At 61.9% G+C, this 115,056-nt stretch carries 91 protein-coding genes and 26 pseudogenes (1 of these 117 running past the window's edge); 59 read left to right on the plus strand and 58 right to left on the minus strand.

What is annotated here, in order from left to right:
* The 3 genes in view from K307_RS01670 to K307_RS01680 are tightly spaced (at most 25 nt apart) and all read left to right on the plus strand, a layout consistent with a single transcriptional unit that may run on beyond the window.
* A protein-coding gene (locus K307_RS01670) for an ArsR/SmtB family transcription factor (protein ID WP_042875922.1) crosses the window boundary here: on the plus strand, nt 1–28 show its final stretch. It extends 638 nt beyond the left edge of the window; only the last 28 of its 666 coding nucleotides appear in the window; its start codon lies beyond the left edge, outside the window; its stop codon occupies nt 26–28.
* A gap of 25 nt (nt 29–53) precedes the next feature.
* The gene (locus tag K307_RS01675; RefSeq protein ID WP_042875924.1) at nt 54–791 is read left to right on the plus strand and encodes an MBL fold metallo-hydrolase; all 738 of its coding nucleotides are present in this window, start codon (nt 54–56) and stop codon (nt 789–791) included.
* Between the two features lie 3 nt (nt 792–794).
* Nucleotides 795–2,060, plus strand: a complete 1,266-nt coding sequence (locus tag K307_RS01680) for an MFS transporter (RefSeq protein ID WP_042875926.1) — start codon at nt 795–797, stop codon at nt 2,058–2,060.
* 128 nt (nt 2,061–2,188) lie between these two features.
* Here K307_RS01680 and K307_RS45170 read toward each other — a convergent pair.
* Nucleotides 2,189–3,073 (minus strand): annotated as a pseudogene (locus K307_RS45170) (efflux RND transporter permease subunit); the annotation flags it as partial.
* A gap of 568 nt (nt 3,074–3,641) precedes the next feature.
* On the opposite strand from K307_RS45170, the gene K307_RS01690 reads away from it, so the two are divergent.
* Together K307_RS01690 and K307_RS01695 are read left to right on the plus strand one after the other, a co-directional pair.
* Entirely contained in the window at nt 3,642–6,494 is a 2,853-nt protein-coding gene (locus K307_RS01690) for an ankyrin repeat domain-containing protein (protein ID WP_042875929.1), read from the plus strand.
* A gap of 210 nt (nt 6,495–6,704) precedes the next feature.
* A pseudogene (locus K307_RS01695) lies at nt 6,705–6,887 on the plus strand (H-NS histone family protein); the annotation flags it as partial.
* A gap of 88 nt (nt 6,888–6,975) precedes the next feature.
* Here K307_RS01695 and K307_RS01700 read toward each other — a convergent pair.
* A pseudogene (locus K307_RS01700) lies at nt 6,976–7,348 on the minus strand (transposase); the annotation flags it as partial.
* 42 nt (nt 7,349–7,390) lie between these two features.
* On the opposite strand from K307_RS01700, the pseudogene K307_RS01705 reads away from it, so the two are divergent.
* Nucleotides 7,391–8,559 (plus strand): annotated as a pseudogene (locus tag K307_RS01705) (IS110 family transposase).
* 314 nt (nt 8,560–8,873) lie between these two features.
* Here the strand turns inward: K307_RS01705 and K307_RS47255 are convergent.
* A pseudogene (locus tag K307_RS47255) lies at nt 8,874–9,041 on the minus strand (IS630 family transposase); the annotation flags it as partial.
* 55 nt (nt 9,042–9,096) lie between these two features.
* Here K307_RS47255 and K307_RS45175 point away from each other — a divergent pair.
* Nucleotides 9,097–9,524, plus strand: a pseudogene (locus tag K307_RS45175) (aldehyde dehydrogenase family protein); the annotation flags it as partial.
* Nucleotides 9,525–9,556: 32 nt separating this feature from the next.
* Here K307_RS45175 and K307_RS01715 read toward each other — a convergent pair.
* Together K307_RS01715 and K307_RS01720 are read right to left on the minus strand one after the other, a co-directional pair.
* Nucleotides 9,557–11,065 (minus strand): M81 family metallopeptidase, encoded by a 1,509-nt coding sequence (locus K307_RS01715; RefSeq protein ID WP_042875932.1) that lies wholly within the window; start codon nt 11,063–11,065, stop codon nt 9,557–9,559.
* 109 nt (nt 11,066–11,174) lie between these two features.
* Nucleotides 11,175–12,494, minus strand: a complete 1,320-nt coding sequence (locus K307_RS01720; protein ID WP_042875933.1) for an MFS transporter — start codon at nt 12,492–12,494, stop codon at nt 11,175–11,177.
* Between the two features lie 142 nt (nt 12,495–12,636).
* Here K307_RS01720 and K307_RS01725 point away from each other — a divergent pair, with 142 nt between their 5' ends.
* The 5 genes and pseudogenes from K307_RS01725 to K307_RS01745 all read left to right on the plus strand — a co-directional run bounded on the left by K307_RS01725 (nt 12,637) and on the right by K307_RS01745 (nt 17,916).
* Entirely contained in the window at nt 12,637–13,593 is a 957-nt protein-coding gene (locus tag K307_RS01725; protein ID WP_042875935.1) for a LysR family transcriptional regulator, read from the plus strand.
* A gap of 280 nt (nt 13,594–13,873) precedes the next feature.
* Nucleotides 13,874–14,403 (plus strand): annotated as a pseudogene (locus tag K307_RS01730) (IS630 family transposase); the annotation flags it as partial.
* Between the two features lie 145 nt (nt 14,404–14,548).
* Nucleotides 14,549–15,217 (plus strand): annotated as a pseudogene (locus tag K307_RS01735) (PDDEXK nuclease domain-containing protein); the annotation flags it as partial.
* Nucleotides 15,218–15,496: 279 nt separating this feature from the next.
* A complete protein-coding gene (locus K307_RS01740; RefSeq protein WP_042875936.1) occupies nt 15,497–16,543 on the plus strand; it encodes a PDDEXK nuclease domain-containing protein in 1,047 nt (348 codons plus the stop codon).
* A 241-nt stretch (nt 16,544–16,784) separates the two neighbouring features.
* Nucleotides 16,785–17,916: pseudogene (locus K307_RS01745) on the plus strand (IS110 family transposase).
* Nucleotides 17,917–19,406: 1,490 nt separating this feature from the next.
* Here the strand turns inward: K307_RS01745 and K307_RS01750 are convergent.
* The 6 genes from K307_RS01750 to K307_RS01775 form a co-directional block, all read right to left on the minus strand.
* Nucleotides 19,407–19,763: a hypothetical protein gene (locus K307_RS01750; RefSeq protein ID WP_051974568.1), complete on the minus strand. Its 357-nt coding sequence runs from the start codon at nt 19,761–19,763 to the stop codon at nt 19,407–19,409.
* A complete protein-coding gene (locus tag K307_RS01755) occupies nt 19,760–20,788 on the minus strand; it encodes an MFS transporter (protein ID WP_080744825.1) in 1,029 nt (342 codons plus the stop codon). Before K307_RS01755 ends, K307_RS01750 begins: the two co-directional genes overlap by 4 nt.
* Nucleotides 20,769–21,182: a cupin domain-containing protein gene (locus K307_RS01760; RefSeq protein WP_042875937.1), complete on the minus strand. Its 414-nt coding sequence runs from the start codon at nt 21,180–21,182 to the stop codon at nt 20,769–20,771. The genes K307_RS01755 and K307_RS01760 overlap by 20 nt, the downstream gene beginning before the upstream one ends.
* 29 nt (nt 21,183–21,211) lie before the next feature.
* Nucleotides 21,212–22,582 carry an NAD-dependent succinate-semialdehyde dehydrogenase gene (locus K307_RS01765; RefSeq protein WP_042875939.1) on the minus strand — a complete coding sequence of 457 codons (1,371 nt, stop codon included), beginning with the start codon at nt 22,580–22,582 and terminating at the stop codon, nt 21,212–21,214.
* A gap of 65 nt (nt 22,583–22,647) precedes the next feature.
* Nucleotides 22,648–23,625 (minus strand): Bug family tripartite tricarboxylate transporter substrate binding protein, encoded by a 978-nt coding sequence (locus tag K307_RS01770; protein ID WP_042875941.1) that lies wholly within the window; start codon nt 23,623–23,625, stop codon nt 22,648–22,650.
* 84 nt (nt 23,626–23,709) lie between these two features.
* On the minus strand, nt 23,710–24,504 hold the full coding sequence (locus K307_RS01775) for an SDR family NAD(P)-dependent oxidoreductase (protein WP_155301025.1): 795 nt from the start codon (nt 24,502–24,504) through the stop codon (nt 23,710–23,712).
* A 198-nt stretch (nt 24,505–24,702) separates the two neighbouring features.
* Here K307_RS01775 and K307_RS01780 point away from each other — a divergent pair, with 198 nt between their 5' ends.
* The 10 genes and pseudogenes from K307_RS01780 to K307_RS45190 all read left to right on the plus strand — a co-directional run.
* On the plus strand, nt 24,703–25,641 hold the full coding sequence (locus K307_RS01780) for a LysR family transcriptional regulator (RefSeq protein WP_042881049.1): 939 nt from the start codon (nt 24,703–24,705) through the stop codon (nt 25,639–25,641).
* A 573-nt stretch (nt 25,642–26,214) separates the two neighbouring features.
* Complete coding sequence (locus K307_RS01785; RefSeq protein ID WP_042881050.1) at nt 26,215–26,676, plus strand: excisionase family DNA-binding protein; 462 nt, start codon at nt 26,215–26,217, stop codon at nt 26,674–26,676.
* Nucleotides 26,677–26,746: 70 nt separating this feature from the next.
* Nucleotides 26,747–27,250 (plus strand): PIN domain-containing protein, encoded by a 504-nt coding sequence (locus K307_RS01790; protein ID WP_230625407.1) that lies wholly within the window; start codon nt 26,747–26,749, stop codon nt 27,248–27,250.
* 279 nt (nt 27,251–27,529) lie between these two features.
* Nucleotides 27,530–28,006, plus strand: a complete 477-nt coding sequence (gene tnpA, locus K307_RS01795; protein ID WP_042875946.1) for an IS66-like element accessory protein TnpA — start codon at nt 27,530–27,532, stop codon at nt 28,004–28,006.
* Nucleotides 28,006–28,359 carry an IS66 family insertion sequence element accessory protein TnpB gene (gene tnpB, locus K307_RS01800; protein ID WP_042875947.1) on the plus strand — a complete coding sequence of 118 codons (354 nt, stop codon included), beginning with the start codon at nt 28,006–28,008 and terminating at the stop codon, nt 28,357–28,359. Before tnpA ends, tnpB begins: the two co-directional genes overlap by 1 nt.
* A 57-nt stretch (nt 28,360–28,416) precedes the next feature.
* A pseudogene (gene tnpC / locus K307_RS01805) lies at nt 28,417–29,781 on the plus strand (IS66 family transposase); the annotation flags it as partial.
* 180 nt (nt 29,782–29,961) lie between these two features.
* The gene (locus K307_RS01810; RefSeq protein ID WP_042875949.1) at nt 29,962–31,218 is read left to right on the plus strand and encodes a site-specific integrase; all 1,257 of its coding nucleotides are present in this window, start codon (nt 29,962–29,964) and stop codon (nt 31,216–31,218) included.
* Nucleotides 31,215–32,165 (plus strand): tyrosine-type recombinase/integrase, encoded by a 951-nt coding sequence (locus K307_RS01815; RefSeq protein ID WP_042875951.1) that lies wholly within the window; start codon nt 31,215–31,217, stop codon nt 32,163–32,165. Before K307_RS01810 ends, K307_RS01815 begins: the two co-directional genes overlap by 4 nt.
* Nucleotides 32,158–33,165 carry a tyrosine-type recombinase/integrase gene (locus K307_RS01820; RefSeq protein ID WP_042875952.1) on the plus strand — a complete coding sequence of 336 codons (1,008 nt, stop codon included), beginning with the start codon at nt 32,158–32,160 and terminating at the stop codon, nt 33,163–33,165. Before K307_RS01815 ends, K307_RS01820 begins: the two co-directional genes overlap by 8 nt.
* Before the next feature lie 166 nt (nt 33,166–33,331).
* Nucleotides 33,332–33,559, plus strand: a pseudogene (locus K307_RS45190) (transposase domain-containing protein); the annotation flags it as partial.
* A gap of 97 nt (nt 33,560–33,656) precedes the next feature.
* Here the strand turns inward: K307_RS45190 and K307_RS01825 are convergent.
* Entirely contained in the window at nt 33,657–33,956 is a 300-nt protein-coding gene (locus K307_RS01825; RefSeq protein ID WP_155301026.1) for a hypothetical protein, read from the minus strand.
* A gap of 43 nt (nt 33,957–33,999) precedes the next feature.
* Between K307_RS01825 and istA the strand changes: the two are divergent.
* Together istA and istB are read left to right on the plus strand one after the other, a co-directional pair.
* Nucleotides 34,000–35,515 (plus strand): annotated as a pseudogene (gene istA, locus K307_RS01830) (IS21 family transposase).
* A gap of 117 nt (nt 35,516–35,632) precedes the next feature.
* A complete protein-coding gene (gene istB, locus K307_RS01835) occupies nt 35,633–36,400 on the plus strand; it encodes an IS21-like element helper ATPase IstB (protein WP_042875955.1) in 768 nt (255 codons plus the stop codon).
* 105 nt (nt 36,401–36,505) lie between these two features.
* Here istB and K307_RS01840 read toward each other — a convergent pair whose 3' ends face one another.
* Nucleotides 36,506–36,733: a hypothetical protein gene (locus tag K307_RS01840; RefSeq protein WP_042875957.1), complete on the minus strand. Its 228-nt coding sequence runs from the start codon at nt 36,731–36,733 to the stop codon at nt 36,506–36,508.
* Nucleotides 36,734–37,196: 463 nt separating this feature from the next.
* Here K307_RS01840 and K307_RS01845 point away from each other — a divergent pair, with 463 nt between their 5' ends.
* Nucleotides 37,197–38,225, plus strand: coding sequence for an IS630 family transposase (locus K307_RS01845; RefSeq protein WP_042875959.1), 1,029 nt, complete (start codon nt 37,197–37,199; stop codon nt 38,223–38,225).
* On the opposite strand, the gene K307_RS01850 is transcribed toward K307_RS01845, so the two are convergent.
* Both K307_RS01850 and K307_RS48885 read right to left on the minus strand, forming a co-directional pair.
* A complete protein-coding gene (locus K307_RS01850; RefSeq protein WP_080744828.1) occupies nt 38,220–38,729 on the minus strand; it encodes a cold shock and DUF1294 domain-containing protein in 510 nt (169 codons plus the stop codon). The two genes, K307_RS01845 and K307_RS01850, sit on opposite strands and share 6 nt — an antisense overlap.
* 160 nt (nt 38,730–38,889) lie before the next feature.
* On the minus strand, nt 38,890–39,141 hold the full coding sequence (locus tag K307_RS48885) for a hypothetical protein (RefSeq protein WP_230625408.1): 252 nt from the start codon (nt 39,139–39,141) through the stop codon (nt 38,890–38,892).
* A 118-nt stretch (nt 39,142–39,259) separates the two neighbouring features.
* On the opposite strand from K307_RS48885, the gene K307_RS01855 reads away from it, so the two are divergent.
* Complete coding sequence (locus K307_RS01855) at nt 39,260–39,895, plus strand: restriction endonuclease (RefSeq protein ID WP_230625409.1); 636 nt, start codon at nt 39,260–39,262, stop codon at nt 39,893–39,895.
* Nucleotides 39,896–40,935: 1,040 nt separating this feature from the next.
* Here the strand turns inward: K307_RS01855 and K307_RS45195 are convergent.
* Both K307_RS45195 and K307_RS01860 read right to left on the minus strand, forming a co-directional pair.
* Nucleotides 40,936–41,220, minus strand: a complete 285-nt coding sequence (locus K307_RS45195) for a septal ring lytic transglycosylase RlpA family protein (protein WP_080744829.1) — start codon at nt 41,218–41,220, stop codon at nt 40,936–40,938.
* Between the two features lie 219 nt (nt 41,221–41,439).
* A complete protein-coding gene (locus tag K307_RS01860; RefSeq protein ID WP_230625410.1) occupies nt 41,440–42,507 on the minus strand; it encodes a tannase/feruloyl esterase family alpha/beta hydrolase in 1,068 nt (355 codons plus the stop codon).
* A 173-nt stretch (nt 42,508–42,680) separates the two neighbouring features.
* Between K307_RS01860 and K307_RS01865 the strand changes: the two genes are divergently transcribed.
* Nucleotides 42,681–43,775 carry a DMT family transporter gene (locus K307_RS01865; protein ID WP_042875963.1) on the plus strand — a complete coding sequence of 365 codons (1,095 nt, stop codon included), beginning with the start codon at nt 42,681–42,683 and terminating at the stop codon, nt 43,773–43,775.
* A gap of 58 nt (nt 43,776–43,833) precedes the next feature.
* Nucleotides 43,834–44,007: a hypothetical protein gene (locus tag K307_RS47260; RefSeq protein WP_155301027.1), complete on the plus strand. Its 174-nt coding sequence runs from the start codon at nt 43,834–43,836 to the stop codon at nt 44,005–44,007.
* Here K307_RS47260 and K307_RS47265 read toward each other — a convergent pair.
* The 15 genes and pseudogenes from K307_RS47265 to K307_RS01930 all read right to left on the minus strand — a co-directional run.
* Nucleotides 43,966–44,118, minus strand: a pseudogene (locus K307_RS47265) (MFS transporter); the annotation flags it as partial. The gene K307_RS47260 and the pseudogene K307_RS47265 overlap by 42 nt on opposite strands.
* Nucleotides 44,115–44,282 (minus strand): annotated as a pseudogene (locus K307_RS48890) (MFS transporter); the annotation flags it as partial. The pseudogenes K307_RS47265 and K307_RS48890, both read right to left, overlap by 4 nt.
* On the minus strand, nt 44,279–44,905 hold the full coding sequence (locus K307_RS01870) for a hypothetical protein (protein WP_042875965.1): 627 nt from the start codon (nt 44,903–44,905) through the stop codon (nt 44,279–44,281). The pseudogene K307_RS48890 and the gene K307_RS01870, both read right to left, overlap by 4 nt.
* A gap of 33 nt (nt 44,906–44,938) precedes the next feature.
* Nucleotides 44,939–45,397: a chromate resistance protein ChrB domain-containing protein gene (locus K307_RS01875; protein WP_042875967.1), complete on the minus strand. Its 459-nt coding sequence runs from the start codon at nt 45,395–45,397 to the stop codon at nt 44,939–44,941.
* A 63-nt stretch (nt 45,398–45,460) separates the two neighbouring features.
* Nucleotides 45,461–46,051: a superoxide dismutase gene (locus K307_RS01880; protein WP_042875969.1), complete on the minus strand. Its 591-nt coding sequence runs from the start codon at nt 46,049–46,051 to the stop codon at nt 45,461–45,463.
* Between the two features lie 22 nt (nt 46,052–46,073).
* Nucleotides 46,074–47,267: a chromate transporter gene (locus K307_RS01885; protein ID WP_051974570.1), complete on the minus strand. Its 1,194-nt coding sequence runs from the start codon at nt 47,265–47,267 to the stop codon at nt 46,074–46,076.
* A 38-nt stretch (nt 47,268–47,305) separates the two neighbouring features.
* Nucleotides 47,306–48,268, minus strand: a complete 963-nt coding sequence (locus K307_RS01890) for a chromate resistance protein ChrB domain-containing protein (protein WP_042875971.1) — start codon at nt 48,266–48,268, stop codon at nt 47,306–47,308.
* Nucleotides 48,269–49,487: 1,219 nt separating this feature from the next.
* Entirely contained in the window at nt 49,488–50,051 is a 564-nt protein-coding gene (locus tag K307_RS01895) for an Hsp20/alpha crystallin family protein (protein ID WP_042881061.1), read from the minus strand.
* A gap of 220 nt (nt 50,052–50,271) precedes the next feature.
* Nucleotides 50,272–52,206, minus strand: coding sequence for a molecular chaperone DnaK (dnaK, locus tag K307_RS01900; protein WP_042875972.1), 1,935 nt, complete (start codon nt 52,204–52,206; stop codon nt 50,272–50,274).
* 88 nt (nt 52,207–52,294) lie between these two features.
* A complete protein-coding gene (gene groL, locus K307_RS01905; protein ID WP_042875974.1) occupies nt 52,295–53,917 on the minus strand; it encodes a chaperonin GroEL in 1,623 nt (540 codons plus the stop codon).
* 41 nt (nt 53,918–53,958) lie between these two features.
* Nucleotides 53,959–54,246, minus strand: a complete 288-nt coding sequence (locus tag K307_RS01910; protein WP_042875976.1) for a co-chaperone GroES — start codon at nt 54,244–54,246, stop codon at nt 53,959–53,961.
* 142 nt (nt 54,247–54,388) lie between these two features.
* Entirely contained in the window at nt 54,389–54,769 is a 381-nt protein-coding gene (locus K307_RS01915) for a hypothetical protein (protein ID WP_042875977.1), read from the minus strand.
* A 235-nt stretch (nt 54,770–55,004) separates the two neighbouring features.
* On the minus strand, nt 55,005–55,574 hold the full coding sequence (locus tag K307_RS01920) for an Hsp20/alpha crystallin family protein (protein ID WP_042875979.1): 570 nt from the start codon (nt 55,572–55,574) through the stop codon (nt 55,005–55,007).
* Between the two features lie 106 nt (nt 55,575–55,680).
* Nucleotides 55,681–56,088 carry an Hsp20/alpha crystallin family protein gene (locus K307_RS01925; protein ID WP_042875981.1) on the minus strand — a complete coding sequence of 136 codons (408 nt, stop codon included), beginning with the start codon at nt 56,086–56,088 and terminating at the stop codon, nt 55,681–55,683.
* A gap of 15 nt (nt 56,089–56,103) precedes the next feature.
* Nucleotides 56,104–56,544 (minus strand): Hsp20/alpha crystallin family protein, encoded by a 441-nt coding sequence (locus K307_RS01930; protein ID WP_042875982.1) that lies wholly within the window; start codon nt 56,542–56,544, stop codon nt 56,104–56,106.
* Nucleotides 56,545–57,277: 733 nt separating this feature from the next.
* Between K307_RS01930 and K307_RS01935 the strand changes: the two genes are divergently transcribed.
* Entirely contained in the window at nt 57,278–57,799 is a 522-nt protein-coding gene (locus K307_RS01935) for a hypothetical protein (RefSeq protein WP_230625411.1), read from the plus strand.
* A gap of 375 nt (nt 57,800–58,174) precedes the next feature.
* On the opposite strand, the gene K307_RS01940 is transcribed toward K307_RS01935, so the two are convergent.
* Nucleotides 58,175–59,074 carry a LysR family transcriptional regulator gene (locus tag K307_RS01940; protein WP_042881062.1) on the minus strand — a complete coding sequence of 300 codons (900 nt, stop codon included), beginning with the start codon at nt 59,072–59,074 and terminating at the stop codon, nt 58,175–58,177.
* A gap of 162 nt (nt 59,075–59,236) precedes the next feature.
* Here K307_RS01940 and K307_RS01945 point away from each other — a divergent pair, with 162 nt between their 5' ends.
* The 7 genes from K307_RS01945 to K307_RS01975 all read left to right on the plus strand — a co-directional run bounded on the left by K307_RS01945 (nt 59,237) and on the right by K307_RS01975 (nt 65,219).
* Complete coding sequence (locus tag K307_RS01945) at nt 59,237–60,478, plus strand: aconitase X (RefSeq protein WP_042875984.1); 1,242 nt, start codon at nt 59,237–59,239, stop codon at nt 60,476–60,478.
* 5 nt (nt 60,479–60,483) lie between these two features.
* Nucleotides 60,484–60,942, plus strand: a complete 459-nt coding sequence (locus K307_RS01950) for an aconitase X swivel domain-containing protein (RefSeq protein WP_042875986.1) — start codon at nt 60,484–60,486, stop codon at nt 60,940–60,942.
* A 65-nt stretch (nt 60,943–61,007) separates the two neighbouring features.
* Nucleotides 61,008–61,976: a tripartite tricarboxylate transporter substrate binding protein gene (locus K307_RS01955; RefSeq protein WP_042875988.1), complete on the plus strand. Its 969-nt coding sequence runs from the start codon at nt 61,008–61,010 to the stop codon at nt 61,974–61,976.
* A gap of 17 nt (nt 61,977–61,993) precedes the next feature.
* Nucleotides 61,994–63,178: a YncE family protein gene (locus tag K307_RS01960; RefSeq protein WP_051974571.1), complete on the plus strand. Its 1,185-nt coding sequence runs from the start codon at nt 61,994–61,996 to the stop codon at nt 63,176–63,178.
* Between the two features lie 51 nt (nt 63,179–63,229).
* Nucleotides 63,230–63,898 (plus strand): RraA family protein, encoded by a 669-nt coding sequence (locus K307_RS01965; protein ID WP_042875990.1) that lies wholly within the window; start codon nt 63,230–63,232, stop codon nt 63,896–63,898.
* An 11-nt stretch (nt 63,899–63,909) separates the two neighbouring features.
* Nucleotides 63,910–64,572, plus strand: coding sequence for an RraA family protein (locus K307_RS01970; RefSeq protein ID WP_042881065.1), 663 nt, complete (start codon nt 63,910–63,912; stop codon nt 64,570–64,572).
* Nucleotides 64,569–65,219 (plus strand): RraA family protein, encoded by a 651-nt coding sequence (locus tag K307_RS01975; RefSeq protein ID WP_155301029.1) that lies wholly within the window; start codon nt 64,569–64,571, stop codon nt 65,217–65,219. The genes K307_RS01970 and K307_RS01975 overlap by 4 nt, the downstream gene beginning before the upstream one ends.
* Nucleotides 65,220–65,641: 422 nt before the next feature.
* On the opposite strand, the pseudogene K307_RS01980 reads toward K307_RS01975, so the two are convergent.
* The 4 genes and pseudogenes from K307_RS01980 to K307_RS01995 form a co-directional block, all read right to left on the minus strand.
* A pseudogene (locus K307_RS01980) lies at nt 65,642–66,871 on the minus strand (epoxide hydrolase family protein).
* A gap of 437 nt (nt 66,872–67,308) precedes the next feature.
* Nucleotides 67,309–67,674: a nuclear transport factor 2 family protein gene (locus tag K307_RS01985; RefSeq protein ID WP_042875993.1), complete on the minus strand. Its 366-nt coding sequence runs from the start codon at nt 67,672–67,674 to the stop codon at nt 67,309–67,311.
* 80 nt (nt 67,675–67,754) lie between these two features.
* Entirely contained in the window at nt 67,755–68,405 is a 651-nt protein-coding gene (locus K307_RS01990) for a glutathione S-transferase family protein (RefSeq protein ID WP_230625413.1), read from the minus strand.
* Nucleotides 68,406–68,568: 163 nt separating this feature from the next.
* The gene (locus tag K307_RS01995) at nt 68,569–69,324 is read right to left on the minus strand and encodes an SDR family NAD(P)-dependent oxidoreductase (protein WP_042875995.1); all 756 of its coding nucleotides are present in this window, start codon (nt 69,322–69,324) and stop codon (nt 68,569–68,571) included.
* Nucleotides 69,325–69,418: 94 nt separating this feature from the next.
* Here K307_RS01995 and K307_RS02000 point away from each other — a divergent pair, with 94 nt between their 5' ends.
* The 8 genes and pseudogenes from K307_RS02000 (at nt 69,419) to K307_RS02030 (ending at nt 76,885) form a co-directional block, all read left to right on the plus strand.
* Complete coding sequence (locus K307_RS02000; RefSeq protein ID WP_042881068.1) at nt 69,419–70,333, plus strand: LysR family transcriptional regulator; 915 nt, start codon at nt 69,419–69,421, stop codon at nt 70,331–70,333.
* 229 nt (nt 70,334–70,562) lie between these two features.
* Nucleotides 70,563–71,653, plus strand: a pseudogene (locus tag K307_RS02005) (DNA-binding protein).
* The gene (locus tag K307_RS02010) at nt 71,637–71,888 is read left to right on the plus strand and encodes an H-NS histone family protein (RefSeq protein WP_042875997.1); all 252 of its coding nucleotides are present in this window, start codon (nt 71,637–71,639) and stop codon (nt 71,886–71,888) included. Before K307_RS02005 ends, K307_RS02010 begins: the two are co-directional and overlap by 17 nt.
* Before the next feature lie 112 nt (nt 71,889–72,000).
* Nucleotides 72,001–72,894: a lipid A biosynthesis lauroyl acyltransferase gene (locus K307_RS02015; protein WP_042881070.1), complete on the plus strand. Its 894-nt coding sequence runs from the start codon at nt 72,001–72,003 to the stop codon at nt 72,892–72,894.
* Between the two features lie 204 nt (nt 72,895–73,098).
* Nucleotides 73,099–73,938, plus strand: a complete 840-nt coding sequence (locus K307_RS47275; RefSeq protein WP_155301030.1) for a hypothetical protein — start codon at nt 73,099–73,101, stop codon at nt 73,936–73,938.
* Nucleotides 73,854–74,342: pseudogene (locus K307_RS48895) on the plus strand (ISKra4 family transposase); the annotation flags it as partial. The gene K307_RS47275 and the pseudogene K307_RS48895, both read left to right, overlap by 85 nt.
* A gap of 385 nt (nt 74,343–74,727) precedes the next feature.
* The gene (locus K307_RS02025) at nt 74,728–76,245 is read left to right on the plus strand and encodes a sensor domain-containing diguanylate cyclase (protein WP_042876001.1); all 1,518 of its coding nucleotides are present in this window, start codon (nt 74,728–74,730) and stop codon (nt 76,243–76,245) included.
* 376 nt (nt 76,246–76,621) lie between these two features.
* On the plus strand, nt 76,622–76,885 hold the full coding sequence (locus K307_RS02030; protein WP_042876003.1) for a hypothetical protein: 264 nt from the start codon (nt 76,622–76,624) through the stop codon (nt 76,883–76,885).
* Between the two features lie 141 nt (nt 76,886–77,026).
* Here K307_RS02030 and K307_RS45210 read toward each other — a convergent pair whose 3' ends face one another.
* Nucleotides 77,027–77,419 carry a GNAT family N-acetyltransferase gene (locus K307_RS45210; RefSeq protein ID WP_230625414.1) on the minus strand — a complete coding sequence of 131 codons (393 nt, stop codon included), beginning with the start codon at nt 77,417–77,419 and terminating at the stop codon, nt 77,027–77,029.
* Nucleotides 77,420–77,880: 461 nt separating this feature from the next.
* Between K307_RS45210 and K307_RS02040 the strand changes: the two are divergent.
* Nucleotides 77,881–78,301 (plus strand): annotated as a pseudogene (locus tag K307_RS02040) (IS6 family transposase); the annotation flags it as partial.
* 6 nt (nt 78,302–78,307) lie between these two features.
* On the opposite strand, the pseudogene K307_RS48435 reads toward K307_RS02040, so the two are convergent.
* A pseudogene (locus K307_RS48435) lies at nt 78,308–78,412 on the minus strand (IS6 family transposase); the annotation flags it as partial.
* 607 nt (nt 78,413–79,019) lie between these two features.
* On the opposite strand from K307_RS48435, the gene K307_RS02045 reads away from it, so the two are divergent.
* Entirely contained in the window at nt 79,020–79,220 is a 201-nt protein-coding gene (locus K307_RS02045) for a hypothetical protein (RefSeq protein ID WP_042876006.1), read from the plus strand.
* Nucleotides 79,221–79,509: 289 nt separating this feature from the next.
* On the opposite strand, the pseudogene K307_RS02050 reads toward K307_RS02045, so the two are convergent.
* Nucleotides 79,510–81,009 (minus strand): annotated as a pseudogene (locus K307_RS02050) (Tn3 family transposase); the annotation flags it as partial.
* Between the two features lie 156 nt (nt 81,010–81,165).
* On the opposite strand from K307_RS02050, the pseudogene K307_RS45215 reads away from it, so the two are divergent.
* A pseudogene (locus K307_RS45215) lies at nt 81,166–81,579 on the plus strand (alginate export family protein); the annotation flags it as partial.
* Nucleotides 81,580–81,717: 138 nt separating this feature from the next.
* Here K307_RS45215 and K307_RS02055 read toward each other — a convergent pair.
* From K307_RS02055 to K307_RS02080, 6 genes are all read right to left on the minus strand, one after another.
* A complete protein-coding gene (locus tag K307_RS02055; protein WP_042876008.1) occupies nt 81,718–83,481 on the minus strand; it encodes an FAD-dependent oxidoreductase in 1,764 nt (587 codons plus the stop codon).
* 324 nt (nt 83,482–83,805) lie between these two features.
* Entirely contained in the window at nt 83,806–84,102 is a 297-nt protein-coding gene (locus tag K307_RS02060) for a XapX domain-containing protein (RefSeq protein ID WP_042876009.1), read from the minus strand.
* A 1-nt stretch (nt 84,103) separates the two neighbouring features.
* Entirely contained in the window at nt 84,104–84,562 is a 459-nt protein-coding gene (locus K307_RS02065) for a DoxX family protein (RefSeq protein WP_051974572.1), read from the minus strand.
* 17 nt (nt 84,563–84,579) lie between these two features.
* Nucleotides 84,580–86,451, minus strand: coding sequence for an amidohydrolase (locus tag K307_RS02070; RefSeq protein ID WP_042876011.1), 1,872 nt, complete (start codon nt 86,449–86,451; stop codon nt 84,580–84,582).
* A gap of 81 nt (nt 86,452–86,532) precedes the next feature.
* On the minus strand, nt 86,533–87,219 hold the full coding sequence (locus K307_RS02075; protein WP_042876013.1) for a hydrolase: 687 nt from the start codon (nt 87,217–87,219) through the stop codon (nt 86,533–86,535).
* A gap of 301 nt (nt 87,220–87,520) precedes the next feature.
* On the minus strand, nt 87,521–87,874 hold the full coding sequence (locus K307_RS02080) for a putative quinol monooxygenase (protein ID WP_039012100.1): 354 nt from the start codon (nt 87,872–87,874) through the stop codon (nt 87,521–87,523).
* Between the two features lie 1,319 nt (nt 87,875–89,193).
* Between K307_RS02080 and K307_RS02085 the strand changes: the two genes are divergently transcribed.
* From K307_RS02085 to K307_RS44060, 3 genes and pseudogenes are all read left to right on the plus strand, one after another.
* Entirely contained in the window at nt 89,194–89,382 is a 189-nt protein-coding gene (locus K307_RS02085) for a hypothetical protein (protein ID WP_042876015.1), read from the plus strand.
* 145 nt (nt 89,383–89,527) lie between these two features.
* A pseudogene (locus K307_RS02090) lies at nt 89,528–90,589 on the plus strand (MFS transporter); the annotation flags it as partial.
* Nucleotides 90,590–91,185: 596 nt separating this feature from the next.
* Nucleotides 91,186–91,845, plus strand: a complete 660-nt coding sequence (locus K307_RS44060) for a TetR/AcrR family transcriptional regulator (protein WP_051974573.1) — start codon at nt 91,186–91,188, stop codon at nt 91,843–91,845.
* A 140-nt stretch (nt 91,846–91,985) separates the two neighbouring features.
* Here the strand turns inward: K307_RS44060 and K307_RS02100 are convergent, their stop codons facing one another.
* Nucleotides 91,986–92,609 carry a VOC family protein gene (locus K307_RS02100; protein ID WP_080745092.1) on the minus strand — a complete coding sequence of 208 codons (624 nt, stop codon included), beginning with the start codon at nt 92,607–92,609 and terminating at the stop codon, nt 91,986–91,988.
* Nucleotides 92,610–92,635: 26 nt separating this feature from the next.
* Complete coding sequence (locus K307_RS02105) at nt 92,636–93,514, minus strand: fumarylacetoacetate hydrolase family protein (RefSeq protein ID WP_042876016.1); 879 nt, start codon at nt 93,512–93,514, stop codon at nt 92,636–92,638.
* Between the two features lie 179 nt (nt 93,515–93,693).
* On the opposite strand from K307_RS02105, the gene K307_RS02110 reads away from it, so the two are divergent.
* The 4 genes from K307_RS02110 to K307_RS44065 all read left to right on the plus strand — a co-directional run bounded on the left by K307_RS02110 (nt 93,694) and on the right by K307_RS44065 (nt 97,900).
* A complete protein-coding gene (locus K307_RS02110) occupies nt 93,694–94,626 on the plus strand; it encodes a 3-keto-5-aminohexanoate cleavage protein (protein WP_042876018.1) in 933 nt (310 codons plus the stop codon).
* A 67-nt stretch (nt 94,627–94,693) separates the two neighbouring features.
* On the plus strand, nt 94,694–95,323 hold the full coding sequence (locus K307_RS02115; protein ID WP_042876021.1) for a malonic semialdehyde reductase: 630 nt from the start codon (nt 94,694–94,696) through the stop codon (nt 95,321–95,323).
* Nucleotides 95,324–95,382: 59 nt separating this feature from the next.
* Entirely contained in the window at nt 95,383–96,576 is a 1,194-nt protein-coding gene (locus K307_RS02120) for a porin (RefSeq protein WP_230625415.1), read from the plus strand.
* Between the two features lie 352 nt (nt 96,577–96,928).
* Nucleotides 96,929–97,900 (plus strand): KAP family P-loop NTPase fold protein, encoded by a 972-nt coding sequence (locus tag K307_RS44065; protein WP_080744833.1) that lies wholly within the window; start codon nt 96,929–96,931, stop codon nt 97,898–97,900.
* A gap of 709 nt (nt 97,901–98,609) precedes the next feature.
* Here K307_RS44065 and K307_RS02130 read toward each other — a convergent pair.
* The 3 genes from K307_RS02130 to K307_RS02140 form a co-directional block, all read right to left on the minus strand.
* The gene (locus K307_RS02130; protein WP_042881085.1) at nt 98,610–99,122 is read right to left on the minus strand and encodes a hypothetical protein; all 513 of its coding nucleotides are present in this window, start codon (nt 99,120–99,122) and stop codon (nt 98,610–98,612) included.
* Between the two features lie 114 nt (nt 99,123–99,236).
* A complete protein-coding gene (locus tag K307_RS02135) occupies nt 99,237–100,667 on the minus strand; it encodes a catalase (RefSeq protein WP_042876024.1) in 1,431 nt (476 codons plus the stop codon).
* A 136-nt stretch (nt 100,668–100,803) separates the two neighbouring features.
* Entirely contained in the window at nt 100,804–101,634 is an 831-nt protein-coding gene (locus K307_RS02140; protein ID WP_042876025.1) for an alpha/beta fold hydrolase, read from the minus strand.
* 530 nt (nt 101,635–102,164) lie between these two features.
* Between K307_RS02140 and K307_RS02145 the strand changes: the two genes are divergently transcribed.
* Nucleotides 102,165–103,031, plus strand: coding sequence for an isochorismatase family cysteine hydrolase (locus K307_RS02145; protein WP_042876027.1), 867 nt, complete (start codon nt 102,165–102,167; stop codon nt 103,029–103,031).
* A 621-nt stretch (nt 103,032–103,652) separates the two neighbouring features.
* Here the strand turns inward: K307_RS02145 and K307_RS02150 are convergent.
* Nucleotides 103,653–104,673 (minus strand): annotated as a pseudogene (locus K307_RS02150) (IS110 family transposase).
* Between the two features lie 487 nt (nt 104,674–105,160).
* On the opposite strand from K307_RS02150, the pseudogene ltrA reads away from it, so the two are divergent.
* A pseudogene (gene ltrA / locus K307_RS02155) lies at nt 105,161–106,637 on the plus strand (group II intron reverse transcriptase/maturase).
* Between the two features lie 75 nt (nt 106,638–106,712).
* Nucleotides 106,713–107,352: pseudogene (locus K307_RS02160) on the plus strand (carbonic anhydrase).
* Here the strand turns inward: K307_RS02160 and K307_RS48905 are convergent.
* Nucleotides 107,270–107,473: pseudogene (locus K307_RS48905) on the minus strand (integrase core domain-containing protein); the annotation flags it as partial. The pseudogenes K307_RS02160 and K307_RS48905 overlap by 83 nt on opposite strands.
* Before the next feature lie 57 nt (nt 107,474–107,530).
* Nucleotides 107,531–109,345, minus strand: a complete 1,815-nt coding sequence (locus tag K307_RS50545) for a LysR substrate-binding domain-containing protein (RefSeq protein WP_080744834.1) — start codon at nt 109,343–109,345, stop codon at nt 107,531–107,533.
* A gap of 235 nt (nt 109,346–109,580) precedes the next feature.
* Here K307_RS50545 and K307_RS02175 point away from each other — a divergent pair, with 235 nt between their 5' ends.
* Nucleotides 109,581–111,128, plus strand: a complete 1,548-nt coding sequence (locus K307_RS02175; protein WP_042876029.1) for a winged helix-turn-helix domain-containing protein — start codon at nt 109,581–109,583, stop codon at nt 111,126–111,128.
* A gap of 56 nt (nt 111,129–111,184) precedes the next feature.
* Here K307_RS02175 and K307_RS50230 read toward each other — a convergent pair whose 3' ends face one another.
* The 3 genes from K307_RS50230 to K307_RS02190 are packed head-to-tail and all read right to left on the minus strand — an operon-like array spanning nt 111,185 to nt 113,267.
* Entirely contained in the window at nt 111,185–111,829 is a 645-nt protein-coding gene (locus K307_RS50230) for a TonB-dependent receptor (protein WP_042876031.1), read from the minus strand.
* Nucleotides 111,799–112,212 carry a TonB-dependent receptor gene (locus K307_RS50235; RefSeq protein ID WP_042876032.1) on the minus strand — a complete coding sequence of 138 codons (414 nt, stop codon included), beginning with the start codon at nt 112,210–112,212 and terminating at the stop codon, nt 111,799–111,801. The genes K307_RS50230 and K307_RS50235 overlap by 31 nt, the downstream gene beginning before the upstream one ends.
* Before the next feature lie 26 nt (nt 112,213–112,238).
* Entirely contained in the window at nt 112,239–113,267 is a 1,029-nt protein-coding gene (locus K307_RS02190; RefSeq protein WP_042875959.1) for an IS630 family transposase, read from the minus strand.
* Nucleotides 113,268–113,329: 62 nt separating this feature from the next.
* On the opposite strand from K307_RS02190, the gene K307_RS48440 reads away from it, so the two are divergent.
* Nucleotides 113,330–113,509, plus strand: a complete 180-nt coding sequence (locus K307_RS48440) for a hypothetical protein (protein WP_042876034.1) — start codon at nt 113,330–113,332, stop codon at nt 113,507–113,509.
* Between the two features lie 482 nt (nt 113,510–113,991).
* Here K307_RS48440 and K307_RS02200 read toward each other — a convergent pair whose 3' ends face one another.
* On the minus strand, nt 113,992–114,903 hold the full coding sequence (locus tag K307_RS02200; protein WP_042876037.1) for a LysR substrate-binding domain-containing protein: 912 nt from the start codon (nt 114,901–114,903) through the stop codon (nt 113,992–113,994).
* Nucleotides 114,904–115,056: the final 153 nt, after the last annotated feature.

Raw genomic sequence — 115,056 nt, forward strand, 5'->3', positions numbered from 1 at the left:
GCCCATCGAGGTTCAGGGCAACCCATGAAGGCGCTTGGACACAGGAGACAGTTATGTTCTTCCGGCAACGCCCCGCAGAAAGCGCCACGCTTTCATACTTCTTTGGATGCGCTGGTGTCGGCAAGGCAGTTGCCGTCGACGTCGTCGCCGGCGACGAGGCCTGGTTCATTGCCGAGGCCAAGAAGGGAGGCGTGGTGATTGCGCATGTGATCGACACCCATGTACACGCCGATCACTACTCCGGGGGTCCCGCACTGGCGCGTCAGGTCGATGCGCCCTATTACCTGCACGAAAGCAACAAGGGACGGGTCGCATTCGACTTCGCGTCGCTGGTCGATGGCCAGCGACTGAAGGCCGGCAATGTGCTGGTCGACGTCCTGCACACTCCCGGGCACACACCCGACAGCGTCTGTCTGCTGGTGCGCGACCTGCGCCGAGGCGACGAGCCATGGTTTGTGATGACTGGAGACACGCTGTTTGTGGGGGCCGTCGGACGCCCCGACCTCGCTGGCATGGAACGCGAGATGGCCGCCCAGCTTTACGACAGCCTGCATCAGAAGTTGCTGACGCTGCCCGCAGATCTCGAGATCTACCCAGGGCACCAGGCTGGCAGCGCGTGCGGCGTCGGCTTGTCTGGCAAGCCTGCGTCGACCATTGGTTTCGAGAAGCGCTGGAACGCAGCGCTCACCTTGGAGAAATCCGCTTTCGTCGAATACCTGACCAAGGAGATCCCCCCTCACCCCGCCAACATGGAAGCCATGGTGCAGGCAAATCTGGGTTGGGGGCGCTAAGGCATGAACACGGCGCGGATCCGCCTCGGGCTGCGTGAGAACCTCGGCCAGTTTTCGCTGCTGGTCCTCGTCAATGCATTTGTTGGTGCCATGGTGGGCCTAGAGCGCAGTATCCTGCCGGCCATTGCCGAGCAGGACTTCCACATCGCGGCGCGCACGTCGATTCTTTCCTTCATCGTTGTGTTTGGCATCACCAAGGCACTGACAAACTACTTTGCCGGGCGTTTTTCCGACCGCTTCGGCCGGAAGCGAGTCTTGGTGGCCGGATGGCTGGTCGCCATACCGGTCCCATTCATTCTGATGTGGGCACCCAACTGGAATTGGGTGGTCGGAGCCAATGTCTTGTTGGGCGTGAGCCAGGGGCTGACGTGGTCCACCACAGTCATCATGAAGATCGACCTGGTCGGCCCGAAGCAGCGCGGCCTGGCCATGGGACTAAACGAATTTGCCGGGTACTTCGCGGTGGCAGCCAGCGCACTGGCCACTGGTTGGACCGCCGCCCACTTCGGTCTCAGGCCCGAACCCTTCTACCTGGGCGTCGTCTACGTTGCTGCCGGGCTGCTGCTTTCCGCGCTTGCGGTTCGCGAAACCCGGGATCACGTCGTGCACGAGTTGCGTGAGCACCATCCTCAAGCAGTTGCGGACAAGCTCAGCCAAGCCGAGATTTTCCGCCGCACATCGCTGACAGATCGCAATCTCTCCAGCGTCAGCCAGGCCGGGCTAGTCAACAACCTGAACGACGGCATGGCCTGGGGCCTGTTCCCGCTGGTCTATGCCGCAGCAGGGATGACACTGTCGCAAATCGGCGTGCTAGCTGCGATCTATCCAGCAATCTGGGGCGCTTTGCAGATTCTCACCGGCGCTCTATCGGACAAGATTGGCCGCAAGTGGCTGATCGTGTGGGGGATGTGGTTGCAGGCAGGGGGGATTGCCGTCACCGCAGTAGCAGCAGAACTCCGCGTGTTTGGTCTGGGTGCCGCCTTGCTTGGAATCGGCACGGCGATGGTCTATCCAACCTTGCTCGCCACGATCGGCGACGTGGCCCACCCCTCCTGGCGCGCTTCCGCAGTGGGCGTCTACCGGCTCTGGCGTGACCTTGGCTACGCGGTGGGAGCCCTCTTGGCCGGTATCACTGCGGATATGTTCGGCGTGCCGACGGGGATCTGGCTGGTCGCGGCGCTGACCTTACTGTCGGGTGTGGTCGCAGCAGTGCGGATGAGCGAAACCCATGCAACAGGTAAAGCACGAGCGCAAAGAGCGGCCCCATAGCCACAGTCTTGCCCATCGCCGTCCTTTTTCCCTGGGGGCCCGATTGCAGGCGCTCGCGCTTGATGTGCGGTCAGACAGGCCCGCCTGGATAGCTTCAACTGGATCGAAGACAATCGACCGCGCATGCACAATGCAAACGGGATATTCGCCATGATGATCAGCGTCAGCATGGCGGACCGGTAGCGCGAATAGAGCACCAGGTAGATCAGGGCGAGCGACACCATAGACAGCAGCACGATAAGTTGTGTAGCCTGTTCCTGGGCCTGGAATTGCCCGTCAATATTCACGAAATATCCGCCCGGCAACCCGGCTTGCGCGACCGCCGCCCGAACGTCGCCGATAACCCGTGCCATGTCGGCACCATCCGTGTTCGCGTAGACGACGATGCGACGGCGGCTGTTCTCCCCGATCTGGTTCGGCCCATCGCCGTCCTCCACGCTGGCGATTGCCGACAGCGGTACCGGACCGCGCGGCGAATCGAGCATGACCCTGGCCAGGTCCTGCGGCGTGCGGCCCACGTCTGGGAGTCGCACGACAAGATCGTAGCGGCGCACGCCCTCTATGACCTGCGTGATCCGGGTGCCGTCCGACAGCGTCTGCAACGCCTTCAGCGCTTCCCCGGCAGGGATGCCGTGCTGCGCCGCCTTGCGGTAGTCGAGACACACGTTGACCTGCGGAATTAGCACCTGGCGCTCGACCGTGATATCCACCAGCCCGGGCACGCTCGCCAGCCTGCCGCGTACGTTCTCTGCCTGGCCGCGCAGGGTATCGAGGTCGTCGCCGTATATCTTCAGCGCGATCTGCGCGCGTACGCCGGAAAGCAGGTGGTCCAGCCGGTGCGAGATCGGCTGGCCGATCGCCACGGATGCCGGCAGCACTGCCAGTTGCGCGCGAATCGCCGCCATCACTTCTTCGCGGCTGCGGTCCGAGCGTTTGAGGTCCACGTCGATCTGGGATGAGTGGACGCCCTCGGCATGCTCGTCGAGCTCGGCCCGGCCCGTGCCATTCGCTATTCCGGGGAAATGCCGGGCGTGCGCCGGCGACGCCGGTGCGCGCTCAAGTTGGCAGTGAAGCTGCCGCCCGAAGGAAACATTGGAGGGGCCCGGACGAGACCAAGGATGTCGTCCCAGGTGCTTCTCACTTTTGCCACGCTGGCGGGATGTTCCGCCCGCGCAGGGCACAGCCAAATGCGCCACAGGATTCAGTGAAGGGAGGGCGCCACGAGAGAAGGGGGGATCGTACCTTCCGTGCGAAATTTGGCGGTTTAAGCCGAAGAATCATTACGCATCAAAGAGTTGCAACAGCGCTGGCGGTGCAAGGGGAAGGCCCGGAGCCTTGCCCCTGGCTAATTGCCGCGACTCTTGACTCTTTTCTCACGAAAGGTACGATCACCCCGAGCTGGCCGCTGCGCAGCACCCGGCCGAGCAGGACGAAGCCGTAGCGGCGCTGGCGCACCAGCTATTGGCAGGATTGTGCGTGGCGCCGCGCGAGCGGAGGATTCTCACGGGGAGAGTCCCTGCCTTCTACTAGAATATCGGATCTGTTGAACGATAGAGGCTGCGGCCGCGCATCTGCACGCTCATGAAGATCCTTGAATACATTGGCCTCGACGTCTCCCGCGTCAAGGGCGCCTACCGCAAAGTCACCGAAGCCATCGGCCGCGACGACTTCCGTGCCGCGCAAGTCAAGAAGCTCAGTAGCCTGACGCACGGAAAATTTTACCGTGCCCGCCTGGACGACGCCGACCGCCTCCTATTCTCGCTCGTGCGCCACAACGGTCAGACTTGTGCGCTGATGCTAGAGGTGATCGAGAACCACGATTACCGGAACAGCCGCTTCCTACGCGGCGCCGAGGTTGACGAAAGCAAGATACCCGACATCGATGCGGCCGAAGCGGCGCTTGCGGCCGAGCCTGTGCGATACCTGCATCCCGCACGTACCGACATTCACCTGCTGGACAAGCCAATCTCCTTCGACGATACACAGGAAGCCGTCTACCGCCAGCCGGCGCCGCTCGTCGTGGTCGGGTCTGCAGGCAGCGGCAAGACCGCGCTGACCCTGGAAAAGCTCAAGCAGGCGGAAGGCGCGACCCTGTATGTCACGCATTCCGCGTATCTGGCAAGCAATGCGCGCGATCTCTATTACGCCAATGGCTTCGAGCATCCCACCCAGGAGGCGGAGTTCCTCTCCTACCGCGAGTTCGTCGAGTCGATCCGCATGCCGGCAGGCCGCGAGGCTGGCTGGCGCGACTTTGCCCAGTGGTTCGAGCGCCAGCGCCACAATTTCCGCGATATCGACGGCCACCAGGCCTTTGAGGAGATCCGCGGTGTTATCGCAGCCGCAGCGTATGGCGTACTTGAGCGCGACGCCTATCTGGCCCTAGGGGTGCGCCAGTCCATCTTCGCCGCGGACGTGCGCGGGCGCATCTATGACCTGTTCGAGAAGTATCGCGCGTGGCTGACCGACAGCGGCCTGTATGACCTCAACCTGGTGGCCCAGGCCTGGCAGCCGCTGGCGAGCGCAAGCTACGATTTCATCGTGATCGACGAGGTCCAGGACCTGACCATGGTGCAGTTGGCGTTGGTGCTCAAGACGCTCAGGAAGCCCGGCCAGTTCCTCCTGTGCGGCGACTCCAATCAGATCGTGCATCCGAATTTCTTCAGCTGGAGCCAGGTCAAGAGCCTGTTCTGGCATGACCCGCAGCTCGCCGAGCAGCAGGCGCTGCGCGTGCTCACCGCCAACTTCCGCAACGGCAGCGAGGCAACACGCGTAGCCAACACGCTGCTCAAGGTCAAACATCGCCGCTTCGGCTCAATCGATCGCGAGAGCAACTTCCTTGTCGACGCGGTAGGCGGTGAAGCCGGCCAGGTCACACTGCTGCCTGACAAGGACAATGTCAAACGAGAGCTCGACCAGAGCATCCGCCAGTCGACGCAGTGTGCCATCCTGGTGTTGCGCGACGAGGACAAAGCCGAAGCGAGAAGGCATTTTTCCACGCCCCTGCTGTTTTCCATCCATGAAGCGAAGGGGCTGGAATACGAGAACATCGTGCTCTACCGCTTCGTCTCCGATCATCGCGGTGAGTTCGCAGAGATCGCCGAAGGGGTCGACAGACAAGACCTCACCTCGGACACGCTCGCCTACCGCCGCGCCAGGGACAAGAGTGACAAGTCGCTGGAGGTATACAAGTTCTTCGTCAACGCGCTCTACGTGGCGCTCACTCGCGCCACCAAGAATCTGTACTTGATCGAATCCGATACCGCACATCCACTGTTCGCATTGCTCGAACCAGCGCAGGGTGGGCAAGCCAAGGTGGAGACGCGTCAGGCCACGCTCGAAGACTGGCAGAAGGAAGCGAGAAAGCTCGAACTGCAGGGCAAGCAGGAGCAGGCCGACTCCATCCGCCGCAGCATCCTGAAGGAAGTGCCGCCGCCATGGCCGGTATTCGACCAGGGCAAGCTGGAGGAATTGCTGCTCAAGGTATTCCGGGAGCAGGTGCCGGGCGTCAAGCCCAAGCAGCAGCTCTACGAGATCGCCGCCAGCCATGACGATCCGGGACTTGCCGCATGGCTCGCGCAGGAAGCTGGCTTCGTGGGGGCCCAGCATTTCGCGGGACAACGAAGCGGTCTGGCCCGCAAGAGCTTTGCGGCGTATTTCGCCGGCAACTTTAAGGAGATCCTTCGGCAATGCGAACGGCACGGCATCGAGCACCGTCTGCCGATGAACCAGACGCCGCTCATGGCGGCAGCCGCCGCCGGCAATGTGCCGCTGGTAGAGGCCTTGCTGGAACGTGGCGCGGATCGCGAGAACGTCGACCACTACGGCCGCAACGCCTTGCACTGGGCCATGCTGGAAGCCTTTCGCGACCCCCGCTTCGCCGCCGGACCTTTCGCGGCGTTCTATGAATTGCTGGCGCCCGCCAGCGTTGACGTGAATACGGGAGCGCGGCTGGTGCGCATCGACCGGCATATGTCCGAGTATTTTTTGTTCCAGACCATGTGGGCATTGTTCAAGTCGCGCTTCACCCACCGCCAGCGCCGGCCCCATGGCGCTTTCGAAACACAAGCGCTGTTGGAGGCCTGGCAGCACTTGCCTACCAATGTGGTGCGGCCGGAGCGCAACAAGCGCCCGCATTTGTCCGGCGTGTTGTCGAGGAATGAAGTGGGGCGCGACTACGCGTACAACCGGATGCTTTTCAAACGATTCGAGCAAGGCTGGTATCAGTTCAACCCCGCGCTGTCGGTACGGCGCCGGCAAGAAGGGCAAGAGGTCTGGGTGCCGATCTACGAGGCCCTCAACCTGCCGCTGATCAACGAGTTCGCCTGGGATTCCGTCTGGTCGCGTATCGACACCTACCTGGCGCTGGCCGGCCTGCCCGGGCGCAACGTCCCGATCGCCGCTGAGCGTGCCTTGGCCAGCGCGCGCTTGACGTGATCGGTCGAGATGTTTGTTCAGCGAAGCGCGGAACACGGCGGTGGCCCAGGCCGAGGGACGCGCGCGGCTGGAGGCACAGGTTGGTGCATTGAACCAGCGGCTCGAGGAGGCGGGTCAGGCACAGCGCCGGCAGGCGGACGAACTGGAGAGAGGTGGCCGGGATTCCAATTATGCTATGTAGAACATAATTGCGAATCTTGGTCGCAGGGCGACTATGGGCTGACGATGGAAGAACTGGCAGCAGCGGGATGCTTTGATCCGCCGCCACCCCCGCCACCGCCGGTCTGCTACCGCAAGGCCGAGGGAATGAGCTGGGACGGGCAGGGCGAGTTGCCGGACTGGCTGCGGCGAGTGGTCAATGCGGGGCAGAGCGTGGAGTTTTTCCGGGTCTAATTGAGAGCGCGCCAAGGCGGGGGCGAGTTTTCCGACTCCCGTTGTGAGGCCAATGAGCCACCTATTGATCTTTCCGTAAATCATGACATCACCAAAAGCTCGCCTGAATCCAGCAGGCAGTGATGATCGAGGGTCGGTGTTGTGCACCTTTGAGCTTGTTGCGGGCGGGTGGTGCGCAACTCGTCGGGGTTCTTGGGACAGAAGTTCGCGATCGCATGACGCTTGAGCCACGCCCACAGGTATTCAACGGGATTGAGCTCGGGACAGTACGGTGGCAGGAAGGTCATTTGGATATGCCCGTCGAGGGAATCGAGGTATTGGCGGACCATCGCAGAGCGATGCGGTCGGGCACCATCCCAGATGATCAGCAGCGGCTGCTCGAGGTGCGCTTTGAGCGGCTTGAGAACCTCGACCACCTGGTCCTTCTTGACGCTGCCTTGGTACAACCGAAACAGGTAGTTGATATGACCGCCCCTACGATCGACGCCCACGGCTAGCCTGCCATGGGCGGCGTAATCTGGCCGCTCCACCGAGTGGCACAGGAGGCCATCGTGTCGGATATCAGACTCTTCGTTGGCATGGATGTGCATCGCGCGACCATCGCCATCGCCGTGGCGGAAGCGGGCCCCAATGGTGAGGTCCGGTTCATCGGCACTTCGCCAACCAACCGACGGCGATCATCGAGCAGTTGCGGCGTCTTGTGATCCGTCACGGACCGATCGAATGCGCCTACGAAGCCGGGCCGTGTGCCTACACGCTGTATCGCAAGCTTATTGCCGCGGGCATTCGCTGCATCGTCGTCGCACCGTCGCGACTGCCTGCCGTCAAGGGTCGCGTCAAGAATGATCACCGCGACGCCATGACCCTTGCCCGCCTGCTGCGCTCGGGCGATCTGGTCGCGGTCTGGGTTCCGGATCCGGTGCACGAGGCCATGCGCGACCTGGTGCGGGCACGGCAGGCGGCAAGCTGGGACGTGCGCAAGGCGCGGCAACGCATTCAGAGCTACCTGCTGCTGCGCGATCGTCACTATGTCGGCAAGTCCTGGTCGCGCCAGCATCGCCTCTGGATCGCCGCTCAGCAGTTCGAACACCCCACTCAGCAGATCACGCTGCAGGGCTACGTCAATGCCTTGGAGCAGGCCGAATCCCGGCGCGCTGACCTGGACGCCCAGATTGCGGAGATCTTGCCAGCTTGGGCGCTTGCGCCCACGGTTACCGCCTTGCAGGCCTTGCGCGGCATTGCCACCATCATCGCCGTCACCCTCGTTGCCGAAGTCCGCGACTTCAGCCGCTTCGCTTCGGCGCGCGACCTGATGGCTTACCTTGGCCTGGTCCCTGGGGAACACTCCAGCGGCACCACGGTCCGATCGCGGGGTATCACCAAACAGGGAAATTCCGCTATCCGCGCGCTGCTGTATGAAGCCGCGTGGTGCTATCGGCAAGGCGCCAAGGTCGGGCAATGGATGAAGACGCATATACCCGACTCGGTGCCACAGTGCGCACGTGACATCGCCTGGAAAGCGCAACTGCGCCTGTGCGCGCGATACCGGCATCTGGTGGCGCGCGGCAAGAAGAGCCAAGTAGCTATAACCGCCGTCGCGCGCAAACTGCTTGGATTTGCCTGGGCGATCGCCATGCGCATCCCGACACCGATTGTGGCGAATCGCGGCTGAGACTTGCGCATACAACTTCCATTCAACTTCTAGCATGGAGCCGCCAGCAGACAGAACGCGTGGGCCTGGTTTACGAGGGAACCCCCGAGCCACGATTTGGGTCTGCCGTTGCAGACCTCCGCAGGTAGATCGGGGCAGCCGTCCGACGCATCGTTACCCTGGGTTATCCAACACCCGCATGAGAGTTTGAGCAACCGTCGTGTACGCCCACGCGTTCTGCCTGCTGGCGGAACGACTATCGAAGAGCTATTCCCTTTCCAGCCCATACGCTGAACACATCGATTCTGTTGCTTGACAGGGTGGCGGTCATGAGAATTGGTGCGACTCAGGCCGGCGATCACCGACACGTGGTTCCAGTTGAAATGGAACTGGATAACCGGCGTTTGCCCCTTCAACGCCCAGGTCCGCACCCGTGTGGGGCGTTCGCTGATACCGTATTCGTCGATGAAGACGATCAATCGGCCTTCGCGCCGGGCTTTTTTTTAAGCGGCGCCAGCAAAGAATCGGTTGTCATGTTTTTTGTAAATCTCAATAGTCATGAAACACGAACATAACGTCACCACCACGTCGGTCACCTGATCGATGGCAAGCGGGTGGACGGAGGTCCCCGGGTTCAGCCGGTCTTCGACCCGGCCACCGGCGCATCGTCACGCAGCGTCGCCATGGCCGAAGCTTCGACGGTGGAAGCCGCCATTGCATCGGCGCAGGCCGCGTTCCCGCATGGCGCAGTACGCCGCCGCTCAAGCGTGCGCGCGTGATGAGCCGATTCAAGACGTTGCTTGAATCCTATGCCGACGAGTTGTGCGCAGATCACGGCCGAGCATGGCAAGGTGCTGGCAGATGCGCACGGCGAGCTGCTGCGCGGTATCGAGAACGTGGAGTACGTGAGCTACGTAACCGAGCTGCTCAAGGGCCAGCACAGCAAGGACGTGGGCCCGGCCATTGACTCATGGAGCGAATTCCAGCCGCGCAGCAGAACCCCGTCCCGAACTCAACCCTAACCCAAGAACGCCTTCCCCATCGGCTTCATCCGAATCCCCGGCGCCAGCCGAGTCCACGGCAAATCGGCCGGATCCGCCGTCATCGGGCCGGGCGCCTTGGCGACAAGCACCGCGTGGGCGATGCCCTGGAAGTCGGCGCGGAAGTGTACCGAACTCTTGTTGACGAGGATCTTCATCTTTTCCGGTTCGACGCCGCCTATGCGATAGAGATTGCGGTCGAGCATCTGCGCCTTGCCGCCACTCACCACGATTAGTACGCCGTCGATGCGCAAGCAGGCCACGGGCCCGACGTCGGCGAGCATGCCGTTCATCATCGGGCCGTCATAGCGGCACACGCCATCGGACAGGCTCATGACCTCGAAGCGCGCATGGAGCGGTTCGTCGCCGGGGACACCGCAGACGCCGCCCAGCGCCACCTCGATGAACGCGCCGACGCCGGCGCAATGGGCCGCAGCCGCAGCCGCCGGATCCCAGATCAAGCCGATCGCGGCGCCCTTTGCGCCATTGCGCAGCAGTGCGCGCAGCATGCCCGTTGTATTCGAATCACCGCCCGCGCCGGGGTTGTCCTGTGTGTCGGCGATGACGACCGGCTTGCCGGCACCGTCGGAGAGCCGCATTGCCTCGCGTACCGCGTCGTCGGGCGACAGGAACGGCACCTGCCACGCGGCTTCATCGGCCAGCATCTTGTCGTAGAGGGCCTGCACTGCGGCGTCGGCCGACGCGGCGTCGTCGCCATAGCCCCAGATCACCGGACCGCATTCCGGGAAATCAGCCGCCGGAAAGCCGGGCGCGAACGACAGCGAGGCCACACCACCGGTCTCCAGCGCCGCGAGCTGCGCGTACATGCCGCGCGACGGTTCGAGCAGCGTGCACATGCCGTTGATCGGGATCAGGAACGGCAACCGGCGCGCGGCGCAATGCAGCGGACGGCAGCCCGCTGCCTGCCGCTCGAGCAGGCGCTGGAGCAGCATGGCCGCGCGTTCCCCAGTCTCGGCCATGTCCACATGTGGGTACGTACGATACGCGACCAGCGCGTCGGCCTCGCGCAGCATCCGCTCGGTCACGTTGGCGTGCAGGTCGAGCGACGCGACCAGGGGCACGACCGGGCCGGCCGCCGCGCGCACACGCTCGAGCAGCGTGCCTTCGCCGTCGTCGGTATGCTCGGCGACCATGGCGCCATGCAGGTCGAGGTACACAGCCTCGAAGCCGCCCATGCGAACCGCCTCAACGATCTCGCCGGCAATGCGCTCGAAGGCGTCCTCGGTGACATGGGCCGACGGGCTTGCGCCCGCCCAGATAACCGGCAGCAGGGTCCAGCCACGCCTTTCGGCCGCGGCGATGAACCCGCCCGCCGGAATATTGACTTCGCGTAGCGCGAGCACGTCATCGCCGCGCACCATGGCCGGGAAGCCCTCGCCACGCTCGAAGTTCGCGTAAGCGGCCTTCGATGGCGCAAACGTGTTCGTTTCGTGCTGAAAGCCGGCGATCAAAATGCGTGTTGCCAAGGTCGTGTCTCCAAGAATCGGTCGATGCGCCGGCGGTACAGCCGTCAGCGCAGGCGGCATAACGCCGCAAATTGTGTTGATGTGCTTGCGGACCCGCGGACCGGCACCGTCAGGCTTTCGCCAACGCGCGCTGGGGCGCGGGCAGCCGGTTCGCCACGAGCACCGCGGCGCCCGCGACAAGCAGGGCGACCATGACCAGCAGTCCGGCTTCCATGCTGCCCGTCGCCGTGCGGATCGTGCCGATGATGGTCGGACTCAGGAAGCCGCCGATCAGGCCAATCGTATTGATCAGCGCGATGCCGCCCGCTGCCGCGTCGCCCTTGAAGTACTGCGACGGAATCGCCCAGAACACCGTGTAAGCCGCCCACATCATCGCCGTGGCGGTCGTCATGCAGAGCAGTGAGACCGCGAGGTTGCCGCTTGCGAGCGTCGCCGCAGCCAGCGCGACCGCGCCGACCAACGCGGGCACCGCGCTGTGGAAGCGGCGCTCGCCGCAGCGGTCCGAGTTGCGGCCGATGACGACCATCGCGATCGCGGCGCCGATGTACGGGATCATCGAATACAAGCCGATCTGCATGGTATCGGTCACGCCGTCGGCCTTGAGGATCGACGGCAGCCAGAAACTCACGGTGTAGATGCCGCAGATCATGGTGAAGTAGGCAAATGCCAGCAGGTACACGCGCGGGTCCCGCGCCACTTGCCCGAACGAGTGATGACTGCCGCTGGGCGTGTGCAGGTCGGCGGCGAGCATCCGCTTTTCACTGTCGGTCAGCCATTTCGCGTCGGCCGGCTTGTCAGCCAGCACCTTGAGTGCGAGCACGCCGAGCAGCACGCATGGCAGGCCTTCAACGACGAACATCCACTGCCAGCCGGCCAGGCCGTGTGCGCCGGACAGGCCGGTCATCAGCCACGTCGACAGCGGCGATCCGAAGATGCCGCCGATCGGGCCGGCGAGCATGACGATCGCCATCACCCCAGCCATGCGCCGCTGGCCGTACCAGTAGGTCAGGTAGAAGATCATGCCGGGTGCGAAGCCGGCCTCGAACACGCCGAGCAGGAAGCGCAGCGCGTAGAACGTGGTCTCGTCATGGACGAACATCATGCCCGCCGAGGTCAGGCCCCACAGCACCAGGATTCGGCTGATGGTCTTGCGCCCCCCGATCCTGGGCAGCAAAAGGTTGCTCGGGATCTCGAACAGGACGTAGCCGAGGAAGAAGATGCCTGCGCCGAGTCCGTAGACCGCATCGGAGAAACCCAGGTCGCTTTGCATATGGAGCTTGGCGAACCCGATATTCACGCGATCGAGATAAGCGAACGTGTAGCACAGCAACAGGAACGGCAACAGGCGCCAGTTCAGTTTTCGGTACAGGGCCTGACGGGCCGGGCTGTCTTGCGCGGCAAGGTCTTGTGGGCGCGGAATGGCGGACATGTCTCTCTCCCTTAGGGCGAATGTTTTCGATGCGGTGTCGACTGGTGGATCGTCGTGCAGAAGAATAAGCAGAGCAAGAGCAACTTAAGTAGACTAATGTTGCTTTTTAGCCAACGCTTCACATGTCGACCGGGATTACAACATGCGCGAACTGAACCAGCGCCGCTTGCGCTACTTTCATGAGGTACTAACGCACGGCTCCATCCGTGGCGCGGCCGACAGCATCAACACGTCACCGTCCGTCATCACGCGGCAGATCCGGCTGCTCGAGGAGGAGATCGGCGCCCCGCTGTTCGAGCGCCACGCACGCGGCGTGCGGCCGACCGAAGCCGCGGCGCACTTGCTCGAGTACTGGCGCGGCTGCCGCTCCCAGCAGGAACTGTTTGAAGATCGCCTGCAGGCGCTGCGCGGGCTGCAACACGGCCAAGTGCGCATCGCCACCAGCGAGGGTTTTGTCGACGGCCTGATGGACGAGGTACTCACCGATTTCTGCGCGCGCTATCCGAAGCTTGATGTGACCGTGGACATCCTCCCGGTCAACAACGTGCTCCAGGAAGTGGCCGAGAGCCGCGCGCATATTGGCCTTGCCTATAATCCACCGACACATCCGGATATTGAGTACATCGCAACGTCGTCGCAGCCGGTGGTTCTGATCGTCCACGCCGGACACCCGCTCGCCATGCAGGGCGGATCGGTCAAGGTGCACGAACTCACCGAGTATCCGCTCGCGATGATGCCGCCCGCTTTCGGCCTCGGGCAGGTCGTGCAGATGCTCGCCTACGCCGAGAATATTCACATCCGCCCGACCCTTACAACCAACTCCCTCGCGGTGCTGCGCCACTTTGTCAAGCGCAACAACGGCGTCACGCTGATCGGCGCATTCGCGGCCTATCGCGAACTGGAGGCTGGCGAGCTCGTTGCGCTGCCAATCGCGCATCCTTTGTTGGAAGCTGCCAAGGCGCGGCTGTTGGTCAAGGCGGGACGGCCGCTCGGTGTGGCAGCCGATACGTTGTTGCGCTGCATCCTTCGGGATATGCCGATGTTCGCAGATGGGGGACGGCGAAAGACGGCAGCACGCAGCAGGCGTCGAACAAACTGAAACTGCCACCAAAAATCCGCTGCAGCCTGTGGCTCGCCGCGCGATGTTGTCAATTTTGTCTACGCTGGTATGCGGCGTGCGTTCTTGGAGACCGCGCCAAAGCGGGGGCGGACTCCCTTACTCCCGTTGTGAGTCAATGAGGCACCATTGAGATTTACAAAAAACATGACAACCGATTCTAGGCTGGTGCGATTTATCTCGAACAGGTTGATTGGAGATATGCGCCGTGGCGAAGAGTCCGTTAGACGATGCAACGAAGAAGCGCTTGCGAGCTGGTCGGATGCTGTTGGCGGGCAAGCGGCCAGCCGAGGTGGCATTGGCCGTGGGGGTAGCCCGACAAACGGTGTACACGTGGAAGGCTCTACTCGATGAAGGCGGAATTGATGCGCTACGGGCTGTGCCAGGTCGGGGCCGCCCAGCCAAGCTGGAGCCGGAGCAACTGGCCGGATTGCGCCGGGCATTGCTACAAAGTCCGACTGAGCATGGCTTTGGCACCGAGTTATGGACACTCAAGCGCGTCAGTGCGCTCATCAAGCGAATGTACGGCGTCGAGTTCAGCCAAACGCAGGTCTGGCGCATTCTTGGGGCGTTGGGTTTCAGCGCGCAGAAGCCAGAGCGTCGCGCAATCGAACTAGATGAAGACGCGGTGCGCCACTGGAAGCGCCACACTTGGCCTGCGCTTAAAAAAAAGCCCAGCGCGAAGGCCGATTGATTGTCTTTATCGACGAGACCGGCATCAGCGAACGCCCCACGCGTGTGCGTACCTGGGCGCCGAAGGGGCAAACGCCAATCATCCAGTTTCATTTCAACTGAAACCATGTCTCGGCGATCGCCGGCCTCAGCCGCACCAACTACCTGTTCCGGTTGTATGGTGAAACCAAGGCAATTGTGCAGCAGCCTGCTGCACAAATTCCCCGCCCGGCCACGCTTCCGCCAATGCCCGCATGCTATGCCGGCACAGGCCGTTGACCATGGCTGGTCCCGCAATGTCTTGGTGATGCAGATCGAGATGCGACTGCATGAGCGCCAGGGCCGGGCCGTGACCAACTTTGCGGATCGGTTGCCACCGGCACATTCGGACCTGGCTCGCGAGGCCCTTAAGGATCGGTATATCTTCGACTTCCTGGGCTTGGCTGAGGACGCGCGGGAACGGGATATTGAACGCGCTCTGACCCAACACATCACGCGATTCCTGTTGGAACTCGGCGCAGGTTTCGCCTTCGTCGGCCGACAATACCGGCTCGAGGTCGGCGGCGATGAGTTTTTCATCGACTTGCTCTTTTATCATCTGAAGCTGCGATGCTATGTCGTTGTGGAACTAAAGACCACACCGTTCCGGCCCGAATACGCAGGACAGCTCAATTTCTATCTGTCCGCGATCTGTGGCCAAGTGAAGGCAGAGGACGACCGGCCTTCCATTGGCCTGCTGCTCTGCAAGGAAAATAACCGCTTGGTTGCTGAGTACGCCTTGCGCGGGATGGCCAAGCCGATGGGTGTTGCGGAGTACCAGTTGCTGCGGGAGATTCCGCAGCCGCTGACCCCGGATCTTCCTTCGATCGAGCTTATCGAGGCAGAACTCGCTTCAGATGCGCTGGGCGCTCCGAACAATAGCGATCAAGCCTAGCGCTACCAGTACCACCATCCTCACTGATTGCGGCGTGAGGTTTCCGCGTCGTACCCATGGTCGAGCCTCCGTCCCGGCAGCTGTTGCAGGCTCCGCGGCTCACCATGGCGCGGCATAGGTCTCTATAACGCGTCCTTATCGCCAATCGCAGGCCCGCACAGTTGCGAATACAAAAATTGGGACATCGAAGTACCTAATGCGGCACATTGCGGTGTTTTTTGGGGCGTCTTGTGAGCAAGTGCTCTATACTGCGCGAATAGGTCTTCGTGCTGTCCTGCCATGGCTTCGCTACTTCTGCCTGCCGACTACGTCGACTGGCTTGCTTCGCTCAAATCCCGAATCGGACGCACCCAGCAACGCGCGGCGCTTGCGGTCAACCAAGCCTTGGTCGCCCTGTACTGGGATATCGGCAAGGAAATACTCGAACGGCAGTCGAGGCAAGGATGGGGGGCCAAAGTAATCGATCGCCTAGCGCAGGATTTGCGGCAAGCATTCCCCGATATGAGCGGCCTGTCGCGCTCCAACCTGATGGCGATGCGAGCCTTCGCAGAGGCGTGGCCGGATGCGGCAATTGTCCAACAGCTTGTTGGACAATTGCCTTGGGGGCACAACCAGGTACTGTTACAGAAACTCAAATCGGTCGAGCAGCGCGCATGGTATGCACAGCAGGCACTAGCGCATGGCTGGTCCCGAGCGGTACTCCTGGCGCAGATCGAAACCCGGTTGATTGACCGCGCAGCGCAGGCACCGAATAACTTCGCTGCTCAGTTGCCATCGCCACAGTCCGATTTGGCCCGCGCCACGCTCAAGGATCCCTACGTCTTCGATTTTTTGAGTTTGCGTGCCGACGCGACCGAACGAGACCTGGAGGCAGCGCTCGTCGATCATATAACTCGTTTCCTCCTCGAACTTGGGGCTGGCTTCGCCTATGTCGGCCGACAGGTTCACCTCGAAGTTGGAGGCGATGACTTCTATCTTGATCTACTGTTCTATCACCTCAAGCTTCGCTGCTATATCGTCATCGAACTGAAGACTGGCGCCTTTAAACCCGAGTATGCTGGTCAAATCAGTTTCTATCTGTCGGCAGTTGACGCCCAGATGAAAAGCGAGGCGGACCATCCGACCATTGGACTGCTCCTATGCCAGGAGCACAATCGGCTAGTGGTGGAATACGCGCTACGCGGCATGGGCAATCCGATCGGCGTGGCTCAGTACCAGTTCGTTGCAGAACTCCCGGCCGAGCTGCAGGAAAGCCTGCCGAGCGTCGAAACATTGACGCAAGAACTGGAGCTGGACGTCCGGCCGGAGAATGGTGATTCAGAGTGAGACCGGCCGCGGTGCTTTAAAACGGGGAAAGTTTGCGGCCCAACTGGAAGCTTGCCTATGATCCCCACGGCCTCAGCTTCCCGATCTCTGGCCGGCCCTGGCCACGGGTTAGTCAGTATGACTCCCCTGAGGGGCAGGAGGGCTGGCCTGCCGCGAGGAATCAAACGCGGGTTAGCATGACTGCCAGAGCCGCACGGTGTGGACAGCGCCACACCCGGCGATTTCCAGCGCGGAGGCCAGCATGGAACACGATATCACTTTGTATGTCGCTCTGGACGTCCATAAGGACTCGATCACCGTCGCCTATGCACTCGGCATGGGCGAGGTGGAACAACTCGGCAAGATCGGTACCTCGAAGGCGGATATCGACCGCCTGTGCAAGCGCCTCCAGTCCAAAGCGCGCCATATCCGGATCGTCTACGAGGCAGGCCCTTGCGGCTATGGTCTTTACCGCGAGCTCTTCCAGAAGGGATTCGACTGTATCGTGTGCGCGCCGTCGCTAATCCCGAAAAAGCCTGGTGAACGCGTCAAGACCGATCGGCGCGATGCCGTCAAGCTCGTGCGATCGCTGCGCGCCGGCGACCTCTCGGCGGTGTACGTGCCCAGTGTGGAGGACGAAGCGTTCCGGGATCTGTCACGCGCGTGGGTCAGCGCCAAAGACGATCTGAAGCGGGCCCGGCAACGCCTGAAGGCCTTTCTGCTCTCGCACGGTATCCGCTACACCGGCAGAGCCGACTGGGGACCGGCGCACCGGCACTGGATCAGTGCATTTGCGTTCGACACCGTGTGGCAACAACTTGCCTTTGAAGAATATCGACGTGCCATCGAGGATCGGCTCGCGCAATGCAGCCGTCTCGAAGCGGCCTTGCGCGAAGCCGTGGTCAACTGGCGCTTCTATCCGGCCGTACTGGGCTTGCAGGCCATGCGCGGCGTGCAGTTCACCACAGCCATAGGCATCCTCGCCGAGTTGGGCGATCTCTCGCGCTTTGTCCATCCGCGCCAACTGATGGCCTGGCTCGGCGTGACGCCCGCTGAACACTCATCGGGAGAAAAACGGCGGCAGGGCAGCATCACCAAGAACGGCAATAGCTATGCAAGAAAGCTTCTCATCGAAGCCGCCTGGAGTTACCGGCACCCGGCACGCGTGAGCCCCGAGATTCAGCGCCGGCACGAAGGCATCCCCAAGGCCATCGTTGACCGGTCCTGGGACGCCCAGATTCGACTGTGCCGGCGCTATCGGAAACTTGCCGCACGCGGCAAGAACCCCAACATTGCGGTGGTCGCGGTGGCCCGCGAACTTAAGCGGGTTCATCTGGGACATCAGCCGGCTTGCGATGTCGCTTGCCGTACCGAACGAGGCGCGGGCAACGTAACCCAGCACTGGCCTAGCAACATATTTGACACCTACTGTAGAGCCAGTTTCCTGAAGGCGGCGTAGCCCGGCACCACGAGCAACCCGCGCTCCAGCTAGGCAACGGACTTCATCCGACTTGCGGCATTAGATAGCGGCAGGCTCATTGGGCGGACCTCTGTAATGCGGTAGCCAACCCGCGGATATCAGCTTGATCCACCGTCGAGACTTACTGCTACGTCGCCCTCAGGAAATTGGGCCCCAATATGGAACTGTGAAACTGAACCAAACCAATCTCGATTGACACCGGGAGTCATATCAGCTGGATTGCTCGTTCAACATAACGTCCGATCACGGAAAAATTGCTCGGAGGTATGTTGGAGGCGGAAGGGTGCTTAGCGGCCTGCCGAATCCGTGCGCACCTCAGCAGGCAGTCGAGCAGGCGCTGGAACGCGAAGCAAAGTCGAAATGCGCGGCGGCATATACGGCGTTGCACGCCCAGACTTCTTCACCGTTCTTATAAAAGGTCACCCATTTGCCGGCGCTGACGCAGTGGGCGCCAGGGAAGACCTCATCATGGTCATTCGGACCGTCTAGCGGAAAGGGCGCGTGGGGCGTGGCCCAGTAGTGGCCGCCCGGGAGGGGCGCGATCGCTTTTGGGGACATTTTCGTCAGCACCGCAATGTGGTGTCACACAACGCACTCTCCGCCACGCCGCGGCGAAACGGAGGCCGTGTCAATCCTGCAACGGCGTGGCGCCGTCTTGTGCCATCCTCGTGTAGTCTCGCTACCAAATCACCTCCTGCTATCCGGTGCGATTTCCATGGCACGATACCTTCAATTTGCGGCCCGTGCTTTCAGCGTCGGCGCAATCATTGTGATCGTCGCCATCGTCTCCCGACAAGTATATCTGCGCAGCGCAGCGCCGCGGAAGCCGGCATAGCCGGCGCTGATGAGGAACCTCGGCAATGATGTTGATCCGCTGCGAGACGATGCACAACCGCCTTCACAACCGGCACAGTTCCGCAGACACTGCGGATGCTGACGAGCAGCCACGTGCTCGTTGTAGGGAGTATTGAGTTCGGACAATGCCTGCTCAGTCCGGCAGTCACGCGGCTTGCGTGACGCTGGCGGGCTGTCCAATTCTGGAAGCAAGTTGATGATTTTTGGCTTGCTTCGTCGCCGCTTGGATGACCCAAACTCGCGCAGTCGCATAGGCGAGGGTGACCTACCGATCTGCTGCCGGCGTTCGTAAGAAGCTTCCTTGCAGGAATGCGAGCGCGATGCACCCTGCGCGGCCCGGCCAGGCAGCGCCTGGCGCTCGAGCAGGACGAGCGGCTTGGACCAACTCCCTGGGCGTAAGCACACCGGCCACGCGGGTGAAGAATGCGCATCGCACCGCACAAACACGCCTGACTGGGCCGACCTCATATGATCTGGAATGCGGCCCCTAGCGCCGATCTTTGTATCACGCTGCAGCAAAGATGCCATTGCCATGAAGTCAGACACCCATCACCGTATCGCGACGCTGTCATCTGGCGAAAGCCTGGACCACTGGGCCGACGAACTGCCCTTGGCCCTCACGCTCGAAGTCGCCCGACCGGCCTTCTGCCGATCCGGCGTTTCCGCCACTGCAAAAGCCGGGCGCACCACGCCTACATCGACGTCGTTCAGATCGTGAGGCCGTTCCACGTTGTCAATCCTGCGGGTCCCAATCACCTCGAGTGTAGCCGAGCAGATCACCAGCGCATTGGAGAACCGGGCGCGGATGAATTTTTCGAGATTCCCGTCCTCCGGATATTCGCACCAGGTACCTCCGAGGCGCGCCAGGGACTTCTTGAATGTCTCGATGGCGGGGGGCAGGATCATTGGCCTGCGTTTCCCAGTTTCGGCGTGTCCGGGCCGAAGGACTTTGTCGCTGAACTTTCCCAGGAGCATGCCGAACAGCACTGCGCAGCCGTATGGCAACGCCGTGTGGATGGCAGCCTCCTTGATGTCCTGCCTTTGGTTGCCTGCAAATAGCTGGGCAGCCAGGTCAGGAAAAGGTATTGGGTGTACACGGCACACCGCGGTGTGAGGGCCCACATGCTCCTCGACTTCAGCAAGCCGGCCAGGCCGACACCTCCGCTCATTGCCGCTGTCGCGTCGGACCCCGCGGCAACGTCGGCAGCCTCCGGTCGCGAATTGCGGAACCAGATCATCCACGGAGCGAGCCTTAGGAGGCCGACGGCCCCTGCAAGCATGAATGCGGCGCGCCAGCCGAAGACAGATACCAGCCATCCAATGATCAATGCGCCAAACGCCGGGCCGGCGTAGGCGCCACTGTTGAAGATGGTGGTGGCGTACCCTCGGTTCTTCGCGGGCACCCGGTCACGGATGAACTTGTTGGCGCACGGGTAGCTGGTTGCCTCGCCAGCGCCCATGACCAGCCGCGCCGCGAAGAACGCCGGGAAACTGCCCACCAGTCCCGTGAACACGGTGGCGATCGACCACACGCCCATGCCGCCTGCGCAGACCCCTCTTGCGCCGTACTTGTCGGCGAGAATGCCCGACGGGATCAGGCAGAGCAGGTAAGTCCAGAGGAATGACGAGAAGAGATAGCCCTTTTGCACCGGGCCCAGGTGGAACTCGGCAGCGATAGGCTTGGCGGCGACCGAGAGCGCTACGCGGTCAAGATAGTTGATGAGGAGCCCATGGTGAAGAGCAGCAGGTACACCGCCACCATGCTTCGTGGGTTTGAGGATTTCACAATGTCTCCTGTTCTTGTCCGCCGCCGTGATCCAGGCGGGGTGCAGCCTCCCATGGGACGCTTGCTTGAATTGCCCGAGGGGCGGGCTTCCCTGCCTGGCGCGTGCCAGCAGGGAAGCCCTCGATTTACGTGTTGTGTTCGGCAGCGATGGGACGGGTTTCGCCGGTCTCCACCAGGGTTCGGCTCGCGTTCATCGACCCGTAAATCCAGAGAATCTTCATAGGTGCCGTTGCCGAAGCATTGCGGAAACGGTGCGGAACATTCGGGGGAATGAAGGTGGCATCGCCCCGCTTGACGGGAATCGATTGCCCATCGATGTCAAAAATGGCCTCCCCCTCGATCAGCACGACACTCTCTTCGGTATTGTGATGATGGAAAGGGATCTCCGCGCCGCCGGCAAACTCGGTGTACCCCGTGATGAAAGCCGTGGCCCCGACCATCTTGCCTACCAGGGGGGTCGTGCGGGCGCCGCCGCCCCGGTCATGGGTCTGGATGGTATCGGGCTTCAGCAGCACGGAGTTGGATGCGGTCTTGATCATGGCGTTGACTGGAGAATGAGGAGGAAGGATCAGTGGGTGGGGCCGACCCACACCGTCTTGATGTTGGTGAATTCGCGGATGCCAAACTCGCCGAGTTCGCGGCCGTAGCCGGATTGCTTCACACCGCCAAAAGGAAGGCGCGGATCGGAGGCGACCAGCCCGTTGACAAACACGGCGCCGGCTTCGATTTGCCTGCTAAGGATATGGGCGCCCGCCAGGTCGTTGGTCCAGAGTGCGGCGCCCAGGCCAAATTCCGTGGCGTTCGCAACTTCGATTGCCTGCTCGGCGCTGCTGACCCGGATCACCGCCGCGGCAGGCCCGAACGTCTCCTCCACAGCCGCGGCCATGGGCGGCGTGACCCTGTCCAGAATGGTCGGTGCGTAGTAGAAGCCCGGCCCGTCGAGCGGGCGCCCGCCCAGCACAATCACGGCGCCGGCATCGACAGAGCGCTCCACCTGCGAGTGCAGATCGCTGCGCAAGTTGGCGCGCGCCAGAGGTCCTATGGTTGTGTGGCGATCCATGGGGTCGCCAACTTTCAGCAAGCGCGTCCCGGCACAGAACGCGGCAACGAACTGATCGGCAACCGCCTCTTCGACGATGAATCGCTTGGCGGAAATACAGCTCTGACCCGTGTTCGAGAACCGGGCTTTCACTGCCATCCTGGCCGCGGCTTCGACGTCCGCATCGGCCAGCACGATAAACGGGTCGGAGCCGCCAAGTTCCAGGACCTGCTTCTTCATGAGGCTTCCGGCCTGGGCAGCGATCAGTTTCCCGACGGCTGTGGAGCCGGTCAGCGTCACGGCGGCGACGCGCGCATCGGCCAGCACGCCCGCGACGTCCAATGCTTCGATCATCAGGGTGGTGACCAGGCCCTTGGGCGCGCCCGCTTCGCGGAAGACGTCCGCCAGCGCGAGCGCGCATTGCGGCACGTTATTGGCATGCTTGAGCAATGCTGCATTGCCCGCGGCCAGGGCGGGGGCCGCAAAGCGGATGAACTGCCAGAAGGGGTAGTTCCACGGCATCACCGCCAGGACGACGCCCAGCGGGTCGAACACCACCCGGCTGTCCGCCGCACTGCTGGGAACACGGAGGTCAGCCAGAAAGGCCGGCGCTGACTCGGCGTAGAACTCGCAGGTCCACGCCGATTTCTCGATCTCGGCTGCCGCCTCCGCGATCGGCTTGCCCATCTCGGCAGTGATCATGGCAGCAAACCGCGCCTGATGACGGCGAAGCACCGCGGCCACTGCCTTCAGGAGTGCGCAGCGTTCGTGAATCGGTTGCATGCGCCATGCTTGCTGGGCAAGCGTGGCCGAACGCAGCTTGTGCTCGATGTCGTCGGGACGGTCGAGCGGATAGCGCTCGATCTCTGCACCGGTCGAAGGGTTGACTGAGACAATCATGGGTAAAAGTAGGTAGCAGGTTGTTTAGCGTTTGCGGCGATGGCAAGGTGACGCCTGTGGCAACGTCAGAGTTGTTCACTGACGAGGACCTTGCGTCGAATCAGGTCTTCCAGGATGCCGGAGTCCTTTGCCAGTCTTGCCTTGAATTCCTCAGGCGTGCTGTTCACGACGTCAAACCCGTTCTGGGTGAACCGCTTCGCGATCTCGGGGTTGCGCATCACCTCCGCCGTGGCCGACACGATCTTTCGCCGGACGTCTGCCGGCAGGCCGCTGGGGGCTGCCAAGCCAACCCAGGTGGGGTACTCCAGTCCGGGAATGGACTCACTCATGGTCGGAACACCCGGGAGCAGTGCGGACCGTTTCGATGATCCGACGGCAATGGCCCGGACCTTGCCGGCCTGGATATGCGGAAGCAGCACGGATACCCCCGCGAACGCGAAATCGATGTGTCCGCCGAGCAGGTCCGTAATCATCGGCGCCGCTCCCTTGTAGGGAACGTGGGTCGTTTTCAGTTGGCGCGCCAATGCCATCTGGGCACTGTTGACGTGCCCGGCCGACGCCACGCCCGACGTGCCATACGTAGTGCCCGGATGGGCTTTGAGGTAGGCGATCAGCTCTTCCAGGTTCTTGACGGGCAGATCGCCGCGGGTGACCAGAATTTGCGGCGTCGTCACCAGGAGGTTCAGGTAGTCGAACGACTTGAAGGTGTCGTAGCGCAACCCCTTCATGATCTGGTAGTTGGCCGCTTGCGTATCCAGCGCAAGCATCAGCGTGTAGCCGTCGGGCTTCGAACGGGCGACCTCTGCAGCGCCGATGGATCCGCCGGCGCCAGGCTTGTTTTCGATCACGACAGGTTGTCCCAGCTTCTCGCCGAGGGCCACGCTGATGATGCGAGCCGTCTGATCGACGGCACCGCCGGCCGCGAACGGGACGATCAGGCGGATCGGTTGATGGGGATACCCCTCTGCCGAAACCAATGCGCTGGCACTGGCGCAGACAGCGAATACGGTGGCGTTGAAAAGGCGTCGATAGATGGATGCCATGGTTGTCTCCGATCTTTTTTTTTATCCGGCCAGTTCCTGCAATCGCATGAGCCTGGCTGGGTACAGGTGCGGGGCGTTAGGGAATTAAGGCGTGCTGGCGATCAGGCCGCCGTCGACGACGATCTCGGTGCCGGTGACATAACGGCTCTCGTCGGCGGCCAGGAACAGGGCGGCATGGGCCGTGTCCCAGGCGTCGCCCATGTATTTCATGGGAATCTGGTTGTTCCGGCGGGCCAGGAAGCCTTCCGGGTCACCCTGCGCATATTTCTGGACCAGGTTATCGAGAAGCGGCGTATGCATGAGGCCTGGCACCACGCAGTTCAGCCGGATACCTTCTGCGGCGTGGATCACGGCTGTCGTTTTCGTGAACTGGATCAGCGCCGCCTTGGCCGCTGCATAAGCAACTTGGGGCTTGCCAACGTAGCGCAGGCCAGCGACAGAAGATACGTTGATGACAGAGCCGGCGCCCTGCTTGCGCATGATCGGCAGCACATGCTTGCAGGCGAGATACGCGCCTTTCAGGTTCACCTGGATCTGAGCGTCCCAGACTTCTTCCGTCATATCAACGGGTCCGCCGGGCTGCGACAGGCCAACGTTGTTGACCAGGATGTCGATGCGCCCATACCGCTCGAAGCACTCGTTGACCACGCGCTCCACGTCATGGGTTTTGGTGGAGTCGCACTGCACTACGTGGGCGTGGCTGCCTTCTTCCTGGATGAGCTTGCGCGTTTCTTCGGCATTCGCCAAATTGAGGTCGGTGCCGAAGATCCTGGCACCCTGCCGGGCCATCAGGACCGCCATGGTTCTTCCATTGCCCCATCCCTGGGCCACTGCGCCACATCCCATGATGAGGGCAACCTTGTCGGTCAGTTTCAGCATTCGATTGATCTCCTTTATGGCATCGCGACCTGTCATGCCGGTCAGCGTTGGGAGAAATCGTAAGCAGGGCCGATTGATAAGGGAAATTCTTTATACCTATTTAATGATAGAATTTATGAATAAATAGACCGCGGCCCTGGCAGCCTAGATCTCCTCGATCCGCCAGCTGGGTCGGATCTCTTGTTATGAGGAATGCGCGTGAATGTGACACCACGTCAACTCAGAATCTTCCTGGCCCTTGCCGAGTCGCTCAATTTCAGTCGTACGGCCGAGAAGTTTTTCGTGACACAGCCGTCCCTCAGCAAGGCTGTGAAGGACCTAGAGGACGCGTTGGGCGTCGTGTTGTTCGAACGCTCCACGCGCTCAGTGCGGCTGACAGCGGCCGGTGAGCGCATGACCTCACTGGCGCGGCGCGTGGTCGGGGAATTCGATACCGGTCTGCAGCGTCTGCAGGGCCTGGCGGACCATGAAGCCCACCACGTCGCCATCGCGGCGATCCCGTCGCTGGCAAATGCCGTGCTCCCGGGGGTCTGCGCGAACCTGGATAATCACTTTCCCGAGCCGCGCTTCACGATCTACGACGGCACCAACGCGTCCACGATTCTGCGCCTGGTCAACTATCAGGTGGATTTCGCCCTGGCCTCCGCAGCGCCGTCGCACCCGGAGCTGGAGTACGAGGAGGTCATGCGCGACCGCTTTGCGCTGCTGGCGCCGGAGGGGTGGGAGACGTCGGTGCGACCGACCATGCGAATGGAAGAACTGCTCGACCTGCCGCTGATCAGCGGAACTGACGCGAGTACCGCCAAGGAGTACGTCAGCGCGGCGTTCCTGCAGCGGGGCATTGTCTTCCGTCCGAAGCTCTCATTTGACCAGGTGGCCACTGCGGCGGGATTTGTACGCCAGGGGTTGGGGATAGCGATACAGCCCTACCTGGGCATCATGCCGCTCCTGGATCTGCGGGGGATGCGTCTCTGCCAGATTGAGGATGGTCCGATCCGGTCAGTTGGAATCGTACGGCGCAAAGGCTCGCCCTTGTCGCCGATCGCCGAAAAAGCGCTGGAGGAGGTGCGTGCCGCCGCCGGGAAGCTGGTGCAGCATCTGCCGGCATGGATTCACCCGCCTGCGCCCTCGCCTTGATCCCCGGGAGATGCGCATTGACGGGCGCTTGATGTGCAAGGAGACGGGGCACCTCGATCGGGACGGCCGAGGTGGTCATTGGCTACGCCGTCGGCGGCTGAAAAGGCCAATGACGCGACAAGAGTGATTGGCGAGTGAGCGTCCGCTACCTACTGCGGAGCGGCCGTTTGAGCGTCTGCGGGCGCACGCCGGCGAATGGCTGGAGCCGACAACTGCCGTTGGGCTTTCAGCCGCAGTGCGCGCGGCCTGGGAGGGCATGAGGCGACCGCGCGAGCTCTGGCCGGCGGTCGCCGCGGACGCGCGTTAGGGCACGATAATGGGGCCTTATCATCCAGGACGGCGCCGCCTCGCGCTTTTTTCTGAGCGCAATCGCCCACGGGTTGGCGTCCCATGCGCCTGCGCCATTCGTGTGCGGTGTTGCATGGCAAGCTTTGTGCCTAAAAAGCCACAATCGCCGAACTCACACGCACACGTGACTACAAATCATCTTCACTGAGGTCCAATCGTTTCGGATATTGCGAATTCGATTATTTCGAATTACTATGCACTCACATGTACGATCCGGGGACTTCCATGCACGCAACCATCACCAACACGATGCTGCCTTCGGCAGACGAAAGTGCTATCGCTCGGGAATCGAGCCGCAGCCTGGCGGTGGCCTTGGACAGCCGATCCGATACGCAGCAATTCGATTTCAAGACTGACAAGGGCGAGTTGCATAGTGTCACATTGCCCACCTCTGCGCTGAGGCTTCTCGTCGAGGTTCTCGCGGAAATCGGCCAAGGGAACGCCGTCTCCGTCATTCCCATTCACGCCGAGCTGACGACGCAAGAGGCGGCGGACCTGCTTAACGTCTCTCGACCATACTTGGTTCAGCTTCTGGAAAAGGGCGAGATTCCCTTCCGTAAAGTCAACACGCATCGGCGCGTCCTCTATCAGGACGTTGTCAGCTACAAGCAGCGCATTGATGACGAGCGACGCAAGGCACTAGACGAACTCGCAGCGCAGGCCCAAGAGTTGGACATGGGCTATTGAGCATGACTTCCAACTTCGCTGTGTCTACGATGCCTGCGTTCTCTATCCTGCTCCGCTGCGCGATCTGCTGATGCGGCTCGCGCTGACCGACCTGTACCGTGCAAAGTGGACGAATCAAATTCATGACGAGTGGATTCGCAACCTCCTCGCGCGGCGGCCGGAGCTTTCCGCGGATCGCCTTGCAGGCACGCGCGAACTGATGAACCGAAGTGTTCGCGATTCGCTAGTTAGCGGCTATGAGCACCTTATTGAGTCCATTGAGTTGCCTGATCCTGACGATCGACATGTGGTTGCGGCCGCAATTCATAGCGGCTCGGAGGCAATCATCACGTTCAATATGAAGGACTTCCCGGAAGCCGCACTCAAGGAGTTCAACGTCGAGGCGATCCACCCGGATGATTTCGTCGTGGACCTCTTTGATCTGAATGCGGGGAAGGTCCTGACGGCAGTGGCGGAACACCGTGCATCTCTGAAGAATCCACCGAAGTCTCCTTCGGAGTATTTGACTACCCTTTCGGCGCAAGGCCTGACGCAAACGGTGTTGATCCTAACGCAGTACAGTCTGGCAATCTGAATCCCCGGCCTCATCTTGGCATTCCGCCGCGACCGATGCTCGGCCTCCAGACGTCGTGGCAAGGCGGCGACGATCGGATATCTGTATTGTTCGGGGACCTTGCGTTTCGCTGAGTTTTTCCCAGTCAGGGACATTGACTACACAATGTGTAGAGATTGGACTGACTTACGCACCTGAGAAACATACCAGGGCTGTGTAAGCGCGAAATTAGCCGCACCTAGCGTTTGCGGCTGAGAGCGGGCAGGCTTGCGTCCGCAACCACTATTTGCGGACGCAAGCATGATGGACAACGAATGTGAAGTTCCGCCGCTGAGGGTGATCCGTGTTCGCTCCAACGGAAAACGCGACTTTGACCCGGGGGATAAGCGCCGCCTGGTCGAGGCGTGTCTGCGGCCAGGGGTCTCGGTGTCAGGGATGGCCCTCAAGCTCGGCATCAATACGAACCAGTTGCGCAAGTGGATCCAGCTACACCAAGTGGCAAATGAAGCCGCCGCGGCCGGTAGTGCTGAATCTGCGTTGCCAGCGTTCGCACCGGTCGTCGAGATTAGCGGCGTAACGCGCGTCCCGGAGTCGGCGGTGGCGCTGGAACGTCTGCGGACCCAAGCGCCTGCTGCCCCTCAGCCATCGCCGCGTCTGCCACTGCAGCCGGCGCTACTGACGGCGCGGTTGCCTAACGGCGTGACGGTCGAGCTAGAATGCGGCGGGCAGGACGTTGCGCTGGTAAAGGCAATGATCGAAGCGTTGGGAGCGCGTTGATGTTCCGGCTCGACGCTGACCTGCAGGTCTACCTGCACCGCAATGCGGTGGATTTCCGCCTGGGGATCAATGGGTTGGTTGCCCTGGTGGAGCAGTCAATGCAGCTTGATCCCTTTGCCCGCGCCGTCTACGCCTTTCATAACCGTCGGCGCAATCGCATCAAGCTGTTGCTATGGGACCGCAACGGGTTCTGGTTGCTGCTCAAGCGCCTCGAGGAAGACCGCTTCGTGTGGCCACGGCGTCAGCAGACGGTGGTCGAACTGACGACCGAGCAGTTGCACTGGCTGCTGGACGGTATCGACGTGGATGCCATGCAGCGGCACCCGTCGCGCAAATATCAGCACACGGCTTGATTGTTGTTCGGTGTGACGTATACCTAATTGCGCCGCGGCTGCACTATCGTGTTCAGCATGAACGAACACGACTTCTCCCGATTGCCGCCGGCCGCCCAGGCCTATATCCGCGAGCTCGAAGCGCAGGCTACCACCAACGCCCAGCACATCGCTGAGTTGACCGAGCGCATCAAGCTCCTTGAGGAACAATTCCGCCTCGCGCAGTCCAAGCGCTTCGCACCAAGCAGCGAGAAGCTCAAGGACCGCGTGTTCGATGAGGCTGAGCAGATGGCTACCGCGGCGCTGGCCGACGACGATGAGGATGGCGCGCTCACGCCGCTGGACACGGGGCTGCCAGAGCCTGATAAGCCCGCAGGCCGCAAACGTGGCCGCAAGCCGCTGCCGGCGGAGTTGCCACGCCAGCGCATCGAGTACGACCTGACCGAAGACCAGAAGATCTGCACGTGCTGCCAAGGAGCGATGCACCGCTTGGGCGAGGAAGTTAGCGAGCAGTTGCACATCGAAACAAAAGTCTCCGTGCTGCAGCATGTCCGCTTCAAATACGCGTGCCGGCAATGCGAGCGCAATGCCGAACGCACGCCGGTGTTGATCGCGCCAATGCCGACGCAACCACTGCCGGGCAGCAATGCGAGCGCGGCAATGCTGGCGACGGTGACCACCGGCAAGTACGTGGACGGCACGCCGCTGTACCGGATGGAAGACGCGCTGGGTCGCGCCGGCATTGCAGTCGGCCGTGGCACACTGGCCAACTGGATCATCCGGCCCGCGCAACTGCACTACAGCCGGTTGTACGACGCATTGCGCCGCACGCTGCTGTCGCAACCACTGATCCATGCGGACGAGACGACGGTGCAGGTGCTCAAGGAGGAAGGCAAGGCCGCGCAGAGCAAGTCGTACATGTGGTGCTATCGAAGCGCCGAGGATAGCGACGAGCCGGTTGTGCTGTTCGACTACCAGCCCGGACGCGGCCAGGAATACCCGCAGGCATTCCTGGCCGGCTACGCCGGCATGCTGATGACCGACGGCTACAGCGCCTGGCGTACCCTTGAGTGCCCGAAGCACTTTGGTTGCATTGCCCATGCCAGGCGAGCGTTTGTCGATGCGCTCAAGGGGCAGAAGAAGCCCGGCGGCCGTGTAGCTCAGGCCCTCGAATACTTCAAGGCCCTGTACCAGGTCGAGGCGCTCGCCAAAGCAGATCTGCCCGAAGGTCAAACGCGTGTCGACTACACGTACCAACTGCGCCAACAGCACAGCGTGCCGCTACTTGCGGCGTTCAAGACATGGCTGGACGAACATGCGCCGCTGGTATTGCCCGAGAGCCTGCTGGGCAAGGCGATTGCCTACACGCGTAACCAGTGGGAGTACCTGAGCCGCTACGTTACCGACGGGCGAGCGGCGCTGGACAACAACATCATCGAACGTCTATGGATTCGAATCCATAGTCTTTCTTATCCACGTGACAGAATTATGCAGGGTCCTCACGAGTTCATGGTCGCGTAGCAGGCTGGGCTGGCTCTGTTGCAGCGCACCGGGACACGCTCTTGCTGAACATAATAAATGGTGCTTTGCTGAGGGACTCGATTGCCTCAGAGGAGAGCTACCATGGACGAGGATCGGCTCGGAGTTCGATCGTGGCGTGAGCTCGAAGAGAGTGTTCTTGCGGCGAGCCGCCAGGCGTATGTCGGCTACCTTCAAAGTCACGGCTATGCGCTTCACACCATCGGACATTATCTTGCCAGCGTCGCGCACTTCTCACGCTGGCTTACCAGAAAGCGCATCAGGCTCGATCAGATCGACGAGAATCTGGTACGTCAATTCATCTCCGTGCACCTGCCTGACTGCGACTGTCCTGGGAGAAGTAAGTGTGCATTGAATTTCACGAGGGCGGCACTCAAGCATTTGCTTAAGGTGCTTCGCGCGGAAGGTCGCATCCCACTACGGTCGTCCTTATTGCCAAGTGCTATCGTCGAGGAACTAGGCCGTCTGGATAGTTATCTTGACGAGATCCGTGGTCTCGCCGCGAGCACCCGCTGCAACCATCTGGACCACGTGCGTGACTTCCTGGTCGATCAATATGGTAATCGCCGCATTGATCCCAGTCGCATTAAGCCGAGCCATGTGCTGCATTTCGTCGTCGAGCGAAGTAAGGGGTGCAATCCGTCGACCGCCGGCGCTATCGCCAGCAGCGTACGCGTCTATCTGCGCTTCCGCCAGTTCGGTGGTGACCCTACCGAGGCATTGATCGCCGCTGTACCCAAGGTGGCGGTTTGGTCAATGGCTCGCGTGCCCAGATTGCTGACGCAAGGCCAACTCGCACAATTCTTGAATGCCTTCGACACGAAGACCGCATCAGGCCGACGAGATTACGCCATGGCACGTTTGCTAGTCGATCTTGGTTTGCGGGTAGGGGAAGTGGCCAGAATCCAACTCGATGACGTGGACTGGCATGAGGGAACGTTACGTATTAGAGCCGCTAAAGGCAGGCGTGTGGATCTTTTGCCGCTGCCCGTGCAAACCGGGCGCGCGCTGGTCAACTACGTGCGCTTTGGTCGCCCGCAGACCGTTAGTCGCGCGCTGTTCGTGCGGCATCGAGCCCCGCTTGATCGGCCGGTCAGCTCAGCCGTTGTACGCAGCGCGGTCAGGCTGGCCTACGCCAGATGCGGTTGGCCCAGTGCGTCGATGGGCACTCATTTGCTGCGCCACACGGTTGCAAGTCGAATGCTGGCCAACGGGGCGTCTCTCAAGGACATCGCAGATGTGTTGCGCCACCGTAGCCTTGATACAACCATGATTTACTCCAAAGTCGATTTCAGCAGCCTCGCGGCCGTGGTCGCACCTTGGCCGGGGAGGAGATCATGAATCAATTCCACTCGATGACTGCCCGGGTAGAGGACTATCTCACTGCCAGGCGGAAGCTTGGTTTCGGACTGAAGGCACAGGGAACACAGCTGTTCGCATTTGCCCGCTTTGCTGAGCGAGTTGGCCACCGCGGCCCAGTAACTCTGGAACTCGCGTTGCGCTGGGCCAGAGATTCTCACTCCACCAGACCAATTACCGCGGCGAAGCGGATCGGAGTACTGCGCCCGTTCGTCAGGTACCTTCAGCAGTTTGAACCTGCCACTGAGGTCCCACCATTCAAGCTACTGGGGCCCACGCATCGTCGCCCGGTGCCTCACATTTTCAGTAACGCGGAGGTCGAGGAACTCTTGGCCGCGGCTGGACGGTTGCCCCCGGCAGGGGGGCTGCAGCCAGCAACTTACGAGACGCTCTTTGGCCTGCTTGCTGCTACCGGTATGCGTATTTCGGAGGCGCTCCGGCTTGAACGTGCGGATGTAATGCTTGAGGCCGGCATGCTGAACGTTAGCAAAAGCAAATGCCGCAGATCCCGTCTAGTCCCCTTGCATGAGACGACCATCGCCGCTCTTCAGCGTTACGCTCAGTTTCGTGACCAGTTGCTCCCACTCGCAGCTGACGACAACTTCTTCCTGTCTCCGTGGGGACGAGCGCTGAAGCTCGGTACAGTGGAGGATACCTTCTGCAGACTACGCCGGCGGCTTGGCTGGGTCGCCCGAGGCGATTATCCGGCGCCGCGCATCTTCGATCTCAGGCATGCGTTTATCACGAACTGCCTGCTCCGATGGTATCAGAACCAGATCAATGTCGATAACGCGATCGCCGCCTTGTCCACTTATGTGGGGCATGTTCGCGTCAGCGACACGTATTGGTACGTTAGCGCCATCCCGGAACTGATGGCGCTGGCCGCTCGACGCTTCGAGCGATACGCCCAGGAGACTCCAAATGACTAGCTCAGATCCGGCAGCGCGCTTCTCGGCCTTGATTCAGCGGTTCTTTATGGAACGTTTAATCGAGCAGCGCAACGTTAGCCCTCGCACGGTGGCCAGCTATCGCGACACCTTTCGCTTACTGTTCAGCTTCGCTGAAGCGCATCTGCACAAGCCGCCGCATAAGCTGCGGTTGGCCGATTTTAGCGCAGACCTGATTCTCGCCTTTCTCAAGTATCTGGAGATCGCGCGTCACAACACCATCCGCAGCCGCAACGCGCGACTAGCAGCAATCCGCTCTTTTGCCCACTATGCGACGTTGCTTGAGCCTGCCGCGCTGCCCATTCTTCAGCGCGTGTTGGCCATCCCCATGAAGCGATTCGACAGGCCTATGGTTAGCTTCCTCAGCCGTGAGGAAGTGCAGGCCATCCTTGATTCTCCATCTGTCAACACCTGGTGTGGTCACCGCGATCAGGTCATGCTGGCTACGCTCTACAATACAGGCGCGCGCGTGTCCGAGCTCACGGCTATGCGAGTCAGGGACGTCGTATTGGACCGCAGTGCCTGCGTACACCTTCACGGCAAGGGGCGAAAAGAGCGCGCCGTGCCACTATGGCGTGCTACCGCGAAACAAATTCGCCGTTGGCTACGCCGGATCAATCCGGATCCGGATCAGTGGCTTTTTCCCAACCGCGCTGGCGGCCAGATGACCCGCTCCGGCGTGACAGACAGACTTAGGCTCGCCGCAGCCAGCGCTTCGACGCGCTGTCCGCAGCTTAAGACGAGACGCGTCTCTCCGCACATCATGAGGCACGCCACTGCCATGCATATGCTTCAGGCTGGCGTAGACCTCACGTTGATTGCGTTGTGGCTTGGCCATGAAAGCCCCGCCACCACCCATATGTACGTGGAAGCCGATCTGGCCATGAAACAGCGGGCACTAAACGCCATCCAGGCGCCGCAGTTCAAACAGCGTCGGTATCGTCCTTCAAACAACATTCTGGCCTTCCTCGATGGCCTATGATTATGCTTGCCCCGGGAGTCGCGTTCATCCGCCGCTTCCCATGGGCGTACTGTATTCCTGAACCCCTCTGGTAGCGCACGCTCGGCCCCGACTCGCCGCGGCCGGGCGCGCGACCGGCGGTAAAACACAGAAAGCAAAACTCTGCATAATTCTGTCACGTGGATAAGAACGAGATATCAGGCCGTTTGCAACCGCGAGAAGGTCGTGGCTGTTCAGCGACACTGTTGCCGGCGCGAAGGCCAGCGCGATGGTCTATAGCCTGGTGCTCACGTGCCGGGCCTGCGGCGTTGAGCCGTATGCCTATCTGCTGCACGTGCTAACCGAGTTGCCGCAGCGTGCCCCGGACGCGGACGTCACCGACCTGCTGCCGTTCAACTTCGCCAAACACCAATAGCGCTGCTGCGCCTGCCGCCTGAACGACGAACCGGCTGCAACCAAGGCGCCGATCGGCCATATGGGGCACTCGCCCGTTACACGGTAACGAGCGAGCATTACCGGATCGCTTTGAAATAGAGGTCCCATTGCTCCGAATCCGGATCGAGCCGGCGCACGATTGCGTCGTCGGCTCGAACTATCAGCCGCTCCAGCATCTGACTGCGTATTCCGGCCGATCGTGACCAGTCATTCCGGATTATCGTGACCGCGGATTCCGGCATCGTGACCGGCATTTCCGGTTTATCGTGACCAGCCGTTCCGGCGATCGTGACCGGCTCGCCGGGGAGCCATCTCACCACTGACGTGGTGGCGTCCGGCTTGCCATGATCCGGTTGGGGATGTTGCGTATTGTTCAACCCAGGCTGTGGATAACCTTCTGCGTTTTTGCACGGAGAAGCGATGCCCAAGCCCCCCATGACGATACGCATGATCAAAGACGTGTTACGACTCAAGCACGAGTCCGGACTGTCGCACGCCAGCATTGCCGCGGCGCTGCAAGTTTCCAAGGGCGTGGTGTCCAAGTATGTGTCGCTGGCCGCTGAGGCCGGACTGGCATGGGACCAGCTACGCGACCTCGACGAGGCGGCGATCGCCGCCCGCCTGCTGCCCAGCGCACGCAACAGCGCCTACGTGTCGCCGGACTATGCCCGCATCCATCAGGACCTGCGCCGCAAGGGCGTCACGCTGACCCTGCTGTGGCAGGAATATGTCGAGGCGCATCCCGGCGGCAAGACCTACCGGCACACGCAATTCTGCGAGCGCTACCACGCCTGGGCTAAGAGCCTGAAGCGCTCAATGCGCCAAACTCACAAGGCCGGTGAGAAGCTGTTCGTCGACTATGCCGGACCGACCATCGCCGTAGCCGACGGCGGCCGCGCCCACGTGTTTGTGGCGGCGCTCGGCGCTTCGAGCTTCACCTTCGCATGCGCCACGCCGCGCGAGACGATGGTGGACTGGATTGCCTCGATGGTGCGTGCCCTGACCTTTATCGGCGGCAGCCCTGAACTGATCGTCCCAGACAACCCGCGCGCCTTGATTGCCAATGCCGACCGTTATGAGCCGCGTGCTAACGAGACGGTGCTCGACTTCGCGCGCCATTACGGCACCTCGGTGCTCCCTGCCCGCGCACGGCGTCCGCAGGACAAGGCGAAGGTCGAGGTGGCAGTACAGATCGTCGAGCGCTGGATCCTGGCCAGACTGCGCCATCAGCGCTTCGAGACCGTGCATGCGGTTGACCGGGCGATTGCGGCGCTGCTGCCCGCGCTCAACGAGCGCCCCTTCCAGAAGCTGCCGGGTAGCCGCGCCAGTGCCTTCGCCGCCCTGGATGCGCCGGCGCTGCGCCCATTCGGCGACGCCCTATGAGATCGCCAGGTTCCGTATCGTGAAGGTCCATGTGGACCATCACGTCGAGATCCACAAGCATCGCTACAGCGTGCCACACGCCCTGGTCGGCCAGACCCTGGAAGCGCGCATCACCGCCCATGCGGTCGAACTGCTGCACCGCGGCCAGCGCGTTGCGGTCCATGCGCGCGCGAGCACCGGCGGCTTCACCACCGTGCCCGAGCATCTGCCCGCGGCCCACCGCGCCCACCTTGAATGGACCCCGCAGCGCCTCATCCGCTGGGGCGAGCAGATCGGCGGCGCGAGCGGCGCCGTCGTGCGCCGGCTGCTCGAGCAGCACAAGCATCCGGAGCACGGCTACCGCGCCTGTCTGGGACTGCTGAACCTGGCCAAACGTTATGGCAAGGATCGTCTTGAGGCCGCCTGCGCCATTGCGCTGGAGCTCGGCGCCTATCAATACCGCCACGTCAAGAACGTGCTCGAGACCGACCGCGATCGGCTAAGCGCTCCCCGTCCCGCCGAGTGGGTCAGTCCCGACCACGCCCACCTGCGCGGCCCCAGCTACTACCAGTGACGCCGTCTGCCAGGCAGCACTAACTCCCGCGATGCGCCTCAATGGCCCTCGCACACCGCTGGGCAGCACCCGCAGTCGATCTTGCTTGCCCGGCGCTCACAACCGGAACCCAATCTCATGATGACCCATACCACGCTCGCGCAACTGCGCTCACTCAAGCTCGACGGCTTTGCCGCCGCCCTGGAAGAGCAGCTCGCTCAGCCCGGCGCCAGCGCGCTCGCCTTCGAGGAACGCCTGGCGCTGCTGATCGACCGCGAACTGCTCTGGCGCAATGACCGCAAGCTTGCCCGTCTCTTGCAGCGAGCCCGGCTCAAGTACCCCCAGGCCGCCATCGAAGACCTCGATGCCCGCCCCGGACGGGGCATTGATCGCAAACAGATCACTAGCCTCGCGCTGTCAGACTGGATCGCCACCGGACACACCGTCCTGATCGGTGGCCCGACCGGCGTCGGCAAGACCTGGCTGGCCTGCGCGCTGGCGCAGTATGCCTGCCGGCGTGGGCATTCCGTCGCCTATCTACGCGTGCCCAGGCTGGCCGAAGAGCTGCGCATCCTGCATGGCAGTGGTGGCTTCGGCAAATGGCTGCTGCAGATGGCCAAGACCGACCTGCTTGTGCTGGACGACTGGGCGGTGGCACCTCTGGATGCCATCACGCGCAATGATCTGCTTGAACTCATCGACGACCGCGGCAGCAGCCGCGGGCTGCTCATCACTTCCCAATTGCCGGTCGAACACTGGCATGGCTGGATCGGCGACCCCACCATCGCCGATGCGATTCTCGATCGACTGATGCACCGCATTCACCGCATCACGTTGGCCGGCGACTCAATGAGAAAGACTGCTCAAAAAACGAGCACCACATCCAGCGGCAGCCCCACTGCCTAGCCTGGCAGAGTAGAATCCGTCCCCGCGCAACACCCTCAACCGATCACCGGTCACGATGCCGGAATTGCCGGTCACGACCAACCGGAAACCGCGGGGAAACAGCGGTCACGATAAAGCGGAATCCGCGGTCACGATGCCGGAATCGGCGGTCACATTCACCGGAATACGCATCTGACGCTTCGTTACCGCGTAACGGCGTGCCAGGCGCGCGAGTGCGAGATCCACTTCGCTACTTACCCACATGTCCAGCCGACGTTCTCCGTTGCCATCCTTGCCCGCTGTCGCGCGCCTTGCCCGATAGGCCGCCTGCCGCTGGGCTGTCGTCTGCGCCATCCCGCACTCCTTCGTCATGGTTACCCGGTAACGTTCCGTATTGCGTACGTTACCGGGTAACAGTTCGACTCAACAAGGTGTGCTGGATTTAGCGGTTACAGGGCTGTTACTTGGCAATATCCTTGCGAACGTTCGAAATCAGTTTGGATTGCTGCATTTTGCTCTTGCATACGGCGAGGCAGATGCCTCGGCAAGAACAGATGCATCAGCGATGCTTAGGGTTTTAACGCCGGAAAGTCTGTCACCGCACATTCAACATAACGCCCGTTCTGGAGCTTTTCGTCTGTCGTTTGTTGGCCGCGGCCTTCGGCTTCCCCTTCCTCAAAGCGCAATGACGTATTGCCAAAGAACCATTGCGCCAACGTTCACGGCGACAGTGCCCCAGAACGCTACTTACTCATAAGTCAGTAACTTAGCGGACAAATGGTCTATGCTTGAGCGAAAGTCATTGAAGGGAGCGCTCATGAAACGGGACGGTCGCAGCCTGGCTCACAACACGCTTGAAGAAATGCGCATCCTGGCGGTGCAACGCATGGCCGAGGGGGAGCATCCGGATGATGTCGCGGCATCGCTTGGGATGAATCGGTCGTGGGCGTACAAGATTCGCGCCCAGGCGCGCGGCCGTGGTGTACGGGCGCTGCGCTCGACCAAAGGCACGGGTCGCCCGCGCACGCTCACGCCCGCGCAGGAGCAGCGGGTGCTGCGATGGATCAACGGCAAGAATCCGATGCAGTACGGGTTCGATTTCGGGCTGTGGACGCGCAACCTGGTTCGCGAACTGGTGCAGCAAAAGTTCGGCGTGACGCTGAGTCTGGCCTCGATCGGCGCAATGCTGGCACGCCTGAACCTGACGCCGCAAAAGCCGCTGCAGCGCGCTTACCAACGCGATCCGGAGGCAATCGATCGCTGGCGGCACGACACGTATCCGGCCATTGCCAGGCAGGCTCGTGAGCAGAAGGCGGATATCTTCTTCTGGGACGAATCGGGCTTTCGAGCTGACTCGGTGCATGGCAAGACCTGGGCGCCGCGCGGCGAAACGCCCGTAGTCGAGCGGCCGGGCCAGCGGCAAAGCATGAGCGCGGCGTCCGCCGTCAATTCGAAGGGTGCCTTCTGGTTTGCCACGTACGAAGGCGGGCTCAGCGGTGAGTTGTTCGTCACGCTGCTCAAGAAGCTGATGTTCAATCGAAAGAAGGCGGTACATCTGATCGTCGACGGATTGCCAGCGCATAAGAAAGCCATCGTCAAGGACTACGTTGCCAGTACGCAAGGAAAACTGACCTTGCATTTCCTGCCCGGTTACGCACCGGACCTCAATCCGGATGAGTTAGTGTGGAGTCACGTCAAGCGCAGCGGCGTCGCGCGCTCCCCTTTGCAAAAAGGCGAAAAGCTGGGCCCGCGAATTCATGAGCAGCTTGCACAAATTAGACGCAGCCCGAAGCTCGTGCGCTCGTTCTTCAGGCACCCATCTGTCCGCTATATTTCTGACTTATGAGTAAAACTCCCGCTTCCGGTTCTTGTGTCGAAGCAGGTGCTGGGCGGCAAGCGCGCCCGGCGAACCGCCGCAGAGCGCGAGTAGGTGCAGAGTGGTCTCAGGCGTACGCCAGGCGTTTCGGCTGGCCCGCGTCTTATCGTCTGCATAAGCGAAGAACGTGATAATGCTGGCCAGGATGCTGACAATGCCGGCCTGGCGCGGGAAATAGCCAACCAGCGCGCCGCCCACGATAAGACCCAAGGTCGCCAGACCCGCGAACACCGGCCAAGGGCTCGCGTCTGACCGCGGCTTCGGTGCACCGACGATTGCGACGTTCAGGGCTTGTATCCGGCCGTCCTTGCCTTTGCCCAGTTCAAAGTTCACGCGATCGCCAGGGGTCGGCGTCATGGATCGCGTTTGTAGCGCGGTGACGTGAAAGAAGACATCTTTCGTGTCCGCGTGGACGTCGATAAAACCAAAGCCCTTGTCTGCATGCCATGTCTTGACCCGACCTGCTTTCTTCATGGTTTTCGTCTGGTGTTGCGCGAAGGATCAAGTTTAAGGGATACCGTTAGGCGAGACGATGGCGAAATCCGCGAAGTCAGCGGGGTATATATCGGCTGCTCTGCCACCCGTAGTCGGTGGGGTGTTGGCTTGTTGCAACCCGCCTTGCATGTCAGATCGGTTAGATTTGCCAATGGCGGGACGCCGTGGCAATGACATGAAGAACAACAACAGGTAGAGAAATGGGTCGCAGGAGAAAGGGGCCGTCGCTTAGCGAGGTGTTGATGGATGCGCCGTGGTGGGTATCCGCCGCGTTGGCCGTGGGTGCGTACATTGTGTTCCGCGGAATCTTGCCAGCTATATTCGCGTCGAGTCCATTGTTGTCGGGCATTTCCGTGTTAAGCCAGTCGTTAGCCTGGGTTCCCGCCGCCATGTTCGGCTTCCTGGGTGTTCTGTCATACATCCGTGCGCGGGGTAGGGAGGGGGCCGGGCAGCAAGAAGTTCCGATGAGGGCTCGGCGCTCCCGCACAAGCCGACCGTCGTCGCCCCCCATGTCACCCCGGCACTCCGGTGAATCCGCCGAGTCAAAGGAGGCCGTTAGCCCGCCGGCGCGGACAGCACCCGTACCTGAGAAGCCAGAAATCAATAGCTGGACGCTGGATGCCCTCAAGCTGTTAGAGTGGAAGCGATTTGAGCTGCTTTGTGTTGGGTACTACGAAGCGATGGGGTTCGTGGTCAAGACTGTCCCCCATGGTCCCGATGGCGGCATCGATGCAACCTTGTACAAAGCAGGCCTGGATGTTCCCGTGGCCGTGGTCCAATGCAAAGCATGGAGTAAGCCGGTGAAGGTGGAGCAGGTCCGCGCACTTGCCGGTGTCATGCACGAACACAAGGTGCGTAGAGGCGTTTTCTGGTCGTTGTCAGGCTATGTCGGGCGGCCGGTAAAGGAGTCGGCAGACCGAGCCGGCATTCAATTACTTGATGGTGCGGGCATCGTCGAACGGATCTGCGCCCTCGATCAGTACAAGCAAGCGACGTTGCTGAAGCAGGCGTTTCGGGGCGACTACCGGACGCCGACATGCGCGGCCTGCGGAATCAAGATGGTTGAGCGGAAAGGGTCAGCCGGTGCATTCTGGGGTTGCCAAAACTATCCCGGTTGCAAGGTCAGACTGTCCCGCAACGTCTAGGAACCGGCTCGATCAGTCATCGCCGCCGCGCTCTCAGTCAACAAGGTGCCCCCGGGGAAGGCTGGCTTTCCGGCAGGCTCGAGCGCCGATTTTCTGCCTTGATACCGACACGATGCTTTAGGTTGCGAGGTATGTCTCATGAACGGTCTGCGGCATCGCCAGAGCCAGGTCTTCATCACTGGAGAGGCGGAGCTGCGCGGACGCCGGCAAGGACCTGCCGCCTCTATCCGGTCGGCTCTTCCCGACCCCTATGCGCAGGTCGCAACTATGCGTAGATGGCGTGAAATCCTCGGGTACCGGACCAACTCCGAGGGGTTTCTGGCCCGATACTGTCTGCGCATAGTTATAGCGTCCGAAGTAACCGCATGCGTGTATCCCGTGCCTATAACCGATGCATGGTTGTGTCGGCAGGCTTTATTCGTGCGAGTACCTTCTTTTCATCGAGGGTTGGCTTCGACATAACGGTGGAGTGGTCTTGGTGCTCTCGTGGCGTGCCAGAGTGTAATGACCCTGTACGGCACGCCGGATCGCGAAAGCCATCATAGCCGCCTTAAGTGGCACCACCACTTCAGTCTGCAGCGGAAACTATGCTCAGCGCTCCACTGAACCGCCATGCCAGAAGCTGCGCCGCCGCCGGACTCGATCAGACGCCCTGCGCGACCTACGCATAGTTGCGACCTGCGCATAGGGGTCGCTGCAAATCTCTGCATAGCGACCCATTGCGGCCTGTCGACCCAGCGTGACATCTATGGCGGCTTTCAAGGTACAACGGCCGCTCGTCGATTCGCATGGGGGACGGAGTTCGGCCATTGCCGATGAAACAGTCGCGGGCTAGGCGGCGGCCTTACGCCCTTCACCACATAACACTGCCTGTTGTCGGGGCGTCCCGCCGCGAAGGTCCGCTGTTTGGAGGTTCTTTCCGTGCCGCCCTATCAAGAGGAAATCTCCGCGGTCGCGATCACGGCGACAAAGACACTAAGTGGCACAAGGTGCGTAAATTCGTGGTGGCGCAGAACGGTCAAAACCGCAGCCGCAATCGATCAACGTTCAATCTGCACGCGCATCGACCGCGCGTCTGGCAAGCCCAAGGCTTCCGCCGCAGCGTAAGAGAGATCGATAATCCGGCCTTTGACGTATGGTCCGCGATCGTTGATGCGAACGACAACCGACTTTCCGGTAGCCAACGATCTGACGCGCACATAGCTGCCGAGCGGTAATGTTCGATGGGCGGCAGTCAAGGCGCCGCCATCGTAGCGTTCTCCGTTTGCGGTCAGATGCCCCTGGAACGTTGCCGAATACCATGACGCCTCGCCGGATTGCAACATCTCGTGCTCGTGCCGAGGGCGACAGGAATCAGCTCTGCACGCAGCATGCTTGGACGGAATCTGTCCGCAAGCAGTGAACAAAGCGCAGATTCCCAAGACTCCCAAATAGCGAAGTGATAGCACCATAGACCACCAGTCAGTTATTGAGACGTGGTTCTAGCGGTCTCCAAAAGTTCGCGTTGGCGGCTTGACCGGGTTACGTAACACCTTGACAATATTTTAGGTGACAAGCGACGCCCCTGAAGGTCCGACCCAACGACAGGCTGGTTTCTGGACTATCGGTCGAATGTGGTCCAAAGGTTTCGCATTTTGCCCGGAGGCTCTATCCAGCATCCCGTTTGACCGCGCATCCTCCAGCACCGTTGGGCATCCCGGCCTATCAATCGCCATGGCCGATTCCAATTGCGATGGTGTCAGGCACGAGTCGGTTTCCGCGCCTGTGCAGGCCATCTCTGCTGGGTCGAAGCCACATGCTTCCAGTCTTCCGACGATTTTGTCGGCTAAACCATCGAGGCTGTCACATTTTGCGTAGACCGCTGCGCCGATGGCCTTTATCTTCGCTTCGCTGAGTGCAGCTCCCGGCTTCGCGAGCTGCTTTTGGATTTTCTGGTACCAAAGGAACTGTGACGTATACGCATTGGCGGGCGCTCGAGAGATGATGCCGTCAAAGAGGTCGGGATTCCGTTGAGCCTGCATCAGTGCCTGACGCCCTCCACCTGAGCACCCCTCGTAGATCATCTTCGTGGAACGGAACGCATCGCCATAGCGCTCGCGAAGAATAGCCTTAGCCGGCCCCAATACCCGGGCCACGGATGCGTAGGCATAGTCGGTGAGCATGTCTTGATCCAATGCGAACGACGCCCCGGGTGATGTCAGCATGTCATGACCGTGATTGGTGGCAATCATGGCATAGCCCCGCTTCGGAAGATCCGGGCTGCCCACCGGGCTGACAGCCGGATCGCTGATGTAGCCCACGTCAAGAAAATCATCGAAGCCGCCGCCGCCCCGGAAGACGGTGCGGTGATTCCACTCCGTCGGCATGCGCACGTCGAAGTCAAGGTTCTTGGGCATTTTGCCGCGTACGATGCAGTGTTCCGGAACATCGCTAGTCGCAGCCACCAACTTGGCCCTGGATACGGTAGCACCATCGAAACTTCGGCCCAGAAAGGCCTCGCACAGGCTTTGCGCGGTATCAGCTTGTGGGGACGTGACGACGGCTTCTCCGTCGCCGCTACCGGCACAACCAGCCAGACCGGCAGTGGCCAACAGTGCAATGCCGGATTTCAATAACGAGACTGCGGACCTGGCGGGTGGTTCGGCGGTTCGCGACGCCGTTGGAGTGGTTCCTTCAGGACTGTCCACGAAGACCATCCCGATAGCCCTGATCCAGAATTATCGGCTCGGCCGTGGCACGGGATTGCGGCGACAATATCGGATCGGTTTCCCATCTTCGCTGCCCCATGTCCCTCCGCACGGCTTCTCCAGCCTTGGTCGCCGCCCTGCTTTTTGGGACGAGTACACCACTTGCCAAAGCCCTCACAGGCTCGACGTCGCCACTGCTGCTGGCGGGCCTCCTATATCTTGGCAGCGGGGTCGGGCTTGCTCTCGTCCTGGCCGCCCGCCGGGCTTTCGGCGGCCGCACGCAAACCAGCGTCGGTGGCGCGCCGGCAATCCCCCGTCAAGAGGTCCCGTGGCTCCTTGCCGCCATCCTCGCCGGTGGCGTAGCCGGCCCGGCACTGTTGATGACCGGTCTGGCAACTACCAGCGCGGCCTCGGCGTCGCTGCTGCTCAATGTCGAGGGCGTGTTCACCGCGGTGATTGCGTGGGTCGTGTTCAAGGAGAACGCCGACCGGCAGATCGTGCTAGGGATGATCGCCATTGTGGCAGGGGGACTCTTGCTGTCCTGGCAGCCGGACAGCACACGGCTGTCGGTCGGTGCGCTCCTGATCATTGGCGCGTGCTTGTTCTGGGCCATCGACAACAACCTGACGCGCAAGGTTTCCAGCAACGACGCTATCCTCATCGCCTGCCTCAAAGGTCTGGCGGCCGGACTCTGTAATACGGGCTTTGCACTCGCTGCCGGCGCGCAAATGCCCACGCTTGCGACGGCCGGGGCAGCAATGACCGTGGGCTTCGCAGGCTACGGCGTCAGCCTTGCTCTGTTTGTGGTGGGGCTGCGGCTCCTCGGCACGGCGCGCACCGGTGCGTATTTCTCCGTGGCGCCGCTGTTTGGCGTGATCCTCTCATTTGTCCTGTGGCCAGAAACGCCAGGTATTCTGTTCTGGATTGCAGGAGCACTGATGGCACTTGGCGTCTGGTTTCACCTTCGGGAACACCACGAGCACGAGCACACCCACGAGGCACAGGAGCATTCACACGCCCATCGGCACGATGCGCATCACCAGCACGACCACGATTTCGCCTGGGACGGCAGCGAACCGCATCGCCACTGGCATCGACATGAGCCGTTGGTTCACAAACATCCTCATTACCCGGATATTCATCATCGGCACTTACATCCGCCAAATCCAGACTCCAACGCGGATATCTGTTGAAGCCGCAAGCGATGGCACCGTGCAGTGGCGACCTGGAGACTGCCAGGAAAGCGGGCACGTGACTGGCCAGCGCAGCCTGGCCCGGCATAGGTATCGCGGCGAATTGCTGATCTGTTTGGAAATCGCGGCGGCCGAGCCAGCGAAGGGCAGGGCGGCCGACTACGCGATCGAGCTACTGCGCGGGCTACCCAGGGCTGGCAAGGCTTTCCAGGTCATAGGCCAGCCGCGATAACGACAATGCTCTGGTGTAATCCTTCTCGTCGGGCAGCACGTCGGGCATCGTCGCCTGGACCGTGGGCGTGAACGCCGCCGACGCCGACTGGAGTAGGAAAATGAGGAGATAGTGGCGAGGGCAGAGCCGATCAGGGTGGCGCTGCTGATGAGCCCAACTGCCATTGAGTCGAAGCCAAGCGTTAGCAGGTGGGGCGGCAGCAGCACGGCAATATAGCCATCACAGATGCCACGCAGCGCGCGGCCGGCAAGCCTTGGCAAGGCCTGCCGCCTTATCTGGTGTCGTTGCTGCCAAACGAGATGGCATCAAAGAGGGTCACGCTGTCCGCCTTGGTCCAGACTCCGATAGCACCGGCACCCGGGTTATGCTCGTCCGTGGTGTCGATATACAGCTTGCCATCCAGCTCCACCCGAATGCGCGAGCCGGTAAATTCCACGTGCAGCAAATGCCAGGTGCCGGGGGCAACGGGTGCGTCACGATAGCGGATCGTGTGCCTGCGCCCGCCCGTCGTGTAGTACAGAGAGACATTGCCCTCAAGCGCATTGGCCCTGGCGACATAGTAGTTGTTTCCGTCCTTCCAGCGCCAGACGACGCCACCCGCTTGATCCTCGCGGCCGGCGGCGGGCTTGAACCGCACTTCCACGAAGCCGTCGGCCAGGGATACGTCCTGTTTCACACACCAGGGGAAGTCGCCGGACCCGGATTGCCTGAGCACATTGCCGAGGTTGGGGCCCGTCGTATCGCGTTCAATGGCCCAGATTGGATTGCCGTGCCCGGTGACGCCGCACACCCAACCGGCGGGCAATGCGCCGGGGCGCTGCTGGCTGAACAGGATGGTCTCGCCCATGGCCGGTATGGCCATGCCCAGCAACAAGGCAATGAGGAGAATCGGCTTCATGTGGCATTTCCTGGCTGATGTCGGGCGCAGCGTTCAGGCAGGCATCTTCGGCGGCCAGCAGTGGGTTTCCGCCTGGCAGTGCTGACACCACGCATAGAGCGCGTCGTACATCACCATGCCATGGGCGAGCATCTCGTGATCGTCGGCATACACCTGCGAGAGGCCAAGGGAAATCGCATAGAGTCCGCTGGACTGCGGCGTCAGGTCGAGCTTCGACGTATCGGCGCCGCGCACGATCTCTGCCAGTTGCCGCAAGGCGGGATCGGGCAGGCCGTACTTGTCCAGGAAGGCGTCAAAGCTGCACAGCTCACCAACATGCGACAGCTCCACGCCGGGAATGTCATAGGGAATGGCGCCGGTCTCGCCTGCCACGCGCAAAACGTCGCCGGCGGGGACATAGAGAAATTCCGGCGCCTCGTCGATGAACCGGGCGATGAGCCAGGGGCAAGCGATGCGGTCGATCTTGGGGCGTTCCCGGGTAATCCATTTCATGGTGGTCTCCGCTCTGGTTCGTCGAGGTGGTGGCTAGGTCTAGGCGGCCGGAATTCTCCCTGACTATTTGCTCATGCCTCCGAAGCGATCGGCGACCCTTGCCCAATTGATGTTCTGCATGAACGCATCGACATAGGCTGCGGCTTTCGCACCATAGTCCATGTGGTAGGAGTGCTCGTACATATCCAGCGCCAGGATCGGCGTCGCGCCAGCCAGCGTATGGGCGTGGTCGGAAGCCCACTGGTTGACCAGCCGAGCGTCGCGCGGGGAGTATGCCAGCAGTACCCAGCCCGAGCCGCCGCCAAGTGCCTTGCCCATGGCGGTGAACTCCGCTTGCCAGCGCGCGACAGAGCCGAAATCGCGCACGAGCGCCGCTTCCAGTTCGCCGCCTGGACTGCCGCCGTCGCCCAGGCTGTCGAAGTACACCTCATGCAGGATCATGGAGTTGGTTGCAATCAGCTCTTCGCGCTTCAGGCCGTTCAGCACAAAGACCGGCGCGGCTGCCACGTCGAGTGCTGACAGCTCTGCGGTAATCGCATTCAGCCGCTTCACCGCGCCGCCATAGTTGTTTTCGTAATGGCTGACGATCAGTTTCTCCGACAGGCCAGAAAGCCGGGCCGGATCGCATGCCAGCGGTTTCATTTCGTAGCTCATGGTGTCCCCTGGTTCGTGTGGCTCAGTGATGCAGCACCGGATAGACGGCAAGGCCAATCAGCGCGGCGCAGGTGATGATGACCGGCTCAGGCAGCTTCTTGAATTTCAGCAGCAGCGCAACCGTGCCCAGCGCCAGCAGGATGGTCGGAACGTCGACAATCGAGCGCTTGGCCAGCACGAACACTGCACCGGTGATGGCGCCAATCGCAGCCGCCGTGACGCCATCGACAAAGGCCAGGATGCCCGGCAGCTTTCCGTATTTCTTGAAATAAGGGGCCGGCAGTACCGTGAACAGGTAGCAGGGTAGAAAGGTCGCAAGTGCCGCCACGCAGGCGCCGGGCAGCCCGGCCACCAGGTACCCGATGAAGCCGACCGTGATGACCACCGGGCCGGGTGTGATCATGGCCACGGCTACCGCATCGACGAATTGCTTGTCGTTGAGCCAGTGGTATTCCGTCACGACACCGCCGTAGAGGAATGGCACGATGGCGAGTCCCGAGCCGAAGACAAAGGCGCCTGCCTTGGCAAAGAAAACGCCGATCTGGGTCAGTAGCGGCCAGTCCAGCGTGCTCAGCAGGCCGCTCGCGGCCGGTACCTGCGTGGCCGCGAGCGCATTGGCGCCACCCTGGCGCAGCCATTTGGGTGGGGCGCGCCAGAACCAGGCAAGCACGCCGGCTGCGAGGAACAGCCACGCGATTTCGGACTCCGTGACGATGGTCACCGCAGCCAGCGCCAGGTAGATTGCCCACAGTAGTTTGTCCTTGCCCACGCTCTTGGTGGTCAGCTTGTAGGCGCTGATGGCGATGATGCCGATGACGGCGGCGCCCACGCCATAGAACACCGATTGCATCCAGGTCAGCCCGCCAAACCGGACATAGGCCCAGCCCAGCGCCAGCACCATCAGGAACGACGGCAGCACGAAGGCCAGGCCGATCAGCGTGGCACCGAGGACTCGATAGTGGACGTAGCCGAGGTAGATCGCCAGTTGCGCTGCCATCGGGCCGGGCGCCAGTTGCGCCAGCGCTATGCCTTCCTTGTAGTCGCCATCGCTGATCCAACCCCGCCGCTCCACGAGGTCGCGATGCATATAGCCGGCCAGTGCGACCGGCCCGCCAAAGCCGAACGTGCCCAGGCGAAGGAAATAGAGCACGAGCTGCCAGAGGGTATAGGCGGGCCGTTCCGAGACGTCCGGCGGTGCCATGCCGACTTGTTGCATGCGATTCATAAAGGGATCCCGTAGGGAGGAAGTGGAAACTAAGACTTCTTGTTGGCCGAGAAGTGTGCGTAAAGCGAATCCAGCACCATGCCGATTTCTGCCAGCAGAGCGTCGTCGTCCGCGAGGCGTGCTCGTGCGCCGGCCAGCATCGCTTCAAAGCCGCTGGCTTCCGGTACCGAAATGCCGCCAATGTCCAGCGCGTGGACCATTGTGCCGAGCCGGCTGAGCCCGCGGTCGGATTCGAGGGCGAAGCTCGACAGCAGCACTTCAAAGGAAACGCGCTCGCCCACATGCGTGAAGATCGCGCCCTCGAAGTCGAAGCCCAGCGCATCGTCAGGGCAATATGCGGGGCTTTCCAGCCACAGGAACCGGGCGTGGGGATCGATGAAGCGCTGGATCAGCCAGGCGCTTGCCACGCGGTCCACCCACAGGTGGCGGCGCGTGGCCCAAAGCCGCCCTTGATACTGAGCAGGATCCCGACGAGCGATTGCTCGCGTGAGCGCCTGTGGTTCGCCCGGAGACTGGATGGTCTCGATGGCGCGGCAGAAGTCATTCCATTGGGCTTCAGCGCGGGTCGACGCCTCATTGGGGAAGAAGTCGATCGTGCGGATCGATTCGCAGGCACGCCCGTGACGGCGCAGCAGGCGATTGAGTTCGGCGCTGCTTTGATCGGAAAGCGACTTGCGCGCATCTGACAGGGCAGCCTGCAGTTCGGCATAGTCAGCGCTGCGGTTGAACATCGCCTGGAAAGCGGTTTCTTCTTCCGGATTGGCAGCGCGGACATTCAGTAGCCAGGCCTGGCCGTCTTCCTGTCGGGCCTCGTTGGCAAGCTCGCGTAACTGGGCGATCTGCTCATCGCCTGCAGGCAACAGATAGGCGCCGTCACGCAGTGCGGCGCAGCCAATTGTCTTGATCGCGCGCCAGATCCGCATCCGGGCGGTGGCGCCGGAGGTTGGTAGCGTGACGATCAGCAAAGCCCAGGAATCGGTGAACGCAGTCATGAGCGCATGTTAGGAGCCCATAACTCGTATTTCAATGATGTAGATATATCTACATTAAAGCCTTTTGCGCCATATTTCAGGCCTGCGCTGAGAATATAAGCTTTCCTCAAAGGGGGCCCAGGACTTCGTACACCATGACTGATCTCGACAGACCTGCTCGCGTGGGCGTCCATGCGAACCAGCGATGGATCCGTGGATTTACCGTCCCTGACCGCCCAAACGGTAGCTGCTATATGACGATCGGTATGAAGGCCGGAGGTACTTTGCTGCTCGCTGGCGCTTAGTCGCACCCGCGAAGGAGCTTGTACTCGAAGCCAGGTCTGGCAGCGCAGCGCACCGAACTTGCCCAGATGACCGTTCTCGCTTCAACCTCAGCCGTAGAATCGGGCTTTATCCAACGACAGCTACTGGCCGGTTGCCGACGCTGGCGGCAGTCACGCTGTCTCGGCCGCGGAGGCTGGCCAAGTGCGGTAGCCCCTGGTGCGGGCCTTCTTATCGATCTTGCGATGCCAGGCGCCATGTCGGAATGCCGTCGTCGAAACTATCAAACCACTCCCGGGTCGCGTCGGCCACAACGCTTGGATCGCAAGTGGCGGCACCCGGAACGCATGCCCGAATGAGACCTTCCACGTCAAAGCGTCGTCCCGCCCGATCCCGCCAGGCATCGCGGTCGCAGGCTAGGATGGCGAGGTGCCGGTATCGGATAGGCATGTAACGCATGGCGCAGGGAGGGAGTGGAGTCCCATATTGACGGCCACCCCGCCAATTTCTTGACCCAATCGATGCTTTAGTCGATAGAGGGTGAACTGTGTGCAGCCCGTCAGTTCTCGTGACGCACAATATCCGGGAATTCGCCCGCGTCGCGCAAGTGACGGTCGAGGATTGGCATACCGGTCACTGACTGTACCTAAAATAAATCGCCGCTGCTCGCGTTACCTTTGCGTCGGCTGTCGGTCTGGGCAAGCTCGGTACGCTGTGCCACAATTCGCGAGCGGTCTTGCTCAGCAAGGCTCACTTGAGTCCGACCCAACTCTATCGCAAGCTGTCTCCGACCGGGAATCCCGTACTTAGCAAATCTCTCGGCTATTATAACGCCCGGTCCGCGCGAAATGGTTGTAGCGGCAAAGTTGTAATGTCCGGATCAAAAGTCCACTGCTCTGCTAACGGCCCGGCTCGCACGATATCCGCCCGCAACCAAGACACTTCTTGCCTGCTTGTCCTAGCCAATATCGATCGTGCGACTCGCGGATCGCGCCGGCTCCGATTTCGGCACCGTCAACGTGAGCACACCGTTGTCAAACTTTGCCAGGGTGTGATCGGGATCGGCGCTTTCCGGCATGGGAATCGTGCGCACGAAGCTTCCATAGGCGCGCTCTAGCCGGTAGCAGCCATCTTCGTCGCTGCGCACGTCCTGTTTTTTCTCGCCGCGCAGCACGATCGCCCCGTCCTCGACGCTCACGTTCAGGTCTTCGCGCTGCATCCCTGGCAATTCGGCGGTCACGCGCAGTACCTGCCCTTCGTCGACCACGTCGATGCGCGGCTGGAAGCGCGATGAACTGAAGTCGCCAAACCATCGATCGAGCGCACCACGGCCGGCAAACGGGTCATGAAAGAACTCCTCCATTACGCGCCACGGTTCGCGTGAGAACAGTCGCGGAATGTCAGGCCAGGAGGCACGCCACTGTTCGCTCGCCGGCGGGCTTTCCAGGTTGTCCGCATCGGACTTGCGGGCCACCCCGCGAAGGAACTTGAAGAGATTCCACTTTTTCGGATCGGTGTTCATCGTATCCTCCACTAAGAGGTCTGGCAGGAGAACCGGATTCCAGTCGGTGTCAGCCGCATCGTGGATGATCTGTTGGCCGTAGGAACCCACTGATGTGCGGTTTCCTGACGGCTGCCGGCCGCGAAGTCATTACAAGAAACACCGACAGAGGCCGCAAACGTACGAAAAAAAGCCGTTTCTTGAGGGCACACCAAGGTTGACCGAGACGTCGGCCGACTTACTACTTGGCGCCCGCGTCTTTGAACTCAACATCCTCCACGTCCTCGTCATTCTTCTCGGCGCTCGCCTCTTTCGCGTCTGCGGCGCGATCGGAGCCGGTGCCTGCCTGCGCCTGACCGTCCGCATAGACCGTTTCACCGAGTTTAAGCGAGGCCGTGGCGAGGGCCTGCGCCCTGGCCTCGATCCCCGCCTTGTCGGAGGTCTTCAGTGCCGCCTCAAGGTCCTTGATTGCGGATTCGATCTTCTCCTTCTCGCCCGCGTCCAGCTTCTCGCCGTATTCGGCTAGCGCCTTGCGCGAACTGTGCGCCAGTGCGTCGCCGTGGTTGCGCGCATCGACCAACTCCCGTTGCCGACGGTCTTCGTCGGCGTGGGCCTCGGCGTCCTGCACCATGCGCTGGATCTCGCCTTCCGACAGTCCGGAGTTGGCCTTGATGGTGATCCGGTTCTCCTTGCCGGTGGCCTTGTCCTTGGCCGACACGTGCAGAATGCCATTGGCGTCGATGTCGAACGTCACCTCGATCTGCGGCATGCCGCGCGGCGCCGGTGCAATGCCCTCCAGGTTGAACTCGCCCAGCATCTTGTTACCTGTGACCACCTCGCGCTCGCCCTGGTAGACCTTGATGGTCACCGCCGCCTGGTTGTCCTCGGCAGTGGAGAATATCTGGGAGAGCCTGGTCGGGATGGTGGTGTTCTTGGTGATCATCTTGCTCATCACCCCGCCCAGGGTCTCGATCCCGAGCGACAGCGGGGTGACGTCGAGCAGCAGCACGTCCTTGCGCTCACCGGTGAGCACCGCACCCTGGATCGCCGCACCCACCGCCACCGCCTCGTCGGGGTTGACATCCTTGCGCGGCTCGCGGCCGAAGAAGGCTTTGACCTTCTCCTGCACCCTGGGCATTCGGGTCATGCCGCCCACCAGAATCACGTCGTCGATCTTTTCCACCGATACATCGGCGTCCTTGATGGCGATGCGGCATGGCTCCATCGTCCGCTCGACCAGGTCTTCGACCAGCGATTCAAGCTTGGCACGCGTGAGCTTCAGGTTCAAATGCCGCGGTCCGCTGGCGTCGGCAGTGATGTATGGTAGGCTGATTTCCGTCTGCAGGCTCGACGAGAGCTCGATCTTGGCCTTCTCCGCGGCTTCCTTCAGGCGTTGCAGCGCCAGCACATCGCGCGACAAGTCAACCCCCTGGTCTTTCTTGAATTCGCCGGTAATGTAGTCGATGATGCGCTGGTCGAAGTCTTCCCCGCCCAGGAACGTATCACCGTTCGTCGACAGCACTTCGAATTGCTTCTCGCCTTGCACGTTGGCGATCTCGATGATGGAGATGTCGAAGGTGCCGCCGCCGAGGTCGAATACGGCGATCTTGCGGTCGCGGCATTCCTTCTTGTCCAGGCCGAACGCGAGCGCCGCCGCGGTCGGTTCGTTAATGATCCGCTTGACATCTAGGCCGGCGATGCGGCCAGCATCCTTCGTCGCCTGGCGCTGGCTGTCGTTGAAGTAGGCGGGCACCGTGATGACGGCTTCGGTGACGGGCTCGCCGAGGTAGTCTTCGGCGGTCTTCTTCATCTTGCGCAACACCTCGGCCGAGACTTGCGGCGGGGCGAGCTTCTGGCCTTGCGCTTCGACCCACGCGTCGTCGTTGTCGGCCTTCAAGATCGTGAAGGGCATCAGGCCAATGTCCTTCTGCACTTCCTTTTCCTCGTAGCGGCGGCCGATCAGCCGCTTGACGGCAAACAGCGTGTTCTTTGGATTCGTGACGGCCTGTCGCTTGGCGGGTGCGCCGACGAGGATTTCGCCGTCGTTCACATAGGCGACGATCGACGGGGTCGTGCGCGAGCCTTCGGAGTTCTCGATCACTTTGATCTGGTTGCCTTCCATCAGCGCCACACACGAGTTCGTGGTGCCGAGGTCAATCCCGATGATCTTGCTCATGATGTCCAAGCGCCTGGCGCTGCCCTGGTTGGAAACTCTCTGTAAATCCACAACCGCATGCGACCGGCCACACGCCTTGCGTGTCCTGTCAATACTCCGGCTCCGGTGACACCGCAGCGGCTTTCCCGTGGTCTTTCGGCATCTCTACCACAGTCGCGTCCGTGGTCAGAATCAGCCCGGCGACCGATGCGGCGTTCTGCAGTGCGGTGCGGGTCACCTTGGTCGGGTCAATCACGCCCATCTCAAACAGGTCGCCATACTCACCGGTGGCCGCATTCCAGCCGAAGTTGCCGTCATGTCCGAGGACCCGGCTTAGCACCACCGACGCTTCCTCGCCGGCGTTGGCCGCGATCTGCCGCAGCGGCTCCTCCAGGGCACGCAGCACGATTCGGATGCCGGCTTCCTGGTCGGCGTTGGCGCCGTGGAGCGGAGCAAGCTGGGCGCGGGCGCGCAGCAGCGCGACGCCGCCGCCCGCCACGATGCCTTCCTCAACCGCGGCCCGCGTGGCGTGCAGGGCGTCTTCAACGCGCGCCTTCTTCTCCTTCATTTCGACCTCGGTGGCGGCGCCAACCCGGATCACCGCCACGCCACCGGCCAGCTTGGCCACCCGCTCCTGCAACTTCTCCTTGTCGTAGTCGCTGGTGGCCTCGTCGATCTGCCGCCGGATGGCCTTGATGCGGGCTTCGACTGCCGCGCGCTCGCCCGCGCCGCCAACGAGGGTCGTGTTCTCCTTCTCAATTTCGACGCGCTTGGCGTGCCCCAGATCCTCCAGCACGACATGCTTGAGCTGCTTGCCCGTCTGTTCCTCGATCACCGTGCCGCCGGTCAGGATGGCAATGTCTTCCAGCATGGCCTTGCGCCGGTCGCCGAAGCCTGGTGCCTTCACCGCGGCGGCCTTGAAGGTGCCGCGCAGAGAGTTGACGACGAGGGTCGCAAGCGCCTCGCCTTCCACGTCTTCGGCCAGGACGAGCAACGGCTTGCCGGTCTTGGCCACGGCCTCGAGCACCGGCAGCAGGTCGTGAATCGCCGAGATCTTCTTGTCATGCAGCAGGATATACGGCTCTTCGAGCATGACGGATTGCTTCTCGGGCTGGTTGATGAAGTACGAGGAAAGATAGCCGCGATCGAACTGCATGCCTTCGACCACCTCAAGCTCGCTCTCCAGCGACTTGCCGTCTTCGATCGTGATGGCCCCGTCCTTGCCGACCTTGGCCATCGCGTCAGCGATGATCTTGCCGATCGCCTCATCGGCGTTGGCGGAGATTGCGCCGATCTGGCCGATCTCCTTGCTCGTGGTGCAGGGCCGGCTCAGCTTGCGCAGCGCCTCGACCACCGCGCCCACGGCCAGGTCCATGCCGCGCTTCAGATCGATCGGGTTCAGGTCCGCCACCACGTCCTTCATGCCTTCCTGAACCATCGCCTGGGCCAGCACGGTGGCGGTCGTGGTGCCGTCACCGGCCACGTCGGAAGTCTTGGCCGCAACCTGCTTGACCAACTGGGCCCCCATGTTCTCGAATTTGTCGCGCAGCTCGATTTCCTTGGCGACCGACACGCCATCCTTGGTGATCAGCGGGGCCCCGAACGATCGCTCGAGGACCACATTACGCCCCTTGGGACCGAGCGTGACCTTGACCGCGTTGGCCAGCAGGTTGACACCCGCCACGATGCGGCGGCGCGCGGACTCCTGAAACTGGATCTCCTTGGCTGCCATGATGAGACTCCTCGCGAGACTCTAGCCTTCTGTTCCTTCCTCTATTCGACGACGCACAGAATGTCCTCGTCACGCATGACCAGCACCTCCTCGCCTTCAAGCTTGACGGTGGTGCCCGTATACTTGCCAAATAGCACGCGCTCGCCGATCTTCACGCTCGGCGCACTGACACGGCCATCGCCCAGGCGCTTGCCGGGGCCGATGGCCAGGACTTCGCCCTGGTCCGGCATTTCGGCGGCAGTTTCGGGGATGACAATACCGCCGGCCGTCTTGTGTTCTGCGTCCAGACGTCTGACGATGACGCGATCGTGTAGTGGACGGATGTTCATAGCCTTGCTCCTCATCCAATCACTGTGATCATGAGCTTGACGGGCCAACCAGTCCTGACACTGTTCGTGCTTGAGAGCCTTAACGCCGATGCCTGGATTCGCGGCACAAGCGTCACTGGCCCAGAAGCCCGATTCTGGCGCTTCACTGAATGGGCGGCACGGCACCGAGCTTCTCTGCCAGCATCCGCTCATACACGCCAAAATGCGTATCCAATTCTGTTTGACTGACGACGACAACGTCAATCGTGACCTGCTCGAGCGCCAAGCCGAACATCGTGGCAAGGGCCACTTCCAGGTGGGGGGCCGCCTCTCTGTCCTTTTCGAACGTCGTGCCGATGCTGATCACGTAAGCATCGCCTTGCGCCGTGACGTCCACCAACCGGGCCCGCGCGCTGAGGTTGTTATCGATCGCGATTGTGACCCACTCCGCCACGCGCCGCGTCCGCTCGGTAGGAAAGCCGCGCGTGCACTTGAGCCGCACCCGATGCCTACCTAGCGTTACCCACTCAGAATCGAATTCCATCGAAGTCTCCATCTGGGGAAGCGTTTGCCGCGGAGGCCAGTCCGGCGATTTCAAGACCTCAGCGTCGCACGCGGATTCGCTGCAGGGTCACAAGCCAGCACCGCGCGTCCCGAGCGCCGCCTATGCCAGAAAGGGACCGCTGAGGCGCTACCTTGCATAGCCAGCATGAATATCCCGGCGGAGCGCAGCAGGCTCACGCGAGTCTATGCCCTTGACGCAGTTCGCCATTTTCCGCTCACTTCACATCGATCTTCCTCACCGCAGACTGCGACGCGCCGGTTTTCGGTAGACGCAGCGTCAATACACCGCGGTCGAACTTCGCCTCGACGTGATCGAGGTCGACGCCATCTGGAAGCGGAATACTGCGCATGAAGGCGCCGTATGCCCGCTCCAGTCGGTAGCAGCCGTTTTCCTCGCTCCGAATGTCCTGCTTCTTCTCACCCCGTAACACCAGCGCGCCATCTTCGATGGTGGTCTGCAGGTCCTCGCGATCCATACCGGGCAGCTCCGCCGTGATCCTCAGCGCCGTGCCATCATCGACCACATCGATCCGCGGCTGGAAGCGCGACGAACTGAAGTCACCGAACCATCGATCCAGGCCGCTGAAGCCCGCGAACGGTTCATGCAGGAATTCGCTCATCGCCCGCCAGGGCTCGCCGGAAAATAACCGCGAAACATCCGGCCAGTCTGGCGGCCGGTCCTTGGGTGCCGGGACATTGGGTGACGACGCTTCTCTGGATGGCTTGTCGGCTGTGGCTCTCCGCAGGAACTTGAACGGCTTCCACTTGCCCAGTTCCGTCTTCATCTTGCTCTCCTGTCGACTTGCATTCGATCCGACATATGTCCAGCACTCTCCGCGGGTACAGGTGGCGCCCTTACGGACGCCACCGATACCCGGCGGCGACGGCAACTCACGCCACGTTCACTGCAATGCGGCGTGGACGCGCTTCGTCGCGACGCGGGATCGTCAGCTTGAGCACGCCGTCCTGCAGGTTCGCCTCGATCTTCGATGCATCAAGGTCGGCACTCAGTGAAAACGCGCGCGCAAAGTGCGGCTGCCGGATTTCCGCGTGCTGTACCCGCAATCCGGCGGGGGTGGGCACGACCGCTTCCGCCTCAATATGGAGGTTGCCGTCGTGGACATTCACCTCGAGCTTGTCCTTCGTCACGCCCGGAAGGTCGGCCCAGAGGGTGACGCCGTTGCTGTCCTCGACGATGTCGACCGCGGGAAGCAGGGTCATCGTCGGCGTCGACCTGTCCTCCTGGCTCTTTGCCACCGCGTTCTGGTTGCGCTCAACCATTTGGGTAGTGTCGTTCATGGCTTTCTCCTGGCGTTACTGGACCGTGATCGCGCGGGGCTTTGACGCTTCGCGCTTGCCAACACTGATAGACAGGCAGCCATTGGCATAGCGCGCCTGGACTTTGTCGGGGTCGGCGCTCTGCGGCAATTCGACCACACGCCGGAACGTGCCGGTGAATCGCTCTTGCGCGTACAGCCGGACCTCGGGATCGTCCTCCGCTTGCGCCGCTTCGCGCTCGCCGCTGATGGTCAGCAAGCCCTTGTCGATCGACACCTCGAACTGGTCTGGCTTGAGCCCCGGTGCGAACGCGACAATCTCGATGGAATCGTCCGTGGCGCCGATATTGACGGGGGGAAATGCCCCGAAGCGGCCGGAGCGGATGCTAGATGGGAAGCCGCCGAACAAACTCGCCATCTGCCTTTGCATCCGGTCGAGTTCGCTGAAGAGGTCGGTTCCAAAGAAAAGATCGCTCATGGTCGTATCCTCCTTCGACGCAGCAAGGAGGCGAAGGGGCATACGCGCTCCCATCCACCTGCCAAGCCGCTGGCAAACAAACAGAAACACGCAGTGCGCAATGGTCGCGACTGCCTGAGCGAAAATAAAATAGTAATTGGCCACCCAAATTTCAAGGGGCAAGCCTGCGCCGTTCCGCGAAAGGACATCGGGCACTCGTGCTACCTCGGTCACAATTTGGCACATTCGCTTGCAATGGCATCAGCGGGGTTGCTCCCCTTTCACGGCGCGATATATGTGCCGCATGAGGCGCATTTGTCGCGCGCCACGCGTGCTTCGCAATCCACGCCTTTGACGCATCGGACGGCAAGGCCAAGCCGCCCAGCAGAGATGCTTGCCCTGGTTGCAAGGCTGCTGGATAACAATGCCGGCTCGGCACGTCGCACGCAGGTGCGCGGTCCAGATCAACAGGCGGGACTGCGCCATGTAACGAACGCCACTCGCCGGATTATGCCCTCCGCGGCAGGCGCCCGGCTTGCCAGAATCGGCTGGTCGTAGAATGCCGGCCGCGAACGTGGGGTGTACCGTTTGTGACTGCCGGCGCAAGCAGTTGGGTGATCCATAATTTCCTGAATCGCCCGCAAGAAGGTCTGGCGGGACGCATGCCGGCGGATTGGATCGCCGATGCAGCGACCCACCCGATTGACGCCGTGTGCGGCTCATCGACGCACGGTACCGCGACGAGCAGGGCGGCATGACCTTTAGCGCAGAAGATTTGGGGTGTCCGCTGCTGCCGGCCGACTTGGCCAACCGACGGCTCGCCACAAAGACGCAAGATCTCGAGCGGGTAGCGCTCTGGCGAACCCACCGCGCGCACCTGGACCCGATTTACTACAACCGCCGCGCACCGGGCGTGATCCATTACCGGTTCGATGCGGCCGGCGGCGGGTTCGGCGTCCTTTCATGCATGGCCGAAGCGGTAATTCGGGAGGGCTGTCAAGGACAACGTCTGCCGTTACTGCTCGATGAACATGAACTGCGGAGCCGATGCATTTGCCGGCTCGCCGTGGCTGATCGCCGGCCTCTCGTGCTCGCTGATCTTACCGGTCCGCTGACTGCACTTGGCATGGACGCTCGAGTGTTTTCGGTCACCGAGTACCTTGGCCCGAACCTTCGGCGATGGATGCGGCATTTCCTCGGATCGATGGCTTGTATTCCCAACCGCGCCTGGCGGGTGGGCCTAACGTCGCGATTTTCGATGATCGCGCCCATCTGATGTCCGCGGGTATGATAAGCCCCCTGGTCGAATTTCCCGAATTGGGTCCCTATCTGACGGCCAATCAAATTGGCCTTGCGCCAACCGGCGACGATTGGACTTGAACTCTAGCTCAGACTTGCCACCGGAGGTTAGGGCGCTCGGCGAGTCCGGCAGTCTCTTCCCGACCCGTCTCTGCCGTTCGACCGTTCTAGGCTAGCGGCTGTTTTCAATCTCTAAACCGACGTTCGCTATTTTCCGAAGTGGAAACCCGTTCGAGAGGTGCGGATTTGGGTGGCGAACGCCGCAAAGAAGGGGCTTGACTCAGAACTCTGCAATGCCCAAGCCCACGTAGCAGCGATTCCCCGCCGGACTTCCGTCGATCCAGGGCGTCGTTCACCCCGTCTGGAACATCTGGCCGAAGTCGCAGGTCTTCTGCGCCAGCGTGACAATGGCCGATACAAGCATGCTCTTCCTTTCGCTCTTGCAGATGGCGGCATACGGCGCCGGTGGCAGCGCGGGACTCACCGTAAGAACCTCCAGCGCACCAGAATCGACCATCGGTGCAAGGCACTTCCTGGGCAGGTAGCTGATTCCCATGCCCGAGACCGTGAGGCCGATGATGGCAACCACGCTGTTGCTGAACAGCGTGTTCTCCTGATTCACGCCAATCGACCGCAGCCAGCGGTTGTAGAGCTGGCCAGTCCCTGAACGGTCATCCTGCGTCAGCAGCCGATGCGCAGCCAACTCATGCATGCGCAGCCGATGGCGACGGCCTACCAGTCCGGGCTTGCACATCCACGCATTTTCGACGACCCCTACGCGCGTCGACAGGAAGCGCTGGTCGCTGAACACATCGGGGACGATCATCAGGTCAACCTCGTCGGCCAGCAGCTTGTCGCGAAGCACAACGCTTACGTCGACGTGCGGCTCAATGATCACTCGCGGATAACTGGCCTGGATCGCGCTCACCAGGCGCGGTAGCCAGGTCATCGCCGTAAGTTCGGTGACCCCGATTCGGACGTGACGCTCGAGTATCTCCGGGCGCTGGAACTGTTCGACCGCCGCGTCGCGCTGCTCGAGCAGCCGCTTGGCCAGCAGGAACATCTCCTCTCCCTTTTCAGTCAGCCGCGCCGATCGCAACGAGCGATCGAACAAGGGCGTCTCGAACAGTGCCTCCAGCTCCTGCACTCGCTTCGATACGGCCGATTGCGTGGTGTGCATCTTGTTCGCGGCTTGCGCGAAGCCGCCGAGCTGCACCACCCAATAGACCGCCTCCAGTTGCTTGAACGTCATCACGGCGCTTTCCTCCAACTTCCTTTGCATCGATTCATGGAATGTATACCAATTCCAATTTATCGCTTTTTTTGATCGGGATCGCGTACCAGAATGAATGCATCGATTCCGCCCCAGTACCGCCGCAAAAGCGACTCGGGCTTCCAGCATGGAGACACAGGTATGTTGCTGACTGAAGAAGAAACCGGGATGTTGAATGGGGACAAGGGCCTCGCCGTCAAGAAGGCCATGGAGATCCTGGTGGCCCTCGGCGAGAGCTTTGGGGCCGCAAGGCTTGTTCCGGTCAACAACGTGCATATGGCGGGTTCCTCGGTGCTGGTCGCCGAGGAAGCCGGTACGAGGTTCGTTGAAGATATCCGCAAGCAGGGCGGTACGTTTGTCACCCGGGTCACAACCAATCCTACGGCTGTCGATCCCACGCAGTGGCAGGAGATCGGCATTCCCGAATCGGACAGTGTCCTGCAGACGCGGCTGACCGATGCCTATGCCGGGATGGGCGCCAATACCTGCAATACCTGCATTCCTTACCTGGTAGGGAACCTGCCGCGCTTTGGCGAGCATATGGCATGGGGGGAGTCATCAGCCGTCGTGTTCGCCAACTCGGTTTGCGGCGCCCGGACCAATCGGGAAGGGGGGCCGAGCGGGCTTGCCTCGGCTCTTACCGGCCGGACCCCCGAGTATGGTTTCCATCTGAAGGAAAACCGTTACGGCAAGTTTCTCGTCAAGGTGGAGACGCCGCTCAATGACATGACCGACTACGGGACGCTCGGTTATTTCGCCGGCAAGATCGCAGGGCAGGATACCCCGGTGTTTACGGGCATTCCTTCGGACCCGACGCTGGAACAGTTCAAGGCGCTGAGCGCTGCGCTGGCGGCTTCCGCGTCGGTGAGCATGTTCCATGCGGTTGGTGTGACACCCGAGGCGCCCACGCTGGAAGACGCATTCGGCGGCAGCGAGCCGGAGAAGGTCCTTGTGTTCGGCGAGGCAGAGAAGGCGCAGGCAGAGGCTGCCTTGAACAAGGAGCCATCCGACCATGTGGACTGGATCCTGGTCGGCTGTCCGAATGCTTCCGTGCAGGAAATTCGGGAAGTGGCGGAAGCCCTGGAGGGCAAGAAAGTCCATCCTGATGTCTCACTCTGGGTCACCACGGCAGGCGCTATGTACGCCATGGCCGAACGGGTTGGCTACATCAAGACGATCGAGGATGCCGGCGGCACCGTGGTGCGGGAAACCTGCCCGTTCCTGGCCCGCAGCCGGGTCATTGCGCCGAACAAGGGATACAAGACCCTCACCACCAACTCGGCAAAGATGGCATTTTATGCGCCCGGCCAGTTTGGACTCCTTACCCACTATGGAAATCTGGATCGCGTAATGAAGGCCGCAATTGCCGGCGTCTGGAGGTAATCAGCATGACGACCCATCAATTCGTTCTGAAGGGACGCAAGATCGTCACGGGCAAGGCCAGCGGAGAGGCTGTCGTCACCAAGGAAGCGATCAGCTTCAATGGCGGGGTCGACAACATGACCGGCATCGTCACCGAGCCCGGCCATGAGCTGGAGGGCGTCAATATTGCCGGCAAGGTGCTGGTGTTCCTTACGGGGAAAGGCTCCACCGGCGGCTCGTACAAGATTTACGACATGGTGTCGCGCGGCACCGCCCCGGTCGCCTTCGTACAGGTGACTCCCGAAGCGATCACCACGATCGGCGCGATTATCGGGAATATCCCGGTGGTCGCCGGACTGGATCAGGATCCCACGCTTGCCATTTCCACCGGGGATTTTATCGAGATGGATGCGGATGCCGGCATCGTCGCGGTAACCACCAAAGCGAGGCAGCACGAAGTCACGCCCCCGGCCTCGGCGGCATAACGCATCCAGTTCGATCGCGCTGATCACACGCAGCAGCGCAAATAAAACTATTACCGGAGACAACCATGACCCGACGTTTCTTCCACGTCGCTGTTGCCGCCTGCGCGGCGTTTGCGACCTTCTCGGCCCATGCCAACGACTGGCCTTCGAAAAAGCCGATCACGCTCGTCGTACCACTGGCTGCCGGCGGCAGCACCGATTCCACCGCGCGCCTGCTCGCCGACAAGCTCGGCAAGGAACTGAAACAGCAGGTCATCGTGGAAAACCGGGCCGGAGCCGGCGGCAACATCGGCGCCGCCTACGTGGCCAAGGCGGTGCCGGACGGCTACACACTGCTGATGGCCACCAGCACGATCGCCACCAACGTCACGCTTTACAAGAACATGGGTTTCGACCTGCGCAAGGACCTGATCCCCGTGTCGCAGGTGGCGTTGATCCCGAACGTGCTCACGATCAACACCACCGTGCCTGCCAAGACGCTGCAGGAGTTCGTTGAGTACGTCCGGCAGAAAAAGGGTCCCGTCAGCTACGGTTCCGCCGGCAACGGCACGGCGTCGCACTTGTCCGGGGCGCTGTTCAACAGCATGGCCCATGCCGAAATGCTCCATGTTCCCTATAAGGGCGGTGCGCCGGCCAATGCCGACCTGATCGGCGGCCAGATCCAGGCGGTGTTCTCGCCCATGGTGGAGGTCCTGCCGTTCATCGACAGCGGCAAATTGCGCGCGCTCGGCGTCACGACCAAGGGCCGCTCGTCGCGCCTGCCCAACGTGCCCGCAGTCGGCGAGGTGCTGCCGGGATTCGAGGTGACGCTCTGGAACGGCGTGTTCGCGTCCGCGGCGACGCCGCAGGCCGTGGTCGACAAGCTGGCCGCGGCGATCCAGAAGGTGACGCAGGATCCGACCTTCCGCAAGACGCTGGCCGACCAGGGCTCCACGCCGGTAGGCAATACGCCGGCCGAGTTCAAGAAGATCCTCGACCAGGAAATCGACAAGTGGGGCAAGCTCGTCAAGCTCTCGGGCGCGAGCGTCGAGTGAAGCGCAGGCGTATGACCATGACCAACGCTCAGTCATTCCTCCTGCGCTGCACGCTGGCCGCCGCCGTTGCCGGCACGCTCGCCGCGTGCGCCGGTACACCCGTGGCGCCGAAGCCAATCGCCTACTTCCTCTCCGTGCAGGACGGCCGCGCTGGCCTGGTCGACGGCAAGCCCGTGGTCCGCAACGCGGGAGACACCCTGGCCGTCGTCGAGCTTGCCGATGGACGCCTGCGCGTGGCGCAGCAGATCGACATGCCGACCTCGCTGGTCGGGCCGCCTAGCTCCATCGCCATCGCCCCCGGCGGCCGCCTGGCGCTGGTCAGCGCGGCGACGCGACGCGACCCTTCGGACGCGACCAAGGTCGCCACCTTCGACCTCGTGTCAGTGGTGGCGCTGGATCCCGGCGGCGGCTCCGCGCCGCGCGTCATCGGCAACGTGCGCACCGGCGGCGGCGCATCCGGCATCTCGATCAACCGGGCCGGTACGCTGGCGCTGGTCGCCAATCGCACCGAGGGCTCCGTCTCCGTGCTCGCTATCGAGGGGGAGCGGGTGCAGGCCGTCGGCAAGCTACAGCTCGGCGACAAGTCAGGCCCGGCGCACGTCGCCTTCCTGCCCGATAGCCGCCGTGCCCTCGTGAGCCGCGATGGCGATAACCGTGTCAGCCTGCTGGCCATCGACGGCCGCTCGGTCACGCTCGACCAGCGCGAGCTGTATGCCGGCCTGCGTCCTTATGGACTCGACGTGTCGCCGGACGGCGCGTGGGCCGCAGTGACCAACCTCGGCGCGGGGCAGGGCGACGCCGACACGATCAGCCTCATCGACCTGCGGGCGCAACCGCCTCGCGTGGTCGATACCGTCACCGTGGGGCAGACGCCGGAAGGGATTTTCTTCTCGCCCGACGGGCGCTCGGTCGGCGTGACCGTCATCGATGGCAGCAACAAGCCGCAGGCGTCGGCCTTCCATGGCACCGCGCGCTATCGCCTGTTCAGCATCGAAGGCGGCCGTCTGCGGCCGGCCGCGCAGCTCGCTGGCGGGCAATGGCTGCAAGGCCATGCCTTTACGCCGGACGGCAGCGCGGTGCTGGTGCAGGACGCCGCCAATCGACAGATACGCCTTTACCGGAACATGGGCGGCACGCTGGCCGACAGCGGCGAGCGCGTTCAGCTCGATGGCGCGCCCGCGGCGCTCAAGCTCTGGCGCTGAAGCCACAGCGGCTTGCCGCATGGCATCACCAATTTTTGAGGGATTCATCAAATGAAACAGCCTTCCTTGCTTGAGCGCCTTGCCGCGCTCGACACCAATACGGTCTCCGACGCGCTCGATTTCCTGGGATTGCCCGGTGCCACGCATGGCCTGCTGCCGCTGTGGGACTGCCCGAAGATCGTGGGCCGCGCCAGCACAATCCAGCTCGGGCCCAAGACCGATGCCAAGCCCACGGTGCACCTGATTTCGCCGGTAATTGACGCGGTCGACACCGATGACCGCGTACTCGTGATCGCGGGCGGTGTCGATGGCATCTCGTGCTGGGGCGACATCCTCGCCAATGCGGCCTGTGCGAAGAAGATCAGGGGTTCTGTCATCGACGGCTACAGCCGCGACATCGAGGGCAGCGAGTCGATCGACTACCCGGTCTACGGCCGCGGCATCACCATGATCAGCGCGCGCAACCGCGTGATCCAGACTGGCTCTGGCGAGCCGGTGCAGGTCAGAGGCGTGACGGTGCAGCAGGACGACTACGTGATCGCCGACCGCTGCGGCGCGGTGTTCGTGCCGGCCGCGCGCATCGAAGAGGTGCTCGACCTTGGCGAACGCATCGCGCGCCGTCAGGACGGCATGGTGGCCGCGGTGCGCACCGGCCGCCCGGTCGCGGAAGTCATGCACGACAAAGAGTTTGAAGCCATCAATCAAGGAGGCACGAAATGAACGCACCCGCCATGCGCGCAGAAGACAAGGAACTGGTCGCCCTGTTCGAGGGGCTGGACACGCCGGGCGTATCCGATGCCATGGACAAGCTGGGCCTGCCCGGCCAATGCCTGGGCATCGCGCCGCTGGACAACTACAAGGGCACGGTCGTCGGCCCGGCATTCACTGTCAAGTACGTGTCGGCGACCACGCCGGCCGGGTCGGTCGGCGACTTTATCGATGAGGTTGCCGAGGGCGACGTCATCGTGATCGATAACGACGGCCGCACCGACTGCACGGTGTGGGGCGACATCATGACCCAGTACGCCGGCCTGCGCCGGATCGGCGCCACCGTCATCGACGGTGTCTGCCGCGACGTCTCCAAGGCGCTGGGTGACGGCTACCCGCTGTTCACCAAAGGCCGCTTCATGCGCACCGGCAAGGATCGTGTGCAGGTGGAGGCCGTGGGCGTGCCGGTCTCCATCGGCACCGCCCGCGTGGCCGCGCGCGACATCGTGGTGGCGGACGCTAACGGTGTCGTGGCGGTACCGCGTGAACGTGCCCGAGAAGTGGCAGACGTCGCGCGGCAGATCGAAGGCGTAGAAGCCCAGATCCGCGCACAGATCGCGCAAGGCAAGACCCTGGGCCAGGCGCGCGAAGCGCTGGGCTACCACACGCTGCAAAGGAAAGCATGATGACCGCATCCCACACCACCTACAGCGACGCCAGCCTTGCACTGGCGCGCAAGCTGGGCTCGTCCACGCTCTACGAAGCCTCGGGCCTGCCCACCAGCGCGGTCGATCCGCTGGTCCGCACCATCTGGCCGGGCGCGTCGGTTGCTGGTCCCGCTTACCCGCTGGAATGCGCACCGGGCGACAACCTGGCCATTCACGTCGCGATGGAGAAGGCGCCGCGCGGCAGCATCCTGGTCGTGTCCACCGGCGGCTTCGTGGCAGGCTATTGGGGCGAAGTGCTGACGGTCGCGGCCGAGGCGGCCGGCATCGCCGCACTGGTGATCGACGGCGGCGTGCGCGATATCGCGGCACTGACCGCTCGGCGCTTCCCAGCGTTTTCGCGCGGGATCTCCGTGCGCGGAACAATCAAGGCCAGTGTCCCGTCGGTGGGGCAGCCGCTCAGCTTCACCGGCACCCCGGTAGCCGCGGGCGACCTGGTGGTGGCTGATGATGACGGCGTCGTCGTCATTCCGGCGGCGCAGGTCGAGGCGACCCTGGCACAGGGGCAGGCGCGCTTCGACAAGGAGGCGCGGATCATGGACGAGCTGCGGCAAGGACGGCCAACCCTTGACCTGCTGGGCTTGTCGCGCTGGAGGGAAGGTACGTGACGGCCTACCCCGCAATGGCCAAGTGGTTCATGCGGCCAAGTACAGGGAGGCCTAGGCCTCCTAAGGCGCTGACTGCGGAAGGGCCGTTTTGCCGGAGCTTTCGGCCTTTGACTTGACTAGAGGCGAACGGCAGAGACTGGCCGGGAACGGACCTCGGCCCGACGCTACCCAGTCGACTCTCCACGACCCTGAACCGCCGTTCGGATTCGGGCCACTGCAACGACCGCTTCCAAGGTTAAGCCGGCGCTCGCGCCGTTACGCAACCTGAAATCGCCCTCGGTTTTTGGAGACGCTACGCGGCACAAGGCGAGCAAACTGCTGCCGACCTATGGCAACACTGGTTTCCGTGATACATGTAATTGGACGGTTTGTCGCGATGGAGGGTCAGCGAAGCGTAGCGTACGCAGGCCGTACTTAAATCGTTAAGTGCGCCGTGACCTGAAGGCCTTTCGCAGCTCATCGGTGAAGTGCGCTGGTTGCTCGAACGCAGCGAAATGCCCGCCCTTGTCGAGTTCATTCCAATAAAAGAGGTTCGGCCAGAGCGCCTCGGCCCAGGCTTTCGGTGGGCAGAAGATCTCGTGCGGGAAAACCGACGCCGCCATTGGCAATTCGATCCGCCCTCTGGAAGGGGGGCCTCCAAAGCCGCCGCGGGTGTTTTCCCAGTATATGCGTGCAGACTATGCGGCCGTGTTGGTTAACCAATAGAGGCTGATGTTATCGAGCATTGCGTCGATGCTCAGCGCATCTTCGGGATTGCCGTGATTGTCGGTCCACGCCTGAAACTTCTCATAAATCCACAGCGCTTGGCCCGCAGCCGAATCTGCAAGAGGATAGCCGATCGTCTGCGGGCGTGTCGCGTGCTCGCGAAAGTAGCCACTCTGCTCGTTCGCAAACCATGCCGCCCGGTCCATCGCCTTGCGTTCAGCAGGCGTAGGATTGTCCGGCAGCTTCTCCGGGAAAACGAATTGCCAGTTCACGTGGGCTGCAATCAGGCCCTGAGGCCGCTGGTGAGCCACGGCGTGCGTCACTCCCGAACCCCAATCGCCACCCTGGGCGACCCAGCGGTCGTAGCCAAGGCGTTGCATCAGCATTGCCCAAGCGCGGGCGATCCGTTTGACATCCCAGCCCGTCTCGGTCGGCTTATCAGAAAACGCGAAGCCCGGGAGCGACGGCACGACGACATGGAAGGCGTCTTCGGCACGCCCACCGAAGCGCGTAGGATCGCTGAGCGGGCCGATGATTTTCATGAACTCCACGAACGATCCGGGCCATCCGTGCGTGAGAATGATCGGGAGCGCATCCGGGTGAGGCGAACGTACGTGAACGAAATGAATGCCGAGTCCGTCTATCCGCGTGCGATATTGCGGGAAGGCGTTGACACGAGCCTCGAACCGAAGCCAGTCGTACTTGTCGCGCCAATAGGCGATCAGTGTCTGGGCCTTTTCGAGGGGAACGCCCTGCGTCCAATCGCTGACGGTCTCCCGCTCCGGCCATCGTGTGTACGTCAAACGGCGCTTGAGGTCATCTATTGCACCCTGAGGAACGCTAACTCGGAATGGCGTCACTGCGTCCGAGGCAGGCGGCAACACAAAACCCGCCGACGCCGCGTGCGCTTCAGGCAATTCAATCAGGCTCGCACCCAGACCCAGCATGCCCAAGTCGACTGCAGCCTTTAGTATGGTGCGTCGCCTCGAGAACGCGTCAGGCGCAGCGACTTCGACTTCGAGCTTCTTGCTCATGATGTTCTCCAAATAGATGTCTGCCAGAGAAGGGCAAGTCATCTTCTCCGACGGGATGGAGGCGGACTATCTCGGATTTGGTGCCGGAATGGAGTTGACCATCACCGTTGCCGACAGCCAGGGGCGTCTCGTCGTGTAGCAGAATATTCTGACAGTCCATGGTGCCCTTTCTGGCCGCCATGAGTCAGGTGAGGAAAGGGTGGCGGTCGGCTTTGGCCGACCGGTCACCGCCGTTCCCTGATTACCTGCTCAAGGCAGCCTGCAGCGGCCTTTGGCTGTTGCGTTGCCGGAACAAAGTGGTCGTTTAGTCAATTGAACTGCCGTACGTCTTCCGTTCGCGTGCCACGCGGCTATGAGGGCATGGAATCGAGGAAGACATAGAGCGCCGCAATCTTCCCGTCGCGAACGATGATCACATCCAAGCCCGTATAGTCGGATGCCTCGCCGCGCGGTCCGGAGCCCCAGGCCAGGCGACCGGCATTGTGAAGCGCCTGAGGTTCGCCGACCGGCGTATAGGCGAAATGCGGGTGCGTTGCGCGAAGATCTCCGGCGAATTTGTCGAGAGCCTCGTGCCCGGTGAACGTGCCCGGTGGCACGTAGAGCACGCAGTCTTCGGTGTAGAGTTCCTCGATGGCCTCGCGACGACGTGCTGCATCGCCCTCACCGAAAACCTCCTGAAGGTTGCGATGAAGCAGTTCATGGATACGGTCATTCATAACACTTGTCCTGAGTGATCGACTGCGGACTGAACCAAGTCGCATTGTGTAGATGGCTGAAAAACGGAACGTTGCACGCACTACTGAGCGAGCGCCAAGGTCTTTGCGATGGCGGTGACGACTGCGGGTCGAGCCGAAATCTCGTCATACCAACGAGCGACGAATGGAAACTTGTCGAGGGTCGCGCCAATTGCCTGATGGCGCCACACCCACCCGAAATGGGCGATGTCCGCGACACTGTATGCATCACCAGCAACGTACCGATGATGCTCAAGGCCGAGATTGAGCACGCCCAGCGTCCGGTCAACGTCCGCTAACGCGCGCGCTTGGGCCTCGGGTTGGGCTGACGACTGAATCGCGACCAGAAACGCCTGGAGGAATGCCGGGCTGAGGCCGGATGCGTGGAAGAAGAGCTGCTCGAAGACCTTGCCGCGGCGGAGGCCATCCTTCGGAAGAAGTTGTCCGGTCTTTTCTGCAAGGTAGACCAGGATCGCGGCGGATTCGCTCAGGACCACATCGCCGTCCCCAAGAACGGAAGGGTCGATGAGAACCGGGACTTTTGCGTTGGGATTCATCGCCTTGAAGGCGTCGGTCTTCTGTTCGCCCTGGCGCAGGTTGACGGGAACGAGCCGATAGTCGAGCCCCATTTCCTCCAGTGCTATCGGCACTTTGACGCTGTTAGGCGTAGCGAATGCAAGAACTTCAATCATTTTCGTAACCTTCTCTTTCATTGTGGCGGACTGGAGCGGCTCAAGCCGCTCCACGACATGTTTCACGAGCGGCGACCGTCGAAGCTGATACGGCCGTCACCGAAGGCGCCCACATGCAGTAGGCCATCCGCCATCGCGATGAGTGGCTGGTCCGAGAGCCGCTGCGCGGCTCTCGGACCTCTCGTTAAATCTGAGCTTGTCCGCCGTCGACGAAGAGTTCGGTGCCGGCAATGAAGCTCGCATCGGAGGAGGCGAGGAAGACGGCTGCACCTGCGACGTCGTCGGGATCACCGACGCGACCAAGTGGGACGGTCGAGGCCATGTAGTCGAGCAGACCTTGCTGCCGTGCGGCATCGGGGCCGGCCAGGTCAACTAGGCCGGGCGTCTTGATCGGGCCGGGGCTGATGACGTTCACACGGATGCCGCGAGACTTCAGGTCGAGCGTCCAGCTTCGGGCAAAGTTGCGCACCGCGGCCTTCGAGGCGCTATAGACGCTGAACGCTGGTGTGCCTTTGATGCTGACGTTGGAAGCGGTAAGGATCACTGAGCCACCATCGACTAGCAGCGGCAGTACCTTCTGCACCGTGAAGAGCACGCCCTTTACGTTGCGACCGAACGTGTCGTCATACTGCTCTTCGGTGATTGATCCCAAAGGCAGCATTGAGCCGCCACCAGCATTGACGAACAACACATCAATACGACCTGCCTCTGTCTTCACTCTCTCGTAAAGGCGATTGAGATCGCTGAGATTGGCGGAGTCCGCCTGGATGCCAGTGGCCCTCGGCCCGATCGCGGCAACGGCTGCATCGAGCTCGGCCAGACGACGGCCGGTAACGAAGACCTGCGCGCCTTCAGTTGCGAAACGCTTGGCGGTGGCGAGGCCGATACCGGTCGTACCGCCGGTGACGACAGCTATTTTTCCTTCGAGTCTGCGTACCATGATCTATCTCTCCTGAGTGGGATGAGACAAATCTACGGCGGCATGCTATTTTTCGAAATGGAAATGAATGAAAACCATCGTTGCAGGATTGTCGATGTCAAAGCTGCCGGATTTCGAAGGGCTCGCGATGTTCGCGAAGGTCGCCGAGGAAGGTTCGTTCGCTGCGGCGGCCACGGCCTTGGGTGTCTCGGTCGCTACGGTCTCTCGGGCCGTTACCCGCCTTGAAGAGCGGCTGGGAGGCCGACTGTTCAACCGTACCTCCCGACGACTTGCACTCACAGACTATGGCCACACGCTCGCTGAACGAGCGGCGAAAATCTACGCCGACGCCGAGGAGGCCGAGGATTTCGCCCGTGAGACCTCAAGCCAACCGCGTGGTCTCGTCAAGCTCGCCGCGCCGCTCGCTTTTGGCGCCCGCTGGGTCGCCCCGCTGCTGCCCGAATTCTTCCGGACCTATCCGGATATTTCCGTGGATCTTCATCTCACGGATGCTCATGCGGATTTGATTGGAGAAGGCTTCGATGCGGCCCTCCGCATCGCCATCATGGAAGATTCGTCACTCGTCGCGCGTCACATCGCACACGTGCGCCGGTTTGTCGTGGCATCCCCCGCCTACCTGGCTCGTTATGGTCGTCCCCAGCACCCGCATGATCTTGGCGCCCACCAGTGTCTTACCTACACGAACAGAAGCAAGCGCGACGTTTGGCGCTTTACCCACAAAAGTGGCGAGGAATGCGCAGTTACACCGACCGGGGCCTTGCGAGGAACGAGCGTGGAAGCTTTGCTGCCCACGCTCCTTGCGGGACTTGCGATCGCTGAACTCCCTGAATTTGTTGCGATTCAGTACCTTGCCGACAGTCGGCTTGAACCGATTTTGACTGACTGGCGCTTGCCCGAAGGCGGTCTGTATTTCGTCACACCCACTGCCCGCGCACGACCAGCAAAGGTTAGCGCTCTGGCCGACTTCTTCATCGCCAAGCTGACCACGGCAGAGTGGAACGCAAAGTAATGGCGCTCCCCGGCTCTGCATGGCCCTTGTGAGGGCGAAGCCGACATTCGAATGTCTGCGGGAGCAAGGCAGCAAACGTCCCGAACTGGCCGGCTACCGCCGTTGCGCTTCCGCCATCCCTGGCCGGCAACGGTCAGCCACAGTGCGCACGGCCAGGAAGAACGTGAGGGCTGGCCGGGATTCGTGAATATCTTAAGCTTCAGATATTTTCGAATCCCGGCCGACCCTCATGCCCGCTGCTGACCTGGATCTGACCAACGCCGCGCTGCAGGCCGCCATGGCCAACGACATTGCCGAGCTGCGCAGCCGCTTCCCCGAGACCCGCGCGCTGTACCGCGAGGTCTGCGGTTTGCTGTTCTTCCGCTACGGTGTCACGCCCACCGCCAACAAGCTCTATAGCCTGGTGCGCAAGGGCAGCATGGGCGCGCCATCTGAAGTGCTGCAGGCGTTCTGGCAGGAGCTGCGCGAGCGCACGCGCGTCACCATCGACCACCCCGACTTGCCGGATGCGTTGAAGGAAATCGCGGCCGGGGCGGTCCAGACCATCTGGCAGGCGGCCAACGAGGCCGCCACCGGCGAGCTGGCCACGCTGCGCGCCGAGGCGCGCCATGCGGCAATCGCTCGCGGAAAGCCAGGCGGACCGCCGCCGAGCGGCAGGCGCACGCGGCGACCCAAGCCCGGCTGGAAGCGGGGCGGGCGGAACTGGACGCCGCCGGGCGGCAGCTGGCGGAGCTGCGCACCCAATTCTCGACCGAGCTGGAGCGCGCCCGCGAGCAGGTGACCCTCGCCCAGGAACGGGCCGAAGCCAGCGAGCGGCGGAGCCTGCGCGAACTGGACGCGGAGCGTACCGCGCGCCAGCAGAGCGATCGCACGGCCGAAGCGTTGCGCGGCGAACTGGTGGCGGCGCGCAGCGAGGCCCGCGACGCGGCGGTGGCGCAGGCCGAGGCCCGGGCCCGGTTCGAAGCCCAGGCCGCGGCGCTCGCCGACCGGCTCGCCAGTGCCGAGCAGGCGCAGCGCAAATCGGTCAACGACCTGGACACCGTGCAGGCGGAATTGGCCGCGGCGCAGCGTCGGGCGGAGCGCGCCGAAGCCGAAGCGGCGCTGGCGCGCCAGCTGCTGGCAGAATTGCGGGTGGGGCCGCCCGAGCGAGATGGCGCTGGGCGGCGGCGCAAGGCCGGGAGCCCGGCGCCGACCGAGCAGCAAGCACAGAGTGAAAAGCAGGGCGAACAGCAGGACAAAAAGCAGGGTGCGCCAACTGCAACCCTGAATCCGGAAGACGGCAGCGACAGCAGTGACGACAACGATGACAGCCAACAATGAGCGGGCGGAAGCGATCCGCTGGATCCAGGCCCAGATGGCCGACTATGGGCTGACGCTGGAAGAGTTGGAGGCGGCGGGGTGCTTCGACCCACCTCCACCGCCGCCACCCCCTCCGCCGCCGGTCTGCTACCGCAACGCCGAGGGAATGAGCTGGGACGGGCAGGGCGAGATGCCGTCGTGGCTGAAGCGCGCGGTCAATGCGGGCCAGAGCGTGGAGTTTTTTCGGGTCGGATAGAACTGACCGAAAGGTTGCAGCCTTGCAGAGGGCCGAATCCGAGGGGGCGTTCGAGCGCCAACTGCTGGCCGGATATCCGCACCTACAGCCGTACATCCCACCAAGCAACACTATGAACAAAGTATTTACCTGGCTTGGAATTGGTCTACTGAGAATTCTGGGCAAGCTGCCGTATCCCATGGTTGCACGCTTCGGGGAAGCTCTTGGTGGCTGTCTTTACCTGTTGCCGAGCCGGCGCCGGCGCATCGTCCAGGCTAACCTACGCGTGTGCTTTCCCAAGTGCTCCGAGGTGGAAATACATAGCCTCACCCGTGAGACCTTTCGCACGGTGTTTCGCAGCCTCGCGGAGCGCGGAATTTTCTGGACCGGCAATGAAGCCCAGGTGCGCAGGTGGGTTCAGGTCGATGACCAAGCCAATCTAGTTGCGCTGGATGGCACACCGCATATTGGGGTCACGCTGCACCTGTCTGGCGTTGAAGCTGGCACTATCCGCTTGAATCTTCATCTGCGCGACCATGTGCAGCACGGTGGAGCGTGCCTGTACACGAAGCAAAAGAATTGTCTCTTCGACGATTTTCTAAGGCGCGCACGTGGCCGGTTCGGAGGTCGCATGATTGCTCGCAGCGACAGCGCACGTGAGATCCTGCGCTGCATAAAGAATGGAGAGGGACTTCAACTGATCGCCGACATGGACTTCGGCGAACGCGATTCTGCATTCGTTCCATTCTTCGGGGTGCCAGCCCTGACATTGACCTCCGTGTCACGCCTGGCCCGGGCGAGCGGTGCAACGGTAGTGCCTATTTATACGGAAATGTTGCCTGGCTACAAGGGCTATGTCGTGCATGTTCTGCCGGCATGGGAACACTACCCAGGTGACAGTGTCCTCGAGGATACTCGACGCATGAATGCCTTTTTCGAAGACTGTATTCGGCCCCGAGTGTCAGAGTATTACTGGGTTCACCGTCGGTTTAAGAACCGCCCTCAGGGCGAAGCCAGCATCTACTAACGCACCGCGCGCTAGTGACGTTTCGGGAGAGCAAGCTCGTCAAAGGGCGGAATGCCATCCTTTCCCTACATATCCGATAAAATTGTTCTACTGATGCGAAGCCTCAAGCGGCTGGGGAGTTCTTACCTGTCACTGTAACGATAGTGCAAAAGGTCAATTGCGTCGACGTTTATGCTAAACCAGCAGTAGCGGGAAAATTATAGAATGAGATTCTATTTCGGAATTTTACCAAATTTCCAAAATCAGACGTACGTTGCACTGGAAAAGGACGCTTGGAACGACTGGTTTACATGGCACACGACTTACAACGTGCATGTCATCACTGACAAAGGAAAGATTGTCAAGCTCGGTCGCGTGAAAATTGCAAAAAAAGGGATGACAAAGGCCAACGGAAGCACCGAGATTGAAGGTGACCTGCCAGAACTCGGATCTCAATATTTTTCCCTAGGACAGGATGAAAACTACTATGAGACGTTGATTTCACTGGGAGACGATCTTCGTGAGGCGTATCTGGTCGCCATGCGCGATTGTGCTTTTTCGCTCGACATCCTGAATGAAAATATCTCTGAACCGGTGATGACCGGTTCGCTACTGCACTCCATTGAAGAGTCCCGGGTGCGCGAACGTCTCCACAGACTAGCTACGGGACGAGTAAGACTTACTGCGTATAGCTTTGAGTATCATTTTCCCGAAAATGCCGAGGCTTTTACGCCGCCTCCTACCATAACATTCTCTGTAACGCCGAACTCCCTTCCGGCGACAAATATTCATGTTCTTATCGGGCCCAATGGCGTTGGAAAATCTCGCTGCCTTGATTTTCTCGCGCGCGCTTTTCTAGGCCCCCCGCACACCGGTTGGCCTCAGCCTGACATTGGACGTCTAATAAACACTGCAGAGAAATCCGCGGGTATTTTGTCGGCCGAGGATGAAGCGTTTGCTGGCCTTGAAGTGATCGTCGGGGGAAGTCCCTGCGGTATCAGGATGCCGGGCATAGTTTTGCCTACGTGCACAAACTGGAGCACCGACCAGCTGATCGTATGTTGAATTTCCTGCTACGTGAAGGTGTGCAGCCTAGTCAACCGGTGACCTTTCTGTCGGATGGCAGCGATACCGTGCGGTTTGCGCAGCTCGGCTTTGGCGACCGCGGTGAGTACGTTCTCGATTGGTTCCACATCGCCATGCGGGTACAGAACCTCGAACAGATGATCAAGGGCCGGCCGGCACATTGCGACGGCCCCAGCAACGCGGCATTGATCAAGGCGCTGCATGGCGCCAAGTGGCACCTGTGGCACGGCTGTCCCTATCCGGCGTTGCGCCGATTGGAAAGCCTTGGCTGGGATCTGGATGCTGAGGCCAGCCCCGAAGAGGCCAAACTCCTCGGCAAGCTCGAGGAGTTCATTGTCTACCTCGACAACAATCGACACTTCATCGTGAACTACGGTGACCGCTGATGGTCGATGCTCACGGAAATCTTGGTCACGTCTAGCGCCTTGTCGCGTCCATCGTTACCCGCCGCAAAGCCTTGCTGCTATTCGCGAGAGTTCGAGGGCCTACAGGCGACGGCAGTGGCAAACCGGCAGGCTAGCCGATGTGAACTTCCCCCCCCCCCAAATGAAGTGCCTCATGAGACATCTCCTGTTGAGGCGGCACTCCGCGACTGTCGCGCAAAAGCGTCGCCATGTAACGACGAACGAATGTTGAACTCAACTGTCGCAAGGCGGCGCTGGATATGCCGTTAGAATCCGCCCGACCGCGCTCAGGACTCTCCACGAGCGTCGTTTGAATGTGCTTTGGTGGCCATAGGGGGCAGGGGTTGATATTGGTGGAAGCAGTATGGCGTTGATGAAGTTCGCCGGGGCCTTTCTGGCACGCCCCACTCTTTTTATCGTTGGGGCGCTTGCGGCCGCCGTTACCTTGGCGTGCATCACTGCCGTATCGCTTTACCAAATGCGCTTGGACGCGCTCGCGCGAGCCCGCGACGCTGCGGACAATCTCTCTCTGATTCTGCAGCGTGATATCGAACGCAACATCGAGGTTTACGAACTGTCGATACAGGCCGTCATTGATGGGGTCAACGACCCGGGCACGTTGCGACTGCCGTCACAGATTCGGCAACGTGTCCTCTTCGACAGGTCAACCAACGCCCAGGATATGGGCTCGCTCTTAGTTACAAACACTGCGGGCGAAATCGTCATTGATTCTCACTCGGGTCCACCTCGACAGCTCAACCTCAGTGACCGAGATTACTTCACGATTCACCAGCAATCGGCCGGCGCCGGGCTCTTCATCGGCAAACCATTCTCACCGCATCTAGCGAAGACGGAAACGTCGATTGGACTGAGCCGACGGCTGACGGATAGTCAAGGCCAATTTGCAGGCATCGTTGTCGGGACACTTCGGCTGAACTACTTCCACCGCTTGTTTGATGGGATGACGCTTGGCGACCACGGCTCCATCACGTTGGTGCGAGTTGACGGAACGGTTCTGATGCGACGCCCCTACAGCCAGAGGGACATCGGTCAAAGCATTGCCGGCGCCCCAGCATTCAAGCCACTCATTCAAGCTGACAGTGGCTGTTACATTGGTACTGCGGCGTTGGATGGCGCCCAGCGCCTGTACAGTTTCAAGCATATTGGCAGATACCCGTTGATAGTCGTCGTGGGGCTCGCAACCGATGACATCTACGCCGATTGGAAACGGCGCGCTTGGGCAATCGGCAGCGTTGTGGCGCTGCTCGATATTCTCATCGTCTTGATGTCGGTGATGTTCGCCAAGCAATTTCGCAAGCGGCTCGAGATGGAACGACAACTTCATCTACTTGCCAATACCGATAGCCTGACGGGTGTGGGCACCCGCCGTGTTCTGGATTCAACCATCGATGCCGAGTGGCGACGTGCGAGCAGGAGCAAGCAGAGCCTCTCCGCACTCATGGTAGACGCAGATAACTTCAAGAGTTTCAACGACCATTATGGGCACGCTACCGGCGACAGTGCGCTAAGAACCATCGCTCGCTGTATTGTTGAGAACATTCGTCGCCCAGGCGACTTTGTCGGCCGTTATGGCGGCGAAGAGTTCTGTGTGCTCCTCCCGAATACAGACCTAAGGGGCGCGGTGCAAGTAGCGGAGAAGATTCGAGCTGCGGTCCTTGCAACTAACCAAGCAAACTTCGCCAGCCCACGCGGAAGACTGAGCGTAAGCATTGGCGTCGCCGTTTTTGACGGCAATGGCCTGCCCGGTGATACGGCGGACAAGCTCGTGCACCTTGCCGATCAACGGCTTTATGAAGCAAAGGCGGCTGGTCGTAATACCGTAAGGCCGCAACAAGCGCCCCCTCAATTGGCGGTAGCCTGAGGACTGATTTCGGCGCTTTCCGGACATGCGGCCTGCCAGCCGAGCCTCCTTCTCCAACCCGCCTTGCCGCAGCACGGGAATCGTCCCGTTGTCGACGGAGGATTGGTGGTTCACGGGGTAACCAAGCAAGGGAAGGACCAGAGGAAGGGTTAACTCGGGTCAAGGTTTACCCAGAATTGCTTTCAAATCAGCCCGTTGGCGCACAGATGACACCGCAGTGTCATGGAGTTTCGCTTCAATGTGCAGTCGATTTTCATGATGACTTGCCGGAGGGGCTGGACCGGCGGTGCTAGGGCCGCAGCTGGCGGCCGTATAAGAAGGGCTCGTTCGTCAGCGTGCAAGACGAAACTGGCCGTGCAATTTTGGAGGGGCTGATATGCACCAAACACTCGCGGTTTCGGGGACATCGAACCAATTGTCGCTGCCAAGCGACTCAGTTGGGAATCTGGTTCAATGGACAGCGGCACGCATCGAGGCTTTGCGTGACGAAGCCGCAGCGTTGCGCGCGCAATCGCAGGTGCAGCGCTTGGGCGCAGACATGACCGTGTCGCTGGAAGATGCCGTTCACCTGTTGCAGAAAGCCGCCATGCTTGATAGGGGCGCTGATGTGCTGGCGCAAACCAGTGCTGAGCTCTGCTAGCGCTCCGTGACCGAATGGCGTCTAGCTTTTTTTGCCGACGAGAATTTCTTGAGCTATTTGTCGCGTCATGTCGTCGCCATTGCGCTGTGAGCGAACGCTCGAAGGCATGGAAACGGCTAACGACAAATGCGGGAGCAGACACTAGAGCTCAACTTTCATGATTGCCGCCGCTCGGGCACCGGTATCGGAGAATTCACGAGAAGCCAGCAGTTCGTGAGGTATGGCCGCACGGTCGACTGGCGTGAAGCCAAGACGAGTGAAATAGCCGGCGGCAGTTTCAGTTCGGACGACCAGGGATTCGATACCGCGCAAACGTACGTCGGCCACCAGCGCGGAAACCAGGAGTGCGGCCAGACCTGCACGTCTTGCGCGTTCCGCAACGGCGACCACTCTTATCAGGCCAACCTTGCCGCCGAGTGCTTCGATACCGGCGCAGCCGAGGAGGCCGGTCTTGTCCCGGCTGACATGAAATTGCACCGCTTCACTACGTATTCCGCCAACGGGCAGTGAACACGTGCGAAGCAATGCTTCCACGTCACGAAGGTCTGCCTTGGTTGCAAGACGCGGCCTCATAGCGTTACCCGCAAATCTGATGAGTTGACGAAGGCCTCGGCGTTACGACAGGTACCCACCAGCATGGCGCTCACTATGCGTTGGTGGTCGCTTCCGGGTTCAGGACTGGCGTCCACATGTGCTGAATTCGACTCCGGCCATTCTACTGGACGCCATTCCTGCACATTGCCCGGAACTGCCTGGCGCAGATCTCGGGGAACGGTATAAACCCTTATGAGAACTCATGCAGATTGCCCCGCAGATGACATGGGCCCTGGCAGGCGGCAACTCGGCAGATGAGTCGCTAATTTCACGATCACGAAATTATGGGTTATGACGGCGACTACGGAAGGTGCAGTGAATTGGTCGGTCCTATTCGAGTTGCAAGCCGTTGAGTCGTTCGATGTCAAGAACCTAGCTGCATTCGCTGAAGTGGCAAGTTCCACCGCTGGGCGCTCAAGTTGCTGCCGGCGCTGAACAAGGGGTTTCGCCTTCGTAAGCGCCCAGTGGAAAAAAGCTGACGCATGGACGAGACCTACATCCTGGTACGTGGCCAATGGAAGTACCTTTACCGAGCGGTCGACAAGGCGGGCCATACCATCGGCTTTATGCCGCGCGCCCAGCGCGACAAGGCCGCGGCGCCGCGCTTTTTCGAGAAGGCCATTGCGCACCACGGTCAGCCCGACTCCGTGACCATCGACGGCAGTCCGGCCAACTTGGCGGCCCTGCACGACATCAACGCCGAACGAGAAGCTCCCATCGCCATCCGGCAGGTCAAATATCTGAACAACATCGTCGAGCAGGACCATCGGCCATCAAGCGCTGACTCGACCGATGCTGGGATTCAAGGACTTTCGCTGCGCGCATCCCTGCCAGTAAATAGAATTGCTCTGCAGCGGACGGATTGCTCCCTTCGCGGCACTGCATCTGGCCCTTGGCAATCATGTGCATGAGCTCGATGCCGCCCAGCAGCATAACCCAGCTGTAGCCCAGGGGGCTGCTTGCCCTCGCTCCCTTAGTGCGACAGAACCCTCAAATCCACACATGACGTGTTCGACCACGCCTTTTAACCGTAACGTTCACCACCGCAGCTTTCCGACTGAAGCAGCTTACGGCTGTTTGGAGCCTGCGCCTGCACGCCGGCTTCGGAGGGCCTTCCTCCATCTCAGGTACAGCATCGCCTTCGCAATTGCGAACGCGTTCTTGGCACAATGTTGATGCTTATCTTGGGTGGATTGGCGAATCAGGGGAGTGGCGTTGCGCCAGGCACTGGTCATCATCAGGACCCTCGCTGCGCAATGGCGCAGGAGATTACATGCTGATTGTTGGCTTACTGTAAGGCGTAGCCATGACAATCGCTATGCCATGATGGCCATTTCCAAGATTTTCATTGCCCGCCAAGGTGCGCATGCTCATTTCCGCGACACGCGTATGCCCCAAAGCAGGGCCGCGTGTGATGCCCGCGGCTATTTGCGGGCGCGATTCCGCTGGCACGAAATTCGCTGCTCCACGTTTGGGGAAGGAAGCGAGTCCAACAGCCGGGCCGGATATGCCGGCTGTCACAGTCAAGACAGGAGCGCCTATGTTAAGCCCGCACGAACTTGCGACGCTTATGCTGATCAAGAGCGCGCCCGGTCACTCGGAACTGGATCCGCTCGATCTGGAGATCCTGCTGCAAGAGCAGTTGGTTCACCTCGAAACCCGTCCCCCGGCAGGCAAGCCCGCGCCGGTTCTGACGCAGCGCGGCCATTTGCTGCTTGGCGCGATGGAGCGCCTGCGCTGACAGCGTGCCCCGCAGGACCCGGACGGGAATTGCGCGCGTGGGCAACCGCCCGGAGTGGACCGGGGCATCTTTGTCACATGCGTGCATGCCCGGCCGGGCAGGTGCGGATTTCGGTGAAGGTTATCAGTGGTTTCGGTGAACGTGATCAGGGAAGGAAGGTGGTACTGCGCGGTCCGGAGATTGTAGCGTAGGTGATCACGATGCCCGTTTCTTGGCGTCGGTTGCCGTACGCTTGCGCATGGATTCGCCTTTGAGCGGGAGCTTGTGTGCCTGGTGGACGACCGGAATTCGTACGAAACAGCCGTCCGAGATGCACGCCGGCCTCATAGACAATCTGCCCGCGCGCCGCCGCCCCAAAGCGCGTGAGTGCCTGGACTGCAGTGCATTGCCCACTTTGCACGGAGGCGGCAATCCGTACCAGTTCATCCCAGGCGCGCTCAATGAGGCTCAGTCGAACATCTGCGTCGGTGACGGCAACCAGTTGGCTCGGCACGTCGTGGTGCCTGGGGACATGCAGGCGCCGGTCGCGCAGGTGGGCGAGTCGCGGACAGAGATCGAAGCCCAACAGCCGTGACAGGCTCATCGCGAAATCCGTAAACCCGTGTGTATCCACAGCAAGTTGGGCCACGTCGTCCGATCCACCTTGCCGGATCACGCCCTCGATCGCTGCGCCTGCCTGCCGCTCATTAAGCAGAATAGGCTGGTCATAGAAAATGCCCCAGCGATCGCGAACGTGAGTGTACATTCCGATCGATGCCGTCCGCCGACGCGGGTCGGCCCGCGCTTGCCAGACAGAGCGCGTCGTTTCCAACGACATCATGTCCGACGACGCCAGATCGGAGCGTCCCCAATGCTGGGCAATCGGGTTTTGATGCATGAAGGTCAGCACGGCTTCTGCCGCGTGGCGCAGCTTCCGTTCGTCCGCGATACGATGCATCATCTGCCGGATCGCGGGCGGCGACAGCTCCGGCACCATTCGGGCGAGATCTGCAGCCGACATCGACGTGCCATGCGCGAGTATGGCTGCGTAGACCAATAGCAATTCGCTGCGGGAAAGGGGCTCCCTCCCCAGCAAGAGCCAACTGAAGTGCGTGGCGCTGTCGATCTCGAGCAGGATTTCAGGAAGCTGACCGCCGGGGTGCCGCTCGAACAGTGCGCGTCGCAATGTCTCCACCGACGCGGGCGTAGCGCTCGCCACCAAGGGATCGATGTGGATCGCATCGTCAATCTTGAGCTTCCCACTCAAGGCAGCGTCTTTCAGCTTGACGAGGCTTTCGTCCAGATGCGCGATCACCGGCACCAGAAATGCCTGAGCATCCTGCGGCAACTTGAGATGGCCATAGAAGTGGTTGCGTTTAGCCTTCCAATCGCTGGCGCCGATCAAAAGCGCCGCTTGGCTTCGGAAGGCAAAGCTGTGCGCAAGAAAGACTGAGCCGTTGCGCAGTGCCACCCGTAGAGCGAATAACGTGCCCCACTCGAAGGCGGCCAGCGCCCGCTGACGGTCCTGTCCCTCCATAGCGGGTTGCCAGGCGCGGCCGAGTCGAATCGTGATCTGGTCGGGAAGAGAGTCGGTCTTTATCGCGTAAAGTTCCTGCAGCACGGTCAACGCGTCGATCACTGGGTGTGCCGACTGGGCAGAGAAGGGCAGCAGAACCAACTTGCCGAGCAAGGCTCGGGCCTGGCGGTGCCGTGACAGGAGTTGCATGCGGATCAGGCTGGCACGGCTGGGCGCACGCCGGTTAAGCGCTGCATCGGCCAACGCCGACAGCTGCTGGCAGAGTGCTTCACGGGGGGGATGCCAGAACACGAATGTGCTGTTTAGAGCATCTCAAAAAAGCAAGCAACAGCAGACAGCAACCTATTGATTTGTCGTGGTATTTCCAGGAAATCGCCCGGAAAACCGCATGAATGCTAGGGGCAGCTATCCCGGTAAATTGCACCGAAATCAAAGGGACACCATCCCGGCGATGGGCGGGTCGAGGCGTTCAATCCGCGCTTTCCGAACGGCTATTACTTTACGCTCGCGGGCTACACGGGTTATGCGAACCTGATTCACGTCAAGCCTTCCATCACGCTCAAGCCGACCAGCAAGCTCGCGCTGATCGGCGCGCTCGGGTTCCAGTGGCGTGAGACGACAGCGGACGCCGTGCATCAACAGGCCAATGCCGTGGTGCCCGGAACAGCCGGACATGGCAGCCGGTGGACGGGCATGTACGTGCAAGTACGTGCCGATTGGACCATTGCCGCGAACCTGATCGGTTCAGTCGAAGCGGTGCACTTCCAGGTGGGCGACTCGATTCGCAACGCAGGCGGCAGTAACGCGGACTACCTCGGTGTCGAACTGAAATATGGATGGTAGCCACATCGGATGCGCGCTGCGGCCAAGTTCCTGGTTTGAGCGGTCCGTGCCTTTTCCAATACGGGTGTAACGCCATCTAAAAATTTAAAAGAGGTCCGCGCGACATATCCAGCCTTGCAACCCATCGCGACAGGCGGCTTACACATGCATGGAACGCGCGGGTGTTTCGGCGCGCTTCATGGCTAAAAAGCGGTGAATCTGCGCGACCACGGCTGCCCCTTCGCCCACGGCCCCTGCAACGCGCTTGGTGGAACCCGATCGAACATCGCCGATTGCAAACACGCCGTCGACACTTGTATGCAGCGGGAGCGTGGGCCCGCTGGCTCGTGTTCCCAGGTCGGTATCGGTCAACACAAATCCTCTCGGATCCAGCGACACTCCGCACGTGCGCAGCCAGTTCGTGTTTGGGTCGGCACCGATAAAAAGGAACAAGTGATGCGTCTTCAGACTTTCTATACCCCCATCGCGTCGCCGATAGTGGACGGACTCCAGCCGTTCGTCACCTTCGAGGGCCGTTATTTCAGAACCCATATGGATCGTCACGTTCGGCAACGAGGCAATTCGCTCGATCAGATAGCGCGACATGCTGTGTTCGAGATCCTGGCCCCTGACGAGGACATGAACATGGGCAGCATGCGATGCAAGAAACACAATGGCCTGTCCTGCTGAATTTCCGCCACCGACCAGCAGCACGGTTTCGCTGCGGCAAAGCCGGGCCTCGATCGACGTCGCCCAGTAATAGACGCCGTGACCTTCGAAGCGCGCAAGCCCGCTCACTGCCGGACGCCGATACTCCGCGCCGCTCGCGACGACTACCGTCCGTGCCGCAACGCGCCGCGAACCGGCAAGCTTCACCTCGAGCGGGTATGCGCTGCAATGCAAGCCTTTCACCTCGACGGGAATCGCGATGTGCGCGCCGAATTTCTGCGCCTGGTTAAATGCCCTGCCGGCTAGCGCTTGCCCCGAAATGCCGGTCGGAAAGCCCAGATAATTTTCGATGCGGGCACTCGTGCCTGCCTGGCCGCCCGGCGCGCGCCAATCGAAGACTGCCACTGACAAGCCTTCGGATGCCGCATAGACGGCTGCCGCCAGGCCAGCAGGCCCGGCGCCGACGATCGCGACGTCGTAAACATGCCTGGGATCGAATTCCGGTACGAGTCCCAGGCACGAGGCGAGCTGCCCGTCGTCCGGATTGCGCAGCACGGTGCCATCCGGGCAGACAACGAGCGGCATGTCATCGCGCCGAGGCGTCATGCGCTCGAGCAACGCGATGGCATCGGCACCGCTTTCGTCAAGCGTCATATGCGGGTAAGCATTGCGTTGCAGGAAATGTTGCAGTGCAAGGAGCCGCTCGTTGTCGGGCGGGCCAACGAGCACCGCCCCTTGCCCGCGCTCGATCGCGGCGACGCGCCTCAGGATCAGCGCGCGCATGATCCTTTCACCGAGCTCCGCCTCGCCGATCATTAGGGCACGCAGCTTTTCCGGCGAAATCACGAGCGCCACGACATCTTCGATAACCTCAGCATCGACAAGGCCGGGCTTGCCTGAAAGCATGCCAACGTCGGAGGTGAATTCGCCCCGTTTCGCCTGAGAGCGCAGCAAACGTCGATGGCCCAGTCCGTCGCGTGCCGTGTACCGAATCGTGCCCGACAACAGGACGAACATGCCTGGACTCATGCCACCCGCGCGATATAAGAATTCGCCGGCGGCGTAGCTGTGTATCGCACCAAAGCGATTGATCCGATCAATCTCGGCGTCAGTCAGTACCGGAAATATCTGATGCCAGCGCGGGGTGCTGTCTGGGGTCTGCGCATCCTCCACGGCAGAACGATCGGCGCCGTTCGTGCCGACTTCTGTCTGGTTTTTTGGCCCGCCCGGTGGCGAAGCTGCGTCGCTGTTCATCGTGAACCTCTGACTACGCGCGTTGGAACCGGCCGGCGGAGAGCCACGCCCCTGGCCTTTTGGATACCTCACGGGGTAAATGCCGTCCAGTGATTCAAGATAGGTTAGCCGTCAACATGCCGCAAATAGGTAACACCAATCTTGCTCGTGTCCGAGCCCTCGTGGTACTCGCGACCGGCACAAGCGGACTTCTTGGCGCGCTCAGTTGCACGTTCATGAAATGGTCCGTACTTCTCGATGATCGTCACGCCCGTAAAAGCTTGGCCTTGCCACTGCTGGCCTTCATCGGCTTATCGCTGCTCGCGTCTGCGCTACGGCTCCCCATCAACGCGAGACGTTGTCCCGTTCGACGGTGCCGTTGTTTTGGGTGCCTCCAAGTTCCGCCACAATCTTGAGCGGTGCGCCGGAGATCTTGGGCACGCATTCCGTGCGGAACCACGCCACAGTGACCGGCTCACCGGCTATCACGCGTTTGACCGTCGGCACGACCTGCTCGCCGATCAGCATGCCAAGCAGACCGAGCAGCGCGATGGCCGGTGGCGCGGGTGAACGCACTTGCAGTAGGGCATAGATGATCCCAACGAGAATCCCCGCTCCGAACGACACGAAATAGACCTTCATTTCAGTCTCCCTGTTCCGATGCCGCCCGGCCGAGACGGCGCAGGTCGTGCCAGGCCACCAGCACGAAACCACCTGCCAGCCCGATGTGCTCGAAGAAGGCGTTCTCCATCATGATCCGGTCGGGCATTGGCACATTCCAGAACGCATTGGCCAGGAACGACGCCATCAAGGTGAACGCCGCCAGCGCCAGCGCCCCGACCCAGCGCCAAAATCCTGTCAGGATCATCGCCGAGGCGCCGAGTTCCAGCGCGATGACCAGCGCCGCCATCGGAGCGGCCGGCGCCAGGCCAAAATGGTTCATTTCGGCGATGGCGGCCGGGAAGTCCAGCGCCTTGGTGAGCCCGCCCTGCAGGTAGGCAGCGCACAGTGCCAGGAGCGCCAGCCACCGGATTGCCGGCGTGGCCACACGGGCCAGCCCGGCGCCCGCCGCTGCATGGGGACGTGTAAGTCGCTCGTGCATCGTTGCCCCCCTCGCTGTCAGAATGCCCAGCAGGAACAGCCGAGCGCGCCCCAGAATTGCCGGTGGTCGGCGACCGGCACCTGCGCCGCCCAGGCGGCGGCATGGGCGTGGCCATGCACACCGCAACGGTTCGCGCAGCCGCATGTCACGCTGAGCGCCGCGGCTGATTGAACACCCTGGCGGCGCGCCTGATAACCTCCGTACGTCCGCACCGGCGACCAGTCCGGCATGGCTGGAGGGATTTCGGGAGACAGTTTGCCGAAATCGCCATCGCCATAGACCACCTTGCCGCCGAGCAAGGTCAGTACCGAGGTGATGTCCTGGATCTCATCGCCGGGAACGGTGAGGTAGTCGCTCGACAGTACGGCCAGGTCAGCAAGCTGGCCAACGGCAATCCGGCCCTTCTTGCCTTCCTCGTTGGAGAACCAGGTATTGGCCTCGGTCCAGAGCCGAAGCGCAGTCTCACGGTCGAGGAGATTGGCCTGCGGATACAGCGACAGGCCGCCGAGCGTCTTGCCAGTCGTCAGCCATGATAGTGACACCCACGGGTTGTACGAGGCGACGCGCGTGGCGTCCGTGCCGGCGCCCACCTTGATGCCGCGCTCAAGCATCTGCTTGATCGGCGGCGTGCGCTCTGCCGGCTTTGCGCCATATCGCTCGACAAAGTACTCGCCCTGGTAGGCCATGCGGTGCTGCACGGCAATGCCGCCGCCCAGCGCCGCAATGCGGTCCATGTTGCGGTCGGTGATTGTCTCGGCGTGGTCGAAGAACCAGTGCAGGCCGTCGAACGGCATGTCGCGCGCCACTTTCTCGTAGACATCCAGCGCGCGCGAGATGGTCTCGTCGTAGGTGGCATGCAGTCGCCATGGCCAGCGGTTCTCCACCAGCAGGCGGATCACGGGTTCGAGGTCGGCCTCCATCGACAGGGGCATCTCCGGCCGCGCCACGCGAAAGTCCTCGAAGTCGGCTGCCGTATAGACCAGCATCTCGCCGGCACCGTTTTGGCGGTAGAGGTCATCGCCCTGGCCTGGCTTGACCTTGGCGGCCCAGGTACGGAAGTCGTTGAGCTCGTCCTTCGGCTTCTGCGTGAAGAGGTTATAGGCGAGCCGCACGGTGAGCAGGCCCTCCTTGTGAAGTTCCTCGACCACGGCGTAGTCCTCGGGATAGTTCTGGTAGCCCCCGCCGGCGTCGATCACGCCTGTTACGCCAAGGCGGTTCACTTCGCGCATGAAATGCCGCGTAGAGTTCTTCTGGTACTCGGGCGGCAGCTTGGGCCCCTTGGCCAGGGTAGCGTACAGAATGGTCGCGTTGGGCTGGGCCAGCAGCAAGCCGGTCGGATTGCCCTGGGCGTCACGCACAATCTCGCCGCCGGGAGGCTCAGGGGTGTCCTTGTTGTAACCCACGGCGCGCAGCGCGGCGCCATTCAGGAGTGCGCGATCGTACAGATGCAGAACGAACACAGGCGTATCCGGCGCCACCGCGTTCAGCTCTTCGATGGTCGGGAGGCGCTTCTCAACGAACTGGTGTTCGGTGAAGCCGCCCACCACGCGCACCCATTGCGGGGCCGGCGTGCGCGAGACCTGATCCTTGAGCATGCGCATGGCGTCGGCCAGCGAGCCCACGCCGTCCCAGCGCAGTTCCATGTTGTAATTCAGGCCGCCGCGGATGATGTGCATGTGGCTGTCGATCAACCCCGGAATCACGCGCCGGCCTCCGAGGTCAATCACTGTCACGGAGTTGTCACCGAGAGGCATGACGTCCTGCTTGCTGCCCACGGCCATGAACTTGCCGCCGCGGATGACTACGGCCTGCGCTTGGGGTTGTTGCGGATCCAGCGTGGTGAAACGGCCATTCACCAGGATCAGATCGGGCTTGTCTGAGGGAGACATCGCAATGGCTCCTGCCGGCCGGCGGCGTCACGCCGCGCGGCCGGAGTCGGGGATATCGAATGAGGGTGAGAGGGCTGCCGATTACTTGGCCGGCACCGCAGGCACGATCTCATGGGTACCACTGGCGCGCTGTGGCGCCTTGTGCACCATGGTGTAGGCGTAATCCACGCCCATCCCGTAGGCGCCGGAATGCTCCCGGACCACCTTCATGACGGCGTCATACGTGTCGCGACGCGCCCAGTCGCGCTGCCATTCGAGCAACACCTGCTGCCACGTCACGGGTACGACGCCGGCCTGGATCATGCGCTGCATGCCGTATTCATGCCCTTCCTTCGTGATGCCGCCCGAGGCATCGGCCACCATGTAGATTTCGTATCCCCCTTCGTCCATTGCACAGAGTGCAAAGGTGTTATTGCAGACCTCGGTCCACAGTCCGGACACGACCACCTTCTTGCGGGCGTTGGCAGCCAGCGCGTCACGAACCTTCTGGTCATCCCATGAGTTCATCGACGTGCGTTCCAGCAACTTCTGGCCCGGAAAGACGTCGAGCAGTTCGGGGTACGTGAAGCCGGAGAAGCTCTCGGTCTCCACGGTGGTGATGGTGGTCGGGATGTTGAAGATCTTGGCTGCCTTGGCCAAGCCAACCACATTGTTTTTCAGCACTTGCCGGTCAATTGACTGCACGCCGAATGCCATCTGCGGCTGGTGGTCAATGAAGATCAGTTGGCAGTTCTGCGGCGTCAGGACTTGAAGCTTTGGGTCGCTCATGATGGCCTCCACAATGAGAAAGTCGAGGGGAGCAAGTGACCGTCCCGCGCCGGCTAACGGGCGGGCACGGACATTGACGAGTTCAAAAACGAGCGTCGGCCAAGCAACGCTTCACTACTATAGAAAGTCACGAGGATAGCGGGTCGATTTTTGGGCTTGCGGCAAACACCCTAGCTGCTTGTGGCAAGCACCCGCTTGTGCCGCACGCATGCCGCTGCGAGCTCAAGGAACCCGGCCGTAACACGGGCCAGTTTGATATCCGCTACCAGACTCGCGACCTTAAGCCCAGAAGCCAATCCCGTCACCTGACAAAACCATCGAATCGTGTCATATAAATCGGGTGGAGGTCGGCGTTCGCCTTCTTGAATTCGTCCGAGGGCGTGCCATAGATCACCCACCGAGTGAGCTTGGCCACAGCGAAGAACTCCTTCGACAATGGGGCAAAGCTTTCCGTTTGGTGGAAGAGGGCCGCCTTCGAATCCGAGTAGCGTTCGAAGATGTCAACCGTCTTCTGGTCGTCCCCGATGTTGAACTCAAACTGCAGCGCGCCCGGCTCCTTCTCTGTCGCGGCCACAAGCTTTGGTATCAGCGGCGTGAACTTGTCCATCTGATCGACGGTAACGGTGAAAACCCAGTACACCTGTTCGCTCTGCATCCCTGCCTCCATGGTACGGTACCTCAAGGCTCACACGACGCTGACAATCGGAGCAACTGCCAACTGCGGTATTGGACCATAGTCCAATAAGAGTAGCGGCGGCGTGACTGCCACACCCACTGCTGATGCTGCATTATAGAGCTTGCCGGCATGCGCCACCGGGTTCGGACCGCGCATTGCCCAAGGTCCATGGACCATCCACTTATGCACCGGGCTGCCTGATGCGGGCGTCGAAACGCCGATCGAAAATTGCATGACATTGGATGCCGCAGCCGGAACGGTGTTGCAGAGACGCAGCATTTACATGGAGACACTGCCCAATTGCCACTCGGAACGAGGGTCTTGATTTGGCTAGCAGGCATTTTGATGGTCACATTAATGTTTTATATAGTAGACAGATAAATACCAATTCAAATGATCTGTCGCGCGACCAAGGTATGACCATCGACGGTAGTCGAAAGATATTCTCGATTCTTCCAGAGCAGGCCGATATGTTGTTCAGTCTGAGAGGCAGCCCGGCTTGACTTGTCATTCCTCGCCGACTCCATCTCGCCACCCCAGCCTGTGCATCTTCCAACTGCACGTATCCGGCGCTCGATAGCTACACGGGTGCAGGAGCAACAAGGCCAGCAAGGCGATATTCGAGCAAGATGAAGTTGAAGTGTGGCGCGACGATGTGAAGCACGCCGCCGTTCATTTTGACCTTCGATCCGCTAAAAAGTCGTGGTATGCAGTGGCCGAAGCGCAGACCGCCCAGTCCACAGCAGCCCGCTTTTTCGGCAATTGCGCGACAATAGGCATTACGTTCCAGTCAATCTGCCCCTGGTAGCCGAACGGAGCCACCTCGTAAGATTGCTTCCATTAGGAGAGGACTTCGCACGTCCCTACATTGCGCTTATCTAGCAGCGCCACATAAAATCGGAACAATATCGGCGGTGTGCGCAAGCGTCGATGCCACCTTCAGCACACGCGAGCTTCGTTTAAGGGGAGACTTGGCAGACTATTTTTCCCTCTAATACCTCGGGGAGGACAGAGACGGCCATATCAGGAAATCGGCGACGACGGGTACTCGAACGTCGGCAAAGGCCGCTCACGCGACGCACGGGATCGTCGGACGAAGGACCGTTATGTGAGTGAGACCGACGTTCGAATGTCCTCCCGAACGCACGGTGAACGGCTGCAGATGGCCGGGAACGGACCTCGGCCCGACGCTACCCAGTCGGCTCTCCACGACCCTGAACCGCCGTTCGGATTCGGGCCACTGCAACGACCGCTTCCAAGGTTAAGCCGGCGCTCGCCTGCGCGAGGTCGCGGTCGAAATGCAGCTTGCACCGATTCGGTCGGCGGTCCACGTTCCGGCTGCGGCGATATACGCGCATTTTCAAGGCCAGGACAACACCCGGCACTTGGCCGAACTAGATACTGTCGCCGAACAAACGATCGACAGACCTGCTGTGGTGGACCAAAGCGCTGAAGACCGCACGGGCAAGCTGACGACGCTCGAATGATTCATGCGAGTCGGCCCAGGCAACAGCGGTTCGATCAGTGTCCACCGCTCGTCATGGGTGTGCGGCAAGGCTTTTGCAACCGGCTTCGCCAATCTCAAATCCGCTGCGCAGTCCTGAACTGTCAGCGTCCGACAGGAGCAGTTCCATGACGCATGGTATCGACGAACGCAAACGCTGGTTTGCCCTCATCGTACTCTGCCTGGGCGTGCTGATGATCGTGCTGGACACGACCATCGTGAACGTCGCACTGCCGTCGATCCGGGCGGACCTGGGCTTTACTGAAACCTCGCTCGCGTGGGTGGTCAACGCCTACATGCTGACCTTTGGCGGCTTCTTGCTGCTGAGCGGGCGGCTGGGCGACCTGTTTGGCCATCGGCGGTTGTTCCTGCTGGGTATCACGTTATTTACGCTGGCCTCGGTGGCCTGCGGGCTGGCGAATTCGCAAGGGCTGCTGATCGCGGCGCGCGCCGTTCAGGGGCTGGGCGGTGCAGTGGTGTCGGCTGTGTCGCTGTCACTCATCATGAACCTGTTCACCTCGCCGGCGGACCGCGCGAAGGCAATGGGCATCTACGGGTTCGTGGGCGGGGGCGGCGGCAGCATCGGCGTGCTGCTTGGCGGGCTGCTGACCAGCACATTGAGCTGGCACTGGATCTTCCTGGTCAACCTGCCGATCGGCGTAGCGGTGTATGCCGGGTGTGTGGTGCTGCTGCCGGTGGGGAAGCCGCTGGCTGATCGCGCCAAGCTGGATGTGGCGGGCGCCATCACCGTTACCGCATCGCTGATGCTCGCGGTGTACGCCATCGTGCACGGCAACGAAGCCGGTTGGACGTCTGCACAAACGCTTGCCCAACTGGGTATTGCCATCGCGCTCATAATCGCGTTCGTCGTCATCGAATCGAGCGTGTCGCATCCGCTCATGCCGCTGCACATGTTTGCGCTGCGCAACGTGGCCACGGCCAACCTGGTGGGCGTGCTGTGGGCGGCTGCGCTGTTCGCGTGGTTCTTCATCTCGGCGCTTTACATGCAGCGCTTGCTGAGCTACAGCGCGATGCAGGTGGGGCTGGCGTTCCTGCCGGCCAACATCATCATGGCGGTGTTCTCGCTGGGGCTGTCGGCCAAACTGGTGATGCGCTTCGGGATTCGCGCGCCGCTGTCGCTGGGTTTGCTGGTGGCGGCAGTGCTACCACCTAGCTTTCCTGTTGGGGGCCATGGCGGCCGTAACGGCCTCCGCGCTGGCCGGGGCTTTCGTGCGTACGCGCACGCACGGTCAGGCGCAAGGCGAGGCGTCGTCCGCAGCTTCCATCTAAAGCAGGCTGGGGCCTCCTTTACCCGCCATGCTTAGCGTCATTCAGGAATTACGGTCCGTCAATCATGCTTGAGGGATGGCCGCAATTGGCCGGTAAGCGACCTGCGGCCGCTGCTGGCCGGTCGGCTCTTCCCGGACTGTGGATTCAACCGGTCGACGCAACAGATTGATGAAATCGTTCCCCTTCGTCGTGCCTGACCGGGATTCTGCCGTTCGATCCGTCGGGCAGCTCTGGATGCCTTTCGGCCGGGATAGGGATGCCTCGACCCCGCTGCGGCACCAGCTATGGACACTGACAATGTGCGCCCCGGCGTCGATCCCTCTCAGTCATTTCGCGGATCACTCCTGTCTACGCTCCTCGATTCCGCGAATTCTTTCCGCGTTACGATTGTGTGTGTATTCTGCCGCTCATACCGATGAGGATGTCGGCTTGCGCATTCGCTAATGGTAGATACATCTGTACAATATGAGGTGTCCATGCACCGAACGATCCGAAAATGGCCACGATAGACCTGCAACGCCGCGCTGAAATCGGCCGCCAGAAGCGCGAGCGGACTCGCGTCGCGCTGATCAGGGCAGCGATGAAAGTGGTCGCACAACGAGGCTTCGATGTGCCGACCATTGACGATTTCATCGCAGCCGCCGAGGTGGCGCGTGGCACGTTCTACAACTACTTCGAAACTAAGGAGGCGCTGGTTGGTGCCATGGCGGCGTATGTGGCCGACACGGTAGACGCCGAGATCCTGCCGCTGATCGAGGGCGTGGACGATCCTGCAGTACGTGTCGCTACGGCCATTCGCCACTTCATCCGCTTCAGCAAGCGCAACCCTGACTGGGGCTGGATACTCGTGCGCTCGTTCCCTGACACTTCGGGCGGCTGGAGTGAGGGAATGCGCAAAGGCGCAGCAGGCGACATCCAGCTCGGCAAGCGTACCGGGCGCTTCCAGGTGGATTCAGTGCCGGCGGCACTGGCGCTCGGCATTGGCACGCTGGCGGCGGGCATGCGCACCGCACTCATCGAGCGCACTACGGCAGCTTTTGGCGATCAGGTTGCCGCGATGACACTCCAAGCGTTCGGGGTGGAGCGGGACGAGGCCATCCGGATCGCCAAGATGCCGCTGCCTCCGATGCGCGAGCTTGCTGGTCCGGCGGACTGACCAGGCCAGTCGCACGGCCACGCAGCAGGGCGCCATGACAAGCGGGGCTCAAGCGGGGCCGGGCAGACCCGGCGCCACTGGCCAGTGCTGAGGAATCGTGGCGACAGTAGTCGCCGCTGGGTCACCAGCGGCACATCGCTTCAGAAGCGGATCATATCGTGCGGCGTCATGCCGGGCGGCAGCGGTGGCCGGCTCGTGATCGACGCTACCGTTTCCCCATCTGCATAGCGGCGAATCCACGCTTCGGGCTCGAAAATCACGCCGATTGGATTTTCTTTGTATTTGCCTGCAGCGAAGAAGGCGTCGCATTCCTCGTTGGTGAAGTTGTCTACCTGCAATTCGATCTTGTGGCCGTCCGGGTCCTTGTAGTAGATCGACGTGGTCGGGCCGTGATTGATCGTCCAGAAGGGCTCAATGGCGAGTGCTTTCAGCCGCAGGTAGGTTCCCAGCAGTTCAGGCAGACCGTGGTAGGTGAACGCGAAATGGTCTACCACGGCAGTGGGGGCGGTCGGCATTGGCTGCAGATCGTCAAAGCGGATCAGGCCAATGCGGTGGTGTTCGTCGTCATAGCGCAGGAAGCACAGCCTGTCGTTCTCAAATGACACTGTCGCGTTCAGCACGGCCACGTACCAGTCACGCATGATCTCCAGTTGGCTGGTCAGACAGACCACGTGGGCGAATTTGGTTGGCGAAAGCTTCGCGGCGCGCGCGAGCAGGGTATCCGCGGTGTCGTCCGGCAGTCGGGTCAGGTGGGCGTCGGCCATGGTCTTCTCCATATCGTGGTGGGTGTTCATGCGATCCAGTCAGGTTCGTCGATGACGGTGTTCTCGATTGCGCCGACATCCGTGATCTCCATCCGGACGACGTCCCCCGCTCGCAAATAGGCGGGTGGCTGCCGAAGACCACCGCAGCCGCGCGGCGAACCCGTGGCCAGTACATCGCCCGGCTCAAGGGTGCAAACCTGGCTGAGATCGGCAATCAATTGCGCGCAGGAGAACAGCATCTCGCCAGTCGAGCCGTCCTGGCGCAGTTCGCCGTTGACCCAAGTCCGGATGCGCAGAGCCTGCACATCGCCGATTTCGTCGGGCGTGACCAGGTACGGGCCAAACGGACCATGCGTGTCGAATGACTTGCCCAGCGTGGCGGTCGGCGAACGCAACTGCCAGTCACGTACCGATACGTCGTTGCAGACCACATACCCGCCTATCACCTCGAGGGCGTCCTCGGCGGCTACATGCCGGCAGCGCCGCCCGATCACGATGCCTAGCTCGCATTCGTAGTCGAGCTGCGCTGATACGCGTGGCAGGTGGACGGGGTCGAAGGGTCCGGTCACGCAAGTGGTCTGCTTGTTAAACCAGATCGGATGTTGCGGCCGCTTCACGCCAAGGTGCACGGCTTCCTGCAAGTGAGATTCGTAGTTCCCGCCCACGCCGAGGTACTTGCCGGGGCGGGGCACCGGCGCCAGCAGGCGAACGTCCCTCAGTGGGATGCGCGGTGTATTCCCTGCCTTGGCCTGAGCGGCCAGCGCCATGCCGGCTTCGCCGATCCGGAGCAGGTCGATCATCTGCAATTTGCGACCGGGCACTACCTCGGTCATGTCGACGATGGCATCGCCGTGCAATACGCCGATGCGTGGAGGACCGTCGTACTCGAACGACACTAATTTCATCTTGAAGTCTCCTCAGTTGCGGTGTTCTGGTGGCGCGGCAAGCAGACGTGCAGCCGATGGAAGTCATTGAAATCGAAATGAACTAAAAAGTCAAATTGACAAAAGAATTCAATTCCATATACTGCATGAAGTCGAAGCATGTACCGCCGGGTGCAGACACAGACGACAGGAGACGATCGATGAACAGACCCAAGGTAGTCGTGACCATCGCCCCGACTGGCGGGATGGCGCACAAATCACAGAACCCGCATCTTCCGACGCAGCCTGACGAAATCGCGCGAGACGTCTACGATTGCTACAACGCCGGCGCCAGCGTCGTAGCCGTGCATGCGCGCCGGCCCGACGACGGCGCGACCTGTGACCCGGCGATCTACCGCGACATCAACCAGCGGATTCGTGACCGCAGCGACATCGTCATCAACAACTCCACCGGCGGCGGCGTGCACGGCGACATGATCGGGCAGCCTGGCAACGGGTACTGGGAGATCCTCTGGGAGGAGCGTCTCAAGGGCATGGACGCCGGCGCCGAGATGTGCACGCTGGACGCCACCACGATCATCGCCAGTTTCGGGGACAGGGAATTGCTCATGCACACGTCGCCGGACCGCTCGCGGATCCTGGCGATGGAGATGAAGCGGCGCGGTATCAAGCCCGAATGGGAAGTCTTCAGTCCAACCCACATTGTTCAGGACGTGGCCGCGCTGACGGCCGCCGGCTTTGATGAGGAGCCGTTCGTCGTCAATCTCGTGCTGGGCGCACACCGTGGCTTCCAGAACGCAATGCCTTACACGCCGCGGATATTGCAATCGATGGTGGACCTGTTGCCGGCGGGCTGCCTGCTCTGCGTGAGCGGCATCGGCCCGGCGCAATTGCCCGCCGCGATGAACTCGCTGTTGCTCGGCGGCCACGTGCGCGTGGGATTGGAGGACAACCTCTACTACGGCCCCGGCGAACTGGCCACCAACGCGCAATTGACCGAGCGCGTGGTGCGGCTGGTGCGCGAGATGGGCTGCGAGCCAGCCACGCCGACAGAGGCGCGCGCCTTGCTGGGCCTTCCGCGCGCCGGCACGTGCCTGCCCGCGTTCGCCCCCGCCGCGATGCAGTCGCCCTGAAACCTGTACCAATCGAAGCATCCGGAAGAAAAACCTGTTACCCACCTCTGAACCAAGGAGTAAGACGATGGACACCCGTCTCAGCGCAGAAGGAATCGATCTGCTGTTTCGTAACGCACGCACCCACAATGCATGGCTCGACAAGCCTATCGCCGATGACACCCTGCGGCAGCTCTACGAGGTCATGAAATGGGGGCCGACGAGCGCCAATGCCGCCCCGGCGCGGATTGTGTTCCTGAAAACCCGCGAGGCCAAGCAGCGGCTCATGCCGGCACTGGCGCCCGGCAATGTCGAGAAGACGATGGCCGCGCCCGTCACCGCGATCATTGCCTATGACAGGAAATTCTATGAACAACTGCCGAAGCTGATGCCGCATGTCGATGCGCGCGCCTGGTTTGTAGGCGACCCGGCGCTTGCCGACGTGACGGCACGCCGCAATGCCGCCCTGCAAGGCGCGTACTTGATCATCACGGCGCGTGCGCTGGGTCTGGACTGCGGCCCGATGTCAGGCTTCGACGCCGCCAGGGTCGATGCCGAGTTCTTTCCGGACGGGCATGTCAACCCGTTCTGGCGAGAGGCCGTACCGAACGCCGAGGTGAAGACCAGTTTCCTGTGCAACCTCGGTTACGGAGACAGGGCGAAGTTGTATCCCCGCAATCCCAGGCTGGCATTCGAGGAGGCGTGCAGCCTGCTGTAAAGGAGGGCGTACGGCCAGTACCGGCAGCGGCTTCCGCCCCTGCCGTGGCAGTCCGTACCGTGCAGCCTAAAAAAAAGACATCGGAGACCGGAGACATGAAGAGATTGGTATCAGCCAGTGCGGCAGCGATGGCACTGATGGGGGGAGCGAATGCTCAGACCTCCGTCCTTCTGTATGGGGTGGCGACATCCAGCGTCCAGTACGTGAATCACGCGCAAAACGTCAGCAATGGTGTGCTCGCGCCAGGGTCGGGTTCGGCTGTGCTCCTGAATTCTTCAGGCATCGCCCAGTCGCGCTTCGGCTTGCGTGGTACGGAAGACCTTGGGAATGGCTATCGCGCTCTCTTCGTGCTGGAGAACCAGTTCAACACCGATAACGGGCAACTCGGCAACGGTGGCTTGCTGTTCGGCCGTCAGGCCTTCGTGGGCGTGGGCAGCCCCTACGGGACGCTCACGTTCGGCCGGCAATACACCTCTGCCTTCCTGACGATGGGGAACTTCTCGCCCTCGGGGCTGGCGCCGGAGTTCGAGCCGGTGGTGGCCTTTGCGGGCCCGAACTTCCGGGAGAACAATATGGCGAAGTATGACGGCAGGTTCGGGCCGCTTTCAGTGAGTGCCCACTGGTCACTTGGCGAGCGCGCCGGGACGGTGACCGCGGGTTCGGCATACGGTGCCGGCTTGTCGTACTTCACGGACAGCTTTGGCGTCGGCCTGGGCTATGACGAGGTCAAGACGCTGAACACAGCGCAAGCGAACGGAGCTTCCAGCTCAAATGACTACGGGCGCGACATGCGTGCCATGTTCGGACTGAGCTACGCCTTCAGGACCGTCAAGCTGGTGGCGACCTACCGATGGGGCAATTCCATCGCGCCATCGTCCGGCACCCCCACAGTGCTGCCGCACCGCGATGACATGTACTGGGTCGGCGTCACCTGGGATGCCACGCCGGCCGCCCATTTCACCCTCGCCTACTACTACGACGATATCAAGCGCGCTACCGTTGGTGGCGCCGTCGTGAACCCAAAGAACCCGCAGCAGTATCTGGCACTGGCGGACTACAACCTTTCCAAGCGTACGGATGTATTTGCTGCAGTCGTTTATGCACGGAACGCATCGCTCAACTGGGACAACATCGGATACTTGCCGAACGGGCAATCGATCGGATTCCTGCCGGCCACGGCACAGGTCTACTACAAGGCGCCGGGAGCCGCCGGACAGGCAGGGCTCTCTCTCGGTATCCGCCACATCTTCTGAGCCAATGTAGTCACCCCTAGGCACGACCAGGATGGCTCGAATGCCGGCGGACATCGTCATCGTTGCAGGTCGTCCTGTCGCCATTTGCGGAAGCCAAGGTCTACTCCCTTCCCAAAACCGTTCCGCTCCGAAACCGATATCAGGCACCCTCGAGCAGCGTGTGCGCCGTGGAAAGGAATTTGCACGCCTTTGATGACAGGTTGACGGGCTAAGTGCTCTTGCCTTCCCCCCCTCACTTCGAGGAAATATGCAGTTTTAGCCACTATGCGGTGCAATTTGGGTTCTTTCTGTTCGCCGGGGGCAGGGTGGGTGCCAACCGGCCACTAAAAAACTAGGTTCCATCGATAAATCAATGGGTTGCGCAGGGATGTGGCGGATTTTTTGCGAATCCCGGTCGACCCTCTGGTTCGCGCGCCGCTGGGCCGCGCAGTTGCGTCAGGCCGGCTACCGGGTCGGCGTGATCGACGCCTTCGCGCAGGACTACGTCGAGGATCCGTTCCTGCTGCTGGCGGCCGAGATCAAGCGCCTGGGCGCCGCCGATGCGTCGGCCGTGGAGCGCCTGACCGCCAAGGCCGCCAAGGTCGGCAGCGCCTTGCTGCCGGTAGCCACCAAGGCGGCAATCAATCTGGCCGGCAAGGTGATTGGCACGAACGATCTGGCCGGGGAATTTTCGGAGGCCGCCGCGAAGGGCGCGGAAAAAGGGGGCGACGCCGCGCAGGCCTGGGTGAAGCGCAAACTGAACGACCACGAGAAGGAACGGGCGTCGGTGCAGGCGTTCCACGCCGAGCTGGCCGGGTTCGTCAAGGCGCCCGACAAGCCGGTGGTGATCTTCATCGACGAACTGGACCGTTGTCGCCTCGAGTTTGCGGTGCGCCTGATCGAACGGATCAAGCACTTCTTCGACGTGCCCAACCTGGTGTTCGTGCTGCTGATGAACCGCGACCAGCTTGAGAAGGCGATCCGCGGCGTGTACGGTGCCGAGACCGATGCCGAGACCGATGCCGGCGCTTATCTCGGCAAGTTCCTGCACCTCGCGCTGCGGCTGCCGAAGAATCCCTCCCGAATGGTCGGGGACCGTGCCCACCCGACCAAGCTGTTTGTCGACGCCACCCTGGCGCGGCTACGGCTTTCCCCAAAGCGAGAAGAAGGAATTCGCCCTTGCGTTTGCCGCGTGTGCGGTCGTGTTCGATCTGTCGCTGCGCGACATCGAGCGCGGCTGTGCGCTGTACGTGCTTGCGGAACGTCGCTGGGCCGGTCTTCTGGCCTATCTGATTGCGCTCAAGCTGCGCGGCCCGGGCTGGTTTCAGGCGCTGCGGCACCGTGATCTGGCGACCCATCAGCAGTGCGAAAACTACCTCCACACCGAGCTCAACCGGCCCGATCGGATGGGCGAGCCGGCGGCCTGGCCCGGGTGCTATTTCAACGCGCTAGCTACACTGCACCGACTGGCCCTGGGGTCGCAGGAAAGGTCCCATCATGACTTGGTCGCAAACAACCAGCGCTATCTGTTTGCCCCTGCCGGCGCGATCAGCGGTGGCGAAGAGTTTGAGCGGGCGCTGAAGTGCCTCGACCTGGACGTCGAGGCATGATGGCTTCGCAACCGGCATCTCACCGGCGGACCGATGGCTCGAGCTCGAGCCAAGCGGTTAAAGCCGCGAAAATGTTGCGGCCACCGCCGATGCCGATGCATGGTTCGTGCTGGCCCATGACACGCTGAAGGAGCTGGAGGGGGCTGCGGACGACGGCATGCAGCGCACGCGCGGCGCAGGGAACTGGGCGCCTGCGACGGTCGCCGTTCGGCTGCTGCTTCGCGCGTGCGACAACCTCGCCGGTTGGTTTGGAAGGCGAGGAAATATCTGCGCCGCGGGGATCGGCGCCAGCGCCGCTGGCTACCGCCCCGTCGGCCGGTGGTGGCACAAGCCTCCGGTATACTCCTGGCGATACAAAATCAGGATTCTGCGGAGCGGGCGATTCGCAAGTGGAACCACCATGCCTCGCCCGAAGCGACCGCGGGGTGAACATCTGTGACGTCATCAGGCCAGGCCGGTCCGGCACCGCATCAACGTCGGCGCCTTCCAGATGTGGCGAATCTGCAGCGCAATGATGATGAGGAACAACAAGAAGGCAAATCCGACGACCTTCTGCAGCTTCGGATCCTCGGGGCCAGAGAACAGTGGCGAACCCATCGGGAAGCGCGTGAAGGTCTCGGTCAGCCCCGGGATCATGTGGAAGAACAGCGTTAACGAGAGCCCGATTGTTTCGACGTAGGTCGCCAGACGGCTGGTCTCTCGCGACCGGCCGGCGACGGCGGCCACGCCCAGCACCACGAGTGTCAGGATGCCCAACGAGTGCGCGACGTTGAACCCGCCGTGCATGAAGATGCCGAAGCTAGTAAAACAGCTGATGGCGGTGCCGACGATGTAGGTCTTGCCGAGGCTCAGTTCGGCGCTGATTCGGCCGAAGCGCAGGAGCATTGCATAGCCGCAGACAACGGCCACGAGGGCGAATGCGGTGTGCACCGCGCCAAGGGTGGACAGTCCAAGCATTGTGATCATCGTTTCAAGTGAACCTCTTCATTGATGCGCATAAGCGTACGCACTCTGCCCCGCCTTTCACGGGCGCGTTGGGCAACTTGCTGCACCAACGCGCCCGGTGCCTGACTAGCGGTTCTTCAGCGCCTCGGCAACCCCTGCGCCATAGGCGGGATCGGCCATCGTGCAATTGCGGATATGCCGCTGCTGCACGTCCTCGCTCGCGCCGCCGAGCGAGCGCGCCGTGTTGTCGAAGAGCTGCAGCTTCTGCTCGGGCGACATCAGTCGGAACAGCGCCCCCGGCTGCGAGTAGTAGTCCTCGTCCGCGCGATGGTCCCAGTGCGCGGCTGCGCCCGAGAGCGCCAGCGGCGGCTCCGCCAGCCGCGGGCTGTCGGCCCACTCGCCGCAGCTGTTGGGCACGATGCCGGGCAGCCCGCCCTGGTTGCCGTCCACGCGCATCGCGCCGTCGCGGTGATAGCTGTGCACCGGGCAGCGCGGGGCGTTCACCGGGATCTGGTGCGCGTTCACGCCCAGCCGGTAGCGGACCGCATCGCCGTAGCTGAAGAGCCGCCCCTGCAGCATCTTGTCCGGCGAGAAGCCAATGCCCGGCACGATGTTGGCGGGCGAGAACGCCGCCTGCTCCACGTCGGCGAAGTAGTTGTCGGGGTTGCGGTTGAGCTCCAGCACACCCACCTCGATTAGTGGGTAGTCGCCGTGCGGCCAGACCTTGGTGAGGTCGAAGGGATTGAACGGGCAGACCTGCGCCTGCTGCTCGGTCATCACCTGGATGCACAACGTCCAGCGCGGGAAGTCGCCGCCGTCGATCGCCTCGAGCAGGTCGCGCTGCGCGCTCTCGCGGTCGTTGGCGACGATCGCGGCGGCCTGTGCGTCGGTGAGGTTACGGATGCCTTGCCGGCTGCGCAGGTGAAACTTCACCCAGTGCCGCTCGTTGTCCTCGTTGATGAGGCTGAACGTGTGGCTGCCGAAACCGTGCATGTGGCGATAGCCATCGGGCAGGCCGCGATCGCTCATCACGATGGTCACCTGGTGCAGCGCCTCGGGTAGCAGCGTCCAGAAGTCCCAGTTGTTCTGGGCGCTGCGCAGGTTGCTGCGCGGGTCGCGCTTGACTGCGTGGTTCAGGTCGGGAAATCGCAGCGGGTCGCGCAGGAAGAACACGGGCGTGTTGTTGCCCACCAGGTCCCAATTGCCTTCCTCGGTATAGAACTGCACCGCGAAGCCGCGGATGTCTCGCTCGGCATCCGCCGCGCCGCGCTCGCCGGCCACCGTGGAGAAGCGCACGAAGACGTCCGTCTTCTTGCCGATGCCGGAAAAGAGCCTGGCCTTCGAGTACGCCGTGATGTCGTGCCTCACCGTGAAGTGGCCGAAAGCGCCGGAGCCCTTGGCGTGCATGCGCCGCTCGGGGATCACCTCGCGGTCGAAGTGGGCGAGCTTCTCGAGCAGCCAGATGTCCTGCAGCAGCGCGGGGCCGCGCGCACCGGCGGTCTCGATGTTGAAGTTGTCGACAACGGGGGCGCCGTTGGCATGAGTGAGTTTGGTCATGGCAATGTGGGCAAGAAGAGGGGTTCAGCGGAGCGTCTTCAGGAGGGAGGACTGGACGTCCAGAGTGGGAGTCGCGTCGATGGCCTCCACCTCAAGGGTGGACCGGCCATCGACGGTGCCGACTGATTCGACGCAATCAGGCCTTGATAAAAGCCAGCAGGTCCGCGTTGATGACGTCCGCGTGCGTTGTCGGCATGCCGTGCGGGAAGCCCTTGTAGGTCTTCAGCGTGCCGTTCTTCAGCAGCTTGGCCGACAGCGGCGCGGAATCGGCGTAGGGAACGATCTGGTCGTCGTCGCCGTGCATCACCAGCACCGGCAGTCCGATCTTCTTCAGGTCGTCGGTGAAGTCGGTCTGCGAGAACGCGACGATGCCGTCGTAGTGCGCCTTGGCGCTGCCCATCATCCCCTGGCGCCACCAGTTCTGGATGATGCCTTCCTGCGGCTTCACGCCCGGCCGGTTGAAGCCGTAGAACGGCCCGGCGGGAATGTCGCGGTAGAACTGCGCCCGGTTCGTGGCCGTCTGCAGTTGCAGGCCGTCGAACACGTCCTTCGGCAGGCCGCTGGGATTCGACGCGGTCTTGACCATCAGCGGCGGCACGGCGTTAATGAGGCAGGCCTTCGCGGCCCGCTTCTCGCCGTGGCGAGCCAGATAGCGCACGACCTCGCCGCCGCCGGTGGAGTGGCCGACGTGGATCGCGCCCTTGAGGTCGAGATGGTTCACGACCGCGGCGAGGTCGTCGGCGTAGTGATCCATGTCGTGGCCGTTCCAGACTTGCGCCGAGCGGCCATGCCCGCGCCGATCGTGCGCGACGACACGATAGCCCTTGGAGAGGAAGAACATCATCTGCGCGTCCCAATCGTCGGAGCTCAGAGGCCATCCGTGCGAGAAGACGATCGGAGTGCCATTGGAGGGACCCAAATCCTTGTAGAAGATCTGGACCCCGTCTTTGGTGGTGACATAGCTCATGGGTGGATTTCCTTCCGGCGTTTCAGCGCCATTCGGCGCAGTAGGAGCAGCGGACGCTGCGAATGGCAAAGCCGCTGCTGCTGCAGTGCCTGCCCCAATGACCAACAACTGACGGCGCGTGACTCCAGCGAAGCTAGGCTGTATTGGCGCGGGATCAATCTTCATGGGTATAGACCTGAGTGGAGACGCGATCAGTCTAGCCATGGTCTCCTCGCCGTGCGATATGCATCACGGGCAATTCGATGTTGCAGGAGCTTCACCAATGTCGCGGCAACGCATCCATCGCGCGCCGCTGGGTCGTTCACCGAGCTCAGCCATCCGCGCGACAGGATCTTCAAATGCGCCGGCTCATTCTTGACGGACTCTCGCTGAGCGCGATTGGTACTTCGCGATCAACAGATTTATCCGCACCCAGCCCCTAGTGCAGGCGGGCATTTGCTTCTAGATTTCAACGCATCACGTCAGCATCGATGCATCGGATCGAGAGCCTCGCGGCGTGTTCGTTGTCCACCCCAGTCCCAGGAACCAACATGACCCAACGCAGCAACTACCAACAGCAGTCGTCGGAACCTTTCAAGAACCATGACCGCCGATGCGTTGCTCGCGCCACGCTTCGGTTGACGGCCGCGCTTGCGATGGCCGTTGCAAGCATCGCAACCGCCACGGCACATCCACATCCGGTACAACCGGCGCAGTACACCGATCCGACCGAGCGTGCCATGCCCGTTCCCACGATGACACTCGATCTGGAACGCACCGCCCTGGTCGTGATCGATCCCCAGATCGACTTCATGAGCCCGAAGGGCGCCGCTTGGTCCGCTGTGGGTGAAGCCGTCACCGAGCAACGGCTCGTGCCGAACCTGCTGCGCCTGTTCGAGTCCTCGAAGAAGGCGGGCATCGTCGTCGCGATCTCGCCTCACTACTACTACCCGCACGACCACCAATGGAAGTTCCAGGCCCCCGTCGAGCTCTTTCAGCACAAGATCAAGATCTTCGACAGGCCCAGCGCACTGAGCCTGGATGGGTTCCGCGGTTCGGGCGCGGACTTCATGCCCGAGTTCAAGCCCTACATCGAGGACGGCAAGACCATCGTCGCTTCGCCCCACAAGCTCTACAGCCCGCAGACCAACGATCTCACGTTCCAGCTTCGCAAGCAGGGCGTCACCAAGATCGTCCTCGCCGGGATGCTGGCCAACCTGTGCGTGGAGTCCCACTTGCGCGAGTTTGCGGAGCAAGGCTTCGAGGTGGCCATCGTGCGTGATGCGGTCGCAGCCCCGAAACTGCCTGAGGGCGACGGCAATCTCAGCGCGCTGATCAACTTCCGCTACATCGCCAACGCGCTGTGGACGACCGACGAGGTCGTCGCCCGGCTCGCGAAGCCCACCACCGCGCGGTGACTTGTGATTGCCTCGCCCTCCTGGGCGAGGATTTCGCCTAGGTCGCGGGTGGCGAATGCGCCGCACGAGTCCACCGGCCCTTCTTGCGGGCTTCTGGGAATGCTGCCGCAGGTGCCTTCCAAAGTCACTGCGGCTGCGCAAGGATGAAGAACTGCTTCACCACACAGACAAGCCGATCAAGTCAATCAGCGCGCGGTGACTGCGGCCGCAGCACATCGAGTTTGCACCCAATGACGAAAGCGTCCTCATGCAAAACCTTGTCGAAGGCTTTCTGAAGTTTCAGCGCGAGGAGTTTCCCAAGCGCACAAAGCTGATATGACTCCCAGTGTCAATCGAGATTGGTTTGATTCAGTTTTGCAGTTGCATGTTGTTTCCCCCCTCCCAATTTCCTAAAGGCGACGTAGCAGTAAGTGTCGACGGTGGATCAAGCTGATATCCGCGGGTTGGTTACCGCATTACAGAGGTCCGCCCAATGAGCCTGCCGCTATCTATTGCCGCAAGTCGGATGAAATCCGTTGCCTAGCTTTGTCGCGGGTTGCTCGGTGTGCCGGGGCTACGCCGCCTTCAGGAAACTGGCTCCACAGTGGTGTGAGATATTGGTTAGTATCTTGAGGCGCTGGGTTACGTTGTCTGGGCCGCGTTCGGTACGGCAAGCGACATGGCGAGCTGGCTGATGTCCCAGATGAACCCACTCAGTTCGCGAGCCACCGCAACCACGGCAATGTTCGGGTTTTTGCCGCGCGCGGCAAGTTTCCGATAGCGCCGGCACAGTCGAAGCTGGGCGTCCCAGGACCGGTCAACGATGGCCTTGGGGATGCCTTCGTGTCGGCGCTGAATCTCGGGGCTCACGCGTGCCGGGTGCCGGTAACTCCAGGCGGCCTCGATCAGTAGCTTTCTTGCATAGACAAAGCGCGAGAGATCGCCCAACTCGGCGAGCATGCCTATCGCCGTGGTGAACTGCACCCCGCGCATGGCCTGCAGGCCCAGTACGGCAGGGTAGAAGCGCCAGTTGACCACTGCCTCGCGCAGGGCCGCCTCGAGACGGCTGCATTGCACGAGCCGGTCCTCGATGGCACGTCGATATTCGTCAAAGGCAAGTTGCTGCCATGCGCTATCGAACGCAAAGGCGCCGGTGCGCCGGTCCCCAGTCGGCTTTGCCGCTGTAGCGGACACCGTGCGAAAGCAGAAAGGCCTTCAGCCGTTGGCGGGCGCGCTTCAGATCGTCTTTGGCGTTGACCCAGGCGCGTGACAGATCCCGGAATGCTTCGTCCTCGACGCTGGGCACGTACACCGCCGACAGGTCCCCTGCACGCAACGAGCGCACCTGCTTGACCGCATCGCGCCGATCGGTCTTGACGCGCTCTCCGGGTTTCTTCGGGACTAGCGACGGCGCGCACACCATGCATTCGAATCCCTTCCCTGCAAGCTGCCGGTAAAGGCCATATCCGCATGGGCCCGCCTCGTAGACGATGCGGATCCGGCGCGCTTTAGACTGCAGACGCTTGCACAGGCGATCGATATCGGCCTTTGACGTACCGATCTTGCCAAGTAGTTCGACCTCGCCCGTGCCGAGTGCGTAGGCGACCGTGATCGAGTCCTTGTGAACGTCCAGCCCCACATACAACGTGCTATCGTTTTCCATGCTGGCCTCCGCGCTGGAAATCGCCGGGTGCGGCGCTGTCCGCACCGTGCGGCTCTGGCAGTCATGCTAACCCGCGTTTGATTCCTCGCGGCAGGCCAGCCCTCTTGCCCCCAGGGGAGTCATACTGAGTGCGCCGGGAGACCGGCAAGGAGTAAGTGGTGCGAGTCCACTACGATGAAGGAATAGCGAACCACATCGGCGCCGAGCCGTGCGCAGGCATCCGCGAGGATGTCGGCGAAGCGTCGGTAGGGGAGCGTGTGGGCCAGCCATTGAGCCACGATAGGACTGTCATCCCGGGTGCCGACGCGGTTCAGTACGCGGAAGGCTATACGGAGGGGCGCGTGAGCGCGAGTGCCCCGACGACCCGGCGTGGTCGAAGACCCTGGCACGTATGGACGCTCCTTGCACGGGAACCGGGAGATCTCTCATCTGGCCAGTCGCAGCATGGGCTGGTCCGCATCGGGAAGGCGAGGAGCCGCAGCCGATGATGAACGGACGGGAGAAGTCAGACTCCGCCATATTAGCGAGGAAGCCTGCGAACAACGCCGGAATATCGGCTGCGGAGTGGGTGGAGCGAAGGGCGGGGACCAAGGGGAACATGGGTCAGCCCAACACGTGCCGGGCGCAGAACCGGGCAAGCGTGCCACACGGGCTGGAACGTGTACGGCAGGCTGCAAGGCAGCGGAAGAAGGAGCGGTTCACCGCGCTGCTGCATCACGTCACGGTCGACCGGCTTCGGGAGTCGTTCTATGCGCTCAAACGCAACGCGGCTCCGGGAGTGGATGGTATGACGTGGCGGTACTACGAGGCAGGACTGGAAGAGCATCTCCAGCGACTGCACACGCAAGTACTCAGCGGAGCGTATCGGGCACTGCCCGTACGGCGGCAGTACATACCCAAGCCGGACGGAAAACAGCGCCCATTGGGGATTGCCGCACTGGAAGACAAAATCGTCCAGCGCGCGGTGGTTGAAGTGCTAAATGCGATCTACGAGGAAGACTTTCTCGGTTTCTCGTACGGGTTCCGACCCGGACGCAGTCAGCATGATGCGCTGGACGCGTTGGCAACGGCCATCATCCGCACCCCGGTGAACTGGATTTTAGACGCCGACATCCGGAGCTTTTTTTGACTCGGTCAGCCAGGACTGGCTGGTTCGGTTCATGGAGCATCGGATCGGCGACGAGCGCATCATTCGCCTTGTGCGGAAAAGGCTCAAGGCGGGCGTTCTGGAGAATGGAGAACTGAGCGTCAGTGAAACAGGGACACCGCAGGGTTCGGTGGCATCGCCACTGTTCGCGAACGTGTATCTGCGCTACGTGTTTGATCTCTGGGCCAACCGGTGGCGACGGCGGGAAGCTAAAGGCAACCTCATCATTCTGCGGTACGCGGATGATATCGTGGTCGGCTTCGAGCACGAAGCCGACGCGCGGCGATTCTGGGACGCGATGCGACTGAGGTTGGAGGAGTTCTCGCTTGCGCTTCACCCGGACAAGACGAGGCTGCTGGAGTTTGGCCGCTACGCAGTGGTCAACCGTCAGCGCCGAGGCCTTGGCCGACCGGAGACCTTTGCCTTCCTGGGTTTCATCTTTATCTGCGGACGATCGCGCCGTGGTGCCTTTCAGTTGCAGCGAAAGACCCGAGGCGATCGCATGCGGGCGAAGCTCAGGCAGGTCAAGGAGGAGCTCCGGAGGCGCATGCACGACCTGATCCCTGTACAGGGACGATGGCTCAAGCAGGTGGTTCGCGGCTACTTCGCATATCACGCTGTACCCACAAACTCGCGAGTGCTTGGCGCATTCCGCTATCACGTCACTGACCTATGGCGGCGCACGCTCCGGCGACGCAGCCAGAAGGACGCAATGACATGGGAGCGAATGAGCCGGCTCGCAGATGCTTGGCTCCCGCAACCTCGAATCCTCCATCCATGGCCCGATCAGCGCTTCGCCGTCAAACACCCGAGGTAGGAGCCCGGTGCCCGAATTGGGCACGCCGGGATCTGTGCGGGGGGTGCTCAGTAATGGGCATTCCTACCGCGATCCATTCAAGCATCTGGCCACCACCCAGAACCCTCGTGCTCGGACAGTCGCGTCATACCGGAACTGCTGACAACAAGAACCGGGCGAACTGTTCGTCATCCGCAATGCCGGAAACATCGTGCCGTCCTACGGGGTGCAACCTGGAGGCGTCTCGGCTAGTGTCGAGTACGCGGTCGCCGGCCTTAGCGTCACCGATGTCGTCATCTGCGGTCACTCCGACTGCGGTGCCATGACGGCAGTCGCGACTTGCAAGTGCCTGGACCATATGCCTGCTGTTTCTGGCTGGTTGCACCACGCCGGCGCCGCAAAGGCCGTCAATGAATCGCGAGAGCACGCATCCGAGCGGGCGCGCATTGACTCCATGGTGCGAGAGAACGTCATTGCCCAGCTTGCCAACCTTCGAACCCACCCTTCTGTGGCACTCGCTGTCGAGCAGGGACGGTTGAACCTGCACGGCGGGGTGTACGACATTGAAACCGGCTCCATTAGTGCGCTGGACGGCATCACGAACGGCTTCGTTCCTCTTGCGGAGAACCGGGTCTCCGCGAATCCACCCCGACTCAACGCAACTGCCGTTCTGACTGTAGGCCATCCTCGGCGGCTAGGGCGGCTGACCCTGTCCCCGGAAGGATCGCCGATGTGACCTGCAGGCCGCATCGGCGGGCGAATTCGGTGGGGGTGGCCCAGTCCAGCGCAGAGTGGGGTCGACTCTCGTTGTGGTGGGTCCGCCAGGCAGAGATCTTGGCCCTGGCGTCGTCCACTCCTGGCGCAGCCGCTCGTTGAAGCTCTCCACGCGCGCGTTGTCAGTCGTCTTGCCAAGTCTACTGACCCCGCAGGGGCACCAATGGCGCCGAGGCGACCTGTCGATCATCAGGCGTTGGTGAGAAAGCACCCGCGCATTGAAGGTCCAGCGCCCGGATCGCTGCCGTCATGTGGTCGACGAACACGCGGATACGCGACGGCAGATGCTGACGGCTCAAGTAGCAGATGTAGTGGCCCCGGTCATCGGGTGCGTACTGTGGCATGGAGTGAACCAGTTTCCCCCCGCGCAGCAGATCGCAGATCAGGTACCCGCCCAACTGAGCGATGCCTTTGCCTTGGAGGACGGCCTCCAGCACTAGCCCGACATCGTTGAACATGAGGCGCGATGGCGGAGTCAGCTTGCGCGATCCCCCCTCCACCTTGAACTCCCATTCGTAGACGCGGCCCGACGGCAGACGGACGTTGATGCAGTCGTGCTGCATCACCGCGTCCGGCGACTCGGGCATACCGCGCCTTACCGCATACTCGGGCGAGGCGCACACCAAAGTCTGCATCGGGACGATCTGTTTCGCGACGATCCGGGTGTCGGCCAGGCGCCCGTTGAGAAACGAGACGTCGATGCGGTCCGACGTGAAGTCGCTGGCGACGCAGCTCAGGTGCAGCTCGATCTCGATGTCGGGGTACTTCTCCTGGAAGCCCCACAGCAGCGGCGCAACCACCTTGCGGCCGAAGCCCACGGAAGCGGAGACCCGCAGGCGTCCTCGCGGCGGACCGTCGCGCAGATCGCGCAGGTCCTCCATCGCCTGTGTGATGACCGCGACGCTGGGCTGGCAGCGGGCATGGAGGATCTCGCCTTCGCGCGTGAGCGAAATGCTGCGCGTCGTCCGACTCAACAGACGCAAGCCGACCTGCGCCTCCAGCTTCTGGATGCCGCGGCTGACCGCGGAACGAGTGATCCCGAGCCGGTCAGCGGCCTTGGAAAAGCCGCCTTCGGCCACGACGGTGATGAAGGCGACGACTCCGGGATAGCTCGTCGCGAAACTCGATGCAAGCGCGTCCGAGTTGTCCGCACCGGCAGTCGCCAAAAGAGGGGACTGCATGGCGAAGCAGGACTGAGCCTGGTAGCGACCGAGCCAGTCCTCGAACCGGATCGCGCCGATGCGGGGGTTCTCCCCGGGTGTGAGCGTCCGATCGGAGAGGAGGCCACCGAAGTAGCGCGCGTGGACGTCCGGCACGACCTTGCGCGTATCCTGCGTCGCCCGCAGGAAGCGCCTGACCAGTTCGTCCAGCGGCATCGCCTCCGGACCGGCGATTTCGACCGTGCCGTTGACCGGCGGCGCGACTGCAACGTCGGCAAGCGCCGCTGCCACGTCCGCTGACGCGATCGGCTGGATCAGCGCCGGCGACAAGCGAATCTCCTTGCCTAGGGTGGCCAACTGGGCAGCCGACTGGGCAATGTCGCCGACAAACTCGTAGAACTGCGTCGCACGCACGATGGTGTAGGGAATGCCGGACGCCTTGATGAGGCTCTCCTGCGCGACCTTCGCCCGGAAATAGCCGCAGTCGGGAAGCCGTTCGCTACCAACGATCGACAGGGCCACATGGTGGCGTACGCCGGCGGCAGCGCCCGCAGCCAGCAGGTTGCGGCCCGATGTCTCGAGAAACTCGAGGGCCGCCTTGTCTTCCCATACTGGCGCGTTCGCCACATCGACGACGACCTCGGCGCCGTCGAGCGCTTTGGCCAAACCCTCGCGGGTGATGGTGTTGACGCCGGTGTCAGGGGCGGCTGCGAGCACGTCATGGCCGCGCTTGCGAAGGTCCTCCACAAGCTTCGTTCCGATGAGGCCGGTGCACCCGATGACGACAATCTTCATGTTTTCTCTCCGTTTCTCGACCGCAAACCGTTGCCGTCGATGTGCGTGGAGATTGCCCGCGCGCTCCGGGGAGGTCCTTGCCTTCACCTTGAATTTCTCTGCAGGAGAGCTTGGTTCTTCGTCCAAGCGTTGCCCGATCGGGATGAGATGCTCTCACCACCGGTTGCAGTATCATCCATGGACGGAATTCGCCAGTTGCCCCCACCTGGGAGCCGAATCGGCCAGGGGATGTCAAGTGCAGTTCGTGTTTGGAGACTATGTGATCGACCCGGAACGCCGGGAGCTTTCGCATCGCGCGAAAGTCGTACCTGTCGGGCCGCAGGTCTTCGATCTGCTGCTGCATCTCATCAGGAACCGCGACCGTGTCGTCAGCAAGGACGACCTGCTGCAGGCGGTATGGCGCGGCCGAATCGTCTCGGAATCGACGATCACCAGTCACATCAATGCGGTTCGCAAGGCCATTGGCGACACCGGCGGGGAACAGCGCTTGGTCAGGACTGTCGCCCGCAAGGGTTTCCGCTTCGTCGGCGAGATCGGCGAACACATCTCCAGAGAATCGAGGGAGCCGCCGTCCGCGCTCCTCCTTCCGGGTAAACCCTCCATTACCGTATTGCCCTTCCAGAACCTGAGCGGCGATCCCGAGCAGGAGTATTTCGCCGACGGCGTGGTGGAGGACATCATCGCTGCGCTGTCGCGCATACGCTGGCTGTTCGTCATCGCGAGCGGCTCGAGCTTCACCTACAAGGGCCGCGCAGTCGAGGTGAAGGACGTCGGCCGCGAGCTTGGCGTGCGCTACGTGCTGGAAGGCAGCATGCGCAAGACCGGCAACAAGGTGCGCATCACAGGGCAGCTCATCGATGCCAGGACCGGGACACATCTCTGGGCGGAGCGCTTCGAAGGCACGCTGGACGACATCTTCGAACTGCAGGACCAGGTTGCGGAAAGCGTGGTCGGCGCCATCGCGCCGCAGCTCGAGCGGGCGGAAATCGAGCGTGCCAAGCGCAAGCCGACGGAGAACCTGTGCGCCTACGACTATTACCTTCGCGGCACCGCGCAGGTGCACAGCGGAACGCGCGAATCAATCGAGGCGGCGCTGCCCTTGTTCTACAAGGCCACCGAGCTCGATCCGGATTTCGCATCGGCCTATGGCATGGCGGCCTGGTGTTATATCTGGCGCAAGATGAATGGCTGGATGACCGATCAGCCCCGGGAGATTGCCGAGGGCACTCGCCTGGCGCGACTGGCGGTGGAGCTCGGCCGGGACGATGCTGTGGCGCTCACGAGAGGAGCTCATGCACTCGGGCATCTCACCGGCGACCTCGACGGCGGTATCGCGCTGTTCGACAGAGCTTTGCTGCTCAATCCGAACCACGCCCCTGCATGGTCCCTGTGCGGGTGCCTGCACGCTTGTCGCGGTGAAACAGACGCTGCGATTAAGTATTTGGCGCGTGCCGTTCGCTTGAGTCCATTGGATCCGGAAATGTTCAGGATGCAGGCTGGGATGGCGCTGGCACATTTCTTCGCAGGACGCTTCGACTCCGCTTCGGATTGGGCCGAAAGGGCCAAATGGAATCTACCGAGTTTCCTTGCCCCGGTCGGCGTTCTGGCGGCGAGTCATGCGCTCGCTGGACGCATGGACAAAGCAAAGGAGGCGATGCAGCGCCTGCGCACGCTCGATCCGTCACTCCGCGTTTCCAATCTCAAGGACTGGCTTCCGATCCGTCGCCCAGAAGACCTGACCCAGTTTGCGGAGGGGCTGCGGCTGGCCGGATTGCCCGATTGACTACGGCACGATTGCTCCTCGCCGATGGCGCATACCGGGCCGAGCAGAGCGTGCTCTCAAACGGCCGCATAGATCGCATGGATGAGACCGCGAAGGCCTTCCCTGTCGAGCGGTGTGCCGCCCCTGGTGGGGCCGGTGCTGCGATCATGCAGACCCATGGATGAGTCGCTTCTCAATCTCACGTCAAAGTCATTGAGCCGAGCGGAACGCGTCGCAATTGGGCCAGGTCGAGTCCAGGCACCGCTGCCGTCGAACCCTGCGTACCGAGCAGTAGAATGGTGAGACAGCGTTGCATGGAGCAACCTCCTGTGATCGATCATGGAGACGTGCCATCGGCGCACGCCACGCCGCTCGAGGTGCGAAGTACTCCGAGCGGCGCAGGCACGGCCTGGCTCAAATCGCAATTCGCACCCGACAGTGAGAGCCCGCCCGCCCAGCGGTGCAAGGGGCCGCACGGTTTCGATCGTTGCCGCGTTGTAGGCCAGCCGGTCGCCGACGTTGTTCACCTTGGCGAACAGCAGCCCATCAGAGTTGCCGACGCGAACCTTGCAGCTCGCAGCCAGGTTGACCAGCGTCCAACCCGGCGTCGCCGTGTCGTTGGAGGGAACGCGGTTCTGGCGCTTGGCGTTCTTCGCTTCGACGCGCGTCGTCCACAGTCGCTGGAGCCAGTTCAGGCCGAGGGTGAGACGCAGGGGCGCCATGCGCGGCAGCGGCTCACCGGTTGCGAGGTTGTCCGCATGGGTCCAGTCGCCCGGCCGTCCATTTCCAGCTTGGCGGAGGTCGAGCGCCGCAACGGCGTCTGGCCCTCGGCTTCCAGGCCGTACAGCCGGGCCGGCACGCCCTGAAACTGGTACACGGGGAAGGTCTCGCCGTTGTCCTCGAAGTCGGGCTCGCCGGTTGCGAGCAGCGCGATGTAGCTGGAGAAGCGCGTGTAGAACGCGCCGGCCTTGATGCGGCTGTCTCCGCTCTTGAACTGCAGGCCAACATCCAGCCCGCGGTTGCGCTCTTTCTGCTGGTTGGGGTCACCGCGCTCGAACGTGCCCGTGGCCGCATGCACGCCGTTGGCGTACAGCTCGTAGTTCATATGCTTCGCTCAGGCGTCGACATTACTCATAAGTCAGAAATATAGCGGACAGATGGGTGCCTGAAGAACGAGCGCACGAGCTTCGGGCTGCGTCTAATTTGTGCAAGCTGCTCATGAATTCGCGGGCCCAGCTTTTCGCCTTTTTGCAAAGGGGAGCGCGCGACGCCGCTGCGCTTGACGTGACTCCACACTAACTCATCCGGATTGAGGTCCGGTGCGTAACCGGGCAGGAAATGCAAGGTCAGTTTTCCTTGCGTACTGGCAACGTAGTCCTTGACGATGGCTTTCTTATGCGCTGGCAATCCGTCGACGATCAGATGTACCGCCTTCTTTCGATTGAACATCAGCTTCTTGAGCAGCGTGACGAACAACTCACCGCTGAGCCCGCCTTCGTACGTGGCAAACCAGAAGGCACCCTTCGAATTGACGGCGGACGCCGCGCTCATGCTTTGCCGCTGGCCCGGCCGCTCGACTACGGGCGTTTCGCCGCGCGGCGCCCAGGTCTTGCCATGCACCGAGTCAGCTCGAAAGCCCGATTCGTCCCAGAAGAAGATATCCGCCTTCTGCTCACGAGCCTGCCTGGCAATGGCCGGATACGTGTCGTGCCGCCAGCGATCGATTGCCTCCGGATCGCGTTGGTAAGCGCGCTGCAGCGGCTTTTGCGGCGTCAGGTTCAGGCGTGCCAGCATTGCGCCGATCGAGGCCAGACTCAGCGTCACGCCGAACTTTTGCTGCACCAGTTCGCGAACCAGGTTGCGCGTCCACAGCCCGAAATCGAACCCGTACTGCATCGGATTCTTGCCGTTGATCCATCGCAGCACCCGCTGCTCCTGCGCGGGCGTGAGCGTGCGCGGGCGACCCGTGCCTTTGGTCGAGCGCAGCGCCCGTACACCACGGCCGCGCGCCTGGGCGCGAATCTTGTACGCCCACGACCGATTCATCCCAAGCGATGCCGCGACATCATCCGGATGCTCCCCCTCGGCCATGCGTTGCACCGCCAGGATGCGCATTTCTTCAAGCGTGTTGTGAGCCAGGCTGCGACCGTCCCGTTTCATGAGCGCTCCCTTCAATGACTTTCGCTCAAGCATAGACCATTTGTCCGCTAAGTTCCTGACTTATGAGTAATACGATCCGCGTCTGGCTTGGGCACGTCTCCCTGGACACGACCAACATCTATGCGGAGGTCGACCTTAAAATGAAAGCCAAGGCGCTCGAGCGCTGCGACATGCCAGATAAAGTCTCAGTAAAACGCTGGCGCAAAGACCACAACCTCATCACTTTCCTGAAGACGCTCTAACCATCCGCCGATGTCGACGCTTGCACCAGCATCGCACGATCGCCATCGTCACTTCACCGCAATCCTGTGGTCGGCTTACGCGTGTGGAACCCGCCGGACTATCCCGGCGACCATTCAATGCCCATAGACGCTACCGCCCGTGGAGCGGTTTAGCACAAACGGTTTTTTAGTTACCGGTCGCGGACTGCTCGCCCTAGCCGCTGTTCATATGCATGTGGCCGCGACCGCTAACCAAAAAACCCTCTGCCAAATGTGGTGGACCACATTTGATGCGAGAATGGGGCACGCCGGGATCTATGTGCGGGGGGTACCGGGCAACTGGTATTCCTACCGCGATTACGAAATGTTGGCACTTTGCTTCGTTCTACGGGAATGCAGTGGCGGATATCGCCAGGCAGTGCTGCGATTTCCATCCCATGGGCGCGGTAGGCCAAGGCTGGTCATGCATCGCGCGATCTCGACGGTCCGGCGTTTCGGCAGGCTCAGTTCCGGTCGAACGCCGTCACCTTGGGTAGCACCACAGCGAGATAGTCCACCAGTGTGCGGACCGCCGGCAGCAGGCCCGTGCGATATGGAATCAGGGCGGTGATATGGGCGTCCGCGGCGATCCATTCCGGCAATATCTGCCGCAGCGCGCCGGCCTTCAGTTCGTCTTGGCAGACGTATCCCGGCAGCGCTGCGACGCCGACGTTCGCGCACGCGGCCTCTTTCAGCGACATCAGGCTGTTGCTCTCGAATCTCGGTTCAAAGTGCGCGGTGACCACGCGCTTGTCTGGGCCCTGCAACGGCCACTGCCGCGCGCACTTGCCCGCCATGGCGATGATGGCGTGAGATGCCAGGTCCTCGGGTTGCGTCGGCACGGACGTTCGTTCCAGATAGTCGGGCCCCGCGAAGAGATACCACGGTGTCCTGGCCAGCGGATGCTGGATCAGGTTGGAGTCCTGCAGCTGGCCGACATGACCCCGGATCGCCAGGTCGAATCCCTCGCCGACGATGTCCACGATCCTGTCCGTGGCGGTTTCGTCGATTCTCACCTTGGGGTGGTCGGAGAGGAAGGTCGGCAGGACGTGGCGTAGCGCGAACTGGGCAATGTCCGCAGCCGTCGTCACGCGGATCACGCCGCTCGGCTCCGCCAGCCGCTGGCGCATGGCTTCCTCGGCAAGCTCGGAACTCTGCAGCAGCGCCACGGCGTACTGGTAGAACTCCTGGCCCACCTCCGTCATCGCAAACTGGCGCGACGTCCGGTTGATGAGCCGCACGCTCAGCGAGGCTTCCAGTTCCTTCACGCGGTGACTCAGCGTTGACTTCGGAAGCCGGAGCGCCTCGCCCGCCGCGGTGAATCCGCCGCGGTCGACCACCTGCACGAAGTAATAGACGTCCTTCAGATCTAGCATGGCATGGCGACTCGCCGGCCATTCCAGTGCCGGCGGCGTTCGTTGCGGGAGTGAGTGGGTGACGCCCGATCATACTCCAGCGCTGGCGCCCACTGCCGCCCGGGCAATCCTTGGCGCCGTGCCGCGTCTGCATCCCGACAGCCTCGGGAATTG

Origin of the sequence: Cupriavidus necator A5-1 (assembly GCF_000744095.1) — a bacterium.
In the GTDB taxonomy this organism is placed as follows: Bacteria; Pseudomonadota; Gammaproteobacteria; order Burkholderiales; family Burkholderiaceae; genus Cupriavidus; species Cupriavidus necator_A.

Bases quoted from the DNA above. Each gene is read 5' to 3' on its own strand.
- K307_RS01990 (WP_230625413.1), bottom strand. From the start codon at position 68,405: ATGAAAGAGAAGGTTACGAAAATGATTGAAGTTCTTGCATTCGCTACG.
- K307_RS02115 (WP_042876021.1), top strand. From the start codon at position 94,694: ATGGACACCCGTCTCAGCGCAGAAGGAATCGATCTGCTGTTTCGTAAC.
- istB (WP_042875955.1), top strand. From the start codon at position 35,633: ATGATGACCCATACCACGCTCGCGCAACTGCGCTCACTCAAGCTCGAC.
- K307_RS01845 (WP_042875959.1), top strand. From the start codon at position 37,197: ATGAAACGGGACGGTCGCAGCCTGGCTCACAACACGCTTGAAGAAATG.
- K307_RS01770 (WP_042875941.1), bottom strand. From the start codon at position 23,625: ATGGCATCCATCTATCGACGCCTTTTCAACGCCACCGTATTCGCTGTC.
- K307_RS01880 (WP_042875969.1), bottom strand. From the start codon at position 46,051: ATGAGCTACGAAATGAAACCGCTGGCATGCGATCCGGCCCGGCTTTCT.
- K307_RS50230 (WP_042876031.1), bottom strand. From the start codon at position 111,829: ATGGCGCCCCTGCGTCTCACCCTCGGCCTGAACTGGCTCCAGCGACTG.
- dnaK (WP_042875972.1), bottom strand. From the start codon at position 52,206: ATGAGCAAGATCATCGGGATTGACCTCGGCACCACGAACTCGTGTGTG.
- tnpB (WP_042875947.1), top strand. From the start codon at position 28,006: ATGTTCCGGCTCGACGCTGACCTGCAGGTCTACCTGCACCGCAATGCG.
- K307_RS01995 (WP_042875995.1), bottom strand. From the start codon at position 69,324: ATGGTACGCAGACTCGAAGGAAAAATAGCTGTCGTCACCGGCGGTACG.
- K307_RS01840 (WP_042875957.1), bottom strand. From the start codon at position 36,733: ATGGCGCAGACGACAGCCCAGCGGCAGGCGGCCTATCGGGCAAGGCGC.
- K307_RS02065 (WP_051974572.1), bottom strand. From the start codon at position 84,562: ATGCACGAGCGACTTACACGTCCCCATGCAGCGGCGGGCGCCGGGCTG.
- K307_RS02100 (WP_080745092.1), bottom strand. From the start codon at position 92,609: ATGGCCGACGCCCACCTGACCCGACTGCCGGACGACACCGCGGATACC.
- K307_RS02110 (WP_042876018.1), top strand. From the start codon at position 93,694: ATGAACAGACCCAAGGTAGTCGTGACCATCGCCCCGACTGGCGGGATG.
- K307_RS48440 (WP_042876034.1), top strand. From the start codon at position 113,330: ATGAGTAATACGATCCGCGTCTGGCTTGGGCACGTCTCCCTGGACACG.
- K307_RS01950 (WP_042875986.1), top strand. From the start codon at position 60,484: ATGACGACCCATCAATTCGTTCTGAAGGGACGCAAGATCGTCACGGGC.
- K307_RS02030 (WP_042876003.1), top strand. From the start codon at position 76,622: ATGCACCAAACACTCGCGGTTTCGGGGACATCGAACCAATTGTCGCTG.
- K307_RS02085 (WP_042876015.1), top strand. From the start codon at position 89,194: ATGCAGCTTGCACCGATTCGGTCGGCGGTCCACGTTCCGGCTGCGGCG.
- K307_RS01955 (WP_042875988.1), top strand. From the start codon at position 61,008: ATGACCCGACGTTTCTTCCACGTCGCTGTTGCCGCCTGCGCGGCGTTT.
- K307_RS01675 (WP_042875924.1), top strand. From the start codon at position 54: ATGTTCTTCCGGCAACGCCCCGCAGAAAGCGCCACGCTTTCATACTTC.
- K307_RS01930 (WP_042875982.1), bottom strand. From the start codon at position 56,544: ATGAGCGATCTTTTCTTTGGAACCGACCTCTTCAGCGAACTCGACCGG.
- K307_RS02000 (WP_042881068.1), top strand. From the start codon at position 69,419: ATGTCAAAGCTGCCGGATTTCGAAGGGCTCGCGATGTTCGCGAAGGTC.
- K307_RS01775 (WP_155301025.1), bottom strand. From the start codon at position 24,504: ATGCTGAAACTGACCGACAAGGTTGCCCTCATCATGGGATGTGGCGCA.
- K307_RS01865 (WP_042875963.1), top strand. From the start codon at position 42,681: ATGTCCCTCCGCACGGCTTCTCCAGCCTTGGTCGCCGCCCTGCTTTTT.
- K307_RS50235 (WP_042876032.1), bottom strand. From the start codon at position 112,212: ATGAACTACGAGCTGTACGCCAACGGCGTGCATGCGGCCACGGGCACG.
- K307_RS44065 (WP_080744833.1), top strand. From the start codon at position 96,929: ATGGGTTGCGCAGGGATGTGGCGGATTTTTTGCGAATCCCGGTCGACC.
- K307_RS01740 (WP_042875936.1), top strand. From the start codon at position 15,497: ATGGCTTCGCTACTTCTGCCTGCCGACTACGTCGACTGGCTTGCTTCG.
- K307_RS01915 (WP_042875977.1), bottom strand. From the start codon at position 54,769: ATGGAATTCGATTCTGAGTGGGTAACGCTAGGTAGGCATCGGGTGCGG.
- K307_RS01945 (WP_042875984.1), top strand. From the start codon at position 59,237: ATGTTGCTGACTGAAGAAGAAACCGGGATGTTGAATGGGGACAAGGGC.
- K307_RS02080 (WP_039012100.1), bottom strand. From the start codon at position 87,874: ATGCAGAGCGAACAGGTGTACTGGGTTTTCACCGTTACCGTCGATCAG.
- groL (WP_042875974.1), bottom strand. From the start codon at position 53,917: ATGGCAGCCAAGGAGATCCAGTTTCAGGAGTCCGCGCGCCGCCGCATC.
- K307_RS02025 (WP_042876001.1), top strand. From the start codon at position 74,728: ATGGCGTTGATGAAGTTCGCCGGGGCCTTTCTGGCACGCCCCACTCTT.
- K307_RS01720 (WP_042875933.1), bottom strand. From the start codon at position 12,494: ATGTCCGCCATTCCGCGCCCACAAGACCTTGCCGCGCAAGACAGCCCG.
- K307_RS02055 (WP_042876008.1), bottom strand. From the start codon at position 83,481: ATGAACAGCGACGCAGCTTCGCCACCGGGCGGGCCAAAAAACCAGACA.
- K307_RS50545 (WP_080744834.1), bottom strand. From the start codon at position 109,345: ATGAAGATTGTCGTCATCGGGTGCACCGGCCTCATCGGAACGAAGCTT.
- K307_RS45195 (WP_080744829.1), bottom strand. From the start codon at position 41,220: ATGTTGCAATCCGGCGAGGCGTCATGGTATTCGGCAACGTTCCAGGGG.
- K307_RS01985 (WP_042875993.1), bottom strand. From the start codon at position 67,674: ATGAATGACCGTATCCATGAACTGCTTCATCGCAACCTTCAGGAGGTT.
- K307_RS02075 (WP_042876013.1), bottom strand. From the start codon at position 87,219: ATGAGCGACCCAAAGCTTCAAGTCCTGACGCCGCAGAACTGCCAACTG.
- K307_RS01925 (WP_042875981.1), bottom strand. From the start codon at position 56,088: ATGAACGACACTACCCAAATGGTTGAGCGCAACCAGAACGCGGTGGCA.
- K307_RS02145 (WP_042876027.1), top strand. From the start codon at position 102,165: ATGACCCAACGCAGCAACTACCAACAGCAGTCGTCGGAACCTTTCAAG.
- K307_RS01920 (WP_042875979.1), bottom strand. From the start codon at position 55,574: ATGAAGACGGAACTGGGCAAGTGGAAGCCGTTCAAGTTCCTGCGGAGA.
- K307_RS01790 (WP_230625407.1), top strand. From the start codon at position 26,747: ATGCGGCTCGCGCTGACCGACCTGTACCGTGCAAAGTGGACGAATCAA.
- tnpA (WP_042875946.1), top strand. From the start codon at position 27,530: ATGATGGACAACGAATGTGAAGTTCCGCCGCTGAGGGTGATCCGTGTT.
- K307_RS01760 (WP_042875937.1), bottom strand. From the start codon at position 21,182: ATGATCAAGACCGCATCCAACTCCGTGCTGCTGAAGCCCGATACCATC.
- K307_RS01680 (WP_042875926.1), top strand. From the start codon at position 795: ATGAACACGGCGCGGATCCGCCTCGGGCTGCGTGAGAACCTCGGCCAG.
- K307_RS01910 (WP_042875976.1), bottom strand. From the start codon at position 54,246: ATGAACATCCGTCCACTACACGATCGCGTCATCGTCAGACGTCTGGAC.
- K307_RS01810 (WP_042875949.1), top strand. From the start codon at position 29,962: ATGGACGAGGATCGGCTCGGAGTTCGATCGTGGCGTGAGCTCGAAGAG.
- K307_RS01960 (WP_051974571.1), top strand. From the start codon at position 61,994: ATGACCAACGCTCAGTCATTCCTCCTGCGCTGCACGCTGGCCGCCGCC.
- K307_RS02135 (WP_042876024.1), bottom strand. From the start codon at position 100,667: ATGACCAAACTCACTCATGCCAACGGCGCCCCCGTTGTCGACAACTTC.
- K307_RS02200 (WP_042876037.1), bottom strand. From the start codon at position 114,903: ATGCTAGATCTGAAGGACGTCTATTACTTCGTGCAGGTGGTCGACCGC.
- K307_RS01870 (WP_042875965.1), bottom strand. From the start codon at position 44,905: ATGAAGCCGATTCTCCTCATTGCCTTGTTGCTGGGCATGGCCATACCG.
- K307_RS02060 (WP_042876009.1), bottom strand. From the start codon at position 84,102: ATGAAGGTCTATTTCGTGTCGTTCGGAGCGGGGATTCTCGTTGGGATC.
- K307_RS02015 (WP_042881070.1), top strand. From the start codon at position 72,001: ATGAACAAAGTATTTACCTGGCTTGGAATTGGTCTACTGAGAATTCTG.
- K307_RS44060 (WP_051974573.1), top strand. From the start codon at position 91,186: ATGGCCACGATAGACCTGCAACGCCGCGCTGAAATCGGCCGCCAGAAG.
- K307_RS01975 (WP_155301029.1), top strand. From the start codon at position 64,569: ATGATGACCGCATCCCACACCACCTACAGCGACGCCAGCCTTGCACTG.
- K307_RS02045 (WP_042876006.1), top strand. From the start codon at position 79,020: ATGTTAAGCCCGCACGAACTTGCGACGCTTATGCTGATCAAGAGCGCG.
- K307_RS01940 (WP_042881062.1), bottom strand. From the start codon at position 59,074: ATGACGTTCAAGCAACTGGAGGCGGTCTATTGGGTGGTGCAGCTCGGC.
- K307_RS01935 (WP_230625411.1), top strand. From the start codon at position 57,278: ATGACCTTTAGCGCAGAAGATTTGGGGTGTCCGCTGCTGCCGGCCGAC.
- K307_RS01890 (WP_042875971.1), bottom strand. From the start codon at position 48,268: ATGACTGCGTTCACCGATTCCTGGGCTTTGCTGATCGTCACGCTACCA.
- K307_RS01820 (WP_042875952.1), top strand. From the start codon at position 32,158: ATGACTAGCTCAGATCCGGCAGCGCGCTTCTCGGCCTTGATTCAGCGG.
- K307_RS01815 (WP_042875951.1), top strand. From the start codon at position 31,215: ATGAATCAATTCCACTCGATGACTGCCCGGGTAGAGGACTATCTCACT.
- K307_RS01885 (WP_051974570.1), bottom strand. From the start codon at position 47,267: ATGCAACAAGTCGGCATGGCACCGCCGGACGTCTCGGAACGGCCCGCC.
- K307_RS01855 (WP_230625409.1), top strand. From the start codon at position 39,260: ATGTCACCCCGGCACTCCGGTGAATCCGCCGAGTCAAAGGAGGCCGTT.
- K307_RS48885 (WP_230625408.1), bottom strand. From the start codon at position 39,141: ATGGCGGCGGGAACCCAGGCTAACGACTGGCTTAACACGGAAATGCCC.
- K307_RS01765 (WP_042875939.1), bottom strand. From the start codon at position 22,582: ATGATTGTCTCAGTCAACCCTTCGACCGGTGCAGAGATCGAGCGCTAT.
- K307_RS01895 (WP_042881061.1), bottom strand. From the start codon at position 50,051: ATGAACACCGATCCGAAAAAGTGGAATCTCTTCAAGTTCCTTCGCGGG.
- K307_RS47275 (WP_155301030.1), top strand. From the start codon at position 73,099: ATGAGATTCTATTTCGGAATTTTACCAAATTTCCAAAATCAGACGTAC.
- K307_RS01965 (WP_042875990.1), top strand. From the start codon at position 63,230: ATGAAACAGCCTTCCTTGCTTGAGCGCCTTGCCGCGCTCGACACCAAT.
- K307_RS01875 (WP_042875967.1), bottom strand. From the start codon at position 45,397: ATGAAATGGATTACCCGGGAACGCCCCAAGATCGACCGCATCGCTTGC.
- K307_RS01750 (WP_051974568.1), bottom strand. From the start codon at position 19,763: ATGATCCTGCCCCCCGCCATCGAGACATTCAAGAAGTCCCTGGCGCGC.
- K307_RS02130 (WP_042881085.1), bottom strand. From the start codon at position 99,122: ATGCTTGGACTGTCCACCCTTGGCGCGGTGCACACCGCATTCGCCCTC.
- K307_RS02010 (WP_042875997.1), top strand. From the start codon at position 71,637: ATGACAGCCAACAATGAGCGGGCGGAAGCGATCCGCTGGATCCAGGCC.
- K307_RS01785 (WP_042881050.1), top strand. From the start codon at position 26,215: ATGCACGCAACCATCACCAACACGATGCTGCCTTCGGCAGACGAAAGT.
- K307_RS01850 (WP_080744828.1), bottom strand. From the start codon at position 38,729: ATGAAGAAAGCAGGTCGGGTCAAGACATGGCATGCAGACAAGGGCTTT.
- K307_RS02105 (WP_042876016.1), bottom strand. From the start codon at position 93,514: ATGAAATTAGTGTCGTTCGAGTACGACGGTCCTCCACGCATCGGCGTA.
- K307_RS01725 (WP_042875935.1), top strand. From the start codon at position 12,637: ATGCGCGAACTGAACCAGCGCCGCTTGCGCTACTTTCATGAGGTACTA.
- K307_RS01970 (WP_042881065.1), top strand. From the start codon at position 63,910: ATGCGCGCAGAAGACAAGGAACTGGTCGCCCTGTTCGAGGGGCTGGAC.
- K307_RS02190 (WP_042875959.1), bottom strand. From the start codon at position 113,267: ATGAAACGGGACGGTCGCAGCCTGGCTCACAACACGCTTGAAGAAATG.
- K307_RS01690 (WP_042875929.1), top strand. From the start codon at position 3,642: ATGAAGATCCTTGAATACATTGGCCTCGACGTCTCCCGCGTCAAGGGC.
- K307_RS02140 (WP_042876025.1), bottom strand. From the start codon at position 101,634: ATGAGCTATGTCACCACCAAAGACGGGGTCCAGATCTTCTACAAGGAT.
- K307_RS02070 (WP_042876011.1), bottom strand. From the start codon at position 86,451: ATGTCTCCCTCAGACAAGCCCGATCTGATCCTGGTGAATGGCCGTTTC.